This is a genomic window from Mesorhizobium sp. WSM3866, from assembly GCF_002294795.1.
Taxonomy (GTDB): Bacteria; Pseudomonadota; Alphaproteobacteria; order Rhizobiales; family Rhizobiaceae; genus Mesorhizobium.
Genome location: NZ_NSGC01000001.1, coordinates 283320 through 398187 on the forward strand (window position 1 = coordinate 283320; position 114868 = coordinate 398187).

103 protein-coding genes, 1 tRNA gene and 1 pseudogene (2 of these 105 only partly in view) are annotated in these 114868 nt (G+C 64.1%); 52 read left to right on the forward strand and 53 right to left on the reverse strand.

From position 1 onward, the window contains the following. The 12 genes from CK222_RS01395 to puuE all read right to left on the reverse strand — a co-directional run. Window positions 1-565 carry the 5' portion of an anti-sigma factor gene (locus CK222_RS01395; RefSeq protein WP_095799456.1) on the reverse strand. Its footprint begins 104 nt before the window's first position, so the window shows 565 of its 669 coding nt (coding positions 1-565); its start codon is at window positions 563-565; its stop codon lies beyond the left edge, outside the window. Next, window positions 562-1128, reverse strand: a complete 567-nt coding sequence (locus tag CK222_RS01400; protein ID WP_095799455.1) for a sigma-70 family RNA polymerase sigma factor — start codon at window positions 1126-1128, stop codon at window positions 562-564. The genes CK222_RS01395 and CK222_RS01400 overlap by 4 nt, the downstream gene beginning before the upstream one ends. Window positions 1129-1400: 272 nt before the next feature. Beyond that, window positions 1401-2240: an alkaline phosphatase family protein gene (locus tag CK222_RS01405; protein ID WP_095799457.1), complete on the reverse strand. Its 840-nt coding sequence runs from the start codon at window positions 2238-2240 to the stop codon at window positions 1401-1403. 88 nt (window positions 2241-2328) lie between these two features. Beyond that, complete coding sequence (locus tag CK222_RS01410) at window positions 2329-3984, reverse strand: ABC transporter ATP-binding protein (RefSeq protein WP_066995985.1); 1656 nt, start codon at window positions 3982-3984, stop codon at window positions 2329-2331. Then, window positions 3984-4811 (reverse strand): ABC transporter permease, encoded by an 828-nt coding sequence (locus tag CK222_RS01415; protein WP_066995982.1) that lies wholly within the window; start codon window positions 4809-4811, stop codon window positions 3984-3986. Before CK222_RS01415 ends, CK222_RS01410 begins: the two co-directional genes overlap by 1 nt. An 11-nt stretch (window positions 4812-4822) precedes the next feature. Then, entirely contained in the window at window positions 4823-5782 is a 960-nt protein-coding gene (locus tag CK222_RS01420; protein ID WP_067324105.1) for an ABC transporter permease, read from the reverse strand. A 17-nt stretch (window positions 5783-5799) separates the two neighbouring features. Then, complete coding sequence (locus tag CK222_RS01425) at window positions 5800-7386, reverse strand: ABC transporter substrate-binding protein (RefSeq protein ID WP_067324106.1); 1587 nt, start codon at window positions 7384-7386, stop codon at window positions 5800-5802. 149 nt (window positions 7387-7535) lie between these two features. Further along, on the reverse strand, window positions 7536-9521 hold the full coding sequence (locus CK222_RS01430; protein ID WP_095799149.1) for a CocE/NonD family hydrolase: 1986 nt from the start codon (window positions 9519-9521) through the stop codon (window positions 7536-7538). A gap of 83 nt (window positions 9522-9604) precedes the next feature. Next, window positions 9605-10198 (reverse strand): nucleoside deaminase, encoded by a 594-nt coding sequence (locus CK222_RS01435; protein WP_095799150.1) that lies wholly within the window; start codon window positions 10196-10198, stop codon window positions 9605-9607. 19 nt (window positions 10199-10217) lie between these two features. Further along, window positions 10218-10709, reverse strand: coding sequence for an ureidoglycolate lyase (locus tag CK222_RS01440; RefSeq protein ID WP_067324111.1), 492 nt, complete (start codon window positions 10707-10709; stop codon window positions 10218-10220). Further along, window positions 10706-11566 carry a bifunctional allantoicase/(S)-ureidoglycine aminohydrolase gene (locus CK222_RS01445; RefSeq protein ID WP_067324113.1) on the reverse strand — a complete coding sequence of 287 codons (861 nt, stop codon included), beginning with the start codon at window positions 11564-11566 and terminating at the stop codon, window positions 10706-10708. Before CK222_RS01445 ends, CK222_RS01440 begins: the two co-directional genes overlap by 4 nt. Before the next feature lie 10 nt (window positions 11567-11576). Then, on the reverse strand, window positions 11577-13001 hold the full coding sequence (puuE, locus tag CK222_RS01450) for an allantoinase PuuE (RefSeq protein ID WP_095799151.1): 1425 nt from the start codon (window positions 12999-13001) through the stop codon (window positions 11577-11579). Between the two features lie 176 nt (window positions 13002-13177). On the opposite strand from puuE, the gene uraH reads away from it, so the two are divergent. The 4 genes from uraH to xdhC are packed head-to-tail and all read left to right on the forward strand — an operon-like array spanning window position 13178 to window position 18452. Then, window positions 13178-13552 (forward strand): hydroxyisourate hydrolase, encoded by a 375-nt coding sequence (gene uraH / locus CK222_RS01455; RefSeq protein ID WP_095799152.1) that lies wholly within the window; start codon window positions 13178-13180, stop codon window positions 13550-13552. Between the two features lie 3 nt (window positions 13553-13555). Further along, on the forward strand, window positions 13556-15034 hold the full coding sequence (gene xdhA, locus CK222_RS01460; protein WP_095799153.1) for a xanthine dehydrogenase small subunit: 1479 nt from the start codon (window positions 13556-13558) through the stop codon (window positions 15032-15034). Beyond that, a complete protein-coding gene (xdhB, locus tag CK222_RS01465; RefSeq protein WP_095799154.1) occupies window positions 15034-17397 on the forward strand; it encodes a xanthine dehydrogenase molybdopterin binding subunit in 2364 nt (787 codons plus the stop codon). The genes xdhA and xdhB overlap by 1 nt, the downstream gene beginning before the upstream one ends. A gap of 53 nt (window positions 17398-17450) precedes the next feature. After that, window positions 17451-18452, forward strand: coding sequence for a xanthine dehydrogenase accessory protein XdhC (gene xdhC / locus CK222_RS01470; RefSeq protein WP_095799155.1), 1002 nt, complete (start codon window positions 17451-17453; stop codon window positions 18450-18452). Window positions 18453-18484: 32 nt separating this feature from the next. Here the strand turns inward: xdhC and dps are convergent, their stop codons facing one another. Continuing rightward, window positions 18485-18973 carry a DNA starvation/stationary phase protection protein Dps gene (dps, locus tag CK222_RS01475; protein ID WP_066995949.1) on the reverse strand — a complete coding sequence of 163 codons (489 nt, stop codon included), beginning with the start codon at window positions 18971-18973 and terminating at the stop codon, window positions 18485-18487. Between the two features lie 248 nt (window positions 18974-19221). Here dps and CK222_RS01480 point away from each other — a divergent pair, with 248 nt between their 5' ends. Then, window positions 19222-20058: a PhzF family phenazine biosynthesis protein gene (locus CK222_RS01480; protein WP_095799156.1), complete on the forward strand. Its 837-nt coding sequence runs from the start codon at window positions 19222-19224 to the stop codon at window positions 20056-20058. A gap of 36 nt (window positions 20059-20094) precedes the next feature. Here CK222_RS01480 and CK222_RS01485 read toward each other — a convergent pair whose 3' ends face one another. Then, window positions 20095-21015 (reverse strand): LysR family transcriptional regulator, encoded by a 921-nt coding sequence (locus CK222_RS01485; protein WP_066995946.1) that lies wholly within the window; start codon window positions 21013-21015, stop codon window positions 20095-20097. Window positions 21016-21166: 151 nt separating this feature from the next. Here CK222_RS01485 and CK222_RS01490 point away from each other — a divergent pair, with 151 nt between their 5' ends. From CK222_RS01490 to CK222_RS01505, 4 genes are all read left to right on the forward strand, one after another. Next, window positions 21167-22393: a urate hydroxylase PuuD gene (locus tag CK222_RS01490; RefSeq protein ID WP_066995941.1), complete on the forward strand. Its 1227-nt coding sequence runs from the start codon at window positions 21167-21169 to the stop codon at window positions 22391-22393. 2 nt (window positions 22394-22395) lie between these two features. Then, window positions 22396-23709: a guanine deaminase gene (gene guaD, locus CK222_RS01495; protein WP_095799157.1), complete on the forward strand. Its 1314-nt coding sequence runs from the start codon at window positions 22396-22398 to the stop codon at window positions 23707-23709. 75 nt (window positions 23710-23784) lie between these two features. Further along, window positions 23785-24288: a heme-degrading domain-containing protein gene (locus CK222_RS01500; protein ID WP_067324128.1), complete on the forward strand. Its 504-nt coding sequence runs from the start codon at window positions 23785-23787 to the stop codon at window positions 24286-24288. Then, window positions 24285-25544, forward strand: a complete 1260-nt coding sequence (locus tag CK222_RS01505) for a glycerate kinase (protein ID WP_095799158.1) — start codon at window positions 24285-24287, stop codon at window positions 25542-25544. The genes CK222_RS01500 and CK222_RS01505 overlap by 4 nt, the downstream gene beginning before the upstream one ends. A gap of 290 nt (window positions 25545-25834) precedes the next feature. Here the strand turns inward: CK222_RS01505 and CK222_RS01510 are convergent, their stop codons facing one another. The 6 genes from CK222_RS01510 to CK222_RS01535 form a co-directional block, all read right to left on the reverse strand. Beyond that, the gene (locus CK222_RS01510) at window positions 25835-27301 is read right to left on the reverse strand and encodes a UdgX family uracil-DNA binding protein (RefSeq protein ID WP_095799159.1); all 1467 of its coding nucleotides are present in this window, start codon (window positions 27299-27301) and stop codon (window positions 25835-25837) included. 2 nt (window positions 27302-27303) lie between these two features. Beyond that, on the reverse strand, window positions 27304-28539 hold the full coding sequence (locus CK222_RS01515; protein ID WP_095799160.1) for a putative DNA modification/repair radical SAM protein: 1236 nt from the start codon (window positions 28537-28539) through the stop codon (window positions 27304-27306). A gap of 89 nt (window positions 28540-28628) precedes the next feature. Further along, window positions 28629-30035: a glutamine synthetase family protein gene (locus tag CK222_RS01520; RefSeq protein ID WP_095799161.1), complete on the reverse strand. Its 1407-nt coding sequence runs from the start codon at window positions 30033-30035 to the stop codon at window positions 28629-28631. A gap of 11 nt (window positions 30036-30046) precedes the next feature. Continuing rightward, complete coding sequence (locus CK222_RS01525; RefSeq protein ID WP_095799162.1) at window positions 30047-31423, reverse strand: aspartate aminotransferase family protein; 1377 nt, start codon at window positions 31421-31423, stop codon at window positions 30047-30049. A gap of 190 nt (window positions 31424-31613) precedes the next feature. Next, window positions 31614-32588: a WD40 repeat domain-containing protein gene (locus tag CK222_RS01530; RefSeq protein WP_095799163.1), complete on the reverse strand. Its 975-nt coding sequence runs from the start codon at window positions 32586-32588 to the stop codon at window positions 31614-31616. Window positions 32589-32730: 142 nt separating this feature from the next. Beyond that, window positions 32731-33786: a GTP-binding protein gene (locus tag CK222_RS01535; RefSeq protein WP_095799164.1), complete on the reverse strand. Its 1056-nt coding sequence runs from the start codon at window positions 33784-33786 to the stop codon at window positions 32731-32733. A gap of 356 nt (window positions 33787-34142) precedes the next feature. Here CK222_RS01535 and CK222_RS01540 point away from each other — a divergent pair, with 356 nt between their 5' ends. Further along, a complete protein-coding gene (locus tag CK222_RS01540; RefSeq protein WP_095799458.1) occupies window positions 34143-34613 on the forward strand; it encodes a MarR family transcriptional regulator in 471 nt (156 codons plus the stop codon). 265 nt (window positions 34614-34878) lie between these two features. Here CK222_RS01540 and CK222_RS01545 read toward each other — a convergent pair whose 3' ends face one another. Then, window positions 34879-35730 carry an AraC family transcriptional regulator gene (locus tag CK222_RS01545; protein WP_095799165.1) on the reverse strand — a complete coding sequence of 284 codons (852 nt, stop codon included), beginning with the start codon at window positions 35728-35730 and terminating at the stop codon, window positions 34879-34881. Between the two features lie 33 nt (window positions 35731-35763). On the opposite strand from CK222_RS01545, the gene CK222_RS01550 reads away from it, so the two are divergent. The 5 genes from CK222_RS01550 (at window position 35764) to CK222_RS01570 (ending at window position 39983) form a co-directional block, all read left to right on the forward strand. Beyond that, on the forward strand, window positions 35764-36171 hold the full coding sequence (locus CK222_RS01550) for a DUF2000 family protein (protein WP_095799166.1): 408 nt from the start codon (window positions 35764-35766) through the stop codon (window positions 36169-36171). Between the two features lie 339 nt (window positions 36172-36510). Continuing rightward, a complete protein-coding gene (locus CK222_RS01555) occupies window positions 36511-37395 on the forward strand; it encodes a DMT family transporter (protein ID WP_164747264.1) in 885 nt (294 codons plus the stop codon). Between the two features lie 61 nt (window positions 37396-37456). Continuing rightward, complete coding sequence (locus CK222_RS01560; RefSeq protein ID WP_067324144.1) at window positions 37457-38479, forward strand: LacI family DNA-binding transcriptional regulator; 1023 nt, start codon at window positions 37457-37459, stop codon at window positions 38477-38479. Then, on the forward strand, window positions 38476-39459 hold the full coding sequence (locus tag CK222_RS01565; RefSeq protein ID WP_095799167.1) for a 2-hydroxyacid dehydrogenase: 984 nt from the start codon (window positions 38476-38478) through the stop codon (window positions 39457-39459). The genes CK222_RS01560 and CK222_RS01565 overlap by 4 nt, the downstream gene beginning before the upstream one ends. A 131-nt stretch (window positions 39460-39590) precedes the next feature. Then, entirely contained in the window at window positions 39591-39983 is a 393-nt protein-coding gene (locus CK222_RS01570) for a hypothetical protein (protein WP_176477547.1), read from the forward strand. 6 nt (window positions 39984-39989) lie between these two features. Here CK222_RS01570 and CK222_RS01575 read toward each other — a convergent pair whose 3' ends face one another. After that, window positions 39990-40763, reverse strand: a complete 774-nt coding sequence (locus CK222_RS01575) for a gamma-glutamyl-gamma-aminobutyrate hydrolase family protein (protein WP_095799168.1) — start codon at window positions 40761-40763, stop codon at window positions 39990-39992. 245 nt (window positions 40764-41008) lie between these two features. On the opposite strand from CK222_RS01575, the gene CK222_RS01580 reads away from it, so the two are divergent. Next, entirely contained in the window at window positions 41009-42118 is a 1110-nt protein-coding gene (locus CK222_RS01580) for a TRAP transporter substrate-binding protein (RefSeq protein ID WP_067003340.1), read from the forward strand. 83 nt (window positions 42119-42201) lie between these two features. Here the strand turns inward: CK222_RS01580 and CK222_RS01585 are convergent, their stop codons facing one another. The 4 genes from CK222_RS01585 to CK222_RS01600 all read right to left on the reverse strand — a co-directional run bounded on the left by CK222_RS01585 (window position 42202) and on the right by CK222_RS01600 (window position 46791). Continuing rightward, window positions 42202-43230 (reverse strand): zinc-dependent alcohol dehydrogenase family protein, encoded by a 1029-nt coding sequence (locus CK222_RS01585; protein WP_067324152.1) that lies wholly within the window; start codon window positions 43228-43230, stop codon window positions 42202-42204. 12 nt (window positions 43231-43242) lie between these two features. Beyond that, the gene (locus tag CK222_RS01590) at window positions 43243-45039 is read right to left on the reverse strand and encodes a TRAP transporter large permease subunit (protein ID WP_176477548.1); all 1797 of its coding nucleotides are present in this window, start codon (window positions 45037-45039) and stop codon (window positions 43243-43245) included. Beyond that, window positions 45036-45641 (reverse strand): TRAP transporter small permease subunit, encoded by a 606-nt coding sequence (locus tag CK222_RS01595; RefSeq protein WP_095799169.1) that lies wholly within the window; start codon window positions 45639-45641, stop codon window positions 45036-45038. The genes CK222_RS01590 and CK222_RS01595 overlap by 4 nt, the downstream gene beginning before the upstream one ends. A 244-nt stretch (window positions 45642-45885) precedes the next feature. After that, window positions 45886-46791 (reverse strand): branched-chain amino acid ABC transporter permease, encoded by a 906-nt coding sequence (locus tag CK222_RS01600; protein ID WP_095776991.1) that lies wholly within the window; start codon window positions 46789-46791, stop codon window positions 45886-45888. Window positions 46792-46885: 94 nt separating this feature from the next. Here CK222_RS01600 and CK222_RS01605 point away from each other — a divergent pair, with 94 nt between their 5' ends. From CK222_RS01605 to CK222_RS01650, 10 genes are all read left to right on the forward strand, one after another. Then, window positions 46886-47494, forward strand: coding sequence for a CGNR zinc finger domain-containing protein (locus CK222_RS01605; RefSeq protein ID WP_095799170.1), 609 nt, complete (start codon window positions 46886-46888; stop codon window positions 47492-47494). Further along, entirely contained in the window at window positions 47487-48014 is a 528-nt protein-coding gene (locus CK222_RS01610; RefSeq protein ID WP_095799171.1) for a hypothetical protein, read from the forward strand. The genes CK222_RS01605 and CK222_RS01610 overlap by 8 nt, the downstream gene beginning before the upstream one ends. Window positions 48015-48189: 175 nt before the next feature. After that, window positions 48190-51693 carry an indolepyruvate ferredoxin oxidoreductase family protein gene (locus CK222_RS01615; RefSeq protein ID WP_280951748.1) on the forward strand — a complete coding sequence of 1168 codons (3504 nt, stop codon included), beginning with the start codon at window positions 48190-48192 and terminating at the stop codon, window positions 51691-51693. Between the two features lie 255 nt (window positions 51694-51948). After that, on the forward strand, window positions 51949-54264 hold the full coding sequence (locus CK222_RS01620) for an EAL domain-containing protein (protein ID WP_095799173.1): 2316 nt from the start codon (window positions 51949-51951) through the stop codon (window positions 54262-54264). Window positions 54265-54487: 223 nt separating this feature from the next. After that, the gene (locus tag CK222_RS01625) at window positions 54488-55408 is read left to right on the forward strand and encodes a hypothetical protein (protein WP_245307499.1); all 921 of its coding nucleotides are present in this window, start codon (window positions 54488-54490) and stop codon (window positions 55406-55408) included. 144 nt (window positions 55409-55552) lie between these two features. Next, the gene (locus CK222_RS01630) at window positions 55553-55702 is read left to right on the forward strand and encodes a DUF3096 domain-containing protein (RefSeq protein ID WP_067003359.1); all 150 of its coding nucleotides are present in this window, start codon (window positions 55553-55555) and stop codon (window positions 55700-55702) included. 272 nt (window positions 55703-55974) lie between these two features. Next, a complete protein-coding gene (locus CK222_RS01635) occupies window positions 55975-56199 on the forward strand; it encodes an aa3-type cytochrome c oxidase subunit IV (protein ID WP_095799174.1) in 225 nt (74 codons plus the stop codon). Window positions 56200-56285: 86 nt separating this feature from the next. Further along, the gene (locus CK222_RS01640) at window positions 56286-57554 is read left to right on the forward strand and encodes a Re/Si-specific NAD(P)(+) transhydrogenase subunit alpha (RefSeq protein WP_095799175.1); all 1269 of its coding nucleotides are present in this window, start codon (window positions 56286-56288) and stop codon (window positions 57552-57554) included. Further along, complete coding sequence (locus tag CK222_RS01645; RefSeq protein WP_067003367.1) at window positions 57554-57976, forward strand: proton-translocating transhydrogenase family protein; 423 nt, start codon at window positions 57554-57556, stop codon at window positions 57974-57976. The genes CK222_RS01640 and CK222_RS01645 overlap by 1 nt, the downstream gene beginning before the upstream one ends. A gap of 1 nt (window position 57977) precedes the next feature. Further along, a complete protein-coding gene (locus CK222_RS01650; RefSeq protein ID WP_095799176.1) occupies window positions 57978-59375 on the forward strand; it encodes an NAD(P)(+) transhydrogenase (Re/Si-specific) subunit beta in 1398 nt (465 codons plus the stop codon). A gap of 76 nt (window positions 59376-59451) precedes the next feature. Here the strand turns inward: CK222_RS01650 and CK222_RS01655 are convergent, their stop codons facing one another. The 3 genes from CK222_RS01655 to CK222_RS01665 form a co-directional block, all read right to left on the reverse strand. Beyond that, entirely contained in the window at window positions 59452-60369 is a 918-nt protein-coding gene (locus tag CK222_RS01655; RefSeq protein ID WP_095776998.1) for a hypothetical protein, read from the reverse strand. Window positions 60370-60586: 217 nt separating this feature from the next. Then, window positions 60587-63058, reverse strand: a complete 2472-nt coding sequence (gene gyrB / locus CK222_RS01660; protein WP_095799177.1) for a DNA topoisomerase (ATP-hydrolyzing) subunit B — start codon at window positions 63056-63058, stop codon at window positions 60587-60589. A 247-nt stretch (window positions 63059-63305) separates the two neighbouring features. Beyond that, a complete protein-coding gene (locus CK222_RS01665) occupies window positions 63306-63887 on the reverse strand; it encodes an NADPH-dependent FMN reductase (RefSeq protein WP_095799178.1) in 582 nt (193 codons plus the stop codon). 180 nt (window positions 63888-64067) lie between these two features. On the opposite strand from CK222_RS01665, the gene CK222_RS01670 reads away from it, so the two are divergent. Then, window positions 64068-65438: a cytochrome P450 gene (locus CK222_RS01670; RefSeq protein WP_095799179.1), complete on the forward strand. Its 1371-nt coding sequence runs from the start codon at window positions 64068-64070 to the stop codon at window positions 65436-65438. 27 nt (window positions 65439-65465) lie between these two features. Here CK222_RS01670 and CK222_RS01675 read toward each other — a convergent pair whose 3' ends face one another. From CK222_RS01675 to CK222_RS01705, 7 genes are all read right to left on the reverse strand, one after another. Then, window positions 65466-66449, reverse strand: a complete 984-nt coding sequence (locus CK222_RS01675; RefSeq protein WP_095799180.1) for a complex I NDUFA9 subunit family protein — start codon at window positions 66447-66449, stop codon at window positions 65466-65468. Between the two features lie 158 nt (window positions 66450-66607). Continuing rightward, the gene (locus CK222_RS01680) at window positions 66608-67060 is read right to left on the reverse strand and encodes a DoxX family protein (RefSeq protein ID WP_067324182.1); all 453 of its coding nucleotides are present in this window, start codon (window positions 67058-67060) and stop codon (window positions 66608-66610) included. A gap of 380 nt (window positions 67061-67440) precedes the next feature. Continuing rightward, entirely contained in the window at window positions 67441-68442 is a 1002-nt protein-coding gene (locus CK222_RS01685) for an Ldh family oxidoreductase (protein ID WP_095799181.1), read from the reverse strand. A gap of 149 nt (window positions 68443-68591) precedes the next feature. Then, on the reverse strand, window positions 68592-69401 hold the full coding sequence (locus CK222_RS01690; RefSeq protein ID WP_095799182.1) for an ABC transporter permease: 810 nt from the start codon (window positions 69399-69401) through the stop codon (window positions 68592-68594). After that, on the reverse strand, window positions 69401-70066 hold the full coding sequence (locus tag CK222_RS01695; RefSeq protein ID WP_127247917.1) for an ABC transporter permease subunit: 666 nt from the start codon (window positions 70064-70066) through the stop codon (window positions 69401-69403). Before CK222_RS01695 ends, CK222_RS01690 begins: the two co-directional genes overlap by 1 nt. Window positions 70067-70265: 199 nt before the next feature. After that, complete coding sequence (locus tag CK222_RS01700) at window positions 70266-71060, reverse strand: transporter substrate-binding domain-containing protein (protein WP_067324186.1); 795 nt, start codon at window positions 71058-71060, stop codon at window positions 70266-70268. A gap of 55 nt (window positions 71061-71115) precedes the next feature. Beyond that, window positions 71116-71931 carry an ABC transporter ATP-binding protein gene (locus tag CK222_RS01705; RefSeq protein WP_095799183.1) on the reverse strand — a complete coding sequence of 272 codons (816 nt, stop codon included), beginning with the start codon at window positions 71929-71931 and terminating at the stop codon, window positions 71116-71118. A 211-nt stretch (window positions 71932-72142) separates the two neighbouring features. On the opposite strand from CK222_RS01705, the gene CK222_RS01710 reads away from it, so the two are divergent. The 4 genes from CK222_RS01710 (at window position 72143) to CK222_RS01725 (ending at window position 76325) form a co-directional block, all read left to right on the forward strand. Beyond that, window positions 72143-73015 (forward strand): dimethylarginine dimethylaminohydrolase family protein, encoded by an 873-nt coding sequence (locus CK222_RS01710; protein ID WP_095799462.1) that lies wholly within the window; start codon window positions 72143-72145, stop codon window positions 73013-73015. Continuing rightward, on the forward strand, window positions 72985-73656 hold the full coding sequence (locus CK222_RS01715) for a TetR family transcriptional regulator C-terminal domain-containing protein (RefSeq protein WP_095799184.1): 672 nt from the start codon (window positions 72985-72987) through the stop codon (window positions 73654-73656). The genes CK222_RS01710 and CK222_RS01715 overlap by 31 nt, the downstream gene beginning before the upstream one ends. Before the next feature lie 197 nt (window positions 73657-73853). Further along, window positions 73854-75434, forward strand: coding sequence for a 5-guanidino-2-oxopentanoate decarboxylase (locus CK222_RS01720; protein ID WP_095799185.1), 1581 nt, complete (start codon window positions 73854-73856; stop codon window positions 75432-75434). Between the two features lie 183 nt (window positions 75435-75617). Continuing rightward, complete coding sequence (locus tag CK222_RS01725) at window positions 75618-76325, forward strand: SDR family NAD(P)-dependent oxidoreductase (protein WP_067003394.1); 708 nt, start codon at window positions 75618-75620, stop codon at window positions 76323-76325. A 77-nt stretch (window positions 76326-76402) separates the two neighbouring features. Here the strand turns inward: CK222_RS01725 and rpsA are convergent, their stop codons facing one another. Together rpsA and CK222_RS01735 are read right to left on the reverse strand one after the other, a co-directional pair. Beyond that, entirely contained in the window at window positions 76403-78100 is a 1698-nt protein-coding gene (gene rpsA, locus CK222_RS01730) for a 30S ribosomal protein S1 (RefSeq protein WP_095799186.1), read from the reverse strand. 203 nt (window positions 78101-78303) lie between these two features. Further along, the gene (locus CK222_RS01735; protein ID WP_067003398.1) at window positions 78304-78504 is read right to left on the reverse strand and encodes a hypothetical protein; all 201 of its coding nucleotides are present in this window, start codon (window positions 78502-78504) and stop codon (window positions 78304-78306) included. Between CK222_RS01735 and CK222_RS01740 the strand changes: the two genes are divergently transcribed. Further along, on the forward strand, window positions 78503-79393 hold the full coding sequence (locus CK222_RS01740) for a bile acid:sodium symporter family protein (protein WP_095799187.1): 891 nt from the start codon (window positions 78503-78505) through the stop codon (window positions 79391-79393). The two genes, CK222_RS01735 and CK222_RS01740, sit on opposite strands and share 2 nt — an antisense overlap. Before the next feature lie 9 nt (window positions 79394-79402). Here CK222_RS01740 and cmk read toward each other — a convergent pair whose 3' ends face one another. Together cmk and aroA are read right to left on the reverse strand one after the other, a co-directional pair. Then, window positions 79403-80053 (reverse strand): (d)CMP kinase, encoded by a 651-nt coding sequence (cmk, locus tag CK222_RS01745; RefSeq protein ID WP_095799188.1) that lies wholly within the window; start codon window positions 80051-80053, stop codon window positions 79403-79405. A 254-nt stretch (window positions 80054-80307) separates the two neighbouring features. After that, window positions 80308-81666, reverse strand: a complete 1359-nt coding sequence (gene aroA / locus CK222_RS01755) for a 3-phosphoshikimate 1-carboxyvinyltransferase (protein ID WP_095799189.1) — start codon at window positions 81664-81666, stop codon at window positions 80308-80310. Between the two features lie 194 nt (window positions 81667-81860). Here aroA and CK222_RS01760 point away from each other — a divergent pair, with 194 nt between their 5' ends. The 14 genes and pseudogenes from CK222_RS01760 (at window position 81861) to CK222_RS01825 (ending at window position 93364) form a co-directional block, all read left to right on the forward strand. After that, window positions 81861-82256, forward strand: a complete 396-nt coding sequence (locus CK222_RS01760) for a TIGR02300 family protein (protein ID WP_067003406.1) — start codon at window positions 81861-81863, stop codon at window positions 82254-82256. 175 nt (window positions 82257-82431) lie between these two features. Continuing rightward, window positions 82432-82507 (forward strand) — tRNA-Ala (locus tag CK222_RS01765). A gap of 132 nt (window positions 82508-82639) precedes the next feature. After that, window positions 82640-82990, forward strand: a complete 351-nt coding sequence (locus tag CK222_RS01770; RefSeq protein WP_245299804.1) for a hypothetical protein — start codon at window positions 82640-82642, stop codon at window positions 82988-82990. 62 nt (window positions 82991-83052) lie between these two features. Then, entirely contained in the window at window positions 83053-83769 is a 717-nt protein-coding gene (locus CK222_RS01775) for a DUF2161 family putative PD-(D/E)XK-type phosphodiesterase (protein WP_095799190.1), read from the forward strand. A gap of 133 nt (window positions 83770-83902) precedes the next feature. Continuing rightward, entirely contained in the window at window positions 83903-84634 is a 732-nt protein-coding gene (locus CK222_RS01780) for a FadR/GntR family transcriptional regulator (protein ID WP_095799191.1), read from the forward strand. Next, on the forward strand, window positions 84631-85833 hold the full coding sequence (locus tag CK222_RS01785; protein WP_095799192.1) for a PLP-dependent transferase: 1203 nt from the start codon (window positions 84631-84633) through the stop codon (window positions 85831-85833). Before CK222_RS01780 ends, CK222_RS01785 begins: the two co-directional genes overlap by 4 nt. Before the next feature lie 25 nt (window positions 85834-85858). Next, a complete protein-coding gene (locus CK222_RS01790; RefSeq protein ID WP_067003717.1) occupies window positions 85859-87136 on the forward strand; it encodes a sugar ABC transporter substrate-binding protein in 1278 nt (425 codons plus the stop codon). Between the two features lie 276 nt (window positions 87137-87412). Further along, on the forward strand, window positions 87413-88336 hold the full coding sequence (locus tag CK222_RS01795) for a sugar ABC transporter permease (protein WP_095777012.1): 924 nt from the start codon (window positions 87413-87415) through the stop codon (window positions 88334-88336). Beyond that, on the forward strand, window positions 88336-89184 hold the full coding sequence (locus CK222_RS01800) for a carbohydrate ABC transporter permease (protein ID WP_067324203.1): 849 nt from the start codon (window positions 88336-88338) through the stop codon (window positions 89182-89184). Before CK222_RS01795 ends, CK222_RS01800 begins: the two co-directional genes overlap by 1 nt. A 3-nt stretch (window positions 89185-89187) precedes the next feature. Next, window positions 89188-90255 (forward strand): sn-glycerol-3-phosphate ABC transporter ATP-binding protein UgpC, encoded by a 1068-nt coding sequence (ugpC, locus tag CK222_RS01805; protein WP_095799193.1) that lies wholly within the window; start codon window positions 89188-89190, stop codon window positions 90253-90255. Window positions 90256-90386: 131 nt separating this feature from the next. Next, a pseudogene (locus tag CK222_RS01810) lies at window positions 90387-90559 on the forward strand (sugar phosphate isomerase/epimerase); the annotation flags it as partial. A gap of 86 nt (window positions 90560-90645) precedes the next feature. Beyond that, a complete protein-coding gene (locus CK222_RS01815; RefSeq protein WP_095799194.1) occupies window positions 90646-91131 on the forward strand; it encodes a hypothetical protein in 486 nt (161 codons plus the stop codon). 199 nt (window positions 91132-91330) lie between these two features. Further along, complete coding sequence (locus CK222_RS01820) at window positions 91331-92770, forward strand: aldehyde dehydrogenase family protein (protein ID WP_095799463.1); 1440 nt, start codon at window positions 91331-91333, stop codon at window positions 92768-92770. Window positions 92771-92782: 12 nt separating this feature from the next. Then, a complete protein-coding gene (locus CK222_RS01825) occupies window positions 92783-93364 on the forward strand; it encodes a DUF1349 domain-containing protein (RefSeq protein ID WP_095799195.1) in 582 nt (193 codons plus the stop codon). A 159-nt stretch (window positions 93365-93523) separates the two neighbouring features. On the opposite strand, the gene CK222_RS01830 is transcribed toward CK222_RS01825, so the two are convergent. The 4 genes from CK222_RS01830 to CK222_RS01845 all read right to left on the reverse strand — a co-directional run bounded on the left by CK222_RS01830 (window position 93524) and on the right by CK222_RS01845 (window position 98935). Continuing rightward, complete coding sequence (locus CK222_RS01830) at window positions 93524-95089, reverse strand: glycosyltransferase (protein WP_095799196.1); 1566 nt, start codon at window positions 95087-95089, stop codon at window positions 93524-93526. Continuing rightward, window positions 95086-97257 carry a glycosyltransferase gene (locus CK222_RS01835; protein ID WP_095799197.1) on the reverse strand — a complete coding sequence of 724 codons (2172 nt, stop codon included), beginning with the start codon at window positions 97255-97257 and terminating at the stop codon, window positions 95086-95088. Before CK222_RS01835 ends, CK222_RS01830 begins: the two co-directional genes overlap by 4 nt. Continuing rightward, complete coding sequence (locus tag CK222_RS01840) at window positions 97254-97904, reverse strand: bifunctional DNA primase/polymerase (RefSeq protein ID WP_095799198.1); 651 nt, start codon at window positions 97902-97904, stop codon at window positions 97254-97256. The genes CK222_RS01835 and CK222_RS01840 overlap by 4 nt, the downstream gene beginning before the upstream one ends. Before the next feature lie 101 nt (window positions 97905-98005). Further along, window positions 98006-98935, reverse strand: coding sequence for a TIR domain-containing protein (locus CK222_RS01845; protein ID WP_067324214.1), 930 nt, complete (start codon window positions 98933-98935; stop codon window positions 98006-98008). 483 nt (window positions 98936-99418) lie between these two features. Between CK222_RS01845 and CK222_RS01850 the strand changes: the two genes are divergently transcribed. Next, window positions 99419-100702 (forward strand): O-antigen ligase, encoded by a 1284-nt coding sequence (locus CK222_RS01850; RefSeq protein ID WP_095777019.1) that lies wholly within the window; start codon window positions 99419-99421, stop codon window positions 100700-100702. A 136-nt stretch (window positions 100703-100838) separates the two neighbouring features. Here CK222_RS01850 and CK222_RS01855 read toward each other — a convergent pair whose 3' ends face one another. From CK222_RS01855 to CK222_RS01865, 3 genes are all read right to left on the reverse strand, one after another. Beyond that, complete coding sequence (locus tag CK222_RS01855) at window positions 100839-101933, reverse strand: acyltransferase (RefSeq protein ID WP_095799199.1); 1095 nt, start codon at window positions 101931-101933, stop codon at window positions 100839-100841. A gap of 106 nt (window positions 101934-102039) precedes the next feature. Then, a complete protein-coding gene (locus CK222_RS01860) occupies window positions 102040-103314 on the reverse strand; it encodes a polysaccharide biosynthesis/export family protein (RefSeq protein ID WP_095799200.1) in 1275 nt (424 codons plus the stop codon). Between the two features lie 87 nt (window positions 103315-103401). Beyond that, on the reverse strand, window positions 103402-104079 hold the full coding sequence (locus tag CK222_RS01865; protein WP_095799201.1) for a sugar transferase: 678 nt from the start codon (window positions 104077-104079) through the stop codon (window positions 103402-103404). A gap of 606 nt (window positions 104080-104685) precedes the next feature. On the opposite strand from CK222_RS01865, the gene CK222_RS01870 reads away from it, so the two are divergent. Beyond that, complete coding sequence (locus tag CK222_RS01870) at window positions 104686-104952, forward strand: exopolysaccharide production repressor exox (RefSeq protein ID WP_095799202.1); 267 nt, start codon at window positions 104686-104688, stop codon at window positions 104950-104952. On the opposite strand, the gene CK222_RS01875 is transcribed toward CK222_RS01870, so the two are convergent. The 6 genes from CK222_RS01875 to CK222_RS01900 form a co-directional block, all read right to left on the reverse strand. Beyond that, window positions 104923-106821: an ABC transporter ATP-binding protein gene (locus tag CK222_RS01875; RefSeq protein WP_095799203.1), complete on the reverse strand. Its 1899-nt coding sequence runs from the start codon at window positions 106819-106821 to the stop codon at window positions 104923-104925. The two genes, CK222_RS01870 and CK222_RS01875, sit on opposite strands and share 30 nt — an antisense overlap. Before the next feature lie 8 nt (window positions 106822-106829). After that, window positions 106830-107810: a serine kinase gene (locus CK222_RS01880; protein WP_245432942.1), complete on the reverse strand. Its 981-nt coding sequence runs from the start codon at window positions 107808-107810 to the stop codon at window positions 106830-106832. Then, window positions 107807-109726 carry a lasso peptide isopeptide bond-forming cyclase gene (locus tag CK222_RS01885; protein ID WP_095799204.1) on the reverse strand — a complete coding sequence of 640 codons (1920 nt, stop codon included), beginning with the start codon at window positions 109724-109726 and terminating at the stop codon, window positions 107807-107809. Before CK222_RS01885 ends, CK222_RS01880 begins: the two co-directional genes overlap by 4 nt. 3 nt (window positions 109727-109729) lie before the next feature. Next, window positions 109730-110146: a lasso peptide biosynthesis B2 protein gene (locus CK222_RS01890; RefSeq protein ID WP_095799205.1), complete on the reverse strand. Its 417-nt coding sequence runs from the start codon at window positions 110144-110146 to the stop codon at window positions 109730-109732. Continuing rightward, window positions 110130-110429, reverse strand: coding sequence for a PqqD family protein (locus tag CK222_RS01895; protein WP_095799206.1), 300 nt, complete (start codon window positions 110427-110429; stop codon window positions 110130-110132). The genes CK222_RS01890 and CK222_RS01895 overlap by 17 nt, the downstream gene beginning before the upstream one ends. A 150-nt stretch (window positions 110430-110579) precedes the next feature. Further along, on the reverse strand, window positions 110580-110732 hold the full coding sequence (locus tag CK222_RS01900; protein ID WP_082953851.1) for a lasso peptide: 153 nt from the start codon (window positions 110730-110732) through the stop codon (window positions 110580-110582). Between the two features lie 500 nt (window positions 110733-111232). Here CK222_RS01900 and CK222_RS01905 point away from each other — a divergent pair, with 500 nt between their 5' ends. The 4 genes from CK222_RS01905 to CK222_RS01920 form a co-directional block, all read left to right on the forward strand. After that, the gene (locus CK222_RS01905) at window positions 111233-112390 is read left to right on the forward strand and encodes a nucleotidyltransferase family protein (RefSeq protein WP_095799207.1); all 1158 of its coding nucleotides are present in this window, start codon (window positions 111233-111235) and stop codon (window positions 112388-112390) included. Window positions 112391-112446: 56 nt separating this feature from the next. Next, entirely contained in the window at window positions 112447-113463 is a 1017-nt protein-coding gene (locus CK222_RS01910) for a glycosyltransferase family 2 protein (RefSeq protein ID WP_095799208.1), read from the forward strand. Between the two features lie 126 nt (window positions 113464-113589). Beyond that, complete coding sequence (locus tag CK222_RS01915; protein ID WP_095799465.1) at window positions 113590-113982, forward strand: hypothetical protein; 393 nt, start codon at window positions 113590-113592, stop codon at window positions 113980-113982. Window positions 113983-114113: 131 nt separating this feature from the next. Beyond that, on the forward strand, window positions 114114-114868 hold the 5' portion of the coding sequence (locus CK222_RS01920) for a glycoside hydrolase family 16 protein (RefSeq protein WP_095799209.1). Its footprint extends 118 nt past the window's final position; only the first 755 of its 873 coding nucleotides appear in the window; the start codon lies at window positions 114114-114116; its stop codon lies off the right edge, out of view.

Below are 114868 nucleotides of genomic sequence, written 5' to 3' on the forward strand. Positions count from 1 at the left end.
GGATTGTCACGTGAAACACATCGTCGGCGGTCGGCCCGCCGGCGATCTTCAGCCCGTTCTGCCCAAGGAAGGCGGCGATGTCCGACAGCCTGGCATCCGGCTTGAACTTGACCAGGGCGAAGGGCAGGTTTGCCAGATCATCCTGAGCGCCGGCGATTTCAAAGTCGTTGCCCTTGCCGCCCGGCCGCTCGAAAGACTGCGCTACGACCAGCGCAAGCAGCGCCGCGGCCGCCGCCCAGGCGACGCCCGAGGGGATTGCCGTGACCCGGCCGAAGACCTTCGCCAGCCATGACTGGCCGGCGGGCGCGCGCGCCGGACCGGCCTCGGCGTCGAGCGCCCTTGCAAAGCGGGAGAGCGCGTCGGCCGGCGGTCGGATCGCCTCGTTGGCGGCGGCGGTGCCGGAGAATTCGGCTTCCGCCTCGCCGAGCGCGGCCATCGCCGCAGGATCGGAGGCCAGCCATTCCTCGACGGCTTCGAGTTCTGCGCCTTCCAGCGAACCGTTGAGGTAGAACGGCAGCAGTGTTTCCATCTCGTCGCGGCGCGACATCTTTTCAGCGGCGCTCATGGCCACCCCCTGTCGTAACCGGCCGCCTTGAGGGCCTCGCCGAGTTTCTTGCGGGCGTAGAACATCCTGGTCTTGACGGTGGCAACCGGGATGTTGAGCACCTCGCCGATCTCGGTCACCGACTGGCCATGGTAATAGGCAAGATCGACCACCGTGCGGTGTTCCTCCGGCAAGGCATCGACGAAGCGGCGCAAGGCGGCGGCCTTGTCTTCCTTCATGGTGACCACTTCCGGCGTGTCGGCGCTGTCGGGAACCTGCGCCGCCTCATCGTCGTCGATCCAGTCTTCCTTCTTCTTGCGCAGCAAGGACAGTGCCTTGAAGCGGGCGATGCCGAGCAGCCAGGTCGAGACTTCGGAGCGGCCTTCGAAGCCCGGCGCTTGGCGCCACAGCTCGAGAAAGACCTCGTTGGTGATATCGTCGGCCATCATTTCCGATCCCGTCTGGCGCGCCACGAAACGGTAGATCCGCGCGTGGTGACGCATGAACAGGAGCCGCACGGCGGCCCGGTCGCCCTTCGCGACCCGGTCTACAAGCGCGCGATCGGTTTCGGTCGCCGCGTTCATGGCCGGTCGAGCCGCCTGGCTCCTCGTGGCTCTGTCGCTGGTCGGTCCAAAAAGGTTCATCCTCCGCCAGGGAATTTTCGGAAGCTAACCGAAGAAGATGAGCGTTGCCAGAGGTGGCGCCCCCTTCTCCCCTTGTGGGAGAAAGTAGATCGGCGCGGAGCGCCGAGACGGGTTGAGGGGTGTTCCAGCGGAGTGAGACGTTGGCGTTCACTGAAACACCCCTCATTCGTCGCCTTTGGCGACACCTTCTCCCACAAGGGGAGAAGGGGAAGCTAAATCAAAAACACCTTCCCCTTCATCGTCGCCGGCACCTCCACGCCGAGCCGGCTCAGCACCGTCGGCGCGAGCTGCAGCTGGTCGAGCAGCGCGTCGGCTTCTGGACCCTTCGCCGGCCCGAAATAGTAGAGCGCGAAATCCTGCATCTCGTCGTCATGCCCGCCGTGATGGCCGCGGTCCGTCTGGCCGTGATCGGCGGTGACGATGACTTCATAGCCGGCTTCGCGCCAGCCGGGCAGGAAGGCGGCGAGCATACCGTCCATCGCGTAGCAGGCATGATCCATCTCGTGGCAGTCGTGGCCGAAGCGATGGCCCATCGAGTCCAGCGTGCAGCTGTGCAGGACGCCGTAGTCGATGCCGTGGCGGCGGGTGAGCATGGTCAATGTCGCGAACAGGTCGACATCGCTCGGCGTCATCTGGTTCTTGAGATTGTAGCCGGTCATGGTGTGGAAGCGGCCATGCGTGATCGGCCCGCCAGGCTCGTCGAATTCCATGTCCTCGACGAGATCGAATGGATAGGAGCGGAAGAATTCCGACCAGTAGGAATGCGTCACCGCCCCGGTCCTGCCGCCGGCCTTGCTGACCTCCGAGAAGATATCGGGCTGCCTGACCCGGAACCGGTTCTCGTTGGAGAGGATGCCATGAACCTGCGGCGTGACCCCGGTATGGATCGAGGCGTAGCAGCAGGCCGATGTTGACGGCAGCACGGAGCGCATTCTCCACACTTGCGCCTCACCAGACTGTGCCCAGCCTTCGAGATTGCCCATGAGCCGGCGCCAGTTCCGGTAGGGCACGCCGTCAAGGATGATGAGCAGCAATTTGGATTTAAGCGCCACGGGCAATTCCATGCGGTCTGGCGGGAGAGATCGGCGGGCCTTGACCGGTCCGGCCAAGTCCGAGAAGTGCAGCGAAGAGCTAGCCAGCTTAGTTGCCGGCGCTTTCCATGCGCCGGCCGGCAATCGCCTTCTCCAGCCAGCCGATCTCCATTTCGGGGACGGAGGACAAGAGAAGGTCGGTATAGGCATCGAAGGGCGGCGCCAGCACCTTGCTCTTGGAGCCGTAGCGAACGACCTCGCCGCGATACATGACCGCGATCGAATCGGCGATCGACTTCACTGTCGCGAGATCGTGGGTGATGAAGAGATAGGCCACTTTCTCGATCTGCTGCAGGTTGAGCAGCAGCTTGAGGATGCCGTGGGCGACCAGCGGATCGAGCGCCGAGGTCACCTCGTCGCAGATGATCAGCTTCGGCTTGGCGGCGAGCGAACGGGCGATGCAGACGCGCTGCTTCTGGCCGCCGGAAAGCTCGGCCGGATAGCGGTCGATGAAGCCCTTGCCCATCTCGATCTGGTCGAGCAGCTCGGCGACGCGCTTGTCGCGCTCGCGGCCCCTTATGCCGAAATAGAACTCGAGCGGCCGGCCGATGATCGTTCCCACGGTCTGGCGCGGGTTCATCGCGACATCGGCCATCTGGTAGATCATCTGCAGCTGGCGCAGATCCTCCTTCGGCCTATCGGAGAGCCTGTTGCCAAGCGTGCGGCCGTCGAAGAAGACGCTGCCCTGCTCGGGCGGCAGGAGGCCGGTGATGGCGCGCGCCAGCGTCGATTTGCCGGAACCGCTCTCGCCGACGACGGCTAGCGTCTGGCCCGGGTAAATGTCGACCGAGACGTTCTTCAGCACCTTGACGAGACCGCCGCCATAGGCGGCCGTCACGTTCTTCACCGACAGCATCGGTGTGGTGCCGGGCTGCTGTTCGTTGTGCTCGATCTCATGCACCGAGACCAGCGCGTTGGTGTATTCCTGGCGCGGCTCCTTGATGATCTGGCGGGTACCGCCCCATTCGACCAGCCGGCCATGGCGCAGCACCATGATCTCGTCCGCTACCTGCGCCACCACGGCGAGGTCGTGGGTGATGTATAAAGCCGCCACATGGGTATCGCGGATTGCGTCCTTGATCGCTGCCAGCACATCGATCTGCGTCGTCACGTCGAGCGCCGTGGTCGGCTCGTCGAAGACGATCAGGTCGGGCTCGGAGCAAAGCGCCATCGCCGTCATGACGCGCTGCAACTGGCCGCCGGAGACCTGGTGCGGGAAGCGCTCACCGATCGTTTCCGGATTGGGCAGGCTGAGCTTCTTGAACAGCGCGACGGCTCGCTTCTCGGCCTCGGCCCGGGTTGCCGTGCCGTGCAGAAGCGTCGCCTCCACCACCTGGTCCATCAGCCGGTGCGCCGGATTGAAGGCCGCCGCCGCCGACTGGGCAACATAGCACACTTCGCGGCCGCGCAGCTTGCGCAAGCCCTCCTTGCCGCCCTTCAGTATATCGCGGCCGTTGAGGATCACCTCGCCGCCGGTAATGCGCACGCCGCCTCGGCCATAGCCCATGGAGGACAGGCCGATCGTCGACTTGCCGGCGCCGGATTCGCCGATCAAGCCGAGCACCTTGCCCTTCTCCAGCGTCAGCGAGACATCATGGACAAGGGTGATGGTCTTCGGCGCCTCGCCGGGCGGGTAGACGGTCGCCTCGATGCGCAGATTGCGGATGTCGAGGAGTCGGCCGGAATTTGCTTTGCTGTCAGCCATCACCCGCGCCCTCCCTTCAGGCTGGTCGTGCGGTTGAGCACCCAGTCGGCGACAAGATTGACCGAGATCGCCAGAGCCGCGATCGCCGCCGCCGGGATGAGCGCCGCCGGGATGCCGAAGACGATGCCGTCCTTGTTCTCCTTCACCATGCCGCCCCAGTCGGCGTCCGGCGGCTGCACTCCGAGGCCGAGGAAGGAGAGCGTCGACAGGAAAAGCACCGCATAGATGAAGCGCAGGCCGAGTTCCGAGACCAGCGGCGACAGCGCGTTCGGCAGAATCTCGCGGAAAATGATCCAGCCGCTGCCTTCGCCGCGCAGTTTCGCGGCCTCGACATAGTCCATGACGTTGATGTCGACCGCCACCGCGCGCGACAAGCGGTAGACGCGGGTCGAATCGAGGATGCCCATCACCAGGATCAGCGTCACCAGGTTGGACGGCAGCACCGACAGGACGACCAGGCCCATGATCAGCGTCGGGATCGACATCAGCAGGTCGACGAGGCGCGACAGCATCGTGTCGAACCAGCCGCCGAACACCGCCGCCGAAAAGCCCAGAATGGCGCCGAGCGAAAAGGACAGCGCGGTGGCCAGCACGGCGATGAACAGCGTGATGCGGGCGCCATAGATCATGCGGGACAGGAGATCGCGGCCGAGATTGTCGGTGCCCAACAGGTGCACCGATGACATCGGTTCCCAAGGGACGTCGCTGACGATCTCGGCATTGCCGTGCGGGGCGATCCATGGCGCCAAGACCGCCGCCAGCACGAACAGCGTCGTCAGCACAATGCCGATCAGCGCCGCGACAGGAGTGCGTCTGATATCGAGCATACCGGCGCCCCCTACTTCGGATGCCTGAGCCGCGGATTGGCGACGATCGCCGCAATGTCCGCGATGATGTTGAGGGCGATATAGACGGCCGCAAAGATCAGGCCGACCGCCTGGACGACGGGAACGTCGCGCTTGGTGACATGGTCGACGAGATATTGCCCCATGCCCGGATAGACGAAGATCACCTCGACCACGACGACGCCGACCACGAGATAGGCGAGGTTCAGCATGACGACATTGATGATCGGCGCGATCGCGTTCGGGAAGGCATGCTTGCGGATGACCGCGAAAGCCGAAAGCCCCTTGAGTTCCGCCGTCTCGACATAGGCCGATTGCATGACGTTGAGGATGGCCGCTCGCGTCATGCGCATCATGTGGGCCAGCACCACCAGCGTCAGCGCCGCCGCCGGCAGCGCGATCGCCTGCAACCGCTCGCCTAACGACATTCCGTCATAGACGGTCGAGATGGCTGGGAACCATTGATGCTCGACCGCGAAGTAGAAGACCAGGAGGTAGCCGATGAAGAATTCGGGGAACGAGGTCGAGGCGAGCGCCACGCCGGAGATCATCTTGTCGACCCAGCCATTGCGGTAGCGCACCGCGATCAGGCCAAGCGTGATCGCCAGCGGAATGGCCACGATTGCCGCCCAGAAGGCCAGGAACAAGGTGTTCCACAGCCGTTCCTTGATCGATGTCGCGATGTCCTGGCCGCTCGACATGGCAGTGCCGAGATCGCCGGTGAGCACGCCGCCCAGCCAGTGGAAGTAGCGGATATAGGCAGGCTGATTGAGCCCGAGCTGTTCGCGCAGATTGGCGAGCGACTCCGGCGTCGCCGATTGTCCGAGGATGGCTTGGGCGACGTCGCCGGGCAGGATCTGCGTGCCGGCGAAGATCAGGACCGAAACGGCCAGCAGAAGGAGGATGCCCAGCGCAACGCGCTGGGCCACCAGTTTCACGACGGGTGAGGACATCTCCGCAAGGCCGGACCTTAGGCTTCCATCCAGCACTTCGCCAAGGCGTAGCCGTTCATCAGCTCCTGATGCGGATCGTCCACCCAGCCACCGACCTTGGGACCAGTTGCGTCGATGAACTGGTTGAACATCGGCAGGATCAAGCCGCCCTCGTCACGCACCATCACAGCCATGTCATGGTACATCTGCTTGCGCTTGGCCTCGTCGAGCTCGGCGCGCGCCGCCAGCACCATCTTGTCGAAGTCCGGCCGCTTGAACCGCGTGTCGTTCCAGTCGGCGCTCGACAGGTAGGCGGTCGAGTACATTTGGTCCTGCGTCGAGCGGCCGCCCCAATAGGAAGCGCAGAAGGGCTGCTTGTTCCAGACTTCGTTCCAGTAGCCGTCGCCGGGTTCGCGCTTGATTTCCAGCTTGATGCCGGCCTTGGCCGCGCTCTGCTGATAGAGCTGCGCGGCATCGACCGCGCCGGGGAAGGCGACGTCCGACGTCCTGAGCAGCACGGCGCCGTCGTGACCCGACTTCTTGTAGTGGAACTTGGCCTTGTCGGGATCGTATTTGCGCTGCTCGATCTCTGTGAACAGCGGGTAGGAGGCGTTGATCGGGAAGTCGTTGCCGAGCGAGCCGTAGCCGCGCAGCACCTTGTTCAGCATCTCTTCGCGGTTGATCGCCAGCTTCAGCGCCATTCTGAGATCGTTGTTGTCGAACGGCGCCGTGTTGCAATGCATGATGAACACGTAGTGGCCGGGACCGGAGTGGTTGCGGATGGTGACGCCCCGCACGCGCTTGATCAGGTCGACGATCTTCGGCTCGACGCGGTTGATCATGTTGACCTGACCGCCCTGCAGGGCCGCCGTGCGCGCCGTCGCGTCGTTGATGACGACGACTTCGACCTGGTCGGCATGGCCCATCTTGTCGCCCTGCCAGTAGTTGGCGAAGCGTTCGCCGACATGGCGCACGCCGGGCTCGTTGACCTTGACCTTGTAAGGGCCGGCGCTGATGCCGGCATCGGGTTTGTCCTTGCCGCCATTCGGCTGCACGATCAGGTGATAGTCGCTGAGCAGATAGGGGAGGTCGGCGTTGGCTTCCTTCAGGGTCAGCACCACTTCCTTGCCGTTGACCTTGATGGTCTCGATGCCCTTCATGTAGCCGAGCGCGCCGGACTTCGACTTCTCGTCCGAATGGCGCTCGAGCGTGGCGGCCACGTCCTGGGCCGTCACCGTCTTGCCGTTGTGGAATTCGATGCCGTCGCGGATCTTCAGCGTCCAGACCTTGGCGTCGTCGGAAGAGCCGATTTCCTCGGCGATGCGGTTCTCGAGCTTGCCGTCGGGCGACAGCTCGACGATCATCTCGCCCCAGCACTTGCCGAAGGCGAAGGGCACCTGGGTCATCATCAGCGCCGGGTCGAGGCTGTTGGTGGATTCACCGCCGACCAGGCCGGCCTTCAACGTGCCGCCCTTGACGGGGCCGGCAGCCCGGGCAGCGCTCGAAAGCAGCGAATTGGCGAAGGGCGCGGTGACGCCGAGCGCGGCGGCGCGGCCAAGGAAGTCGCGGCGGCTGAGCTTTCCGGCAGCGACGCGCCGGCTGAGATAGTCGAGTTCGTTTGTCATTACGGGTTCCTCACTCTGATGGTACGACCATGTGGTCGGTTCTTGTTCTTGTGAGGGATAATGAGCGCAACGGAAAGCTGTAAGCAAGACCGAATGCGACATGCCGTGGCGTAAATGGCGCGTCGCATTTGGACCAATCTTGGAAGCGCTCACACGAGAGCGCGGGGAATCGTCTGTTTGAAATCGCGTTCAAACACCAGCTTTTCGCCCTCATAGGCCTCGATTCTGGCGCTGAGGATGAAGTCTTGCGCGTCCGAGCGCATCTCGGCGAAGGTCTCGGTCCGCACCGACCATTCATTTCGCGACAATGTCTGCGTCCAATGCGTGCTGCCCGTCGCCGACAGGGGATCGTCGGGTTGGATCGCCCATGTCTCCCGGACCATGCTGCCGTGGACCAGCCCGTGCTCCAGGTCGCGCACCTCGCCGAAATCGTCCGTTACGGCAAGCGTGACGACGCCGGTCTTTTCGTTGCGGTGGATATGCCGCTCGGAATTGGTCGGCCTGATCGTCTCGGTCGCCCAGGGCGTAGCCCCTTCCGGTTCGAGGAACGACACCTCGTCGGCCGTCGCCGGCGGGCGCAGCGGCAGCTTGAGCGTCGCGGCCGACAGTTCGAGCGTCGCCGGCTCCGGCGAAGGCCAGATCATCGGCCAGTAGGCGGTCGAGACGGCGACCCGCAGCCGGTGGCCGGCCGGCACCCGATAGGCGCACTGGTCGAGCACGACGCGTGCCGAGACCGTCTCGCCTGGCACCAGCGCTTCCGGGAACTCGTGCGAGTTGCGGTGGGTGAGGTTGAGCACGCCATAGGAGATCAGCTCCGAGGCGCCGTCCGGATGCACGTCGCAGAGACGCACCGCGAGGTTGGCCTGGCGGCGGTCCGAGGCAACCCGTACTTTGACTTCAGGCGCGCCGACGATGTCGATCGCCTCCTCGAGTTCGACCTGGTCGAAGCATACCGAAAGCGCGTCGTCGGAGCGCTGGTCGCCCGGCAGTTCCGGACCGAAGGTGAAGGGAAAATACTCGCCGCCGGCAAGCCCGCAACTTTGCGGCGAGGCGACGATTGCCGGCCCGACGCCCTCGGGAATGAGCCCGGTTGCCTTGATCTTGATGTTGGGCGAGGGCCATTGCTGTTCCGCAATCCAGCGGCCTGGCCGTTCGGGATGCCAGCGGGCCGGACGCACGCTGTCCATTACATAGGCGCGGTAGGCCGGGTCGGCCTCGACGCCGGTCGCCGAGCCCTTCAGCCAGCGGTCCCACCAGCGCAGCGCCTCCTGCAGGAAGCCGATGGCCGGATTGGGTGCCGCGTAATGCGGATATTTGTGGATCCAGGGGCCGACGATGCCCTTCACCGGCGCCTGGATGTTGGTGACGAGATTGGAGATCGTGTTGCGGTAGCCGTCATGCCAACCGCCGATCGACAGCACTGCCGCCTTAACGGCCGAAAAGTCCTCGCAGATCGAGCCGCGTTTCCAGTAAGCATCGCGATGCTGGTGGCTGAGCCATAGCGGCGCGAGAAAAGCCTGGTTCTCCAGCCGGCTCAGCCACAGATCGCGCCAGCGGTTGCCGCCGGCGATTTCCGGATCCGGCGGCCGCGACGAATAGGAGAGCATCGTCGAGGCCCAGCCGAAATTCTCAAGCAGCAGGCAGCCGCCCTTGTAGTGGATGTCGTCGGCATAGCGGTCGACGGTCGAGCACAGGCTGATCACCGCCTTCAGCGCAGGCGGCTGCTTTGCCGCGACCTGCAGGCAATTGAAGCCGCCCCAGGATATGCCCATCATGCCGACATTGCCGTTGCACCAGGGCTGCGCGGCCGCCCAGGCGATGACGTCGCAGGCGTCCTGCAATTCCTGCTCGGAATATTCGTCGTCCATCAGCCCTTCGGAATCACCGTTGCCGCGCATGTCGACGCGGATCGAGGCATAGCCGTATCCGGCGAAATAGGGATGCGTCAGCTGATCGCGGAAGATGGTGCCGTCGCGCTTGCGGTAGGGCAAATGCTCGAGGACCGCCGGCACCGGGTTGTCCCCGGCATCCTCAGGCATCCATATGCGCGCCGACAGCCGGCAGCCATCCGGCATGACGATGCCCATGTCGGGAAATTCGACGACCTTGCGAGGGAATTCTGTGACGGTTTTCATGCAAGGCACATGATGGAACCGTCGGGGAGGCGTCGTGGGCCAGCCGGCGAAATCGGCTGGTCAATAAGCGTCAGTTCAAAGCGTCAGTTCAGCGGAATGTCGTTATCGGCCTTGCTCGCCTGGTATGTGCCGGAGAGCGCGTCATAAAGGGCGGAGATTTGGCCGATGCGCGCCTCCAGCCGCCTGCGTTCCGACCCGGGCAAAGCGCGCACCAGCCGGCGTATGGAAAAGCTCTTCCAGTAGGCGTTCTCGGCGTTGTAGCCGCCGGGATCGAGTGTGAAGACCTCTTTGAGAATCTTCAGGTCATGCGGGATGGCGAAGCTGTCGCGCGAGTCCTCGTGGCTAAAGAGGTAGTAGAAATTGTCGAAGCCGGTCCAGGTGATCGCCGACAGGCACAGCGAGCAGGGCTCGTGCGTGGCCAGGAACAGTGCATCCCTGGTGTCGACGCGCTCGGCTTTTGGCATTTCGTAAAATCGCTTCAGGCAGTGCATTTCGCCATGCCAGAGCGGATTTTCGATCTCGTTGTTGGTTTCGGCAATCACCAGCGAGCGGTCGTCTTTCCGCAGGATGGCGGCGCCGAAGAGTTTGTTGCCATGGGCAACGCCTTCAGCGGTCTTCGGCACGATATCGTGCTCGATAACGTCGAGCAGGCGGTCGATCAGCGAAATGTCTGTCATCGGGGAAAACTGGCAGCTTTCAGGGAAGATGGATCTCGTAAGGGTGCGAGAAATGGCACTCTTCGAGGTTGGCGCCGTCGCCGCCGCGGTCGACGATGAGGAAGTCCTGTTCCTCGCCGATCGGCGTCAGCACGCCGTGCCAGAGGTTGCGCCGGTAGTTGATGCCCTGCCCGGGCGCGGTGATGAAGGCGTGCGGCTCGCCTGGGCCGTCCTGAGTGTCATGGCAGACGACAACCAGGAACGGCCGCGGCGACAGCGGAATGAAGGCCTGGCTGCCGAGCGGATGGCGCTCGACCATGGTCAGTTTCAGCGGCATCTCGTAGGGGGTGCCGCGCACCATCGAGATCAGCACCTTGGCATTCGGTCCGGTGGCCTCGGCAGTGGCGAGATCGTGGTAGCGCATCGCCTTGCCGCCATTGATCGGGTAGCGGTTCTCGCCGCCCATATCGATCACGTCGCCAAACGGCGCGAAGTTTTCGCGTGTCAGCGGCTGGGCCACGATTTGGGTCACCGCGCGCGAGCCCCAAGGGCGCCGCCAAGCTTGGCGTGCCGGTTGACGTCCTTGTATAGCAGGTAGCGGAAATTCCCGGGACCGCCGGCGTAGCAGGCCTGCGGGCAAAAGGCGCGCAGCCACATGAAGTCGCCGGCCTCGACCTCGACCCAGTCCTGATTGAGGCGATAGACTGCCTTGCCTTCGAGCACATAGAGCCCATGCTCCATGACATGGGTCTCGGCGAAGGGGATGACCGCGCCGGGTTTGAGCGTGACGATGGTGACATGCATATCGTGGCGCATGTCGGCCGGGTCGACGAAGCGCGTCGTCGCCCAGTGGCCTCCCGTGCCGGGCATCGGGCTCGGCTCGACCTCCTTGTCGCTGCTGAAGAAGGCTTCCGGAACGTCGAGGCCGTCGACCGCCTCATAGGCCTTGCGGACCCAGTGGAAGCGGACCGCACCGCTGCTCTCATTGCGCACCGTCCAGCCGCTGCCCGGCGGCAGGAAGGCGAAGCCGCCTGGGCGAAGCACATGGTTCTTGCCGGCAAGCGAGACCGTAAGCTCGCCCTCGACCACGAACAGCACGCCCTCGGCTTCGGGGTCGAGCTCAGGCCGGTCGCTGCCGCCGCCGGGCAGGACCTCCACGATGTACTGCGAAAAGGTCTCGGCGAAGCCCGAAAGCGGTCTTGCGATGATCCAGGCCCTTGTCTTGTCCCAGAACGGCAGCGGGCTGGTGACGATGTCCTGCATCACGCCCTTGGGGATCACCGCATAGGCTTCGGTGAAGACGGCGCGGCCGGTCAACAGCTCGTGCTGACCGGGATGGCCGCCATGCGGCGCGTAATAGGTTCGCTCGGCCATGTTCATCCTGTCCATGTGTTGAAGCCTATTTTGGAAGCATGTCTTTCAGCCGAAGCAGCGCGATGCGCTCGACTTGTTTGCACGCGGTGTCGAATTCATTGCTGCGGCTGTTGCCGATGCGAGCCTCGAACTCCGCCAGGATCTGGTCCTTCGTCTTGCCCTTGACCGCGATGATGAAGGGAAAGCCGAAGGTCGTGACATAGGCGGCGTTGAGCTTCGAAAACAGCTCGCGCTCCTTGTCGGTCAGCGCGTCGAGCCCGGCGGAGGCCTGTTCTTTGGCTGATTCCGGCGTCAGCCGCTTGGCCGCCGCCAGCTTGCCGGCAAGGTCGGGATGGGCGTTGAGCACAGAAAGCCGCTCGGCCTCGGTCGCCGCGCGGAAGACGCGGCAGAGCGCGTTGTGCAGGCCGCCGGCGCTGTCATGGGCCGGGCCGAGCTCCAGTTCGTAGGCCCGCTCGGCGATCCACGGCGAATGCTCGAACACCCCGCCGAAAGCATGCACGAATTCCTCGAATTCCATCCGAGACGGGCGCAGCGCCGGCGCCTGGTAGGGGTGCGTCTCGCGCCAGTGTTTTGCGATATCGATGCGCCGGGTCAGCCACACCCTGTCATGCGACTTCACATAGTCGACGAAGCGCTTCAGCGCCGCCACGCGGCCCGGACGGCCAACCAGCCGGCAATGCAGGCCGATGTTCATCATGCGCGGCCGCCCCGCCTTGCCCTCCGCATAGAGCGTGTCGAAACTGTCCTTCAGATAGGCGAAGAACTGGTCGCCCGAATTGAAGCCCTGCGGCGTGGCGAAGCGCATGTCGTTGGCGTCGAGCGTATAGGGGATGATGAGCTGCGGCTTCTCCAAACCATCCCGGTCGAACCAGTAGGGCAATTCGTCGTCATAGGTGTCGGAGACGTAATCGAAGCCGCCTTCCTCGGCGACGAGTCGCACCGTGTTGACCGAAGTGCGGCCGGTGTACCAGCCGGTCGGCCGCGCGCCAGTCACTTCGTAATGCAGACGGATCGTCTCTTCGAGGTCGCGTCGCTCGTCCTCCGCGCTATGGTCGCGGTAGTCGATCCATTTCAGCCCGTGCGAGGCGATCTCCCAGCCGGCCTCCTGCATCGCAGCGACCTGATCGGGGGAGCGTGCCAGCGCCGTGGCGACGCCGTAGCAGGTCACCGGCACCTCAGCTTGCGTGAACAGCCGGTATAGCCGCCAGAAGCCGGCGCGGGCGCCGTATTCATAGATCGATTCCATGTTCCAATGGCGCTGGCCGAGCCAGGGGGCGGCGCCGACAATCTCGGATAGGAAGGCTTCGGAAGCCTTGTCGCCGTGCAGCACGCAGTTCTCGCCGCCTTCCTCGTAATTGACGACGAACTGCACCGCGACATAGGCGTCGCCGGGCCATTTCGGGTCCGGCGGATTGGCTCCGTAACCGCGCATGTCCCGTTCGTAACGCATGATCGCTCCTGCCCGAATGTTGAGATGAAGATATCGAAAGGAGTGCTCGTGCATTCCCCCGAAAATTTTTGAAAGTGCTTTTTGCCGCACTCCGCTCGACCGGGGCTTATGCATCGCCTTTAATTGGCGCACAATTGACCTGAAAACGTTCGACTACTTGGGATGGGAGGCGGCCAGTGGCAGAAACTTCGAAAGCCGATGGCGGGCGTCTGACGACCCATGTCCTCGATACCGCGACCGGCAGGCCGGCAAAGGGCCTTTCGATCGGGCTTTTCCGCCTCGAAGGCCAGGCCCGCACGCATTTGAAGACCGTCACCACCAACGACGACGGCCGCTGCGACGCGCCGCTGCTTGCCGGCGCCGACTTCCGCACCGGCGAGTACGAACTGGTCTTCGCTGCCGGCGATTATCTGCGCGGGCAGGGCGCCAGCCTGCCGCAGCCGGCTTTCCTCGACACCGTGCCGATCCGCTTCGGCATGGCGGAGGAGCGGCATTATCATGTGCCGCTCTTGATCTCGCCCTACGGCTACTCGACCTATCGCGGGAGCTGAGACATGGCCGACAAGACCCGCAACCAGATACGTTTCATCCTGAACGGCGCCGATGTCGCGCTGAACGACATCGCCCCCGACGCGACCCTGCTCGACTGGCTGCGGTTGAACCGCTCGCTGCGCGGCACCAAGGAAGGCTGCGCCGAGGGCGATTGCGGCGCCTGCACGGTGCTGGTCGGCAAACTGTCGGTCGAGGGCCTGGTCTATGAAAGCGTCAATGCCTGCATCCGCTTCATGGGCTCGCTCGACGGCACCCATGTCGTCACCGTCGAGCACCTGCGCGGCAATGGCGAACAGCTTCACCCCGTGCAGCAGGCGATGGTCGATTTCCATGGCTCGCAATGCGGTTTCTGCACGCCCGGCTTCGTCATGTCGCTCTATGCGCTGTGGATGAAGACGCCCAACCCGGCCGACGCGGCGATCGAAAAGGCGCTGCAGGGCAATCTCTGCCGCTGTACCGGCTACGAGGCGATCATGCGCGCCGCGCGCGCCATATCAAGCTACGGCAAGGCGGCGAAGGACCCGCTGGCAGTGGAGCGCAAGGATATCACTGCACGGCTGGGAGCGCTGCGCGACGGCGCCAGGGTCGAGGTCGGTTCGGGTAAGGAGCGGCTGATCGTGCCGGCTGGCGTCGACGATTTCGCCATGGCGCTCGAGAAGGAGCCTGGCGCCACCATCGTTGCCGGCTCAACCGATGTCGGGCTGTGGGTCACCAAGCATATGCGCGACATCTCGCCGGCTATCTTCATCGGTGGCCTCGACGGCTTGCGCACGATCTCGGAGACCGATGGCGTGATTACGATCGGCGCCGGCGTGACTTACAGCGAAGCCTTCGCCACGCTTTCCAGGCGTATCCCGGCCTTGGGACCGCTGGTCGACCGCATCGGCGGCGAGCAGGTGCGCAACATGGGCACCATCGGCGGCAACATCGCCAACGGCTCTCCGATCGGCGACACGCCGCCGCCGCTGATCGCGCTCGGCGCGCAGCTCACGCTCCGCAAGGGCAATGCCCGACGTACGATCCCGCTCGAAACCTTCTTCATTGCCTATGGCAAGCAGGATCGGCAGCCCGGCGAATTCGTCGAGGCCGTCCATGTGTCCGTTCCGGCAGAGGGCACGAAATTTGCCGTCTACAAGGTCACCAAGCGCCGCGACGAGGACATTACCGCTACCCTCGGCGCCTTCTATCTGACCGAGGCCAAGGACGGCACCGTGGCGGATATCCGTATCGCCTATGGCGGCATGGCGCCGACGCCGAAGCGGGCGACCGCGGTTGAAACCGCCCTTATCGGCAAAGTCTGGAGCGAAACAAGTGTCGAGTCCGCGATGGCCGAATACGCCAGCGACTTCACGCCAATTACCGATATGCGTGCAACGGCCGAGTATCGGGCGCTGGCGGCGAGAAATCTTTTGCTGCGCTTTTATGTCGAAACCACCGGCACCAGGGCGCCGTTTCAAGTGACCCGCAACGAGGCGGCCTGATGAACAAGCACGCCACTCCCAACCTCAAGGCCGAAAAAATCGTCGGCGGCGTCGCCACCGAGCAGCGGCACGATTCCGCGCACAAGCATGTCAGCGGCGCCGCCGTCTATATCGACGACATGCCTGAGCCTGCCGGCACGCTGCATGTCGGCCTTGGCCTCGCCAAGGTCGCGCACGGCATGCTGAAGAGCATCGAGCTGTCGGCGGTGCGCGCAGCGCCGGGCGTCGTCGATGTGCTGACCTGTGCCGACGTGCCCGGCGAGAACGACGTCTCGCCGAGCAACATGCATGACGATCCGGTGCTCGCCGAGCACAAGGTGCTATTCTACGGCCAGCCGATCTTCGCCGTGGTAGCTGAGACACGCGAGGCGGCGCGCCGCGCGGCACGCCTGGCTAGGATCGAATATGACGAGCTTCCGGCTGTGATCGACATCTGGGACCTCGACCCGGTCAAGGACAAGCAGGTCACCACGTCGCTGATCCTGAAGCGCGGCGATGCGGCCGCGGCGATTGCGGCGGCACCCCGCCGCATCAAGAACCGCATGTGGCTTGGCGGCCAGGACCATTTCTACCTCGAGGGCCAGGTCTCGCTGGCGATCCCCGGTGAGGACGACGAGGTGATCGTCTATTGCTCGACGCAGGGGCCGAGCGAGACGCAGCATCTGGTTGCGCATGCGCTCGGCGTGCCGAGCCATGCGGTGACGGTGGAAGTGCGCCGCATGGGCGGCGGCTTCGGCGGCAAGGAGACGCAGGCCAACCAATGCGCGGCCATAGCCGCCATCGCGGCCAAGAAGCTGGGGCGCGCGGTGAAGATCAGGCTCGACCGCGACGAGGACATGACCGCCACAGGCAAGCGGCATGATTTTGCCATCGACTACGAGGTCGGCTTCGACGACGTGGGCAACATCCTCGGCGTCGATTTCACCTATGCCCTGCGCTGCGGCTTCTCCGCCGACCTGTCCGGTCCGGTCGGCGACCGGGCGCTCTTCCATTGCGACAACGCTTACTTCTATCCGGCGGTGCACGCGAAATCGGCGCCGCTTTTCACCAACACGGTCTCGAACACCGCTTTCCGCGGCTTTGGTGGCCCGCAAGGCATGGTCGGCGCGGAGCGCGTCATCGACGAAGTGGCCTTCGCGGTCGGCAAGGATCCGCTCGAAATCCGCAAGCTCAATTTTTATGACCCGATGGATGCGATCGGCGAACGCTGCCTCACGCCCTATCACCAGAAGGTCGAGGACAACATCATCCACCGCATCGTCGCGGAGCTGGAGGAAAGCGCCAACTATGCGCGGCGACGGCGCGAGATCAGCGCCTTCAACAACAACAGCCGCTTTATCAAGCGCGGCCTGGCGCTGACGCCGGTCAAGTTCGGCATTTCCTTCACAAAGACCGAGGCCAACCAGGCCGGCGCCCTGGTGCATGTCTATGCCGACGGCTCGGTGCATATGAACCATGGCGGCACCGAAATGGGCCAGGGCTTGCATCTCAAGGTGGCGCAGGTCGTTGCTGAGGAATTCCAGATCGATCTCGACCGGGTCAAGATCACCGCCACCACCACAGCCAAGGTGCCGAACACCTCGCCGACGGCGGCATCTTCCGGCGCCGACCTCAACGGCATGGCGGCGCAGGATGCCGCTCGGCAGATCCGCAAGCGGCTGACCGATTTCGCGGCCGAAAAATACCAGGTGCCGCTCGACCAGGTCGTGTTCCTGCCCAACCGGGTGCGCATCGGCAACCAGGAAATCGCCTTCAACGATCTGGTCAAGCAAGCCTACATGAACCGCGTCCAGCTCTCGGCGGCTGGCTTCTACAAGACGCCGAAGATCCATTGGGACCGCAGCAAGGGCCGCGGCCATGCCTTCTACTACTACGCCTATGGCGCGGCCTGCTCGGAAGTCTCGGTCGATACGCTGACGGGCGAATATGTCGTCGAGCGCACCGACATCCTGCACGATGCCGGCCGCTCGCTGAACCGCGCGATCGACCTCGGCCAGGTCGAGGGCGGCTTCATCCAGGGCATGGGCTGGCTGACGACGGAAGAGCTTTGGTGGGACAACGGCGGCCGGCTGCGCACGCATGCGCCGTCGACCTACAAGATCCCGCTCGCTTCCGACCGGCCAAAAATCTTCAACGTCAAGCTGACCGACTGGTCGTCGGCCTACGAGCCGACCATCCATCGCTCCAAGGCGGTCGGCGAGCCGCCGCTGCCGCACGGCATGTCGGTGCTGCATGCGCTCTCCGACGCGGTGGCGAGTGTCGCCGATCACAGGATCTGCCCGCGCCTCGATGCCCCGGCGACGCCGGAACGGGTGCTGATGGCGATCGAAAGGCTGAAGCGGGAAGCCGCAAAGCCGGCCTGAACCGGCCAAAACGTGCAATTCGGGGCACAAAACGCTATATTTCCTGGGTGGAAATGCAGACGAACTCGAAAGTGCAAAGCCTGAAGGCGTTTCTCGGCCAGGCCGGCCGGGCCGCGCTCGTCGAGGTCGCGGCCACCAAGGGCTCGACCCCGCGTGAGACCGGCGCCTTCATGCTCGTCTCGTCATCAGCGATTTTCGGCACCATCGGCGGCGGCCAGCTTGAATTCATGGCGATCGACAAGGCGCGGCAGATGCTTTTCTCCTCCCTTGAGGGCGAGATGGCCGCGAAGCGGCCAGAGGGGGTGCTCTCAGAAGGCAAGCGAGTGCCGAGCACTGCCCCGGTGACCCAACCTGGCGGCTCCGCCGCCACCCTGCCCTGGAGGGGGAGGGAAGCCCGCATCGAGGTCGACGAAACCTGCGCGACCCTGGATGTTCCACTGGGTCCTGAAATCGGCCAATGCTGCGGCGGCCGAGTCGAGGTTCTGATCCGCTTGGTTGACGCTAAGATCGAACAGGAACTGGTAGCCAAGGCCGAGGCCGAGGAGGCGCATCTGCCGCATGTCTATGTCTTTGGCGGCGGCCATGTCGGCCAGGCGCTGGCCGCGTCGTTGGGGCTGCTGCCCATTCGTGTGGAGGTCATCGAGACGCGGGCCGATGCGCTGGAAGGCATGCCGGAAACGGTTGAGACGCGGCTGACGCCGATGCCCGAAGCGGTGGTGCGCGAAGCCCGGGCGGGATCGGCCTTCGTCATCCTCACCCATGACCATGCGCTCGATTTCCTGATCGTCGCCGAGGCGCTCAAGCGCGACGACGCCGCCTATGTCGGCATGATCGGCTCGAAGACCAAGAAGGCGACGTTCAAGAACTGGTTCCTGAAGTCCGACGAGGGCAGCGAGGCCCAGTTCAACCGTCTCGTCTCGCCGATCGGCTGCAATACCGTGAAGGACAAGCGCCCGCCGGTGATCGCCGCGCTCGCCGCCGCCGAAATCATGACGGCGCTGGTGTCGCATGCGGCCCAGGCTTCGGCCGCGCCTGAAAAGGCGATGGCCGGCTGATTCACCCGGCCATCGGAGGAACGCTGAGCCCTCTATTCCTTTTCCTGCGTATGCGCTTCGAGGAACCACAGCAATTTGTCGAGCGAACGCGAGTAGGCGGTAAAGATGTCGGCGGTGTCGGCATCGCCGGCGTCGTCCGCCTCGTCGATCGCCTCACGCGCCAGCCTGGCAGCCGTGGCATAACGGTCGATCAGCGCCGCCAGATGATCCTTGGTCTTGTGGATGTCGGTTGGATAGGGCTGGAGCTTCGTTGCCCTCGACACGTCCTGCGAGGTGCCGTGCGCGGTGCCGCCGAGCTGCACGGCGCGTTCTGCGATGATGTCGACATGGCCGTCGATCTCCTCGCGGAATTCGTCGAGCATCTCATGGATAGCGATGAACTGCGGTCCCTTGACGTTCCAGTGCGCCTGCTTGGTGACCAGCGCCAGGTCGATGGCATCGGCAAGCCTGGCATTGAGAAGATCGATCGATTCCTTCTTGGCGTCGGATTTGAGGTCGTTCTTGGTGACAATGGCGTCCATGGTCGGCTCCTGTGGCGCTGGGTCGCTGCGAAAGCTGGGGACTGGTCTCGAAGGGCGGCCGTGCAGCCGCCAATCGCCAGAACGGGGACGGAGCGGGTTTCGTTCCGCATCGGATCGAGGGGCGCACAGCTGGCGAAGGTATGACTGATGCTCACAGCTGCTCGTCGCTTTCTTCGTTTCCCAAACCGGATTGAACCGTGTTTTCTGCACGCCTGACGAACACGAATGACGAACACGGGACGAGCGACATGGATGTTTTGCGCATAGCGGCGTTTTCGGACGGCAACAGCGGCGGCAACCCGGCCGGCGTGGTGATTGGCGAGGTTCTGCCCGACGCCGCAGACATGCAGCGCGTCGCTGCAGAGGTCGGCTTTTCCGAGACCGCCTTTGCCGCACGTGAAGGGGAAGGCTGGCGTGTCCGCTACTTTTCGCCGGAATCGGAAGTGCCGTTCTGCGGCCACGCCACCATCGCGCTGGGCGCGGCGTTGGTCAGAAGGTTCGGCGACGGAATTTTCAAGCTGCTCCTGAATCAGGCCGCCATCACCGTCGAAGGGTTTCGCGACGGCGCCAATTTTGCCGCCGCCCTGCAGTCGCCGCCGACGCGCAGCCGGGCGGCCCCGTCGGAGCTGGCCGGCGAGACCCTGGCCATGTTCGGTTATCAGCCGGGCGATCTCGATCCCGCCATTCCGCCCGCGCTGATCCATGGCGGCGCCGACCATCTGGTGCTGGCCCTGAAGTCGCGCAGGGCGCTCGCCGCCATGGCCTATGACCTGAAACAGGGCCAGGCCCTGATGCGGCGCGAGGGACTGGTGACGATCCTGCTCGCCTATGCCGAAACGCCGCGTCTCTTCCACACGCGCAATCCCTTCGCTTCCGGCGGCGTCTATGAGGATCCGGCGACCGGCGCTGCCGCCGCCGCCTTTGCCGGCTATCTGCGCGACATTGGCTGGCCGCATGGCGGCGCGATCGACATCGTTCAGGGCGAGGATATGGGCATGCGCTCGCGGCTGCATGCCGAAATTCCGCCCACGCCCGGCACCTCGATCCGGGTATCCGGCACGGCCCGCCTGATGGACGAAGACTGAGTGTGGTCACCCACGCGAAGGCGCGTGCCCGCCAGCCTACTTGCCGGCAAGAATGTCCTTGATCAGCCGCTGGCAGCGATCGGCCATGAAGTCGAGCAGCAGGCGGACCTTCGGATCCTGCAGCTTCTTGTGCGGATAGACGGCGGCGAACTGGACCGGCGTCGGCGGCGTCTTTGCCAGGATCACTCTCAGCCGCTGGTCGCGGATGAACGGCTCGACCTCGAAACGCGGCTTGTTGATGATGCCGCGACCCGACAGCGCCCAGCCTGTCAGCACATCGCCATCGTCCGTATCGTAGGGTCCATGCACCTCGAATTTCTGCGGACCGTTCGGCGTCTGCAGCGTCCAGACATATTCGCGCGTGCCGGAATAGCGCAGCATCAGGCAATCATGCTTCTTGCCGATCAGCTCCTGCGGCTCGACCGGCTCGCCGCGCGCCTCGAGGTATTTCGGCGCCGCCACCAGCACGCGCTCGCATTCCATGATGCCGCGCATCCGAAGGCTGGAATCCTCGATGATGCCAAGCCGGAAGGCGACGTCGATGCCTTCCTTCATGATGTCGACATTGTGGTCGGAGAGTCTCAGCCGCACCTCGATATCGGGATATTTATCGTGGAAATCCGGAATGCCCGAGGCGATCAGCCGCCGGCCGAGGCCGAGCGGCGCCGTCACCTTGATCGTGCCGCGCGGCTGGCCGGAAAGTGCTGCGACCGCGGCCTCCGCCTCGGTGATCGCGTCCAGCACCTGCTTGGCGCCGGTGTAGAACACCGTGCCGTGCTCGGTCGGCATCAGCTGCCTTGTGGTGCGGTTGAACAGCCGCACACCGAGATGCTTCTCCAACTCCTTGATGCGGTTGGAGGCGACCGCCGGCGAGATGCGCATGTCGCGCCCGGCCGCCGACAGATTGCCGAGCTCGACGACGCGGACGAAGACGGCGATGTTGTCGAGATAGGCCATGCGACGGTCGTGGCTCTCAAATGGCTGCGTGGGACGAGCCTAGTATTTTCCATTTTTTTTTGAAAGTCATCGCGCGCCCCGCCTCTTTTCGTTTGCGCTCCAGACCGTAAAGTCGCCTGATCGGCAGGGACGATTTCCCAGGGGCGACTCGATGATGGATTTTGCGATTTTCTGGGACTGGCTGAGCTTCGCCGTCCGCTGGCTGCATGTCATCACCGGCATCGCCTGGATCGGCTCGTCCTTCTATTTCGTCGCCCTCGATCTCGGGCTGCGCCAGCGTCCCGGCCTGCCCGCCGGCGCCTTCGGCGAGGAGTGGCAGGTGCATGGCGGCGGCTTCTACCACATCCAGAAATATCTGGTGGCGCCGGCGGAGATGCCGGAGCACCTGACCTGGTTCAAATGGGAATCCTACGCCACCTGGCTGTCGGGCTTCGCCATGCTTTGCGTGGTCTACTATGCCGGCGCCGACCTCTTCCTGATCGACCCCAACGTGCTCAACATCTCGGTGCCCGTCGGCATCCTCTTGTCGCTGGCAACGATCGGCGTCGGCTGGATCGTCTACGACCTGCTCTGCCGCTCGCCGCTCGGCAAAAGCGATACCGGCCTGATGCTGGTGCTCTACTGCGTGCTGGTCTTCATTGCCTGGGGGCTGACCCACCTCTTCACCGGCCGTGCCGCTTTCCTGCATCTCGGCGCCATCACCGCCACGATCATGTCGGCCAATGTCTTCATGGTCATCATCCCCAACCAGAAGATCGTCGTCGCCGACCTGATCGCCGGCCGCAAGCCGGACCCGAAATACGGCAAGATTGCCAAGCAGCGCTCGCTGCACAACAACTACCTGACCTTGCCGGTGCTGTTTCTGATGCTGTCGAACCACTACCCGCTGGCCTTCGGCACGCAGTTCAACTGGGTCATCGCCTCGCTGGTCTTCATCATCGGCGTGCTGATCCGGCACTATTTCAACACCGTGCACGCGAGGAAGGGCAACCCGACCTGGACCTGGCTGGGTGCCGCCGTGCTGTTCATGATCGTCATCTGGCTGTCGACCGTGCCCAAGGTGCTGACAGCGGAGCCCAAGACCTCCGCCGCATCCGCCGCTGCCCAGGTCTACATCGCCTCGGCGCATTTTCCGGCCGTGCGCGACACCGTGCTCGGCCGTTGCTCGATGTGCCATACCGAAGAGCCGGCCTATGAAGGAATCTACCATGCGCCGAAGGGCGTGTTGCTCGACACCGACGCGCGCATCGCCGAGCATGCCCGGGAGATCTACCTCCAGGCCGGCCGCGCGCATGCCATGCCGCCCGCCAACGTCACTCAGATAACCGACCAGGAACGGGCCCTTTTGGTGGCCTGGTTCGAAGGCGCCGGAAAGTAAGCATGACCTCGAAACTCCTGCGCGGCCGCACGCTCTCCTTCCTGCGCTGGCCCGAAGCAATCGACGACCATTCCGCCTGGCGGTACGAGGAGGATGGCGGGCTGCTGATCGACGACGACAAGATCATTGCCGCCGGTCCGTATGCCGAGATCGCCAAGCGCGCCGGCGCCGGCGTCGAGACGATCGATCATCGCCCGCATCTCATCCTGCCGGGCTTCATCGATGCGCATGTGCATGTTCCGCAGATGCAGATCATCGCGTCCTACGGCGCCGAGCTGCTCGACTGGCTGAACAAATACACCTTTCCGGAGGAGTCGAAATTCGCGAACGCGCAGCATGGCCGCCGCATCGCCAGGCTCTTCCTCGACGAGATGCTGCGCCAGGGCACGACGACGGTCGTCGCCTATTGCTCGGTGCACAAATCTTCGGCCGAAGCCTTCTTCGCCGAATCGCACGACCGCAATATGCTCAACATCGCCGGCAAGGTGATGATGGACCGCAATGCGCCGGAGGGCGTGCTCGACACGCCGCAGACCGGCTATGACGACAGCAAGGCGCTGATTGCTGAATGGCACGGCAAGGGACGCCAGCTCTATGCCATCACCCCGCGCTTCGCCATCACCTCCTCGCCCGAGCAGATGGAGATGGCCGGCGCGCTCTGCCGTGAGCATCCCGATCTCCACATGCAGACGCATCTGTCGGAAAACCACGCCGAGATCGCCTTCACCCAGGAGCTTTACCCCTGGTCGCGCGACTACACCGACGTCTATGAGCATTACGGCCTGCTGGGCAAAAAGAGCCTTTTCGGCCACTGCATTCATCTTTCCGAGCGCGAAGCCGATGCGCTGTCGCAATCGGGTTCGGTTGCGGTGTTCTGCCCGACCTCCAACCTCTTCCTTGGCTCCGGCCTGTTCGACTACCAGCGCTACCGCCGCCGCGAAAAGCCGCTCAGCATCGCTGCCGCCAGCGATGTCGGCGGCGGCACCAACTATTCGATGCTGCGGACCATGGACGAGGGCTACAAAGTCATCGCGCTGAATGGCGAGAAGCTGAACCCCTTCCAGTCCTTCTGGCAGCTGACGCGCGGCAATGCCGAGGCGCTGTCTGTCGCCGAAAAAGTCGGCACGCTGGAAGAAGGCACGGATGCCGACATCGTCGTGCTCGATGCCAACGCCACGCCGGCGATGCGGCTGAGGATGGAGACGGTGGAGACCCTGGCGGAGGAGCTCTTCCTGCTGCAGACGCTGGGCGACGACCGCGCCGTGAGCGAGGTCTATGTGGCGGGCCGGCCGGCCAAGAGCGCGATTGTCGCATAGATTAAACGTGCTCGTCGCTTGACCTCGCGTCAGCCATCGGCCAAAGCGTGCGTCGACATTGACAGGGGAAACGCCATGGCTGCCGCCGACGACATCGCTCTGATCAAGAAACAGGAAGCCACGCTGGTCTTTCCGGCCTTCGACGAGGCCGTGGCCTTCCAGATAGGCGCGGCGATCAGGGAGCGGGCGCTCAACGAAAACTTGCCGATCATCGTCGATATCAGGACCTTCGACCGTCCGCTATTCTACGCCGCTATGCCGGGCTCCAACGCCTCCAACCCCGACTGGGCACGGCGCAAGATCAATGTCGTCAAGCGCTATCTCAGAAGCACCTATCGCATGGTGCTGGAGCAGCAGCGACCCGACCGCACCTTCAAGGTCGGCGAAGCGCTCGACATTGCCGACTATGTGCTGGCCGGCGGCGGCTTTCCCGTCGCGGTGAAGGGCGCAGGCGTGATCGGCGTCATCGCCGTCTCCGGTCTGCCCGAACGAGAAGACCACGGTGTCGTTGTGGATGCGCTCTGCGCCCATCTCGGAGTCGATGCGAGCAAGCTCAAGTTGCCGCCGGAAGAGCAATGACCGATCCAAAAACTTTCCTTACGTCGATCTTCAACGCCGCCGTCGCCGCCGCCGATCCGGAAAAGACGATCCGCAATCATTTGCCGGCAAAACCGAAGGGCCGCACCATCGTTATCGGCGCCGGCAAGGGCTCGGCGCAGATGGCGGCGGCCTTCGAGAAGGTCTGGGATGGTCCGATCGATGGGCTGGTCGTGACCCGCTACGGCTATGGCGCCAGATGCGAGCGCATCGAGATCATCGAGGCGGCGCACCCGGTGCCGGACGCCGCCGGCCTCGAAGCCTCGCGTCGGCTGCTGGAGAAGGTGCGGGGACTGACCGCGGACGATCTGGTCGTGGCGCTGATTTCGGGCGGCGGCTCGGCGCTGCTGCCGTCGCCCGCTCCCGGCCTGACTCTTGCCGACGAGATCGCCGTCAACGAGGCGCTGCTCGCTTCCGGCGCGCCGATCGCGGCGATGAACACCATCCGCAAGCACGTCTCGACCATAAAGGGCGGCCGGCTGGCCGGCGCCGCTCATCCGGCCCGGGTCGTATCGCTGGTCATCTCCGACATTCCCGGCGACAACCCGGCGCTGGTGGCCTCGGGGCCGACCGTCCCCGACACCGGCAGCCGCGCGGATGCGCTGGCGTCCATCGCCGCCTACGGCATGTGCCTGCCGGATGCGGTCATGGCGCATATTCAGTCTCCCGCAGCCGATGCGCCACGCTCCGACGATCCGCGCTTTGCCGGCAATCAAGTGCATCTCATCGCCTCGGCCGGCGTCTCGCTGGAAGCCGCGGCCGCCGCAGCGAAGCGGCAAGGCATCGAGGCCGTCATCCTGTCGGATTCGATCGAGGGCGAGGCGCGCGAGGTCGGCGGCGTGCATGCCGCAATTGCCCGCGAGGTGGCGACCCGTAACCGGCCTTTCGAGAAGCCGATGCTGATCCTCTCCGGCGGCGAGACGACGGTAACGCTGCGGGCGAAGGGCAAGGGCGGCCGCAATTCCGAATTCCTGCTTGCCTTCGCCATCGGTATCGATGGGGTCAGCGGCATCCATGCTTTAGCCGCTGACACCGACGGCATCGACGGCTCCGAGGACAATGCCGGCGCCTTCGCCGACGGCACGACCGTGGCGCGCATGCGTGCCGCAGGCGTCGATGCTAAGGCTATGCTTGCCGGCAACAATGCCTGGACCGCCTTCGACGCGGTCGGCGATCTGTTCGTGCCTGGTCCGACCGGGACCAACGTCAATGATCTAAGGGCGATACTCGTCCGGTAGCGCAATAAACGCCGAAGTCGTCATTCCAGGGCGAAGCAGGAGCGAAGCTCCGTCGCGGAGACCCTGGAATCCATTCCGTGACCTCGGGCATGGAATGCAGCGGAGCAGAATTGTGCATCGTTGCGACGCCTGCAGGTAACGGAATGATCCTCAGGTCTGCGCGCGTCGCTCCGCTCCTTGCTTCGCCCGTGGATGACGAGGCGACGGGCATCTCGCCCAATTCTCCCAAGTCGCACGGCTCGTACAACAGCATCCGTCCGCGCAAGGTCCCGTTCAGGCGCGCAGATCGGTCAAGCAGCCATCAGCTGCTTCACCTTCCTCATATCGGTGAGAAACCGCTCCCTCTCGGCCTCCTTGTCCTCATGCTCGCGGATGCGCAGGATGAAGGACGGATGGATGGTGACAAAGACGCGCAAGCCGTCCTCGCGCTGGATGACGTCGCCGCGCATCCTGGTGATCGGCACCGCCTTGCCGAGCAGCGACTGCGCTGCTGTCGCGCCGAGCGCCACCGCAAGATTTGGCTTGATGATGTCGAGTTCCTTGTCGAGCCACCAGCGGCAGGCACGAATTTCGCCGGCATTGGGCTTTGAATGGATCCGCCTCTTGCCGCGCGGCTCGAACTTGAAATGCTTCACCGCATTGGTCACATAGACCTTGCGGCGGTCGATCCCGGCCTGGTCCAAAATGCTGTCGAACACCTTGCCCGCGGGCCCGACGAACGGCTTGCCGGCAAGGTCCTCTTGGTCGCCGGGCTGCTCTCCGACAAACACCACGTCGGCATTCTCCGGTCCCTCGCCGAACACGGTTTGCGTGGCATCGCGCCAGAGCGGGCAACGCCGGCAACCGCTCGCCTCTTCGCGCAATGCCGGAATATCCGTACTTTCGGGCTCCACCACATCCGCCGGCTCCGGCGAAGGCCAGTGTTTTGCCTTCACTTTGGCGTGGCGCGGCGCTGGGGAGGTTGGCATCCGGGCGATCATGGCTGTCGCGGCTCTGTCCGCTCCTGCTATCAGGTCTGGAATGAGCGAGGCCTCGGGAAGGTTCCGCCAATATTTCTTCGGCATCTCCTTCTGCATCGCCTTCACCTTGAGGCGGGCCGGGTTGAAGATATTCTCGAAATAGGTCCGCCACAGCGTCTCGGCGTCGTCTTCCGCCGGCGCGTCGCGCTTGCTGGCGCCTGGGCCGATCGCCAGCCGCTCGCCGTCCCAGTCGGCCGAGGCGTGCGGCGTGAGAATGGTCCAGCGCATGCCGGCGAAGCGGCGCACAAAGAAATCGGCATTGCGCTCGGCGATGAAATGGTCGGGCTCGAACCAGGCGACATAACGTTCCTCCGCGCCGTCGCCGATCTTCCGGAAGCGCACGAAGGCGCGCATTTTGTGGATGTCGCGCCGAACCGCCTTGTCCATGGACTCGAGCTTACGGGTATCCGGGTCGGAAGCGATCGACAGCAGCTTCGGTTCGACGCGCAACCGCCAGAGCAACCGATAGAGGAAGTTGAAACGCTCGGGGTCCGAATGACAGATGACCGTCTCTGCACGTTCGATGAACTCGCGCGGGACGACAAGGCGCGCATCCTGTCGGCAAGCCGGCAAATCGTTGCCGCGATCATCATCGTCGTGGCCAACCTGCCAAGCCACCTCTTCCGGCGGAATATCATTCGTGGCCAGCCGGCGCGCCGCATCGCGCCAACCGGCGAAATCGGTCTCGCTCTCGAGACGGGCGAGATGAGATGCGAGGCTGAGCTGGGTCCGTGCCATGGTCAAAACAGCGAAAGCTGCTCGCAAGATCGGGTGATGATCTGGCGCAAGCCCGACTTGTCGGTGAGCGCGCCTGGTGACCAGCCTTCCGCAGTGATGAAGGGGCGTACCTTGGCGACCGAATGGCAGAGCCGTCCGACATCTTCGAGACGCAGCCGGCGATGGCGGCGCGTCTGCAGAATCCTGTCGACCACCTTGGTGCCCAACCCCGGCACACGCAGCAGCGCCTCCCGATCGGCGCGATTGACGTCGACCGGGAACCGGCCGCGGTTGCGCAGCGCCCAGGCAAGTTTGGGATCGATGGCAAGGTCGAGCATGCCGTCATTGCTGCCGGCCAGGATTTCAGGCTGCGAGAAGCCGTAGAAGCGCATCAGCCAGTCCGCCTGGTAAAGCCGGTGCTCGCGCATCAAGGGCGGCTTCTGCAACGGCAGCGCCGCAGACGAATCCGGGATCGGACTGAAGGCGGAATAATAGACGCGGCGCAGATGATAGCTGCCATAAAGCCGGGCGCTGGCGCGCAGGATGCCGTCGTCGGACGTTTTGTCGGCGCCGACAATCATCTGCGTCGACTGGCCGCCCGGCGCAAAGCGCTCGCGTTTGCGGCTCTGCAACGTTGGTTCGGCCTTCTCTTCGATCTTGCAGCGCAGCTTGGCCATGGAAAGCCGGATCGTTTCCGGCTTCTTTTCCGGGGCCAGCTTCTTCACCCCTTCGTCGGTCGGCAGCTCGACATTGATCGACAGGCGATCGGCATAACGGCCTGCTTTTTCGATCAGTTCGGCTGACGCTTCGGGAATGGTCTTGAGGTGAATATAGCCGCCGAATTTCTCCTCGATCCTGAGCCGTCGCGCCACCTCGACCATCTCGCCCATCGTCTTGTCCGGCGAGCGGATGACGCCGGAAGACAGGAACAGACCCTCGATGTAGTTGCGGCGATAAAAATCCATGGTGAGCCGCACCACCTCGTCGACGCTGAAGCGGGCTCGCCGCACATTGGAGGAGGAGCGGTTGATGCAATAGCTGCAGTCGTAAATGCAGAAATTGGTGAGCAGGATCTTCAGCAGCGAAATGCAGCGCCCGTCCGGCGCGTAGGAATGGCAGATGCCCGAGCCCTCGGTCGAACCGATGCCGCCCGATTTCAGCGAATCGCGTTTCGCCGAACCGGACGATGCGCAGGAGGCGTCGTATTTAGCGGCGTCGGACAGGATCGCCAGTTTCTCGCGGACGGAAAGCACAGCCATGCGTTCATGATATGTTCCAGAAAGTCGCCTGGCTATAACTTTTGAGTGTCGCGGCGAAACGTGATCACTCCGTCTGCGAGGCCAAGTCCTCAGACCTCGTGGAGGTAGAGGTGGTAGTCGAGTTCGCTGACGGTGCGTGCGACGCGCAGATATTCCGCCTGCTTGATCGCCACGAAGGTCCGGTGCAGGTCGGGACCGAGCGCCGATTTCAGGAATTCGGAGCCACGTGCCGCCTCGATCGCGGCGCGCCAATCGGTCGGCATGGTGGAGGCTTCCGTTGTCTGCTCGTAACCGTTGCCGGTCGTTTCCGGTCCGGGGTCAAGGGCCTCGTCGAGGCCCTTGACGATGCCCGCCAGCACCGTCGCCGCCACAAGATAAGGGTTGGCGTCGACGCCGGACGGCCGGTGCTCGATACGCCGGTTCATCGCATCGCCCGCCGGCACGCGCAACGCCACGGAGCGGTTGTTGACGCCCCAGGTCGGCGCCACCGGCGCATAGGATTGCGCCACGAAACGCCGCCATGAATTGGCATGCGGCGCAAACACCAGCATGGATTCCGCCATGGTGTGGATCAGGCCGCCAAGCGCGTTGAGCAGGCTTGGCGACCATTTCTCGCCGGCAGCTTCGGTGAAGACGTTGCGGCCGGCATCGTCCTGCAGCGAGACGTGGAAATGCATGCCCGAACCGGCATAGGCCTCGATCGGCTTGGCCATGAAGCAGGCGGTGACGCCGTGCCGGCGCGCCTGCGCCCTCACCAGCCGCTTCAGCATGACCAGGTCGTCGGCCGCCCGCATCACGTCCTTGCGGTAGTTGAGCGTCAGCTCGTACTGTCCGGGCGCATATTCGGAAATCACCGTCTCGGCCGGAATGCCTTGCGCCCTGGCGGCGGCGTAGATGTCGGAAAACAGCGGCTCCATGCCGTGCAGGTGGTCGACTGAATAGACTTCCGTTTTGCCAGAGCGGCGGCCGTCGAGCAACGCGCGCGCCGCCTGCACCTTGCCGTCGGCGTCGCGCTCATTGGCGAGCAGAAAAAATTCCAGCTCGAAGGCGCCGGCCGGATGCAGCCCGCGCGCCGCCAGGATCTCGACTTGCCTTGCCAGCACCAGCCGCGGATCGGAGGTCATCGGCTGGCCGTCGAGATGATACATCGCCATCAGCACCTGCCCGCGCGGCGGCTTGGTGCCGTGCAGCGGCACCAGCGTGCCTGGAACCGGCCATGCCCTGAGGTCGCCGTCGCCGGTGTCCCAGATCAGCCCGGTCTCGTGGACATCCTCACCAGTGATGTCGAGGCCGAGGATCGAGATCGGCATATGCCTTCCGCCCTCGAAAATGCTCATCAGCTCGTGCCGGCGCACGATCTTGCCGCGGCCGATGCCGTTGGCGTCGGTGAGCACGATGTCGAAGGCCTCGATGTCGGGATGGGCGGCGAGAAACGCTTTCGCCTCGGCCGGCGTCGAGCCCGAAGGGGAGGTCACAACTGTGCTCGGATTGTCCATAGCCGCTTGTCTCATGCCGTAAGCCTGGCGGCAACCGCGGCGAAAGCCGCGATCAGGCGGCTTACCTGCGCCGCGGTCGTCGCCGGCGAGATCAGCATCATATTGTGGAACGGCGCGATCAGCACGCCGCGATTGACCAGCGCGACATGGACGGCGGCTTCGAGTTCCGGCGCATGTGCCTTCTCCGCCTCGCCGCCGTTCTTGAGCGGCCCGGGCGCGCAGATGAACTCGACGCGGGCGCCGACGCGCGCGACATGCCAAGGCAGCTTGTGTCGCTCGATGACGGCGGAGAGCCCCGCGTCGAGGCGGCGCGCCAGCCGGTCCATATGCGCATAGGCCTCCTCCGTCATTACCTCTTCCAGCGTCGCCCGCATCGCCGCGAATTGCAGCGGGTTGGCCGACAGCGTGGTGCCCATGCCGGAATAGCCGGGCTCCTTGCTGCGATTGTAGGTGCCGTAGCGCGTCGCGACCTCCTCGCTCATGCCCCAGATGCTGGCCGGCACGCCTCCGGCCACCGGCTTGCCGAGCACGAACAGGTCCGGCTCCAGCCCGTGCGTTCGCGTGTAACCGCCGGGCCCGGTTGAAATGGTGTGCGTCTCGTCGATCAAAAGCAGCGTGCCGGCGGCGCGGGTGAGGCGCCGCAGCGCGTCCTGGAAGCCGGGTTCCGGCAGCACCATGCAGGAATTGGTCAGCACCGGTTCGGTGATCACGCAGGCGATATCGCGGTCGCCAAGTGCCGCTTCCAATGCTGCAATATCGTTGAATTCGATAACCTTGGTTGCCCGTGTGAGATCGCGGAACTCGCCTGCCAGCCCAGGCCGGTTGACCGGCTTGCCGTCGATCATTCGCACCATCGTCTCGTCGACCGAGCCGTGATAGCAGCCGTTGAACACCAGGATCTTTTCACGCCCCGTCACCGCGCGGGCGACCCGCAAGGCGAAGCGGTTGGCATCGGTGGCGGTGGTGGCGATCTGCCAACAGGGCAGGCCGAAGCGCTGCTGCAAGAGCGGACCGATCGCCAGCGCATCCTCGCTGGGCAGCATATAGGTCAAGCCGCGTGCTGCCTGCCGGCGGATGGCGCGGGCGACCGCCGGCGGCGAATGGCCGAGCATCGAGCCGGTGTCGCCCAGGCAGAAATCGTCGAGCTTGTTGCCGTCGACATCGGTAATCGTGGCACCCTTGGCGCTGTCGACCAGGATCGCAAATGGCGTCGGCCAGTCGGTCATCCAATGCATCGGCACGCCGCCGAGGAAGCCGGCCATGCCGTTGCCAACCTTGGCCTCGGACTTCGGCCGCGCCTTGCGGAAGGCGGCCGCCTCGGCCTCGCGCAGCTCGGCTATGCGGGCGGCGGCGATGCCGCCGATGGAAGTCCGGTCGATTGAATGCATGAAGCCCCTCTTTCTCGCGCGGCACTCTGCCAACCGGTCGGCAAAACCGCAATTGGCCGCGCAGGGGGCGGGCGTTGGCTCAGGCAGTAGGGATTAAGGGATGAAGAGATTAAGGGAGTAGGGCATTGGGAAGACAGCCGAGGAAGGCTTTCCTTTCCCTATTCCATTGCCGCCCTATTCCCCTAATCCCTTACGCCGTGATGTCGATCACGCCGCAATCGCCGGCCGCGCTGCCGAAGACGATGCGGCGCTCTCCCTTGTCCCACATCATCGAGGTGATGGCGCCCTTGCCGGGACGACGCAGCAGCACTTCCTTGGCGTCGGCGAAGCGGGCCGCGATCACCATGCCGTCCTCATAGCCGATCGCGGTGACCTCCTGGCTGGGATGGCAGGCAACGCACGTCACCATGGTGTTGCCGCGCGTGCCGAGCTCCAGCGGCGCCTTGCCCATCGGCCCGTCCTTGCTGGCGAAAGGCCACACGATCGCCGCCGGCGCGCCGGAGCTCGCCAGCCATTTGCCCTTCACGCTCCAGGACAGGCTTTTGACCTTGCCCGGATAGCCGCTCATGCGCATGTGCTTGCCGTCGGCCAGCTTCCAGCCATGCAGCGCGTTTTCCTGCATGGTGGTAATCAGGAAAGCGCCGTCCGGCGAAAAGCTGATCCCGGTATGGGCGCCGGCCCATTCGAGCTCGACCGGCTTGCCCTCCGCCGCAGGAAAATGCAGCGTCGCGCCGTTGTAGCGGGCAACGCCGAAGCGCATGCCCTTGGGCGAGAAGGCGAGCCCTTCCACCGAGCGCGGATGGGCGAATTCCTTGATCTTGCCGTCGGCGAAACGGACGAACGCCGTCTTGCCCGAGGCATAGGCGACCGCACCCTGAGGGCCCGCCGCAACGCTGGTGATCCATTTTCTGCCGGCGCTGGCAAGTTCGCTCGCCTCGCCGCCGGCCTTGACCGCAAACACCTTGCCGTCCTCGCCGCCGGTGATCAGGCGGTCGTTCGCCGCATCGTGGAAGGCGGCGAGCAGCCCGTCATTCGCCTGTACGGTCTTGTGCCCATTGTCGAGCCGATGGATCGCGCCGTCGGCCAAAGCGAAATGCGGCACGTCGCCGAGGAAGACGGCGGCGACGCAATGGCCTTCGAGATCAAGCGGGGCGACTGTCGGCATGGGGATGATCCATTCGATTTCCGCCCATCCCTTAAGGGGTTGAGCTACGGGTCTCAACCCGCTTCGGGTCGCAAACGAGGAATGGCGCCAGCGTTGCGGCTCTCCCCTTCTCCCACAAGGGGAGAAGGTCAGGGCGGCCTAATCAAGCCGCCTGGCAAGCTTCAAAACTCTTCCTGAGGCGCTCGGCGTCGAGATCGCGGCCGATGAAGACCAGCCGGCTTTCATGCTTCTCGCCGTCCTTCCAGGCGCGCTGGTGGTCGCCTTCGAGGATCATGTGCACGCCTTGCAGCACATAGCGGTCCTCGTCGCCCTTCAGCGCGATGATGCCCTTAAGCCTGAGGATGTTCGGCCCTTCCATCTGGGTCACCTTCTCGATCCATGGGAAGAACTTCTTCGGATCCATCTCGCCGCCGCGCAGCGAGACCGACTTCACCGTGACATCGTGGATGTCGGAAGGATGGTCGTGATGATGGTGATCGTGCCCGTCGTGGTGATGGTGGTGGTCGTGATCGCAATCCGGGCCGCATTCATGGTCGTGATCGTGCGCCTCGAGGAAATGCGGATCGTTCTCCAGCGCGCGTGACAGGTCGAAGGCGCCGCGGTCGAGCACTTCGCCGAGCGCCACACCGGCGCGCTGGGTGCGATGGATCCTGGCCGCCGGGTTGATGGCGCGGATCGTCGCCTCGACCTTTTCGAGCTCTTCGGGAGTGACGAGATCGGTCTTGTTCAGCACCACCACATCGGCGAAGGCGATCTGGTCCTCGGCCTCCTTCGAGTCCTTCAGGCGCAGCGGCAGGTGCTTGGCGTCAACCAGCGCCACCACCGCGTCGAGCTTGGTTTTGGAGCGCACATCGTCGTCCATGAAGAAGGTCTGCGCCACCGGCACCGGGTCGGCCAGGCCAGTGGTCTCGACCACGATGGCATCGAAACGGCCGGGCCGCCGCATCAGGCCCTCGACGACGCGGATCAGGTCGCCGCGCACCGTGCAGCACACGCAGCCATTGTTCATCTCATAGATTTCCTCGTCGGATTCGACGATCAGATCGTTGTCGATGCCGATCTCGCCGAACTCGTTGACGATGACCGCGTAACGCTTGCCGTGGTTCTCCGACAGGATGCGGTTGAGCAGCGTCGTCTTGCCCGCGCCGAGATAGCCGGTGAGAACGGTTACGGGGATCTGCGTCTGTGCATCGCTCATGGCCTGCCTCGAAAAATCTGTGCCTCGAAGGATTTGTCGGCCTCATATAGGATGCGAGCCGCGCTTTTGCACGTGCCAAACCGATGGGCCAGCCGGTCCCGACCGGGGCAGCCGCAGTGGGTTAAAGTAACAGGGCAGCCGCACGGCATCAGAGCCTCCGGGATGTTCCGCTGTGAATGCCGGCGGGCCAAAAGTCGTTTGTCATCTAACTGAAATAAACATCTGGCATCACCTGCGCGGGCACCGCAATGCTTGCCGGCAAAGTGTTTGCAGGCCGGACTCGTTAAATCGTCATTTGCCAGCCGCCGGACAGCCTCTATGCTGCCCGCGCCGGTTCGGCCGAAGAGGGAATGACCATGGCCAAGGCGGACAGAACGGCGACTATGAGCCGGCTGCATTCGGCAGCGCGGCTGGCGCGCACGGCGCTTGCTGCGCGGCTTCTGGCACATGGCTTCTACGCCGGCCAGGACCAGATCATGCTGGCGCTCGACCGCGAAGACGGCCAGACACCCGGCAATCTCGCCGACAAGCTCGGCGTACGTCCGCCGACGATCACAAAAACCATCAACAGGCTGCAGGCGCAGGGTTTTCTCGAAAAGCGCGCCTCCAACGCCGATGCCCGCCAGGCCCATATCTTCCTTACCGGCTCCGGCCGCGAAACCATCCGCGCCATCGAGAAATCGGTCAAGAAGACCGAGAAGCAGGCGCTGAGGGGTCTCGACAAGAAAGACCAGAAGGCGCTGTTCAAGCTGCTCGCCCGCATCGAGGCCAACCTGTCGAGCGAGGACCTGATCCTCATCGACGACGACGCCGAGCTGGATGATTAACGAGCGACGCGCAGCGTCGTCTCGAGGACGCGTGAGCGCGATGCGCAGCATCGTCGCTTAGCCGCTGGGCGTTGGTGACCCACGAGCGGCGCGCAGCGTCGTCTCGAGCGACGCGCGAGCGCGATGCGCAGCATCGTCGCTTAGCCGCTGGGCGTTGGTGACCACGAGCGACGCGTAAGCGTCGTCTCGAGCGACCCAAGCGCGATGCACAGCATCGTCGCCTCAGGCACCACCAAGCATCGGCTTGGCGGAAAGGGCGACGACGCTAAGCGTCGCGCACCAGCGTCGCCCAGCGTCCCGGCGTCAGCCCGAACGCCTTCTTGAAATGCCGGTTGAAATGGCTCTGGTCGCTGAAGCCGGCCGCAACAGCGGCTTCGGCAAGCGGCTCTCCCGCTTCGATCATGCGCCGCGCCCGCTGCAGCCGACGCATCAACAGGAAGCGATGCGGGCTTGTCGAATAGGTCGCGCGGAAATGGCGCGACAGCGCATAACGGTCGAGACCGGTAACGGCCTCCAGCTCGTCGGAACGCACCGGCCGTTCAGCGTTTTCTTCGAGATAGTCGCGGGCCAGCGCGGCAGCCCGCCACGCGATCTTTCCCGCTGATTTTGCCGGCTGTCCGGCATGGCGTTTCAATTGCTGCGCCAGCTGCGCGATGAAATCCGCCAAGAACAGGTCGTCGAGCTCCTCGGTGAGCGGTGTTAGCGCCGACAGCAGCGTGCCGCGCAACTGAGGGTCGCTCACCACAGCATCCTTAACGAAAGGGAGCGGCGAACCGTGAAGGCAGTCGAGCAGCAGCGACGGCTCGAGATAGAGAATCCTGTATCGTAGGCCGTGCTCGGTGCCGGCGCCGCCGTCATGCAGTTCGTCGGGATGCAGCACGATTGCCTGGCCCGGCAGACTGTGCCGAAGCGCGCCGCGATAGTGGAAGCGCTGCACGCCGTCGAGTGTCACGCCGATGGCGTAGGTGTCGTGGCGGTGCAATTCGAAGGCATTGCCGTGGAAACGCGCCTCGATGCGCTCGAGGCCCGTGGCGCCGGGCGCCGAAACGATCCGGTCGTCCTCAGCGCACGAACGTTCAAGACCTCCCAGCGCCTCATTGCCTAGATCGTGCGCCATGGTCCCTCATCCACATCCGGGAGAAACATTTTGGTGTTCGATACGAAATTTGCAATCGTCCTCAAGGAAGATCTCGCCGTCTGGCAGAAGCTCAACGTTACCGCTTTCCTGACCAGCGGCATCGTCGCGCAATCTCCTCAAATCATCGGCGAGCCCTATCGCGACCGCGCCGGCAATCTCTTCAATCCGCTCTCGGTCCAGCCCGTGATCGTGCTGTCGGCGGACGAGCCGACGCTTGCCGCGATCCACCGCCGGGCCCTGGAGCGCGGCGTGACGACATCGGCCTATGTCGAGGGGATGTTCTCCACCGGCCATGACCTGGCCAACCGCGCCGTCTTCGCCGAATTCGCGCCGGACGACGCCAAGATCGTCGGCATCGCGCTGCGCGCCGAAAAGAAGCTGGTCGACAAGATTACCAAGGGCGCCCGCATGCATGCTTGACCCTCGGGGAGGATGCTCTTGGTGGCTGATTGACCATTCGTCCGGACGACGTCGCGCACGTTCGAGATTGGCCGCGACCTCCCTGCTTCGTCAGCCTGGGGTCTGCGCGCGTCGCGTCGCTCCTTGCTCCGCCCGGGATGACGAACCAGGAACGTTCTGCTGATCGCCAAGGCACTGCGCTCTAAGCCTGTCGACACGTCTTGTTGGGCCAGTCGCTTTTGGCTTGCCGGCCGGCGGCGATTGCCGCAAAAGGGTGGCGTCTACCTCTCCTCCGGCCCGATTTTGAGCGTTCCCAAAAATCACGACGACAGCGCGACGCCGCCCGCGGCGATGCTGTTGATGCTCTGCGTCTATGTCTGCTTCACCTTTCTCGACACCTCAAGCAAATATCTGGTGCTCGCCGGCGTCTCGGCGCTGATCGTCGCCTGGGCCCGCTTCATCGTGCATGTCCTGCTTGTCGGGGTTTTCCTTCGCGGCTGGCGCGAGCCGTCGCGCTTCCGCGCCAATAACCTGCCGGCGCACATTCTGCGCGGATGTCTGCTTTTCGGCTCGACCATGTTCAACATCCTGGCGCTCAGGACGCTGCAGCTCGCCGAGACCACCTCGATCTATTTCTTCGGCCCGATGGTGATCACCGCATTGGCCGGCCCGCTGCTCGGCGAGTGGGCGGGCTGGCGGCGCTGGCTGGCGATCCTCACCGGCTTCGTCGGCGTCCTCATCATCACCCGGCCCGGCGTCGGCGTGTTCGGCATGGGCCATCTCTTCGCGCTGGGCTCGATGCTGTCGAATTCTTTTTACGTCATCATGACCCGGCGCATGTCGTCGACGGAGACATCCGAGAGCCTGATCCTGTTCTCGGCGCTGGCGCCGGCGGTGCTGCTCCTGCCCATGCTGCCCTTGTCATTGTCCCTGCCGCAGGACGGCTGGCACTGGGTGATCCTTTTGATGCTCGGCGTCTTCGGCGCCGGCGGCCATTGGCTCCTGGTCCAGGCCTATCGCCTGGCGACGACGACGGCGCTCGCGCCTTACCCCTATTCGCAGATGGTTTGGATGATCATCTCCGGCTGGCTGATCTTCCACCAGTTTCCCGACCGCTGGACCCTGCTCGGGGCGGCCATCATCGTCGTCAGCGGCCTGTACATCATCCACCGCGAGCATAGGCTTCGCCTGCGCAATTCCGCTTCCTTGGACACGGAAGCCGAGAGCTTGGCAAAAAAACTTTGATTTGCTCTCAATCGATGGCATAAGCCCCATTTAAACAGTTTAAAGGCCTCGGGGACCAAGGCTGGCACAGAAGATCAAGCTTTCGACGATCGCGGATGCGCTTGGCGTATCCACGGCAACGGTGTCGCTGGCGCTGCGCGACAGCCCGCTGGTCGCCGGCTCGACGCGCGAGCGCATCAAGGAGCACGCGCGCGCCATCGGCTATATCTACAACCGACGGGCCGCGTCGCTCCGCACCTCGCGCTCCGGCATTGTCGGCGTCGTCGTGCACGACATCATGAACCCGTTCTTCGCCGAGATTCTGCGCTCGATAGAAAGCGAGCTCGACCGCAGCCGCCAGACCTTCATCCTGTCCAACCATTATGACCAGCTGGAAAAGCAGCGCACCTTCATCGACACGCTGCTGCAGCTCGGCGCCGACGGCGTCATCATGTCGCCGGCCATAGGCACGCCGGCCGAGGACATCATCATGGCCGAGGAAAACGGCCTCCCGGCGGTGCTGATCGCGCGCACCGTCACCGGCGCCGACGTGCCGGTCTTCCGCGGCGACGATGCCTATGGCACGGCACTCGCGACCAACCATCTCATCTCGCTCGGCCACAAACGCATCGCCATGATCGGCGGCACGGACCAGACCTCGACCGGCCGCGACCGCTACCAGGGCTACGTCAACGCCATGGAAGCGGCCGGGCTGGAGGTGAAGCCGTCCTGGCGCATTCCTGGACCGCGCACCAAGCAGGCCGGTTTCGAGGCTGCAGGACAGTTCTTGGCGCTGAAGGACAAGCCGACCGCCGCCTGCTGCTGGAATGATCTGGTTGCGATCGGACTGATGAACGGCATCGCGCGCGCCGGTCTGGTGCCGGGCGTCGATATCTCCGTCACTGGTTACGACGACCTGGAGGAGGCTGCGATAGCAACGCCGGCCTTGACCACGGTCTGGAATGGCCAGCGCGAGGTCGGCCGCCGCGCCGCCAGCGCGCTGCTCGACAAGCTGAACGGGCAGGCCGTGCGGCCGTCGCAGGAATTGATCAAGCCGGAGCTGCACGTACGCCAGTCCACCGGCAAGCCGGTGGAGCGTCAATGACACAGACAGAAGCGAAGTCGCCGGTCGCCATCCTGGTGCCGGGCCGTTTCAACGACCATGCCATCGGCCGGATCGACAAGGCGTTCAAGCGCGTGCGGATCGAGCGCGCCGATCCGTCGCTCGTCACCGGCGAGATGCGCGAGAGCGTGCGCGGCATCGCCTCCTTCGGCGGCATCAGCGCGGCCATGATCGACGCGCTGCCCAATCTCGAGATCATCGCCAATTTCGGCGTCGGCTACGACTCTGTCGACGCTCGTCACGCGGCCGCCCGCGGCGTCATGGTCACCAACACGCCCGACGTGCTGACCGAGGAGGTTGCCGACACCACCATCGGGCTGTTGATCAACACGGTGCGCGAAATGTACGCTGCGGAGAAATGGCTGCGCGACGGCGACTGGGTGAAGAAGGGTGACTATCGCCTGAGCCGGCTCACCTTGCGCGGCCGCCGCGTCGGCATCTTCGGCATGGGCCGCATCGGCCTCGCCGTCGCCCGTCGCCTCGAGGCTTTCGGCCTGCCGATCGCCTATCACAACCGCCGCCAGGTCGATGGCCTGTCCTACGAGTACCATGCGACGCTTAAGGGTCTGGCCGAAGCGGTCGACACGCTGATTTGTATCGCGCCGGGCGGGGCCGCGACGGAGAAAGCCATCAACGCGGCGGTCCTGGCGGCGCTCGGTCCCGACGGCGTCTTCGTCAATATCGGCCGCGGCAGCACGGTTGATGAGGCGGCTCTGGCTGCAGCACTCTCCAATGGCACCATCGCTGCTGCCGGGCTCGATGTCTTTGCCGACGAACCGAATGTGCCCAAAGCGCTGCTCGATGCGCCCAACACCTCCCTTCTGCCGCATGTCGGATCTGCGTCCGACCACACCCGCCGGGCCATGGCGGATCTGTGCGTCGACAATCTCATCTCCTGGTTCGGCGAGCACCGGCCGCTGACCCCGGTGCCGGAGACGATCAACGTCAAGCCACGCGCCTGAGCGGAAGGCCGGCCACATTTATTAACGCCTGCTTAACCATCATTCTGCATACTTCGTTATGCATGTTGTCCAAATCGGCGCGTGGTTTGGAGACCGGCATGGCACGGCAAGCCAGGATGTGGAGAGGCGGAGTGAAGCTGTTAGCCGGGTTGATTGCGTCAGTCGCCTTATACGGGGGCGTTCAGTCCCTGCACGACGGCAACGGCCAAAGCGCGGTCGAGCAAGCCGGCCTCTCCAACAGCTATTGGCTGACAGCCAATGGCGACGAAGCGGCCTGCGCAATCAAGCGCGGCGCCGAGGTCTCGGACGGCCTGTCGCTGCTGACAATTGCTCCGAACTGCAGCAAGCTGATGCCTGGCATCGAGCGTGTGAAATTCTGGCGCGAGCAGGCCGACGGCTCGGTCGCGTTCAGCGAGAACGGCATCGATCCGATCGTCACCTTCGGTGTTGCTGATGGCGACGGCTACGAATCCTATGCGCCGGCCGCCCCGCTTTTGGCGCTGAACGCGACGACCAGCGACTGAGTTCGGCTATTCCGCCGCCGCGCGTGCACCGGCCTTCGCCGCCGCATGCAGGCGCACGGCATCGCCGAAGGCGCGGAAGATCTTTGCCGAGTTGCTGTCCGACTTCACCCAATATTCGGGGTGCCACTGGACGCCGACGGCGAAGGCGCGGGCCTCCTTGACCGAGACGGCCTCGATCGTGCCGTCGGTCGCCAAAGCCTCGACCTGCAGTTTCGATCCGAGCCGGTCGATCGCTTGGCGATGCAGCGAGTTGACCTTGATGTCGCCGGCGCCGAACACGCCGGCGAGGCAGGTTCCAGGCTTGATCGAAATCGTCTGGTGGATGCCGAAGCGCTCGTCCTGATTGTCGCTCACCGGCGCGCGGTGATCGAGCGAGCCTTCGCGCTCCTGGATCTCGGTGCCGAGCGTCCCGCCCAGCGCCACGTTGAGCTCCTGGATGCCGCGGCAGATGGCGAGCAGCGGCACGCCGCGCTCGATCGCCTTGCGGATCAGCGGCAGCGTGGTGGAGTCGCGCGCCGGGTCGTAGGGGCCGTTGGCCTCGCTGGGATCGCCGTCATAGAGCGAGGGATGCACATTGGATTTCGAACCCGTCACCATGACGCCGTCGACCGAGGACAGCAGCTCGTCGAAATCGAGCCGGTCGCCGAAGGACGGCACCAGGAGCGGGAACACGCCGGCGCCGGCGATCGCCGCCTCGATATATTGCTGGGGCGCGGCATGCCATGTGTAGTTGTCGAACTGGCGGACATCGGTTGAGACGGCAACGAGCGGCTGCTGCATTTTGGATACGGGTTCCATCGAGGGCTAACGAATTATTCTGCCTACAAAATAGGCGATCAGTCGGCACTTTGCCATGGCAAGTTTCGGTTCTCCGAATGGGCCAGGACGGTCGGCGTTAGACTATAGTTGCACGTTGCCCGCGGTGCTGGACTCGACATCTTGCCCGTGTATTGTTTCGCGCAGCCGATCAGGGCACCGCGGATGTCCGAATATCGGTCTGTTGGTTCTAAACGGGAGGAAAATGCATGGATCGTCGTTCGTTCATCCGTAAGGCCGGTGCATCCGGTGTTGGTGTCGCGGCAGCGGCCGCCGCGCTTGCCACGCCGGCGATAGCCCAGTCCAATCCGAAAGTGACCTGGCGGCTGGCATCGTCCTTCCCGAAATCGCTCGACACGATCTATGGCGGTGCGGAAGTGTTCTCAAAAATGCTGTCGGAAGCGACCGACGGCAATTTCCAGGTTCAGGTCTTCGCCTCGGGCGAGCTCGTTCCCGGCCTGCAGGCGGCCGACGCCACCGCCGCAGGCACCGTCGAGGCATGCCACACGGTGGCATATTACTATTGGGGCAAGGACCCAACCTGGGCGCTGGGTGCCGCAGTGCCGTTCTCGCTTAACGCGCGCGGCATGAACGCTTGGCACTATCATGGCGGCGGCATTGACCTCTTCAACGAATTCCTTGCAACGCAAGGCCTATTCGGCCTGCCGGGCGGCAACACCGGCGTGCAGATGGGCGGCTGGTTCCGCAAGCAGATCAACACGGTCGCCGATCTTTCCGGCCTCAAGATGCGCATCGGCGGCTTTGCCGGCAAAGTGGTGCAGAAGCTCGGCGTCGTGCCGCAGCAGATCGCCGGCGGCGACATCTACCCGGCGCTGGAAAAGGGCACGATCGACGCCGCCGAATGGGTCGGCCCTTATGACGACGAGAAGCTCGGCTTCTACAAGGTCGCGCCCTACTACTACTATCCCGGCTGGTGGGAAGGCGGCCCGACCGTGCATCTGATGTTCAACAAGGCCAAATACGAGGAATTGTCGCCCGCCTACAAGTCGCTGGTGCACACGGCCGCGCAAGCCGCCGACGCCAACATGCTGCAGAAATACGACTACCTCAATCCGGCGGCGGTGAAGCGGCTGGTCGCCAGCGGCGCCAAGCTGGCCCCCTTCAGCCAGGAAATCATGGCTGCCTGCTTCGAAAAGGCCAACGAAGTCTATGCCGAAATGGAGGCCAACAACGCGCCGTTCAAGAAGATCTGGGAATCCATCAAAGGCTTCCGCAAGGAGCACTATCTCTGGGCCCAGGTCGCCGAATACAACTACGATACCTTCATGATGGTGCAGCAGCGTAACGGCAAGCTGTAGCCGGGGATTAGCCCTCTCCCCTATGGTGACGGGGAGAGGGCGCTGTCACCGCCGGTTTCGCCAATCGCCAACGTTGCAGGACTTCAGGTCCGGCCCGGCACGACCAGCACCTTGACCTCGCCGGGGGCGGCTGGGTTCGAGATCACCTGCGGCGCCTCTTCGAGTGGCACCTGCCTGGAAATCAGCTTGTCGATCTCGATCGCGCCGGACGCGATGAGGTCCGCGGCGCGTCGATGCGTGAAGGGATTGATGAAGGACCCGAGGACCTTCAACTCCCGGAACAGCACGTCGAAAGGCTCGAAAGCCACCTTCTGCCCCTGCGGCATCACGCCGACGATCACCACCGTGCCTCCGGCCTTGGCAATTCGCATCGACTGCTCAACCGTGTCGCGAACCCCGGCGCATTCCAGCACCACGTCGACGCCGCCCGGCACAAGCCCGGCTTTTCCGGCGATGGCCTCGATGGGATCGACGGCGCTGGGATCGACCGTAGCGGTCGCGCCGAGTTCTTCGGCCAGCGCGCGGCGCGAGGCCTGCCTGGTCGATAGGATGATGGTCGCGGCACCGGCAAGCTTCGCCAATTGCACGGTGAGCAGGCCGATGACGCCGCCGCCGAGCACCACCACCGAGTCGCCGGGCCTGATTCCGGCGAGGTCGATGCCGTGCAGGCAGCAGGCCAGCGGCTCGCAGAAGGCGCCATGCGTGGGCTGGAGGTTGCCGGGCAGGAGGAAGGCCTGGCCTTGCGGCATCACGACATAATCGGCGAAACCGCCGTCCCGGTGGATGCCGATGGCCCTGAGATTGCTGCACAAATTGACGCGGCCGGCCCGGCACTGGCTGCAGCGCCCGCAGGCGATGTTGGGGTCGCCCGTGACCCGATCGCCGACGGCGATGCCGGACACCGCGTCGCCGACCGCCTCGACGATGCCGCAGAATTCGTGGCCAAGCGTGACCGGCGGCGTGCACGGGAATTCGCCATGGAACAGGTGGCGGTCCGTGCCGCAGACGCCGCAGGCTTCGATCCGCACCAGAACATCCTCCGGCCCCGGCGCAGGTTTGTCGACCGCACGAAGGGCGATGCCGCCGATTGCTTCCAGCCGTACGGCTCTCATGACTTGGTCACCTCAGTTGAAACTCGGCGGCTTGGAAAGATCGGGTGCCGGCGTCGCCGGGTTGGCGGGGGCCGTATCGCCGAAATTCGGCGGCTGTGACAAGTCCGGGGTGCCAGGCGCGGCGGGCGCCGAGCCGCCACTGGCGGGCGCCGCGCCATTGTCGCCCGGCGGCGTGCCGAGCGGCGCAAGTCCCGGCATGTCCGGCAGCTTGAGGTCGATCGTGCTCGGCTCGACCGCGGTGCCCTTGTAGCGCATTACCATTTGCGGGAAGGCGATGGTAAGCCCGATCATGATCACCTGGATACAGACGAACGGCACCGCGCCCCAGTAGATCTGGCCGGTGGTGACCGGCGCGATCTGCTTGCTGGTGATGCGGTCGAGATAGGGCACGCGCGCCGCGACCGAACGCAGGTAGAACAGCGCGAAGCCGAACGGCGGATGCATGAAGCTGGTCTGCATGTTCACGCCAAGCAGCACGCCGAACCAGATCAGGTCGATGCCGAGCTTGTCGGCGGCGGGCGCCAGCAACGGCACGATGATGAAGGCGAGCTCGAAGAAGTCGAGGAAGAAGGCGAGCACGAAAACCAGCACGTTGACGCCGATCAGGAAGCCGGTCTCGCCGCCCGGCAGCGAGGTCAAGAGATGCTCGACCCAGATATGGCCGTTGACGCCGTAGAAGGTGAGCGAGAAGACGCGCGCGCCGATCAGGATGAACAGCACGAAGGCGGAGAGCCGCGTCGTCGAGGCCAGCGCCTGCTTGATGACATCCATCGTCAGTCGCCCCTTGAAGCCCGCCATGATCAGCGCGCCGACGGCGCCCATGGCGCCGCCCTCGGTCGGGGTGGCGATGCCGAGGAAGATGGTGCCCAGCACCAGGAAGATCAGCGCCAGCGGCGGGATCAGCACGATCACCACCTGCTGTGCCAGCTTGGACATCATGTTGATGTGGAGGCGCTGGTCGGCGATCGCCACGATGTAGATGACGATCACGCCGACGGTGGCGCCGAGGATGTCCGCATTGTCGCCATGCGTCGGCGCGAGGTAACGATAGGCCGCATAGGAAATCGCGCCGGTCACCAGCAGCGCCACGATCAGCGAAATCACGCCGTGGCCGAGCGTGCGGGCCTCAAGCGGCAATGCCGGCATCGAGTTCGGCCGGACGATCGACATGATCAGGATGTAGAGCATGTAGATGCCGGTCAGAACGAGGCCGGGGATCAGCGCGCCCGCATACATGTCGCCCACCGAGCGTCCAAGCTGGTCGGCCAGCACGATCAGCACCAGCGAGGGGGGGATGATCTGGGCCAGTGTGCCGGAAGCCGCGATCACGCCCGAGGCGAGGCGCCGGTCGTAGCCGTAGCGCAGCATGATCGGCAGCGAGATCAGCCCCATGGCGATGACGGAGGCCGCCACCACGCCGGTCGTTGCGGCAAGCAGTGCGCCGACGAAGATCACCGCATAGGCAAGCCCGCCGCGGATCGGGCCGAACAGCTGCCCGACCGTGTCGAGCAGGTCCTCGGCCATGCCGGATCGCTCCAGCACGATTCCCATGAAAGTGAAGAATGGAATGGCCAGCAGCGTGTCGTTCGACATCACCCTTGTGCCGTAGAAATTATCCGGCAGCGCATGCAGCAGAGGCCAGGCGAGGTTGATCGAGCCGCCGGAATAGGGCGACAAGAGCACGCCGATGAAGAAGAACAACAGGCCGTTCGCAGCGAGCGAGAAGGCGACGGGGTAGCCGATCAAAAGGAAGATGATCAGCGAGGCGAACATGATCGGCGCCATGTTCTGCGCGATGAACTCGATCATGAGCGCACCTCGCCGGACAGCGCCTTGGCTTCTTCGGCAAGCGCTTCGGCCTCAAGCTTGGCCTGGTCGTGGGCCGAGACATAGGGAGTGGGATCCTCCATGTCGCCGCGCATGATGGCGATCTTCTTGATGATCTCCGAGACACCCTGGATGGCCAGCAGGAAGAAGCCGACGAGCAGGATGGCCTTGGCCGGCCAGACGATCAGCCCGCCGGCATTGGTCGACATCTCGCCGCTGCGGAAGGACAGCGACACGTAAGGCACGAAGTAGATCACCATCAGCACCACGAACGGCATCAGGAAGAGGAGATGGCCGAGGAGGTCGATCCAGTGCTGCACGCGGCGGGGGAACATGCCGTAGACGATGTCGATGCGGATATGGTCGTTCTGTTTCAGCGTATAGGCGGCGGCCAGCATGAAGGCGGCGCCGAACAGATACCACTGCAGTTCGAGCCAGGCGTTGGAGGAGATGTCGAACACCTTGCGGATGACTGCGTTGCCGGCGCTCACCAGGATCGCAAGCAGGATCAGCCACGAGATCCAGCGGCCGATGAACTCGTTGATGCGGTCGATCGTCGTGGATAGAGCGAGCAGCCCTGCCATGCATTTCCTCCCTCGCGCACCGGCCCCGAGAATCGCGATCGATTTCGGAAAAGCACGATGCCTAAATCAAAGTGCTGGCGCCGCGCCCGAGTCCCCCTCCGGTGTCGCGCCGCTTGGCCCAACGGTATGCAGTGCGTGGCCCGGATGGTCAACATGGCAAAGCACGTGCCGGCGATCCACGCGGCGAGCAACGGTAAAAACCGGTCACCTCACGGCGCGTCATGCAACCAAAGTCTGATGGGTTTCAGGCGACCTTGGCCTGGTCGCGGCCGGCGCCGATCAGCACCAGCATGGCGACGAGGAAGAGGTATATCCAGCCGTCGCGCCATTCGAGCGGGAAATAACCGGCCCACAGCGATTCGGCCATGCCGAAGGCCGCGGCACCGAGAGCAGCCTTGAGCGGCGACATGTAGCCGCCGACCGCCGTCACGAACAGGATCTTGAGGCCGTAGACGAGGCCCGTGCCGAAGCTGATGTTGCCGTAATAGATGCCGGCGAGCATGCCGGCAAAAGCCGCGCAGAAGCCGCCATAGAGCACCGCGCGGCGGAACACCGCGGTCACATCGATGCCACACATCGCGGCCGCCTTCGGGTCGTCGGACACGGCCCGCCAGGCCCGTCCGAAGCGCGAATGCGAAAACAGCCAGGCGGCCACTGCCACCATCGCCATCACCGCCGCGCAATCCAAGAGCTGGATAACGGTCAGCGTCACCTTGAAGCCGGCACCCTGCGCGAAGACGACGGGCTGGGCGAGCATCGGCGGCAGCCAGAGATCATGCGTGTCGGCGGCGATGCGGCTTGCTTCCGACAGGAATAGCAAGATGCCGAGCGTCGTCACCACGATCGCATTAGGCGACCGGTCCGCCAGCCTCTCGAACACGCTGCGCGACAGCACCTGGCTGATCAGCACCGAATAGAGCAGGGCAGCAACGATACCTAGCGCGACCGAGGCAAACAGCGTCAGCCACAGCGCCTGATAGCCGAAGGCGGCGGTCAGGATCATGGTGTGGCCGCAAAAGGCAAACAGCGCGCCATAGGCAAGGTTGGTGCGGTGCAGGATGCCGTTGGTCAGCACGTAGCCGAAGGCGAGCAGCGCATAGAGCGCGCCCGAATGCAGCCCGTTCAGCACCTGCTGATAGAAATAGAGCATAGAGCATCCCTAGGGCCGCGCGAAATGGCCCTGTTTGGAGCGTTGCACCCGGAATCTAACTTGTCAAATACGTTTTATCGGTTAGGTTTCCGGCATGACGGTTTCCTGGACCCCGCACCGCTTCACCGGCGGCATCCTCGCGCTCGACACGGCGAACACGGTCGTCCTGCGCAACGATCCCGGAAGGACCTTCGACCGTTTCGCTGATCCGGCCGAGATCGCCCGCTTCGCCGAGGCGGCGAGCGGCTTTCGCGCCGCCGAGCTTGGCGGCCGGCGGCTGGAGGCCCCTCAGCCGGGCGACATCGCCGCGGTCGTGCTGTCGATCCGCGAAGCGACGGACCGCCTGTTCCGCGATGCCATAGCGAAACGCGCGATCGCCGCCGGCCATCTGCCCGATTTCCTGACCGCCTGCGCCAAAGGCCTCTCCGGCAGCAGCATCGAAATCGGCGCGCCGGGCAGGCCCTTTGGCGATCCGGCGACGCCGATCGCTTTCGAGGCGGCTTTGGCCGTCTCGGCGCTTTCGCTGCTGCGCGACGACACCGTTGCCAGGCTCAGGATCTGTCCGAACTGCAGCTGGCTCTTCATCGACCGCAGCCGCAACTCAAGCCGCCTCTGGTGCGACATGGCCGTCTGCGGCAACCGCCAGAAAGCGAACCGCTACTATCGCCGCCGCACGGCGGCCAGGGAGGCCACCAATGCTTAGAAAATTCCGTTCGATCGCTCTCGGCGCGGCCCTGATCGCCGCGACGGCGCTCGGCGCCTGCCGCGACACCGGCAAGGAGCAGCTCTTCGCCATTTCCGGCAAGCTGTTCGAGTTCAACTACCGGCTTGGCATCGCCACCTATGTCATCACGCTGAGACCGCTGCGGCCGATGGGCGAGGGACAGATTGCGGTGGTGAATTTCCAGAATCCGGCCGGCGGCGACCCGCTCATCGTCAACCAGAAAATCTGGCCGAAGCTTCCGCATATCACCTTGACCAGCCCGCCGCTCACCTGCGTGGTCAAGGGCAAGCCCTATTCCGTCACGATCCGCATCGAGGATTCGAGCGGCACGTTGCTTCAAAGCCTCGAGACGACGATGACTTCCTCGGCGGACCAGACCATGCTGCCGGACCGGCCGCTGGTGATCGGGCCGAAATACGAGCTCAACCCGGACCTTGCCGGCCATCCCGACGGCAAGCTGCCGGATGCGCCCAAGCCGGATTGCTCGAAGGCGGCTTGAGGCCCGTTGACCGGTCGAAATTTTCGTGCGCTGCAAAGCGTTTAGCGTGCGATTGAATGCGGCGGCCGTTTCCAGCGGGACCGTTTGTTGCGTGCGCTCTGGCCGCTGCGATTTCGTTTGACCTGTCCCGCAAGGGAAGAAAGACTGCGGCCTCTCACTCCGACGTTGGCCGCCGATCCGCGGCGCGCCTCCGCAGAGGACATGCCTGATGACGCTGCATGACGTCGCGCTCGACGACAAGTTCGACCTTGCCAAGGAGCGCGTTTTCCTGTCCGGGGCGCAAGCCGTCGTGCGCATGCTTTTGATGCAGCGCGAGCGCGACCGCCGCGCCGGCCTCAACACCGCTGGCTTCGTCTCCGGCTATCGCGGCTCGCCGCTGGGCGGCCTCGACATGCAGCTGTGGAAGGCGAAGCGGCAGCTTGCGCAGGCCGACATCGTCTTTCAGCCGGGCCTCAACGAAGAGCTCGCCGCCACCGCCTGCTGGGGCTCGCAGCAGACCGAGCTGCTCGGCGAAGGCACCCATGACGGCGTCTTTGCCGTCTGGTACGGCAAGGGGCCGGGCGTCGACCGCTCCGGCGACGTTTTCCGCCACGCCAATCTCGCCGGCTCGTCGAGAAATGGCGGCGTTCTCGCCCTGATGGGCGACGACCATATGGCCGAATCCTCGACGAACGCACATGCCACCGAATTCCTTTTCGTCGACACCATGGTGCCGATCCTCAACCCCGCCGGCGTCCAGGAGATCATCGACTACGGTCTCTTTGGCTTCGCCATGTCGCGTTTCGCCGGCACCTGGGCGGCGATCAAATGCGTCAAGGACAACATCGAATCGACCGCTTCGGTCGACGCCTCGATCGAGCGGCTGAACATCGTCATTCCTGATTTCGACATGCCGCCGGGCGGCCTGAATATCCGCCACGAGATCGACATGCTCGGCCAGGAGGAGCGCCTGCATGAGCACAAGCGCGCCGCCGCCTCCGCCTTCATCCACGCCAACGGGCTCAATCGGACCGTCTATTCGGGCGGCCGCAACCCGAAGCTCGGCATCATCACCATAGGCAAGAGCTATCTCGACGTCCGCCAGGCGCTGGAGGATATCGGCATCGACGAAAATGCGGCCAATCGCATCGGTATCCGCCTGTTCAAGGTCGGCTGCCCCTGGCCGCTCGATTATCAGCATGTCGCCGACTTCGCCCGCGGCCTCGAGACCATCGTCGTCGTCGAGGAGAAGCGCTCGTTGATCGAGGTGCAGTTGCGCGAGAACCTCTACGGCTCCGCTATTCAGCCTGCCATCGTCGGCAAGAAGGACGAGCGCGGGGACTGGCTGTTTCCGGCAAAGGGCGCGCTCGACCCGAACGAGATCGCGATCGCGCTCGGCGAGCGTATCCTGCGCACCATCGGCCCCTCGGAGGAGATCGCGGCGCGGGTGGCGAAGCTGCGCCAGTTCCAGGCGATGCTCGCCGATACCGTCGACATCGGTTCGCGCACGCCGTTTTTCTGCTCGGGCTGCCCGCACAATTCCTCGACCAAGGTGCCGGAGGGCTCGCTTGCCGCCGCCGGCATCGGCTGCCACTTCATGGCGCTGTGGATGGACCGGAACACGGTCGGCTTCACCGCCATGGGCGGCGAGGGCGCGCAATGGGTCGGCCAGGCGCCGTTCTCCAAGCGCGGCCATATCTTCCAGAATCTCGGCGACGGCACCTACAACCACTCCGGCGCGCTGGCGATCCGCTTTGCGCTCTCCTCAGGCGCCAACATCACCTACAAGATCCTCTACAATGACGCAGTCGCCATGACCGGCGGCCAGCCGCACGAAGGTGGCCTCACCGTCGATATGATCGCCAAACAGGTGCGCGCCGAGGGCGTCGAGCGCATCGCCGTCGTTACCGACGAGCCGGCTAAATATGCCGGCAAGGCCGATTTCCCGCCCGGCGCCACGATCCATCACCGCGACGACCTCGACCTCGTCCAGCGCGAGCTGCGCGAGGTCAAGGGCGTGTCGGTGCTTCTCTATGACCAGACCTGCGCCGCGGAAAAGCGCCGGCGCCGCAAGCGCGGCACCTTCCCCGATCCCGACAAGCGCGTCTTCATCAACGAGCTGGTCTGCGAAGGCTGCGGCGATTGCGGTGTGCAGTCGAACTGCGTCTCGATCCAACCGGTCGAGACCGAATTCGGCCGCAAGCGCCGGATCGACCAGTCGAGCTGCAACAAGGATTTTTCCTGCCTCAACGGCTTCTGCCCCTCTTTCGTGACGGTGCATGGCGGCAAGATCAGGAAGGCCGAGGGGATTGCCGGCAAGAGCGATCCGCTCGAAGGCGTGTCGTCACCCGCCGAATTTCCACTCGGATCTCAGGGCTGGGCGGCGATCATCGACGGTGTCGGCGGCACCGGCGTCGTCACCATCGGCGCGGTGCTGGGCATGGCTGCCCATATCGAGGGCAAGGGCTGCGGCATGATCGACATGGCGGGCCTTGCCCAGAAGGGCGGCTCGGTCTTCACCCATGTCCGCATCGCCCCGACGCCCGAGGGCATCCACGCCATCCGCGTTTCCGCTGGCAAGGCCGATCTTGTGCTTGGCTGCGACCTCGTCGTCTCCGGCGCCAAAAAGGTGCTCGCCGCGGTGCGCGAGGGCCATACCATGTTCCTCGCCAACACCGCCGAGATCATGCCCGGCGAATTCACCCGTTCCGCCGATTTTTCGCTGCCGGTCGAGCGGCTGAAGAAGGCGATCCGTGCCGCCGCCGGCGACGACAAGGCCCACTTCTTCGATGCCACCCGCACGGCGACCGCGCTGTTCGGCAATTCGCTCGGCGCCAACATGTTCATGCTCGGCTTCGCCTTCCAGCATGGCGGGCTGCCGCTCTCGGCCGAAGCCGTTGAAAAAGCGATAGAATTGAACGGCGAAGCGGTGGTGATGAACATCGCCGCCTTCCGCTGGGGCCGTCGCGCCGCGCACCAGCCGGATTTCGTGCGCGGCTTGGTCGGTCGTACCGGCAAGCCGGCGTCGGCACCGGAAACGCTCGACGACATTGTCGCCCGGCGGGTGGCTTTCCTCACCGCCTACCAGAACGCCGCCTATGGCAAGCGCTATGCCAACAGGATCGCGGCGCTGCGCGCAGCCGAGGCGACAGCGGTTCCCGGCTCAACGGCCGTCACCGAGGCGGCCGCGAAAAACCTCTTCAAGCTGATGGCGATCAAGGACGAGTATGAGGTGGCCCGGCTTTACACCGACGGCAGCTTCGCCGCCGATCTCGCAAGGCAGTTCCAAAGCTACGAAAAGCTGGAATTTCACCTCGCGCCGCCGATCCTCGGGCGGCGCGGCAATGACGGCAAGCCGAGGAAGTCGAGTTTCGGCCCGTGGATGATGAAGGCATTTCGCCTGCTTGCTGTCATGAGAGGCCTGCGCGGCACCGCGTTCGACCTGTTCGGCCATACCGCCGAACGGCGCGCCGAGCGGCAACTGCTTGCGCAATACGAGGCCGATCTCGATCTGATCGCCGCAGCACTTGCGCCGGGCAAGGTCGAGGCCGCCGCCGCTCTGGCCTCCGTTCCGGCGCTCATCCGCGGCTATGGCCATGTCCAGCAGGCCAGCGCCGCCAAGGCGTCCGAAGAGCGCTCCAGGCTGCTGCAGCGGCTGACCGAGGCCGCTCCGGTGCCCGTTCTCAGCGCTGCCGAGTGATTGCGCCAGACCAATCCCGAAGTTTTCGTCGGTCGGCCTAAAGTGCCTCGCGTGGAAATGGATCCAGGAGAGGCGCTTTAGGCCTTTGTTCGATGCAGGTCGTTCTCCCAAAACCGCTGCGCACTTGTGGGTGACATGCGTTAGGTCCTTTGCGGCCCTTGGCCGGCAGACCGAAGCCGCTGCTCAAGGCGGTTCTGTTCTAAGCCTTTCTTAAGGCGGTTGTGTCATGACAAGGCTAAGCGTTGGGCCGACCCTATGGGCAAAACAAAGACCGAAAGCATCCCAGCGGATGTTTATATCCAATTTGTGCGGTCGTTGTTCGACAACGCGCACATGTTGTTGATCGGTGGCGCGTGCTACTGGATCCTCGGATTCATGATCTATCTGCGCACCCACAATCCCCTGTTCCTGGCGTTTTCTTTTGCCCTGCTTTCCGTCAGCCTTATCCGTTACTTCGGCATTCGCGGCTTCCTGAGGACAGGCGGCGCAATTGCCGATGTCGAACACGCGCAGCGGTTGGAGCGCAGCTACATCCTGAAGGGCTGCCTTCAGGGTCTCGGATTGGGCGCGCTGTGTTTCGTGTCGATCTACATATATCCCGAACCGTTCGCCGAGCTCGCGGCAATGTCGCTCACGCTGGCGACCCTGGTCACCGTTGTCGCCCGCAACTATGGGTCGCCGCGCATGGTGCGGATCTTTTCCGTGACCTTCATCGGTCCGGCGGCTCTCGCGCTCCTGCTGCGCATGGACGCGCCCTCCGTCGTCCTCGGCCTGATGATCATCCCGATGACGTTCATCACCATCACCGGCGCCGATCATGTCCGCAACGTGCTGTTCTCGGCGGTCATCGGCCACAAGCAGGCGAGAAACCTGACGCGCAGGTTCGACCGCGCGCTCAACACGATGTCGCACGGCCTGGTCATGCTCGGCCCCGACGGGCGCGTCGCCGTCGCCAATGCCGAGGCCGCCCATCTGATGTCGCTGAAATCGGCCGACGCGCTGCTCGGGCGCTCGATCCACGGCCTTCTGATGCGCGGCGTCGCCGGCGGCATGCTGGCACCGAAGGATTGCCGCTACATCGAGGCGCAGCTGACGCGCGCCTTGCGCGAGGGCCGGGACCGCAAGGTGCTCGTGTCGCTCGCCAATGGCCAGCACTACGAGTTCTCCGCGCGCGAAGGCAGCCAGGAACTCGGCGTCATCACCTTCGAGGACGTCACGGCCCGGGTCGAGGCGGAGGAAAAGATCCGCTTCATGGCGCGCTACGACAACCTCACCGGCCTGCCGAACCGTGCCTACTTCCACGAGCTGGTCGGCGAAGCCATGGCGTCCGGCGACCGCGACCGGCTCTGCGGCTTGGCGGTGCTCGACCTCGATGATTTCAAGAGCGTCAACGACACGCTCGGCCACCCGGTCGGCGACGGTCTGATCTACGCCGTAGCCGAGCGCCTGGCAGCGGTCGCCGGGCCGGGCATCAATGTCAGCCGCTTCGGCGGCGACGAATTCATGATCTATTTCGACCGCATCGAGGATGAGAGCCATCTCAGCAGCCTGCTCGACGAGATCTTCGCCGGCCTGCAGGGCGAAGTCGACGTCGCCGGTCACGGCCTGCGCATCCAGACCAGTGGCGGCGCGGTGTTGTCCGTGGTCAAGGACACCGACGTCGACGGCATGATCGTCAAGGCGGACCTCGCGCTCTACAAAGCCAAGGAGCTCGGCAAGAACAGCTGGCGGCTGTTCGAGGCATCGATGGACGCCGCCTTCCGCAATCGCCAGCTGATGAAGGCCGAACTGCGCAGCGCCGTGCAAGCCAAGGAGTTGCGCGTCGTCTACCAGCCGATCGTGTCGATGAGCACCATGCGCATCGCCAGCTGCGAGGCGCTCTGCCGCTGGGATCATCCCGATCTCGGCCCGATTTCGCCGGGCGTCTTCATTCCGCTGGCCGAGGAGATGGGCATCATCTCCGAGATCAGCTCTTTCGTGCTGCAGGCGGCCTGCGCCGAATGCGCCAAATGGCCGGCCCAGACCAGCGTTTCGATCAACCTGTCGGCCAAGGACTTCCGCAACCGCGACGTCGTGCAGAAGGTGCGTGATGCGCTGGCGGCGTCGGGCCTTGCGCCGCACCGGCTCGAGATCGAGGTGACGGAGACTGCCCTGCTCGACGACAAATCACTGACCCGCGAGCTGATCGAAGAGCTGAAAGCGCTGGGCGTCCGCATCGCGCTCGACGACTTCGGCACCGGCTATTCCAGCCTCAGCTACCTGCACAAGCTGCCGCTCGACAAGATCAAGATTGATCGCTCCTTCCTGATCGACGTGACCCAGAGCCCCCAGTCGCTCGATCTTCTGAAGGGTATCGTCGGCTTGACCCGGACGCTGGGCCTGGTCGTCACGATCGAAGGGGTGGAGACTTTCGAGCAGCTGAAGATATTGGTGCGTTCGGTCAAGCCAGACCTCGTGCAAGGCTTCCTGTTCGGCGCCGCGCTCAGCGCGTCCGGCATCGAGACGATGTCGAACGTCACCTGGCCATTCGCCGCGGACCTGCGCCTCGCCCCCAGACGGTCGGCCAGATAGGGAATTTCATCATTCAGGATTAAGAATGCGCGTTGCGTTGGCTACGCAGCAATTTTCGTCCAATCGGAAGGTTTTGACCCGATTGTTCAGGATCAAAAGCTCACATTTGTTTTATCTAAGCAATTCAATACGGCAAACTATTTTGGCTTGATGCCCTATATTACCGGTAGCTGCGGCAGCCAAGTCCTTTCAGCTCTGGCATCTGTGAACTCCTTGACATCGGATGCGTGCCAAGGTCCGAGTGTGCGGTCGACTTTTCCGCGCAACCCTTTCCGGCGCATTGTTAAGGTTAACGGAAGGTAAACCAGCAGTATCGAATTTTCGGCTTGTGTCTCATTTTGACTCGAATAGCCTGTTTACAGGCGGATACGAGGACTTGAGGATGGATACTGCAAGAAACGATGCGCAGGCTGACGCCGGCGCAAATGCTGGCTCGGCGCTGAATCGTTCGATCATGCAATTGCTGGAGCATGTCGATTACCGTTTGATCACGGGGGGCGAGGATCTGGAGGCGATCTACCGCCTTCGCTATCAGTCCTACCTGCGCTCAGGCATGTGCGGCCCGATCGCCAGCGGGATGTTCGAGGATCGCTGGGACAACCTGCCGAATTCCTACCGGTTCGGCGTCTATTTCGATGGCCACTTGGTCAGCACGCTGCGGCTCCATTACATTTCCCGCGAGCACCCCTATTCGCCCTCTGTCGACGCCTATCCGGAAATCTTGGCAGAGCGGCTTGCCCGCGGAGAAACCTTCATAGACGGAACCCGGTTCGCAACCGACGCGGATAGCGCGCCCGCGCCCGGAGTCCTGCCTTTCCTGACGCTGAGGCTCGGCATGGTGGCTTCCAGCTATTTTGGCCAGACGGCCGTGCTGACGCCGGTCAAGGTCGAACATTCCGCTTACTACGCCCGCATCTTCCATGCCGTGCAGCGGACAGAAGGCAAGGTGTTTCCGGGTGTCCTTGCGCCGATCGCCTTGTTCGAGATCCCCTGCGGTGAAAACTTGCGCCAGACGCTCGACCGCTTCCCGTTCTTCAAGTCGACGCCGGTGGAGCAGCGGATGATGTTCGCCAATCCGGCCATCAACCGGCTCACCCCTCTGTCGATCGTACCGACGGCCAAATACTATCGCGATGCCGCCTGAACGGGCGTCCTTCCGCGCATCGTGAACCTTCCCCGCGGCTCCCGCGTTACGAGTACCGGCGTCACTGATCAGCGACGGCGCCGCATTCTTGCCCCAGGCTTGTCGCCGGCTCAAATCGGGTTTTTCACGGGAAGGAGTACGATCATGACCATCCACTCGCTTGCGCTCACGCCCCTGATCTCGCTGATCGCCGGCATATTGATCCTGGTGATGCCGCGCCTGCTCAACTACATCGTCGCGCTCTATCTGATCGTGGTCGGCCTGCTCGGCCTGTTTCCGCACCTCGCCGCCTAATGCATCTCGCCTGAAACCGTGCAGCGGTTCTGGGCAACGGCACCCATCAAGAAGAGCTTTGAAGCGTCTCGCCTGAATCCGATTCAGCGCGACGCGCTTTAAAGGCCTACGACGCCCCTCGCCACGGCGAGGGCCTCCCATCGCAATTTTAGCTTCCGCCCATTTCAACTTTCGTTTGAGACTGTTGTCGCCGGCCGTGCGGCAATAGCGCCATTGCTCTTGCTCCGGCTTTTCGCTATGTGCCTCGAAGGCATTTTCGAAGGGGTATTCCTATGGCTGATCACACGCCGACCGGTCCTGTCGAACTGGGCGCGCAGATGGACTATGCCGAGCATGATCGTACTTACAACGCATTCCTCGCGCTGGCCAAATACGGCTCGCTCGTCTGCGCCGCCATTCTGCTGGCCATGGCCTTCGGCTTCTTCGCGGGCGGCTTCTTCTCGGCGACCATCCTGTTCATCGTGATCATGGCCGTCGGCTATTTCATTCTGCGGTAGACTCTCCAAGCCATTGCGTTTGACGTTCCGCCGGAGGTCCCGGCCGACGCCTTGCGCAGCAAGGTTCCAGCCGAAAGGATCATGCGGTGGGGCAGACGGTATTCATCCCTCGTGAGCTTGACGCGAACGAGCCGAGAGTCGCGGCCTCGCCCGAGACGGTGAAAAGGATGGCGGGCCTGGGCTTCGAGGTGATCGTCGAGAAGGGCGCCGGCCTGCGCTCGCGCATTACCGATCAGGAATTTGCCACCGCCGGCGGCACGATTGGAACTGCCGGGGACGCCAAGAACGCCGATGTGGTGCTGAAGGTGCGCCGGCCGACCGATGCCGAGCTCAAGGGCTACAAATCGGGCGCGGCCGTCATCGCCATCATGGATCCTTACGGCAACGATGCGGCGCTTGCCGCGATGGCCAGTGCCGGCATCACCGCCTTCTCGATGGAGTTCATGCCGCGCATCACCCGCGCGCAGGTGATGGACGTGCTTTCCTCGCAGGCCAATCTTGCCGGCTACCAGGCGGTGGTCGATGCGGCGGCCGAATATGACCGCGCGCTGCCGATGATGATGACGGCGGCGGGCACGGTACCGGCAGCAAAAACCTTCATCATGGGCGTCGGCGTCGCCGGTCTGCAGGCGATCGCCACAGCGCGCCGTCTCGGCGCCGTCGTCACCGCCACCGACGTGCGTCCGGCGGTGAAGGAGCAGGTGCAGTCGCTCGGCGCAAAGTTCCTGGCGGTCGAGGACGAGGAGTTCAAGGCGGCGGAGACCGCCGGCGGCTACGCCAAGGAAATGTCGAAGGAATATCAGGCCAAGCAGGCGGCCCTGACCGCAGAGCACATCGCCAAGCAGGATATCGTCATCACCACGGCGCTGATCCCTGGACGTCCGGCGCCGAAGCTGGTCTCGGCCGCCATGGTCGCCTCGATGAAGCCGGGCTCGGTGATCGTCGACCTTGCGGTCGAACGCGGCGGCAATGTCGAAGGCGCTCAACCCGGCAGGGTCGTGACGACGGAAAACGGCGTCAAGATCGTCGGCCATCTCAATGTGCCCGGTCGTGTCGCGGCATCCGCCTCGCTGCTCTATGCCAAGAACCTCTACGCCTTCCTCGAGACAATGGTCGACAAGGTGACGAAGACCCTTGCCATCAAGCGCGATGACGAGCTGGTCAAGGCGACGATGCTGACCGATGCCGGCCAAATCGTGCACCCCAGTTTCGCCAAGGCCGCCGGGCAGCCGCGCACCGAGCCGGCTGCGATCCCGGCCACGGTCCTGGTCGCGGAGGCCGCCGACAAGAAACCGGCGCCCAGGAGGAGGGCCGCAGCCAAGTCACCCTCGCCTAAGCCAGAAGGGACCGCGTGATGGAACAGCTGCAGAAAGCCCTCGACCAGCTCGATCAGGCGACCGCTGCCGTACGCCTCGCGGTGCAGGATCTCGCCAATGCGCCCGCCGGCGCCGAGGCTGCCGGCAACGCCGCGCACGCGCTCTCGGGCGGCGCCATCGATCCCTTTGTCTTCCGCTTCGCCATCTTCGTGCTGGCGATCTTCGTCGGCTATTATGTCGTCTGGTCGGTGACACCGGCGCTGCACACGCCGCTGATGGCCGTCACCAACGCCATCTCCTCGGTCATCGTCGTCGGCGCGCTGCTCGCCGTCGGCATCGCGGCCTCCGGCCTTGCGGCGGGCTTCGGCTTCATCGCCCTGGTGCTGGTGTCGGTCAACATCTTCGGCGGCTTCCTCGTCACCCAGCGCATGCTCGCCATGTACAAGAAGAAGGAAAAGTGACGTGACCGTCAATCTCGCTTCCTTCCTCTATCTGGTCTCCGGCATCCTGTTCATCCTGGCGCTGCGCGGCCTGTCGCATCCGACCACCAGCCGCCAGGGCAATCTCTACGGCATGATCGGCATGGGCATTGCCATCGCCACCACGCTGGCGCTGGCGCTGCCCTCGGCTGGCCGCTTCGGCCTGATCGTGCTCGGGCTTGCCATCGGCGGCGGCGTCGGCGCCTATGTGGCGCGCCGCATCGCCATGACCTCGATGCCGCAGCTGGTCGCCGCCTTCCACTCGCTCGTCGGTTTCGCCGCCGTCATGGTGGCGGCGGCCGCCATCTACGCGCCGGAAAGCTTCGGCATCGGCACGGCCGGCGACATCCATGCCCAGGCGCTCATCGAGATGAGCCTCGGCGTCGCGATCGGTGCCATCACCTTCACCGGCTCGGTCATCGCCTTCCTCAAGCTCGACGGCCGCATGTCCGGCAAGCCGATCATGTTCGGCGGCCGCCACCTGATCAACATCGCGCTCGGCGTAGCCCTCGTGGTGCTGATCGTGCTGCTCGTCACCACCGAATCCAAGCTAATCTTCTGGCTGATCGTCGCCGCTTCGCTGGTGCTCGGCGTGCTTCTGATCATCCCGATCGGCGGCGCCGACATGCCGGTCGTGGTGTCGATGCTGAATTCCTATTCCGGTTGGGCGGCAGCGGCGCTCGGCTTCACGCTCGGCAATCTGGCGCTGATCATCACCGGTGCGCTGGTCGGTTCTTCCGGTGCGATCCTGTCCTACATCATGTGCAAGGGCATGAACCGCTCCTTCATCTCCGTCATTCTCGGCGGCTTCGGCGGCGAGACGGCTGCGGCTGCCGACGACGGCATCGAGCGCACCGTCAAGCAGGGCTCGGCCGACGACGCCGCCTATCTGATGATGAACGCGCAGAAGGTCATCATCGTGCCGGGCTATGGCATGGCGGTGGCCCAGGCCCAGCACGCGCTGCGCGAGATGGCCGACAAGCTCAAGGCCAATGGCGTCGAGGTAAAATACGCCATCCATCCGGTTGCCGGCCGCATGCCTGGCCACATGAACGTGCTGCTCGCCGAGGCCAATGTGCCCTATGACGAGGTGTTCGAGTTGGAGGATATCAACTCCGAATTCGCCCAGGCCGATGTCGCCTATGTCATCGGCGCCAACGACGTCACCAACCCGTCCGCGCGAGATGACAAGAGCAGCCCGATCTACGGCATGCCGATCCTCGACGTCGACAAGGCCCGCACCTGCCTGTTCGTCAAGCGCTCGCTGGGTTCGGGCTATGCCGGCATCGACAACACGCTGTTCTATAAGGACGGCACCATGATGCTGCTCGGCGACGCCAAGAAGATGACCGAGGAAATCGTCAAGGCCTTCGATCACTGATCCGGCTTGCCATCTCAAAGACCGAAAAGCCCGGCCGTGAGCCGGGCTTTGTCTTTCAATCACCGGATGGTTCAGTCTAGCCTTTGGACAGGAAAAGCGCCTCGTCTTCGTCGCGCTGCTTGCCGCCGAGAGCTGCGGCAGCGCTGGCGATGAATGCGCCGATGACCAACGCCAAGGCGCCGATCAGGGCAAATGAGGCCGTTGCCTTCCTGGCCGTGTCTGCCGCCTGCTTGGCCTTGGTCTTAGCCTCCTCCACCTTTGCAAGCACCGCATCGACACGGGCCTTTGCGTCGGCTTCCGGAAGGCCTGTGCGGGCAGTCACAAGCTGCGCCAGGTAGGTCTTGTCGTCGGCCGACACCTCACCGGAGGCGGCACTTGCGACCAGGATGCGAGACGCTTGCGCCGTGGTCGCCGCGTCGTTTTGCGGATTGGCGGCTGCAAGCTTGCTCGCATCCGCCGGACGGAACAGCGTGTCGACGAAATACGATGTCGCATTGTCGACCGAGGCGCCGTTGGCGTTTGCCGACGCGCCTGCCGAGGCACCCATCGCGGCGCCCGACGCGACAGTGGATGCCGCCTGCACGCCCGTCCCAACTGCAGCCGACAGGACCGAGCCGAGAACACCGGCGACAAGCAACGTGGCCAGCGCCCAGGCAAGGAAGCCGTGGGTGGTGTCGCGGAAATAGACCTCGTCAGTGTGGACGCCAACCCATTTGGTCCGCAACCGCCCGGCAAGATAACCGCCTAGGCCCGCCGACAGCCATTGCACGACGATTAACCAGGCGCCCGTGGTAGCCGCGAAGGTGGTGACCGAAGGATTCGACGCGGACCAGGGCGAAACCATCGTCAGCCCGAGTCCGGAGCCGAGCAAGGTAAGGATGAGAGTCAAAGCCGAGGCTGCGAAAGCGCCAGCGATAATCGGCCCCCAACTGACGGCGGTGGCGGAGGATTCTAGCGTACCGGGAGCATCGGTTGCCGATAGGGTGGGCTGCATCGAAGCCTCCTAGCGGGCAAAAAGCATGATGAGAATGATGATCGGAATCGGAACCCCGAGCAACCAGAGCAAGATACCGCGGCCCATCGAAACCTCCTGAAACAAGTTGTGATCGATCTGTCACAATGTTTCAGGCGACCTTCTGTTCCGGTCGGATCACCCCATCCGCCACGGACGGCGGACCGACGGCAGGCTGAGAGGCCCGATGGCACGGTCCTCAAATATCCAGATTGGCCACCGACAGCGCATTGTCCTGGATGAACTCGCGCCGCGGCTCCACCTCGTCGCCCATCAGCCGTGAGAACAGGCTGTCGGCGTCGGTCGCGTCGGCCACCTTGACCTGAAGCAGCGAGCGCACATTCGGATCCAGCGTGGTTTCCCAGAGCTGTTCGGCGTTCATCTCGCCAAGGCCCTTGTAGCGCTGCATGGTCAGTCCCTTGCGGCCAGCCGCGAACACCGCGTTGAGCAGCGCCAGCGGCCCGGAAAGGAGCTCGAAAGTCTCCTTGCGGCGCAGCGCCGGCTGCTCGCCATAGACTTCCGCCAGGCGCGCTGCATAGCGGTCCAGCTGGCGCGCATCGGCCGAATTGATCAGCCCGGCATCGAGCTGGACCGCGTCCTTGACGCCGCGCACGGTGCGTTCGAAGACATAGCCGCCCGACCCGTCATTGGAGGTCGACAGCCGTCCGCTCCAGCCGCGCTCGGTCTCCTCGGCGATCATGTCGAGCCGCCTGGCGACGTGTTCGGCCATGGCGGTGGCGCGGCCGAGATCGGCGAGCACGTCGGCGTTGAGCGCGCCGGCGATCGCCGCCTGCTCGACGACACTGCGGTTGTAGCGCGTGTGCAGCCCGTTGATCAGGTGCCGCACCGCCAAGGCGTCGTCGACCGCGCCGCGCAGGTCCTGTCCGGTCCGCACCTCGCCGGAGGCGAGCGTCAGTGAAGCCTCTTCCAGCCCGGACTCGATCAGATATTCCTCATAGGCGCTTTCGTCCTTGAGATATTGCGAGCTCTTGCCCCGCGTCACTTTGTAGAGCGGCGGCTGGGCGATGTAGAGATGGCCGCGCTCGATCAGCTCCGGCATCTGCCGGAAGAAGAAGGTGAGCAGCAGCGTGCGGATGTGGGCGCCGTCGACGTCGGCGTCCGTCATCAGGATGATCTTGTGGTAGCGCAGCTTGTCGGCGTTGAACTCGTCCTTGCCGATCGAGGTGCCGAGCGCCGTGATCAGCGTGCCGATCATGTCGGAGCTGAGCATACGGTCGAAGCGCGCCCGCTCGACATTCAGGATCTTGCCCCGCAGCGGCAGGATCGCCTGGTTCTGGCGCGAGCGCCCGCCCTTGGCCGAGCCGCCGGCCGAGTCGCCCTCAACGATGAAGATTTCCGATTTCGCGGGATCGCGCTCTTGGCAGTCGGCAAGCTTGCCGGGCAGCGAGGTGACGCCGAGCGTGCTCTTGCGGGTTATGTCGCGCGCCTTGCGCGCGGCTTCGCGCGCGGCGGCCGCCTGGATCACCTTCTCCACCACCACCTTGCCTTCGCTTGGATGCTCTTCCAGCCAGGTGCCCAGCGCCTCGTTGACCAGGCTTTCCACCACCGGCCGGACTTCGGAGGAGACCAGCTTGTCCTTGGTCTGCGAGGAGAATTTCGGATCCGGAACCTTGACCGACAGAACGGCCGTCAGGCCTTCGCGGCAGTCGTCGCCGGTGAGCGAAACCTTTTCCTTCTTGGTCTGGCCGGAGGACTCGCCATAGCCGGTGATCTGCCTGGTCAGCGCGGCGCGGAATCCGGCCAGATGCGTGCCGCCGTCGCGCTGCGGGATGTTGTTGGTGAAGGCCAGCACGTTCTCGTGGTAACTGTCGTTCCACCACATCGCCACCTCGACGGTGATGCCGTCGCGCTCGGCGCGAATGGCGATCGGCTTCTCGATCAGCGGCTTCTTCACCCGGTCGAGATACTTGACGAATTCCTCTAGGCCGCCGTCATAATGCAATTCGTGGCGCACGAGGTCGGCATGGCGCGCGTCGGTCAGCACGATGCGCACGCCGGAATTGAGGAAGGCGAGCTCGCGCAGCCGGTGCTCGAGCGTGTTGTAGTCGAATTCGACCATGGTGAAGGTTTCGGCTGACGGGAAGAAGGTGATCTCGCTGCCGCTGCGGCCTTCATAGGTCCCCGGTCGCTTGTCCTGCTCGTAGGTGCCGGTCACCTTCAGCGGAGCGTCGGCATTGCCATGCGTGAAGCTCATCTCGAAGATTTCGCCGTTGCGACGGATCTTGAGCTTGAGCCATGCCGAAAGAGCGTTGACCACCGAGACGCCGACGCCGTGCAGGCCGCCCGAAACCTTGTAGGAGTTCTGGTCGAATTTGCCGCCGGCATGCAGCTGGGTCATGATCACTTCGGCCGCCGAGACGCCCTCGCTGGGATGGATATCGGTCGGAATCCCGCGGCCATTGTCGATGACGGTCACCGAGCCGTCGGGGTTGAGCGTCACCGAGACGAGGTCGGCATGCCCGGCCAGCGCCTCGTCGATGGCGTTGTCCACCACCTCATAGACCATGTGATGCAGGCCCGAGCCGTCGTCGGTGTCGCCGATATACATGCCCGGCCGCTTGCGGACAGCGTCCAACCCCTTCAAAACTTTGATGGAATCGGCGCCATACTCGGCTTCCGCGCCAATGGCGCTTTCGGTCTGATCGCTCATAAATACCTGTCTGATTGATGTCGCTGATCCGGCGCGGAAAAATGGTCCCGAATCGCGCCGTTTTGATGTCCTAGATATAGGCGCAAATGGCCGTTTTTCCAAGGTTTGCAGGCGTTTTGCCGGCTTGGCGAGCGGCCGTTGGCAGGCCGGGCGCGATACTCCGGGAAGCGCGGGGCGGGCAGCGGGCTATGCCGGCGCGAAAGCCTCGCCCGCGTGCGGCGTTGCAGCAGTCATATCGGGACGTCTGCTATTCCGCCCGGAGGCCGGCGCGCAGCGCCTTCAGCGCCTCGCTCCAGCGGAACAACTCGTCCAGCATGGTCTTGGCGCCGCCCAGCACCTGCTCGCCCGGATGATACGCGCCCTCCTTGTCGAGCAAGGTCCTGTAGGAAGGCAGCGCCACGCCTTCCGGGATCGGCATGACGCCGACCGAGGTCAGCAGCGGCTTCAGCGCCTGTGCCGCGCGCAGGCCGCCGGACACCCCGCCATAGCTGAAGATGGCGGCGGGCTTGTAGCGCCACTCCTTGAGCAGATAGTCGACGGCGTTAACAATCGCCGGAGCGGCGAAGTAGTTGTATTCCGGCGCCACGAAGACGAAGGCGTCGGCGGCGTCGATCGCCTTCGACCAGGCCTTGGTGTGGTCGTTCTCGTATTTGCGCAGGCGTGGATGATGCGGCTCGTCGAGCAGCGGCAGCTTGAAGGCGGCAATGTCGGCGAGCACCGGCTCGAACTTGCCGTGCTCGCGCGCGAACCCCTCCAGCCACTCGGCGAAGATCGGTCCGGCGCGTCCCGGTCGCGTGCTGCCGATGATGATGCTCAACTGGTGCTTCACGGGTGGCTCCTCGATTGACGGTATCCGTTGGCGACTAAAGGAACCGGTCACGGTCAACAAGCAGCCATCGAAGGGCGCCGTTCACATTCAGGCGAGGCGGTCTCTCCATGGGCTTTCCGTCCGGTCACATGGACGCCCGCTTTGCCGCGCATTACATTTGCCGTCGTAGCGGAGCATCCGATGGACACAAAGCCCGCCCCCTTCGTGCCGCCTGCGCCGAAGCCGCGCACCCAGCCGCCCTCGACGCTGGAGATGATGCGCATCGTCTACCGCAACCCGCTCGAGCTGTGGGGCGAGCATACCTACAACGAGCCCTGGATCTCGGTGACCGGTATCGGCGGGCCGCTGGTCATCGCCAACGATCCCGGCCTCATCCGCCACGTGCTGGTCGACAACGCCAGGAACTACAAGATGGCGACGGTGCGCCAGCTGATCCTGCGCCCGATCCTGCGCGACGGCTTGCTCACCGCCGAGGGCGAGGTGTGGAAGCGCTCGCGCAAGGCGATGGCGCCGGTGTTCACGCCGCGCCACATCTTCGGTTTCGCCGAGCCGATGCTGAAGCGCACGCTGGAATTCGCCACCCGCTACGAGGCCGGCGGTACGACCGACGTCGCCCGCGACATGACGATGCTCACCTATGATATGCTGGCCGAGACGCTGTTTTCTGGCGAGATCGCCGGCGAGCCCGGCAGCTTCGCCAAGGAGATCGACCGCCTGTTCGAGACCATGGGCCGGGTCGATCCGCTCGACCTGTTGCGCGCCCCGGAATGGCTGCCGCGGCTGACCCGCATCCGCGGCCGCAAGACCATGGCCTATTTCCGCAACATCGTTGCCAACACGGTGAAAATGCGCGAGGAGCGGCTGAAGCGCGATCCCGACGGCGTGCCGCAGGATTTCCTGACGCTACTCCTGAAAGCCGAGGGGCCGGACGGCCTGACCCGCGCCGAGGTCGAGGACAACATCATCACCTTCATCGGCGCCGGGCACGAGACCACGGCGCGCGCGCTCGGCTGGACGATCTACTGTCTCGCCGAAGCGCCCTGGGAGCGCGACAAGGTCGAGCAGGAGATCGATGCGATGCTAGCGCGCGAGCCCGATCCGACAAGATGGCTGGACGCCATGCCGCTCACCCGCGCCGCCTTCGAGGAAGCGCTGAGGCTTTATCCGCCAGCGCCCTCGATCAATCGCGAGCCGATCGAGCCGGAGACCTGGAACGGCCTCTATATCCCGAGATACGCCGCCGTGCTGGTGATGCCCTGGGTGGTGCATCGCCATCGCAAGCTATGGGACAGGCCGGACGCCTTCATGCCGGAGCGCTTCCATCCGGAGAACCGCGAACGGATCGACCGCTTCCAGTATCTGCCTTTCGGCGCCGGGCCGCGCGTCTGCATCGGCGCCAGCTTCGCCATGCAGGAGGCGATCATTGCTTTGGCCATCCTGTTGTCGCGCTTCCGTTTCGACGTAACGTCACAAACCCGGCCATGGCCGGTGCAGAAGCTGACCACGCAGCCGCAGGGCGGCCTGCCGATGCAGATTTCCCGCCGCGCCTGATTGGAACGGGTCCCGATCGGGAACAGTCTACCGGTCGGCGATCGGCCGGCGCTGCTGGAACTGGCCGGCGGCGCGGAAGCGCCAGAGATAGCTCGGCAGGATCGCGGCGATCGCCTGCGGCTGGATGCCGAGGCCATTGATCGTTCTGTTCGCCTGGGCGGCGGCTTCGGAGACGACGTTGTGCTCGCGCAGCTGCAGCACCTGGTCCTTGGTCAGCAGCGGATTGGGCAACAGCTGCAGGATCGAGGCTTGGATATTGGCCATCCACCACGGCACCGGCACCAGGAGGCGTCTGCGGTCGATAACGGCGAGCAGCTCCTGCATGCATTCCTTGAAGGTCAACACCTGCGGGCCGCCGAGCTCATAGGTCTGGCCACGCTCGACCTTGCCGTCGACCGAGCGTGCCACCGCCTCGGCAACGTCGCCGACATAGATCGGCTGGAATTTCGTCTCCCCGCCGCCGATCAGCGGCAGCACGGGCGAGAAGCGCGCCATGTTGGCGAAGCGGTTGAAGAAGGCGTCCTCGGGTCCGAAATTGATCGAGGGCCGCAAGACGACGGCGTCGGGCACCGTCTCGAACACTGCTTTCTCGCCGAGAGCCTTGGTGCGGGCATATCCCGACGGCGAGTTGAGGTCGGCGCCGAGCGCCGATATATGGGTGAGGCCGGCGCCGACCGATCGCGCGGCCTCGGCGACGGCGCGCGCGCCGAACTCGTGCACGGAGCCGAATTTCTGCCGGCCGCTCTCATGCAGTATGGCGACGAGGTTGACGACGTGGTCGGCGCCCTGAACGGCGCGGTCGACCGACCAGCGCACGCGCACATTGGCCTGCACCGGCTGGATCTGGCCGACATTGCCGAGCGGCTGCACATGGCCGGCAAGGTCGGGCCGCCGGCAGGCGACCCGGATGCGATAGCCGCGCTTGGCGAGCGCGCGAACGACATGACGGCCGACGAATCCCGAGCCGCCGAACACGACGACGAGCTTGGGGGTCTGCAGGATTTCGGTCATGGCTGGCTCCGCGCGCAAAAGCTTGGCTGAGCCGCTTCTTAATCCGTTTCGCGTCAAAGGCAAAGAGCGACCGGAGGTCGCCGCCGCCTTGTTTTTTAGTAATTCCAGGAAAGTGTGGAGCGGTTTTCCGTGCCGAATTGCGTCAGGGTAAAAGCCGCTCAGAACGCCCGGCCGATGCGCGCGTCGACCGAATGCCGGTTGCCGCCTCGGATGACGAAGAAGGCGAGGATTGCCGCCCAGAGCAGCGACTTTTCCGCGCCCGAAAAGCCCTGGCCCATGGTGACCCAGTGGAACCATACCGTGACCAGAAGCACGATCAGGCCGGCGAAAGCGGCCGGGCGGGTGACGAGGCCGATGGCAATCAAAATGCCGCCGAAGAATTCGGTGCAGGCGAGCAGCGGGGACCAGAAGACGCCAGGATAGAAGCCCAGACCTTCGACCATTTCCGTGGCGCCAAACGGATTGACGATCTTCTGCGAGCCATGAATGGCGAGGAACGCCCCGGCAACGGCGCGCAGGAGCGTTTCGGCCGCATTGTTCAGCGTCGCATAGAGTCCGCCTAGGGCCGGAACGATAAGCCTTGGTCTGGACGTGTCGGTGCTGGCGAACATGCGGTCTCCTTTTTGCTGATTTGACGGACGCAAAGGCGTCCACTCCGTCAAATAGAATAAACCTGACGAACTTTCGCATGTTTTATTGCCGCAGTGAGAAACAGAAAACCCCGCCGAGGCGGGGTTTTCCGGGCAGTGAGCGCACCGAAACAGGGTCCAACGAGGCGGCCTGACCTGAGACGGTATCAAGGCGGCGTGAAGCAAGCACGCCCGCCCCGGCCCTGGACGCCTGGCGCGACGGCCGCCAATCGCAAGCCGCGACCCAAGCCACCCTTTTGCGGCTTGCGATGTGGGGTGCCGCTGATGGGTCGCTGCCGGGCTAAGAAAGGTTCAAAGCGGCGCGAAACAAATGCGCGCCTTGTTGCCGGGCGATGCCTCGATCAGGCCGAGTAGCGTTCGGCGAATTCGGAAATGCGCTGCACGACCGCCTTCGGGATATCGACACCGCGCGCCGTCGCCTTTTCAGCGGCCTCTGCCCGGGCACGGCCGGGGATGTGCACGCCGTAGCGCCGCCGCAGCCGGTCGAGCTGGTCCTTCATGCGCTGCTCAAAATCCGGATCGACCAATTTGGGCTCGATAGCGAGCACGAAGAGCCCGGTTCCGGGGCTGTCCGGCCCGCCGGAGAACCAGGGTGCGTCGAGCGACCAGTTGGCGCCGGAAATCCCCGCCGCCAGCACCTCGACCATAAGCGCGATGTTAGCGCCGCGCTGGCCGCCGAAGGCGAGCATCGCGCCCTTCATCGCCGCCGCCGGATCGGTGGTCGGGTTGCCGCTGGCATCGAGTGCCCAGCCCTCGGGGATCTTCCTGCCGTCTTCCGCCGCCTTGCGGATGTTGACGAAGGCGGTGGCGCTCGACGATTGGTCGATCACCAACGGCGGCCCGTCCGCGGCAGGCGCGGCAAAGGACATCGGGTTGGTGCAGTAGACCGGCTTGACCGAGCCCGAGCCTGCAAGCACCGCCGGCCCGTTGGTGGCGGCGAACGAGACCAGCCCCTGCGCTGCCAGCCGTCCGGTGAAATAGCCGAGCGCGCCGCAGGTATAGGCGTTCCTCTGGGAGAAGATGGCGACGCCGAAAAGCCTCGCTGCCTTGACGAGGTCATCGATAGTGCGGTCGAAGCCGGTATGGGCAAGTCCGCCGCGCGCATCGGAGAGGTAGGCGGCCAGCGCCGGCCGGGTGACGACCGGATCGGCATTGCCGTCGATGCGGCCGTCCTCGATCGCCTCCAGATAGTCGATGAAATGCGACAGGCCGACCGCCGACAGGCCTTCTGCTTCCGCCGCGATGATCGAGGCAACCAGCGACTGCGTCGCTTCTTCATTGGCGCCGGCGCCGAGCGCCGCCATGCGGCAGAGCCCTGTTGCCTGGTCGAGAGTGAGTTGCATCGGAGCCGTCCTGAGGGAGTAAGGGAATAAGGGAGTAGGGGGAAATTGTGGAGCAAATAGCGAATGGGGATGGAAATGTGAATGCGGATCGTGGCTGAACACTCCCCTATTCCCCTATTCCCCTATTCCCCTATTCCCCTACTCCCCTACTAACCGATCTTGACCGGAATCCGGGCCTCGATGCGGCTGAAGATGAGAACCAGGATGCCGGTGATGGTCATGTAGATCAGCGCCAGCAGCAGCAAGGGCTCGTAGGTGAGATAAGTGTCCTGCCGCACCTTGGACGAGACGGCGAAGATATCGATGACGCTGATCGTCGCCACCAGCGGCGTCGACTTGAGCTGCAGCACGGTTTCGCCGGTCAGTGTCGGCAGCGCACGGAAGAAGGCCTGCGGCAGCCAGATGCGGCGGAAGATCTTGAAGCGGCTCATGCCGAAGGCGCGCGCGGCTTCCAGCTGCCCTTTCGGCACGCCGGCGAAGGCGCCGCGCATCACCTCGCCTTCATAGCCGGCAAATGACAAGGTCAACGCCAACACGCCGTAGGGCCAGGCTTGCCTGAGATAGGGCCACATCCAGGACTCGCGAATCCATGGATATTGCGGAAAAAGCGATCCAAGCCCGTAGTAGAGCAGCCAGAGCTGCAGCAGCAGCGGCGTGCCGCGAATGATGGTGCAGAAGATCTTGGCCGGTGCGGCGAGCCAGAACGGCCCACCGGCCTGCGCCAGCCCAAGCGGTACGGCCAGTATAAAGCCCAGCGCGCAGGTCACGACGAGGATCCACAGCGACCGCCAGATGCCGAGCAGCCCCATCTGCCAATATTGCGGCAGCCAGTCCCAGCGCATGAAGAAGGCCGCGCAGAGGACCAATCCCAGCGCGATTAGGATCAGCACGATGCGGTGCGGCTTCAGCCAGAGCGAGGCACGCGCCGCCATGTTGATCGTGGTCGCTTCGGCCGACATCAGCGCGCCTCCTTGACGGAAGGCATGCCGCGCCGCGACCAGGCCTCGACGCGGCCGATGATCACGTTGGAAAACAGCGTCAGCGCCAGATAAAGCGCGCCGGCAGCAAGATAGAAGACCAGATAGGCCTTGGTGACGCCGGCCGCCTGACGCGTCGCCAGCGTCAGTTCGAAGAAGCCAACGACGGCAAGCAACGCGGTGTCCTTGGTGGCGATCAGCCAGAGATTGGCAAGGCCGGGAATGGCGAAAGGCAGCATTGCCGGCAATGTTATGCGCCTCAACATCAGGCCGGGCGGCATGCCATAGGCGCGGGCGGCCTCGATCTGGCCTTGTGGGATGGAAAGGATGGCGCCGCGGATGACTTCCGTCGAATAGGCGCCCTGCACGACCCCAAGGACAAAAATGCCGGCGGCCAGCCCGCTGATGTCGACGCGCTGGTAACCCATAGCGGTCAGCAGCTGATTGATGAGATCGGTGCCGGCGTAATAGAGCAGCAGGATCAGCACCAGTTCCGGCACGGCGCGCACCACCGTGGTGTAGACGGCGAGCAGATCGCGCGTCACCGGTCCGCCGTAAAGCTTGCCCCAGGCGCCGCCGGTGCCGATCAAAAGGCCAAGGCAGGTGGCGCCGATGGCGATCTCGATCGAATGCAGCAATCCGACCAGCAGGGTGCCGCCCCAGCCGGGCGGCACGGGCGACAGGAGTTCGATGATGCCGGCCGCCGAGGCCGGAAGAAAGGCATTGATCAGCTTCGCCCCCGAATTGCTGGCAGCCGCCGACCGCAGCGTTCAGCGGCGGGCTTGCGTGGCAGGGTTTGGGCCAAGGGGCATGGCGCTGGCCATGCCCCAATATCAAATGGAGGCGTCAGTTCGACTGCGTGGCGCCGCCATAGATGTCGAAGTCGAAGTATTTCTTGGAGATTTCATCGTACTTACCATTGGCGCGGATGGCCTTGATGCCAGCGTTGATCTTTTCCTTGAGCGCGGTGTCTTCCTTGCGCACGCCGGCGCCCACGCCCGGTCCCAGCACCTCGTCGTCCGGCGCGACCATGCCCTTCAGATCGCAGCAGGCCTTGCCCTGGTCCGTCTTGAGGAATTCGCCGAGCGCGATGGAGTCGGCCTGCACCGCATCGAGACGGCCGGCGGCGAGATCGTTGTTGGCCTCGTCCTGCGTCTGGTATTCCTTGATCTCCTGCGCGCCGGTGAAGTGCTTCTTGGCGTAGACGGCATGTACGGTCGACACCTGAACGCCGATCACCTTGCCTTTAAGATCGTCCGGCGTGGCGCCGAACTTCTGATCCTTCGGTCCGATGATTGCTGTCGGCGTGTTGTAATACTTATCCGAGAAGTCGATCGTCTTCTTGCGCTCGTCGGTGATCGACATCGAGGAGACGATGAGGTCGATCTTCTTGGTGGTGAGCGCCGGAATGATGCCGTCCCAGGCAACGGGCGTGATGACGCAGTCGAGCTTCTCCTCGGCGCAGACGGCGTCGATGAAATCGATCTCCCAGCCGACCCACTTGCCCGTCGCGTCCGGCGAGGTGAACGGCGGATAGGGCTCGGCGGCGACGCCGATCTTGACCTGATCGGCCTTGGCCACGCCCATCGCGGCGACGCCGAACAGCAGCGCCGCGGCGAAGGTCTTGAGAACAGTCTTCATTTCAGGACTCCCAGTTTGTTGTCGTTCCCGGTTTTCGCTCCGCTTGACGCCGGCCCTAGCCGACATTGCGGAGGAATTGCTTGAGCCTTTCGGATTTCGGGGCGCCGAACAGCTGTTCCGGCGAGCCTTCTTCCTCGACCAGCCCGTTGTAGAGGTAGACGACATGGGTCGCGACCTCGCGGGCGAATTTCATTTCATGCGTCACCAGCACCATGGTGCGCCCCTCGCGCGCCAGGTCGCCGATCACCTTCAGAACCTCGCCGACCAGCTCCGGATCGAGCGCGGAGGTCGGTTCGTCGAACAGCATGACGCGCGGATTGATCGCCAGTGCCCTGGCGATTGCGGCGCGCTGCTGCTGGCCGCCCGACAGGAATGCCGGGTAGACGTCGCGCTTCTCCGCCAGTCCGACCCGGGCGAGCAGCTTCTCGGCCTGGGCGATCGCCTCGTCGCGCTTGACGCCGAGCACGTGCACCGGAACCTCGATGACGTTCTCGATCAGCGTCATGTGGCTCCACAGGTTGAAGTTTTGGAACACCATGCCGAGTCTCGAGCGGATGCGCTCGATCTGCTTGCGGTCGGCAGGAACCGTATGGCCGTGGCTGTCGGCCTTCAGCTTGATCTCCTCGCCATTGACACGGATGATGCCGCTGGTCGGGTTTTCCAGGCAGTTGATGCAGCGCAGCAGCGTCGACTTGCCGGAGCCCGAGCCGCCGATGATGGCGATCACCTCGCCGTCGCGCGCCGACAGCGAAACGCCCTTCAGCACATGCAACTGGCCGAACTTCTTGTGCAGGTTCTCGACATGGATGGCTTCGGCGGCGCCGCTCTGCGCTTGGCCGGCTGGGACTGCGGCGGCTTCCACCGCGCTCACCGGGTAACCTCTATATGGGCGACGGCAGTTCGTCGAACGTCCATCCGGCTCATCAACATACGCTGTACTGTCCCGCTCCTCACTTCAGCATGGACCCGGCAGCGCGAGCCCGTCAATCCCGTTCATTACGGCACTTGCGACCTTGTTGCGCAAGTGTATAAATAGCCGTTCATGAAATTTTTTCGGTTTTTTTCATCTTAAAAGGGCATTGATGAGCGCTTTCGGATCACAATCCATGGCGGCGCCGCTGCGGCGCGTGCTCATGCGGTCGGCGGCGAACGCGATGCGCGACGCCGACAGAACTCAATGGCACTATGGCCCCGGGTTCAACCCGGCGAAGGCAGCGTCGCAGCACGCGGCCCTTGCTGAACTGGTAGCGGCTTCCGGCGCCGAAATCGAATGGATCGAGGACAAGGCCGACGGCCTTTCGGATTCGGTGTTCACGCACGACCCATCGCTGATGACCGACCGCGGTGCGCTGATCCTGTCCATGGGCAAGCCATTGCGCGCCAGGGAGCCCTCCCTTCATGAGGAAACCTACAGAGGGCTGGGCATTCCGATCCTTGGCCGCGTCGAGGCTCCTGGCCAGGTCGAAGGCGGTGATTGCGTATGGGTGGATGCCCGCACGCTGGCGATCGGGCGCGGGGTCCGCTCCAATCAGGAAGGCATCCAGCAGGTTTCGAACCTGCTGACGCCGCTGGGAATTTCCGTCTACGGTTTTGATCTGCCGCTGTGGCAGGGGGAAGAGGCGTGCCTGCATCTGATGTCGGTGATCAGCCCGCTGGCCGACGATCTCGCGCTGGTCTATTCGCCGCTGTTGCCGGCTCCGTTCTATCAGATGCTGAAGGCGCGCGGCATCAGGCTGGTCGAAGGCGACGCCGGAGAATTCGCCGCTTCCAACGGCCTCAGCCTGAACGTGCTGCCGACCAGCCCGCACAAGGTCATTGCCGTTGCGGGCTTTCCCAAGACCAAAGCCGCGATGGAGGCCGCCGGCTGCACGGTTGAGATTTTCGAGGCGGATGCGCTCTGTATCGCCTGCGAAGGCGGGCCGACATGCCTGACGCGGCCGATCCTGCGCCGATGACTGCGCGCCGCAAGTTCCGTCGCGAGGGCGAGGAGCGGCGGCGGCAGGATCTGATCGAAGCGACTCTGGACTGCGTGGCGGAATATGGCCTGCAGGGCGCCACTTTGCGCACCATCGCATTGCGTGCCGGCGTCACCGCCGGCCTGATCCGGCACTATTTCCCCGGCAAGGAAGAATTGCTGCAGGGGGCCTATACGGCGCTGGTCGGCCGCATGACCGAGCAGGCGAAAGCGGCATTGGTCATGGAAGAGGCGTCGCCTCGTCAATGCCTTGCAGCTTTCGTCACCGCCAATCTCAGCGCGCCGATCATCGACCAACGGGTGTTTTCGCTCTGGGCGACCTTCATCGGCCGTGCCGGTGCGGATCCGACGCTCGCCCGTGCTCACCGCGAAGGCTATCTTGGCTTTCGTAACGAGGTGGAAGCGGTCGTCGCCGAGGTGCTCGCCGCCGAACAGCGCGAACCGGACGCAAGTCAGCTGCGCCGTCATGCCATCGCCATCAACGCGATCATCGACGGGCTTTGGATCGAAGGCTGCCTGGCCGGTGAGATGTTCTCGCCAGGCGAGTTGGCGGCGATTGGCATCAAGGCTGTCGAGGCCGAACTCGGCCTCGCACCGCTGAAGCATGATCCCGAAAAGTAGGACCCGGTTTTCGGAGAAAGATCATGCTCAACAAAGGTTAGATCGGGATGGCAATTCAACGAAACGCCATCACGGTCCAGAGCAATTCCAGGAAAAGGTGAAAAGCGGTTTCCCGTCCGGGATTGCGTAACAAACAAAGAGATAGAGCAAATCACTGTTTCCGTTAAACGGTGATCCGCTCCAAAGGGAGAAAACCAGTGACCACGCTCGGCGAAGCGCTCATCACCTTGCTCGAGGCGCATGGGGTCGACACCGTATTCGGCATTCCGGGCGTGCATACGGTCGAGCTTTATCGCGGCCTGGCGCGTTCGAAGATCCGCCACATCACGCCGCGCCACGAGCAGGGCGCCGGCTTCATGGCCGACGGCTACGCCCGCGCCGGCGGCCGGCCGGGCGTGGCTTTCGTCATCACCGGACCCGGCCTCACCAACACCATCACCGCGATGGGCCAGGCGCGCGCCGATTCGGTGCCGATGCTGGTGATCTCCGGTGTCAATGCCACCGATACGCTCGGCAAGGGTTTGGGCTTCCTGCACGAACTGCCGGACCAGCGCGGCATGATGGAGAAGGTGGCGCTGTCTTCCGAGCGTGTCACCGAGGCCGAGGAACTGCCGGGTGCGCTCGCCCGCGCCTTCGCCGTCTTCTCCTCGTCGCGGCCGGGTCCGGTTCACATCGAGATCCCGACAAACGTCATGGTGAAGCCCGCCGAGGGGCTCGCGCCGGTGCTCGGCAACGCCGCGCCGCCCGCTCCGGACGCGGCGGCTGTTGCCGAGGCTGCGAGGTTGATCAAGGCGGCTCGCCGTCCGCTGATTGTTGCCGGTGGCGGTGCCAAGAAAGCGGACGCGGCGCTGACACGCTTCGCCGAAGCGCTCGGCGCGCCGGTGGTCGAGACCGCCAACGCGCGCGGCCTGCTGCATCGGCACCCGCTCTTGGTGCCGGCAAGCCCCAGCCTCAAGGCGGTGCGCGCGCTGATGGCGGATGCCGATCTGGTGATCGCCGCCGGCACCGAATTCGGCCCCACCGACTATGACGGCTACGGCGATGGCGGCTTCGTGCTGCCGCCGAGCCTCATCCGCATCGATATCGGCGCCGACCAGCTCGCGCGCCGTCCGGTGACGGTTGGCATCCACGCCGATTGTGCCGAGGCGCTTTCTGCCCTGCTGGCTGCACTCGGCGCCGCTCATGTCGCCGCGAAAGACGGCGAAGCCCGCGCTGCCGCAGGGCGAGAGGCCGCGCTGGCGGAGCTGCGGCCAGACTATCTGGCGCAACTGCGCGCGGTGGAGACGATCCGCGGCGCGCTGCCCGGCGCCATCATCGTCGGCGACTCGACGCAGCCGATCTACGCCGCCAATCTCTATTACGACCACGACCGTGCGGCTGGCTGGTTCAATGCCGCGACCGGTTTCGGCGCGCTGGGCTACGGTCCGCCGGCGGCGATCGGTGCCGCCCTTGCCGTGCCCGAAGCGCCGGTCGTGTGCCTCACCGGCGACGGCGGCTTCCAGTTCACCTTGCCGGAGCTCGGCGCGGCGCTCGACGCCGAGGCGCCGGTGATCTTCGTCGTCTGGAACAATCGCGGTTATCGCGAGATCGAGACCTCGATGCTTGATGTCGGCGTCGAGCCGGTCGGCGTGTCGCCGGCGCCGCCGGATTTCTGCAAGCTCGCCGAGGCCTACGGCATCGAAGCCGAGCGGCTGACAGGGGTCGGTGACCTGGCCGGTGCGCTGAAGCGCGCGCGAACTGCCGGCAAGCCGCGGGTTATAGAAATCACCGTCGATTGAGGCTCCTGGCGATCGTCCCATCCGGCCGAGACGCGGCCCGCGTCACGTCACGCGGCTGCGTGTCGACGCATGCAAAGACGGGACGCCTGCCATGTCGATATTTCAATTGAGTGACGACGCGAAAGGCGCGACGTTCGAGGCTGGGGCGGCATACCATAAGAATACGACAGGAGCAGTCGAAATATGACGGAAACGCTTAACGGCAGGCATGTCGTGGTGACGGGCGGCACCGGGGCGCTCGGCGGCGCGGTTGTCGGCAGGTTGCTGGAGCAGGGCGCGATTTGCCACGTGCCCAATGCGCATGCCGCGGCTCCGCCGCATTTTCCCTACGCGGCTCACGCCAGCGTCCATCTGGCACACAATGTCGACCTGTCGGACTCCGCCAAGGTCGAGGCCTTCTACCATCAGGTTCCGGAGCTTTGGGCTTCGATCCATCTTGCCGGCGGTTTCACCATGGCGCCGGTCGAAAAGATCGAGACGGCATCCTTTGCCGAGATGATGGACACCAATGCGCGGACCACCTTCCTTTGCAGCCGCGCCGCGGTGCGCTCGATGCTGACGTCGGGCACCGCGGGGCGCATCGTCAACGTCAGCGCGCGCGCCGGGCTTGATCCCAGGCGCGGCGCCGGAATGGTCGCCTACGCCGCGAGCAAGGCGGCGGTCGCCGCGATGACGCAGGCGATGGCCGAGGAGCTGAAGCACAAGGGCATCCTGGTCAATGCGGTCGCGCCCTCGACGCTCGACACGCCCGCCACCCGCGCCGACATGCCCGACGCCGATTTCACCAAATGGGTCAGCCTCGAGGCCGCCGCCGAGGCGATCGCCTATCTCGCCTCGCCCGCCAATCAGGCGATGAGCGGCACGCTGGTGCCGCTCTACGGGCGAGCCTGAGCTCACAGATCAAAGTGCAATGAAAAACCCCGCCGGATCGCTCCGGCGGGGTTTTTGCTTTCGGTAGAGGAAGGAGCTTAGTTGCCCTGCTTCTTCAGCGCCGCGCCCAGGATGTCTCCCAGCGAGGCGCCGGAGTCGGTCGAGCCGTACTGGGCGACCGCTTCCTTCTCCTCGGCGATTTCCAGCGCCTTGATCGAAACCTGCAGCTTGCGGGTCTTCTTGTCGAAGGCGATGACGCGGGCGTCGACCTTCTGGCCGACGGTGAAGCGCTCGGGGCGCTGCTCGTCGCGGTCACGGGAAAGGTCCGAACGCTTGATGAAGGTATCGAGGCCGCTGTCGACCAGCCGTACTTCCAGACCGCCATCCTTCACCGCGGTGACCTCGCAGGTAACGACGGCGTTCTTGCGCAGCTCGCCGCTGCTCGCCGCCTCGCCGACCGTGTCGCGGGCCAACTGCTTGATGCCGAGCGAGATGCGCTCCTTCTCGATGTCGACGTCGAGCACCTGCGCCTTGACCATGTCGCCGCGATTGTACTCTTCGATCACCTGCTCGCCCGGACGGGTCCAGTCGAGGTCGGAGAGGTGCACCATGCCGTCCACGTCGGCTTCCAGGCCGATGAACAGGCCGAACTCGGTCTTGTTCTTGACCTCGCCCTCGACCTGGCTGCCGACCGGATGGTTGCGCGCGAAGGCTTCCCACGGGTTCTCCAGCGTTTGCTTGAGACCGAGCGAGATGCGGCGCTTGGCCGGATCGACCTCGAGCACCACCACGTCGACTTCCTGCGTCGTCGACAGGATCTTGCCGGGATGCACGTTCTTCTTCGTCCACGACATTTCCGAAACGTGGATGAGGCCCTCGATGCCCGGCTCCAGCTCGACGAACGCGCCGTAGTCGGTGATGTTGGTGACGGTGCCCTTGATCTTCTTGCCGATCGGGAACTTGGTGCCGATATCCGACCACGGATCGCTCTCGAGCTGCTTCATGCCGAGCGAGATGCGGTGGGTTTCCTGGTTGATGCGGATGATCTGCACCTTGACCGTCTGGCCGATGTTGAGGATCTCGGTCGGATGGTTGACGCGGCGCCATGCCATGTCGGTGACATGCAGCAGGCCGTCGATGCCGCCGAGGTCGACGAAAGCACCGTAGTCGGTGATGTTCTTGACCACGCCCTCGACAACCTGGCCCTCCTCGAGGTTCTGCACGATTTCCGAACGCTGTTCGGCGCGGCTCTCCTCGAGCACGGTGCGGCGCGACACCACGATGTTGCCGCGGCGGCGATCCATCTTGAGGATCTCGAAGGGCTGCGGGTTGTGCATCAGCGGCGAGACGTCGCGGATCGGACGGATGTCGACCTGGCTGCGCGGCAGGAACGCCACGGCGCCGTCGAGATCGACGGTGAAGCCGCCCTTGACCTGGTTGAAGATGACGCCTTCGACGCGCTCACCCTTGGTGAACTTCTCTTCGAGGCGCACCCAGCTCTCCTCGCGGCGGGCCTTCTCGCGCGACAGCATGGCCTCGCCAAGCGCGTTCTCGATGCGCTCGACATAGACCTCGACGGTGTCGCCGACCTTGAGGGAGGAATCCTTGCCCTTGGCGCCGAATTCCTTCAGCGGCACGCGGCCTTCGACCTTGAGGCCGACATCGATGATGGCCATGTCCTTTTCGATCGCGGTGATCGTGCCCCGGACAACCTGGCCCTCGCCGGAATGGCCGGCGGTGAATGATTCTTCGAGCATGCTCGCGAAATCATCGCGAGTGGGATTTGCAGCTGACATTGTTTCTCCTGGAATGCTTCGCACAACAAGCGAAGCGGGCGCCGTGGGTTAGCGTTGTGTGAGCCTGCCGGCGTTCCGGGCTGAAGAGCCCTCGGCCGCTTAAGCGGCAAGTCCGGCGCATAGAGAATGCTGGCAGGCTGGTTCGTGCCCGATATGGGTATTTTCATCGCCTCCGGCAACGGAAAACACGAGGAAAACCCGCATCAGGCCTTGTTTCTCTTGGCCAGCAGTCTTTGATGGTTAGCCATGGCCGCCAGAAACGCGGTCTCTATAGACACTTCGCCGGTGTCAGGCAAGTGCGCGTCGCGGCGGTGCGCGTGCTCCGCCCGAATGTTTTTGCGATTACGCGTTCGCGGCTGCAGTTCTTTTTTGCCGACATGGATTGTCACGGGGAGCATCACCATGCAGTCAAGCGCCACTTTCAACATCTTCCTGCCGGTTGCCCTCGTCATCATCATGCTGGGGCTTGGCCTGTCCCTCAAGCTCCAGGATTTCTTGCAGGTGGTGCTGCGACCGAAGGCCCTCCTGGTGGCTCTTATCGTGCAGATACTGGTTCTTCCCGTCCTTTGCTTCGGCATCGTGTCGGTTTCGGCCTTGCCGCCTGCCATGGCGGTCGGCATGATGCTGCTCGCGGCCAGTCCCGGCGCCCCGTCCGCGGTTCTCTTCACCCATCTTGCCAAGGGCGATACGGCGCTCAGCCTGACGCTGACGGCGATCAGCTCAATGGTGGCGCTGGTGTCGGTGCCATTGATCACCAATTTTTCGCTGCTGCATTTCTATGGCGCCGGGCACGTCATCCCGCTGCCGATCGAGAAATTCCTGCAGTTCTTTGCCGTTGTGCTTGTCCCGGTCTCGATCGGAGTTGCCGTCCGGCACCGCTACACGGCCTTGGCCGAGCGCCTGGAAGGGCCCGTCAAGCTACTGGCGACGCTTTTTCTTGCGGCGGTCGTTATTTTTGCCGTCGTCGATCAGCGGCAGGTCATCGTGACCTGGGGACCTGTTGTCGGCTTTGCCGCCTTTGCGTTCAACGTGGTGAGCATGGCGCTCGGCTACGCCGTTCCGTCGCTGCTGCGCCTGGAGAGGCGGCAGGCGGTCGCCATCACCATGGCAACGGCCATCCACAACGCCGCGTTCGTCATAGCCCTGGCGCTTAGCGAATATCTGCTCAACAATGCCGAAATGGCGATCCCGCCAGCGCTTTACGCCTTGATTGCCTATGTCACCGCGGCGGTTTTCGTAGCCGTCGTGAGCAGGTCAGGCAGACATGCGATCGAAGGCACGATCCGGTCGTGATAGCCAAGCTCAGGCGAGGTCTTTCGCGGCCATGGCTCGGTCAACCATTGCCATGGCCGCCAGAAACGCGGCCTCGATTGCCATGTCGCTGGTGTCGAGCAAGTGCGCGTCCGCCGCCGGCTTGAGCGGGGAGTCGGCACGGCCCATATCGCGCTCGTCGCGGCGCTCGATGTCGGCGAGGATCGTGGCAAAATCGGCGCTGCCGCCCATGCTTTCGATCTCGGCCAGCCGGCGCCTTGCCCGCACTTCCGCGCTCGCTGTGACATAGAGCTTGATATCGGCGTCGGGACACACGACCGTGCCGATGTCGCGTCCGTCGAGCACCGCGCCTGGCGGCGCCTTGGCGAACTCGCGTTGCTTGTCGACCAGGATGCGCCGGACCGACGGAATGACGGCGACCTTTGAGGCGGCCTCGCCTACCGCATGCGCCGAAAGCACCGTACGGTCGAGGTTCGAAAGATCGACTTGGCGTGCCGCGGTTTCCGCCGCCGAGACATTGTCGAGCGGCAGACCGAGCTCGAGCAGCTTATGGGCGACGGCGCGATAGGTGAGGCCGGTATCGAGCAGGTTCAGCCGGTAATGATCGGCGAGCCGGCGAGCGAGTGTGCCCTTGCCGGCCCCCGCGGGGCCGTCGATTGCGATGGCGAAGGGGGTACTCATTGGCTCGCCTCGAACGATAGGCGCAATGAACAAGATGAGCGCCGCGATCCTTCGCGCCCCCCTCTGTCCTGCCGGACATCTCCCCCGCTTGGGGGGAGATCAGCCGTCATCGCGGCTTGCGCCAATTGTCTATGTTGCAGGATTGAGCGGAGCGCCGGAGCCGCCAATCTCCCCCCTTGCGGGGGAGATGTCCGGCAGGACAAAGCGGGGTGCTGTTCCGCTTGCATCTCGGTTCGGCTCCAACCCATCGCCCGTCACTCGATCTCGGCGCCGAGCCCCTTCATCAGCCCCATGAATTCCGGAAAGCTCGTCGCGATCATGTTGGCGTCGTCGATGGTCACCGGCTTTTCCGTCGCCAGCCCCATCACCAGGAAACTCATGGCGATGCGGTGGTCGAGATGCGTCTTCACCGCCGTGTCCGGCCCGTTGGGATGAGCGCCCAGGCCCTTGCCGCCGGGCTTGCCGCGCACGGCGAGCGAGGCTTCGCCCTCGCTGCAGTCGACGCCGTTGAGCTTCAGCCCGTTGGCCACCGCCGACAACCGGTCGGATTCCTTGACGCGCAACTCCTCCAGACCCTGCATCAGCGTCTCGCCTTCGGCGAAAACAGCGGCAACCGCCAGCACCGGATATTCGTCGATCATCGACGGCGCCCGCTCCGGCGGCACCACGACACCTTTGAGGTCGGAGGAGCGCACGCGCAGGTCGGCCACGTCCTCGCCGCCGGCAATGCGGGGGTTGAGGATGTCGATGCGGCCGCCCATCTCCTGCAATGTCAGGAACAACCCGGTGCGGGTCGGGTTCATCAGCACGTTCTCGATCACGATATCGGAACCCGGCACGATGAGCGCCGCCACCAGCGGGAAGCCGGCGGAGGAGGGGTCGCCGGGCACGGCGATGGTCTGCCCCGTGAGCTTGCCCTGGCCTTCGATGAAGATGTGGCGCACGCCGCGCTCGTCGGTCTCGACGGTCAGGTTGGCGCCGAAGCCTTTCAGCATCTTTTCGGTGTGATCGCGCGTCATCACCGGCTCGATCACGGTGGTGATGCCCGGCGTGTTGAGCCCGGCAAGCAACACCGCCGACTTCACCTGGGCGGACGCCATCGGCACGCGATAGGTTATCGGCGCGGCATGTTTCGGGCCGCGCAGCGTGATCGGCATGCGGTCGCCGGGCGCCGCCTTCAGCACCTGCACGCCCATCTGCCGCAGCGGCTCCAGCACCCGGCCCATCGGCCGGCCGGAGAGCGAGGCGTCGCCGATGAAGGTCGTCTCCATGTCGTAGGTGCCGACCAGGCCCATGGTGAGCCGCGAGCCGGTGCCGGCATTGCCGAAATCGAGCGGGCCTTCCGGCTCGAGCAGCGCGCCGTTGCCGGTGCCGCGGATCACCCATTCGGCCCCCTTCTTTTCGATATGCGCGCCCATCGCCTTCATGGCGGCGCCCGTGCGCATCACATCCTCGCCCTCCAGCAGGCCGGTGATGCGCGTCTCGCCGGAAGCCAGGCCGCCGAACATGAAGGAGCGGTGCGAGATCGACTTGTCGCCCGGCACCCGCGCCGTGCCGGCAAGGGCAGGGGATTTGCGGGCCGTAGCCGGCTTCGGGGCGGCAGCGTGAGACATTGTCTTTTCCAAATGCGGGCGCCGGCGGGCCGGCTCAATTCGTCGTGTTGCGGCGGTCTCGTATCACGGCACGCCGCAATGGTCATCCCCTCACGCGGGCCTTCGAATGCAAGGTTTTGCGATGCCGGCTTTTGGCTTTGACAGCGCGGAAAACTGCGGTTAAGGGGACCATTCTTTTTTTGACGAGGCTTGCTGTGGCAAAACCTGAACTTGGCACAAAACGTGTCGACCCCGAAACGGGGCGGAAATTCTACGATCTGAACAAGGACCCGATCGTCTCGCCCTACACCGGCAAGAGCTATCCGCGCTCCTATTTCGAGGAAGGCAAGATTTCCGCGATCGAGGACGATGAGGACGTCGCCGACAAGGAAGTCGACTCCGAGGAGGAAGAAGGCGCCGAAATCGTCTCGCTCGAAGATGCGGACGAGGAGACCAAGGGCGGCGGCGACGATCTGCCCGATCTCGGCGACGACGAGGATGATGTCGATCTCGGTGACGATGACGATGACACCTTCCTTGCCGACGAGGAGGAAGAGGACGACGACGTTTCCGATATGATCGGCGTCGGCGACGACGAGGACGAGGTCTGATTTCGGCCCGGCGCGATTGTTTGCCGGCCATTTTGACCTGTGACGAAAAAGCGGCTTTTCAAGGCTTGATCTTGACCGAAGGCGGCGCTAGAAGCCGCCAGCACTAAACGACGGCGCGGTGCCCAACCGCGCCGGATCTCTTCGCCGGAAACGGCGCCGGCTGACTGCCGGGAGTGGGGCCATAGCTCAGTTGGGAGAGCGCTTGAATGGCATTCAAGAGGTCGTCGGTTCGATTCCGATTGGCTCCACCAAACAGTCTTTCTGTGATGCTCGGTTTCGCGGCATTGGCGCTTGCCGCTTGTGAATCGGTATCCGAGGCCCCGCCTCCTCCTCCTCAACCTGCCCCGGCTGCTGTCGCGGCTCCCGCTGTCCCGGACACTGCGGTGCTCGACCAAACCGTGGCGATCACGCCTCCGGGCAAGAGTGTCCCCGCCCGATATGCGGCGTTTTCAGGCATTTGGGCGGGACGGCTGGATGGCACCTTTGAAGGCAAGCTGGCCGTGCTGACCGTTTCACCGGCCGGGCAGGTGACGGTCAGCTACGCGTGGGGCGATATGGCCGACAACAAGCCGGGGATCGCCGACGGCGCCGGCAGGATCGCCGGGAACACATTAAAGCTTGGACGCCTGCCGAACGGCGCAGACATCACGTTTACGATGCAGCCTGACGGAACGCTTGCCGGCACGTACACGCTTGCCGGCCAGACCTATAGGGGCCAGTTCGCCAAGCAATAGCGGCGGGCGGTCGCGTCGCCTTCTGCCGTGTCGGCCGGGCTCGAATCGGCTATGCCTCTCCCATGCAGGAAACGTCCCTCTATGCACCGGTGAAGCGGTTCCTCGAGAGCCTCGACTTCACCGTCAAAGGCGAGGTCGGCGGCTGCGACATCGTCGGGTTACGCGAAGGCGAGCCGCCCGTGGTCGTCATCTGCGAGCTGAAGCTGCAGTTCAATCTCGAGCTCGTTCTGCAAGGCGTCGATCGGGCGGCGGCCTGCGACGAGGTCTGGCTCGCCGCGCGGATGTCGGCGCGCGGCAAGGGCCGCGAGCACGATCGACGTTTTCGCGCGCTCTGCCGCCGGCTCGGCTTCGGCCTGCTCGCGGTTGACGGGAAAGGCAAGGTCGAGTTGCTGCTCAGCCCGGCCGCCGTGCCGCCGCGGCGCGACCCGAGGCGGCGCTCGCGGCTGGTCGAGGAGCATCACCGCCGCAAGGGCGATCCCTCCATCGGCGGTAGCACGCGGCAAAAGCCGATCATGACCGCATACCGCCAGGAAGCAATTGCCTGCGCCGCCGCCATGGCCGACGGCCCGAAGCGGCCGCGCGATTTGAAACTCGTCGCGCCCCGCGCGGCCAGCATCCTGCTGCACAACTATTATGGCTGGTTCGCCAGGGCCGAGCGCGGCATCTACGCTCTGACCGAACTCGGGCAGGCTGCCTTGCTGTCGCAAGGGGTCCTCGAAGGACCGCTGCAGGTCGCTCCGTTTCAAGTCGAGCAGCTTGGAGCGAAGCTCGGCGCGTGACCGGCTGACGCCGCTCGCGCATTGTCGGCTGCCGATCGAAATCGTCGAATCGCACCATGCGTGGTTGACTCACCTCTTCGTTCATGCAGAAATTGGTTGGACCATTGAACCACTTTCGGATTGATTCACCAGCGTGACCGACCCTCTCCCGCCGATCCAGACGACGGCCCGCGATGATGCGGTCCTGAAGGCGTTGGCCGGCTTCGTGCGGCAGGAGGCGCTGGGTCCCGGTGAAAAACTGCCGACCGAGCGCATCTTGGCCGAGCGCCTTAAGGTCAGCCGCAACACGGTTCGCGAGGCACTCACCCGCTGGGAGGGGCTGGGCCTCGTCGAGCGGCGCCAAGGCAGCGGCACTTACCTCAAGGCGGCGGTCTCGCCCGACATGCTGCACATGCCGCTGACCCTTGCCGGCGGCAACGACTTCGGCGGCCTGATGCGCACCCTGGAGATCCGCCGCGCGCTGGAGGCCGAGGCCGCCGCTCTTTGCGCCGTCCGCGCCGGCAAGGCTGAGGTCGCCGAGATCGAGCGCAAGCTCGACATCATGGAAGAAGCCTTCCACAGCCGCGCCGGCATGTCGTCGGAGGAAGACTGGGAGTTCCACCAGTCGGTCTACCGCGCCTCCGGCAATCCGCTGTTCGAGCAGATCATCAGCGCCATGCACGAGCTGTTCCACCGCTTCTGGGAGCATCCGCTCGGCGTGCGCGATTTCGGCCATGCCAGCTTTCCCTATCACCGCACCATCTTCGACCGCATCGCCGCGCACGACCCGGAGGGAGCCCGGGCCGAAGCGCTGAAGCTCATCGCTACTGTCGAAAACGACTTGAAGCGCGGCGCCGCCAACCTCAAGCTTTTGGACCGCAAATGAACGAGCATCCCACAGGGTTCGACCCGGCTTCTTTGGCCAGCGACTATCTCGGCGAGGCGGCGACTCTTCTCGCGCATGACGATCCGTTCCCCGGCGGCGCTGTGGTGCCGCCGATCTACCAGACATCGCTCTTCACCTTCGACAATTACGCCGACATGGCCGACACCTTTGCCGGCAGGCGAAGGCAGCCGATCTATTCGCGCGGCGACAACCCCACGGTGATGGAGTTCGAGGCGCGCGTCGCGGCCTTGGAAGGCGCGGAAGCCGCGCGGGGCTTCTCCAGCGGCATGGCGGCGATCAGCGCCTCCGTGCTCGCCTTCGTCGGCGCCGGCGAGCGGATCGTTGCCGTACGCAACTGCTATGGCGACGCTTACCGCCTGTTCGAGCGCCTGTTCCCGCGCTTGCAAATCAAGGTCGACTATGTCGACGGCTCGGACCCCGATGCGGTGGCGGCGGCGCTTCCGGGCGCCAAGCTGCTCTACCTCGAAAGCCCCACCTCGATGATGTTCGAGCTGCAGGACATTGAGCACCTGACCCGGCTGGCGAAGAGTGAGGGCATCGTCACCACCATCGACAATTCCTGGGCGACGCCCGTCTTCCAGAAGCCGATTTCGCATGGTGTCGATCTGGTGCTGCACTCGGCCTCGAAATATCTCGGCGGCCACAGCGACACCGTCGCTGGCGTGGTGGCGGGCTCGGCCGCGCATATCAAGCACATCAACGAGCAGACCTATTCGTCGCTTGGCGGCAAGCTGTCGCCTTTCGAGGGCTGGCTTCTGCTGCGCGGCCTGCGCACGCTGCCGCTGCGGTTGCCGCATCATATGAAGAGCGGTCTCACGCTCGCCGAGCGGCTGAAGGCGCATGGCAAGGTCGAGCGGGTCAACCATCCCGCCTACTCCAATCATCCCGGCAAGAAGACGCTTGCCGGCTATGCCGGGCTGTTCTCTTTCGAGGTCGCGGAAGATGTCGACATTCCGGCTTTCGTCGATGCGCTGAAGCTGTTCCGCATCGGCGTCAGCTGGGGCGGCCATGAAAGCCTGGTCGTGCCCGCCAAGGCCTCGCTCGAGCAGACGCCGGGTCTCAATTCGATGGCGCGCTTCGGCGTCAGCCCCCGAACCATCCGCTTCAATGTCGGATTGGAGAATGTCGAGGATCTTTGGGCCGACATCGCCCAGGCCTTCGACAAGGCAAAAAAATAAGGTGTTCAAAATGGGAGTTCCGAACATGAAAAGACTGACAATCCTGCTTGCCGCCGCTGCCGGCCTCGCGATTTCCGCCGGGGCCGCGCTGGCCGACACCACCATCAAGATGGTCGAGGTCATCACCAGCCCGCCGCGCACCGAATTCCTGAAGAAGCAGATCGCCGAATTCGAGCAGGCCAATCCCGGCATCAAGGTCGAGCTCGTCTCGCTGCCCTGGGGCCAGGCGTTCGAGAAGTTTCTCACCATGGTTCAGGCCGGCGACACGCCCGACGTGGTCGAGATGCCGGAGCGCTGGATGGGCCTCTATGCCAACAACGGGCAGCTCGAGGATCTCGGCCCCTACATGGCCAAATGGGACGACGCCAAGACGCTCGGCGACCGCGCCAAGCAGTTCGGCTCGACAGTCAACAACACGCAGTTCATGATCCCTTACGGCTACTATGTGAACGCGCTGTTCTGGAACAAAAAGCTGTTCAAGGAAGCGGGTCTTGACCGTCCGCCGGAAAACCTCGACGAGTTCGTCGAGTTCTCCAAGAAGATCTCCGCCATCCCCGGCAAATACGGCTATTGCCTGCGCGGCGGTCCCGGCGCCTTCAACGGCATGCACATGTTCATGAACATCGCCGCCGGCAAGGGCGGCTACTTCACCGAGGACGGCACCTCGACCATCAATGACGAGGGCTCGGTCAAGGGGCTGCAGATGCTGGCCGACATGTACAAGAACGGCCTGGCGCCGAAGGATTCCGTGAGCTGGGGCTTCAACGAGACGGTGACCGGCTTCTATTCCGGCACCTGCGCCATGCTCAACCAGGATCCGGACGCGCTGCTCGGCATCGCCGACAAGATGAGCGCCGACGACTTTGCGGTCGCGCCGCTGCCGGTCGGCCCGAGCGGTAAATCCTATCCGACGCTGGGCTATGCCGGCTGGGCAATGTTCGCCAACTCGCAGCACAAGGACGAAGCCTGGAAGCTGATGGCGACGCTGCTGTCGCCCAAGGACAATCTGGAATGGGCCAAGGAAGTCGGCGTCGTCCCGATCCACAACGGCGCCGATCAGGACGCCCACTTCAAGACCGAGCAGTTCAAAGGCTGGTTCACCGAGCTCAACGACAGCTCGAAGTATGAAATGGTGACGCCGCCGACGCATCTGGAAAACCTCGGCAACTTCGTCGACCAAGTGGCGATCAAGAACTTCCAGGAAGTGCTGCTTGGCCAGAAGCCGGCCAAGCAGGTGGCCGACGAGTGGGCGGCGTTCCTGACCAAGGAGCAGCAGGCCTGGCTGGCCAAGAACAAGAAGTGACCTTTCTTCCTTCTCCCCACTTGCGGGGAGAAGGTGTCACCCGATGAATGTCGCCCAAAAGTGCGAAGCGGTTTTGGGAGAACGACATTCACGGACAAGTGACGGATGAGGGGCAGCGCCGAATCCTGAAAGTCGGCTCCGCTCCTCATCTGCCTGCCCTCCTCCGCAGCAGCTGCGCTGCAGCTACGGAGGGTGAACCGGCGTCTTCTCTCCGTAGAATGGGGAGAAGGACGCTGTCGCCACGCTAGCCTCACCATCACCCGTAGAGCCAAATCGATGACCTACGCAGTGTCCGAAATCCGATCGACGGGCCGGCCGCGCAAGAAGCGGCTGAGCAAGGCCGCGATCGAGCCCTGGCTCTATCTTTCGCCGGCTATCGTCCTGCTGGTCGTCGTGCTCCTGGTGCCGCTGATCATCGGCATCAGCTATTCCTTCCGCAAATTCTCCGCCTTCAAATCGGAATATGTCGGGCTCGGCCAGTACCAAGCGATGCTCTCCGACGCGGTGCTCGGCCAGGCGCTGGTCAACACGCTTTGGTGGACGGCCGCCAGCCTGTTCTTCCAGTTCTTCCTCGGGCTTGGTCTGGCGCTGCTGCTCGACAAGCCCTTTTATGGCCGCAAGGTCGTGCAGGCCGTGGTGTTCCTGCCCTGGGCGGTGCCGTCCTTTCTTTCCGGCCTTACCTGGGCCTGGCTGTTCAACCCGATCATCGGCCCGCTGCCGCACTGGCTTTTCGCGCTCGGCCTGAAGGCCGAGCCGACCAACGTGCTTTCCGATCCGGCCACAGCTATGTGGGGGCCGATCGTCGCCAACATCTGGTTCGGCATTCCCTTCTTCGCCATCACTCTGCTTGCGGCGTTGAAGTCGATCCCGTCGGAACTGCATGAGGCGGCAGCCATCGACGGCGCCTCGCCCTGGCAGCGCTTCACCAAGGTGACGCTGCCGTTCCTGGCGCCGACCATCGTCATCACCGTCATGCTGCGCACCATCTGGATCGCGACCTTCGCCGACCTGATCTTCGTCATGACCGAGGGCGGACCGGCAGGCTCGACCAGCACGGTGCCGGTCTACATCTATGTCAGCGCCTTCAAGTCGCTGGACAAAGGCTATGCGTCCGCAGTCGCGGTTCTGCTGCTGGTGCTGCTCATTGCCTATGCGGTTGGCCTGATCGCCATCCGCCGCACGCTTGTGAGGCATGTCTGATGATCGCCGGCCGCTCCACCTCCTCGCGCATCGCCGGCGGCATCGGCCTCTACGCCGCGATCGCCGCCTATGTCGTCTTCGCGCTGTTCCCGATCTTCTGGACGCTGAAGATCTCTGTGACGCCGGAGCGGCTGCTCTATTCCGAAGGCATAACGTTCTGGCCATCGGAAATGACGCTCAAGAACTTCGACACCGTGCTGGAGGCTTCCGACTTCCCGCGCTATTTCCTGAACAGCGTCATCGTCTCGGTGTCGACGGCGGCACTGGTCACCGTCATCGCCACGCTAGCCGGCTATGCGATGTCTCGCTTTACCTTCCGCGGCAAGGCGACATTAGCGATCCTGCTTCTGCTGACCCAGACTTTCCCGCTGGTGATGGTCATCCCGCCGATCTACCGCATCATGGGCGATCTCGGCCTGACCAACAGCCTGACCGGGCTGATCATCATCTACACCGCCTTCAACACCGCCTTCGCCACCTTCCTGATGCAGTCCTTCTTCGACAGCATTCCAAAGGACTTGGAAGAGGCGGCGATGATCGACGGCTGCACGCGCGCCCAGGCCATGCGCCGGGTGATCGTGCCGCTCACCTTGCCCGGCATGGGGGCGACGCTCGGCTTCGTCTTCACCGCCGCCTGGAGCGAATTGCTGTTCGCGCTGATGCTGATCTCCAGCGATGAGCAGAAGACCTTTGCCGTCGGCTTGCTCACCTTCATCGGCAAGTTCGCTGTCGACTGGGGGCAGATGATGGCGGCCTCCATCCTGGCGCTGATCCCGGTCTGCATCTTCTTCGCCTTCCTGCAACGCTATCTCGTCACCGGCCTTACCGCCGGCGCTGTCAAAGGATAATCGATGGCTTCCGTCACCCTGCAACATGTCGAGAAGGACTATGGAGCGCTGCGCATCCTGCACGGCGTCGATCTCGAGATCGCCGACGGCGAGTTCGTCGTGCTGGTCGGCCCGTCCGGCTGTGGCAAGTCAACGCTGCTGCGCATGATCGCCGGCCTGGAGGAGGTCACCGGCGGCGAGATCCGCATTGGCGAGCGGCTGGTCAACGATGTGGCGCCGAAGGACCGCGACATCGCCATGGTGTTTCAGTCCTATGCGCTCTACCCGCATATGGACGTCTCCTCGAACATGGGCTTCAGCCTGATGCTGAAGAAGACCGAGAAGACGACGATCGACGGCAGGGTGGGCGCCGCCGCCAAGCGCCTCGGTCTGGAGACGTTTCTCGGCCGCCTGCCGCGCCAGCTTTCCGGCGGTCAGCGCCAGCGCGTCGCCATGGGCCGCGCCATCGTGCGCGATCCCAAAGTCTTCCTGTTCGACGAGCCGCTGTCGAACCTCGACGCCAAGCTGCGCGTCCACATGCGCGCCGAGATCAAGGCGCTGCACCAGCAGCTGAAGACGACCTCGGTCTATGTCACGCACGACCAGGTCGAGGCGATGACCATGGCCGACCGCATCGTCGTCATGCATGACGGCTATGTGCAGCAGGTCGGTCATCCGCTGGAGCTCTACGATCGTCCCGCCAACACTTTCGTCGCCGGGTTCATCGGCTCGCCCGGCATGAATTTTTTGCCGGCAAAGGTCGCCAAGGGCGGCAAGGTCGATGCCGTGCTGGCCGACGGCCAGAAGCTGAGGCTGCCGGACGGATTGCCGCTGAAGGATGGCGATGCGCTGACCGTCGGGCTGCGGCCGGAACACATCCGGCTGGCCGACGACGGCCCGCTGAAAGGTCAGGTCGAGGTCGTCGAGCCGCTCGGCCTGTCGACGCAATTCTATGTCAGGCTGGCCAACCAGCAGATCTGCGTCTTCGTCATGGGCCGCAGCAATGTCAAACCGGGCGACGAGGTCCGCCTCGCCGCCGACCCAGCGGCGCTGCATCTGTTCGATCCGGCAAGCGGCGCTCGCATCGGTTAGGTCAGCGCCGGCGGAAGGCGTCCAATGTGTAATCGGGCCGGTCAGGTCGCCTAGATCGGCCAATATCCCGGACAAGACCAGCGTCGTCGCCACGCCTGCACCGGCCCCGCCTGCGCTGTCGTGCTCGACGCGAATCCTTCTCCTCCGAGATCGTCGGCGAGAACCTCTTGAGGAAGACGGCGATCTGGCGCAATTGTGGACCGACAACATGGAATTGGCCCGCCATGCGCGCCGCTTCATCGACGTCGGCCTGGAGACCGCCCGGCGCAAGGCCGAACTCCACTCGGCCTCGCAAGAGCCCTGACGCTTCGATACTGCCGCGAGGTGAATTGCGGTTTTCGGCAGCCGCGCTCTGCTAGACTCCCGTGATTCGTCTCGACAGGGAACGGCATGAGCAAGGCTCTCGGCGCATTCGCATTGGTCACGGTTCTGAGCGCCTTGCTGATGGCGCTGTCGCTGGCGGTCGCCAAGCACGGCTACCCTCAAGGCGCCTTCGGCGTTAAGCGCCTCGACGGCATTGCCGACGCGGGTTCGTTCCTGGCCATCGCCGCCATTTATTTCTTCAGCGCGCTGTTGATGATGATCCTGCCCATCCGCGCCGCCGGGGTTGTGCTTACGCATGCCGCCGACGCGATCTTCTGGGCAACGATCGTGCTGTTCGCCGCCATTGTTGGTTCGCTTCTCGCCCGATGGGCGCTCGGCCAGCGTGAGGTGCCTTGGACCCTTCTCAACTGGCGATTCCTGTTCGTCCCGGCGATCGTCGGCGCGCATCTCGCCATGAATGAGCTTCGCCGCAACATCCTGCTCAGAAGCCTGTTCTTCGTCATCTTCGCCGCGGTCACGCTCGCCTGCCTGTTCTGGTCATTCTCCGTCTGAAGGAGGCCGTCAGGCCTTTGTCGTGACATGGGGCGCGGACGAAGCCGGTGGACTTCCACCGCCGCGCGCCTACCTTTATCGAAAGCTTCTCGGGTAGACGTTTCCGCAGACCATGGCTATATCATTTGTCTGACAAATGACCGGCGCTTTGCCACGCCAGCCAATCTCGAAGAAACAAGCCAATCTCGAAGGAATGAAGATGACCGTGCTCCGCAAGAACCTGATCAACGGCGAGTGGCTGGGCGAGGCCGGCTCGCGCAACATCAACCCATCGAACACCAACGATGTGGTCGGCGAATACGCCTCGGCCGGGCCGGAGGAGGCCAAGCAGGCCATCGCGGCCGCCAAGGCGGCCTTCCCGGGCTGGTCGCGCTCCGGCCCCCTGGCACGCCATGCCGTGCTGAAGAAGACTTCCGACGAGATCATGGCACGCAAGGACGAGATCGGCCGGTCTCTCGCCCGTGAAGAAGGCAAAACCCTGGCCGAAGGCGTCGGCGAAACGATCCGCGCCGCGCAGATCTTCGACTTCTTCGCCGGCGAGACGCTGCGACTGTCGGGCGAGATGGTGCCGAGCGTCAGGCCCGGCGTCGGCGTCGAGATGACCCGCGAAGGCGTGGGCGTCGTCGGCATCATCACGCCGTGGAACTTCCCGATCGCCATTCCCGCCTGGAAGATTGCGCCGGCGCTGGCCTACGGCAACACCATCGTCTTCAAGCCGGCGGAACTGGTTCCCGAAAGCGCCTGGACCATCGTCGACATCCTGCATCGTGCCGGGCTGCCCAAGGGCGTGCTCAACCTCGTCATGGGCAAGGGCTCTGTCGTCGGCCAGGCAATGCTCGACAGCCCGGACGTCAACGCCATCTCCTTCACCGGCTCGGTCGGCACAGGCAAGCGTGTCGCCGCGGCGAGTGTGGAGCATATGCGCAAGTTCCAGCTCGAGATGGGCGGCAAGAACCCGCTCGTCGTGCTCGACGATGCGGACCTTGCGGTGGCCGTCGATTGCGCCGTCAACGGCGCCTATTTCTCGACCGGCCAGCGTTGCACCGCGTCCTCGCGCCTCATCGTCACCGCAGGCATCCACGACCGCTTCGTCGACGCCATGAAGGAGCGCCTGGACAAGCTGGTCATCGGCGACGCGCTGGACGCCAAGACCCAGATCGGCCCGGTCGTCGACCAGACCCAACTCAAACAGGATGAGAACTATATCGCTATCGGCCGCCAGGAAGGCGCTGAACTCGCCTTCGGCGGCGAGCGGCTGGAGCGCGAGACTCCCGGCTTCTATCTCAGGCCGGCGCTGTTTACCGGCGCCACCAACGCCATGCGCATCTCGCGCGAAGAAATCTTCGGCCCGGTCGCCAATGTCATTCGCGTCACGGATTATGACGAGGCGCTGACTGTGGCCAACGACACGCCGTTCGGCCTGACCTCCGGCATCTGCACGACAAGCCTGAAGCACGCGACGCATTTCAAGCGCAACTCCGAAGCCGGCATGGTAATGGTCAACCTGCCGACGGCGGGCGTCGACTTCCATGTGCCGTTCGGCGGCCGCAAGGGCTCGAGCTACGGCCCGCGCGAGCAGGGCCGCTACGCCATGGAGTTCTACACCACCGTCAAGACGGCCTATACGTTCGCCGGCTGACGGGCAGGCTTCATGACGTCCGACTTCGCCGGAATGGCCTGGCTCAACCCGCCGCCGCACCATGTGTTCGGCGAGGGGACGCTTCATGTCCGCACCGGCAAGGAGACCGATTTTTGGCGCGAGACCTTCTACGGCTTCCGCCGCGACAATGGCCATTTCCTCTATCGTCCCGTCGCGGGCGACTTCAGCGCCGAGGTCACCGTCAAGGGCGAATACAAGGCGCTCTACGATCAGGGCGGGCTGATGCTGCGGCTCAGCGAAACGCACTGGATCAAGGCCGGCATCGAATACACGGACGGTCTCGCCTATTTTTCCGTTGTCGTCACCAACGACACCTCCGACTGGTCGCTGGTCAGCATTCCGACAGACCCCGACGGGGTGAGGATTCGTCTGACCCGCCACGCCGAAGCCATTCGCGTTCAGTACCTCGAAGCCGCGGACGGCCGCTGGAAACCGGTGCGGCTGGCCCATTTCCCGGTCTCGCGGAGCGTCGACGTCGGCATGATGTGCTGCTCGCCGCAGCGCGAAGGCTTCGAGGTGATGTTCTCGGGCTTCAGCGTTGGCCCGCCAATCGCGAGAGAGTTGCACGATTGATGGTGGCGGGGGCGCTGCCCGCGCGCACTTGGTCGATGCCCGCAGCGCGGCAGGGTGACCGCCACCTCGGCCGTTCGGCGGTCGAGCATCCGGCGGAACCTCACTGCGACGCTGCCCTCCGCGGCCGGCCGTTTCTGGAGGGAAACTGGGAACGGGGCCTCACCAGGGGACGTGCTGTATCTCCAGCCGCGGCAGTCCGATCGGCCTGATACCGAGATCGTTCGCCAGGGCGCCGAAACCCTCGGTCTCGATCAGGTCGCGATAGGGGATCTCCGGAAAGCGAAGGCCGCCGCGATGCAAGGCGGCATCGACCAAGAGCATGGTGCCGCCGACACCATCCAGGCCGATGCTGTCGAGGTGGCGGACGTCGCTCATATGCAGCCTTGCATGGGTGTGCCGCGGAGGCTGATAGAGACCGTCGTGAACATGGCGGAAGTAGTTATGATCTCTGTTGTGCCGCACAGTGACGAAACTGTTGAGGTCGAAGCTGTCGCCGCCTGGGACTTTCACGCAGTGCGGCGCGACGATGCGGTGCCCCCTTGCAATCAGCCGGGTCACGACGTCCGCTGGAAAACGCCAGACATCGATGTCGATCCACAGCGCCCAGTCGTCCTCGTCTCTCAGCCCATGATCGATCAGATGGTTACGCACCTTGGCGATGCCGCTGCGCCTGAAGCGTTGCAGCTGCCGGTTCGCTCGCTTGTCGCGGTCAAGCTCGGTGCCGAGTTTTTTCCGCAGCAGCACGACATCGCGATAGTCCTTGCCCAGGGCTGCAGTGGCGCCTTGCAACCGCTCCCAGCTGCCATCTGAACTGTCGCCTTCGCAAAAGACGAGCTTCATCTTGTCTCTTGGGAAGTCGAGCTGCCGCAACGCGGCGAGGAATGGCTCTATGTGTTGGGCCGCATCGCGCAGCGGCACCAGCACGGCGAGGTTGGATCCCAATGGCGGCGGCGCCGCGATGGCCGCTTGGCTGACGCTTTGCCGGGCGGCTTGCTCATCGGAAACAGTCCCGCGCGTCAGGCGGTGTCGGGCCTGGTAGATCAACTTGCGCAGCCTATGCCGCAACCGGGTGGGCCTCTCCGGCGTCCACCATGTGCCCGCCCAGTGGTGGATCGACAACGTCATGCCGCCGCTGCCCGCCCGCTTTCCCGACGGATCGAGAGGCGAGTACAATTCGGCCGGATGGATCGCAAACGCCGTCTGGTCAGGATAGCCGAGTTGCGCGGAGGTAAGCACGCACGGCCCGGTGGCGTCGATCGCCTGTTTTGCGCGGACGAGCCCGGGCAGGAACGACAGCAAATGAAGCCAGAACGGGTGCCCCGGCGGGCTGGCCATGGTCCCGTTGAACAGAAGGTAAGGCAATCCGCGAAAGTCCGCCTGCACGCGTGCGTGGGCGTCCGGCTCCGTGCAGAACACGATCCGATCCTCGCCCAGGAGCGGATCGAACGGCGCCACGCATTCGCAATCGATATCGGCATAGACCCCGCCGAAATGGTGGAGAAGCAGATAGCGGCCCGCGTCGGCGCGCAGAATGCCATATTCGTAGCTGCAAAAGGTCGGCAGGAAGCCGGGATAGTGTGCGGCCACGAACTCGAGCAAAGTCCGATCGTTCCAGAACATCATCGTCCAGTCCGGATGATGCCGCTTCCAGCTCTCGACATAGCCTTGGAAACGGGCCGGGACGATGTCGGTCTTCCACGTCTGGTGCAGGATTTTCGGGATCATCCGCGGCTCACGGCTTGAACTTGGTGACAGTCGGCGTCGACGCGGGTGGCATCCAGGCCCAGGCCCTGACCGACGGCATCGCGGATCGCCTGCGGCCCGAACCGCGACCACGCGGCCTCGTGGGCCCGGGCGCGAACGCTGGCCATGCGCGCATGGTCGGAACAAAGTCTGACCGCTATGTCGGCCAATCCCTCGTCGGTGTCCGACAGAAGCACCTCGTCGCCCTCGATCAGGTTGAGACCCTCGGCTGCCAGCGGCGTTGCAATGACCGGGACCCCCCAGGCCATTGCTTCGAGGATCTTGATGCGCGTGCCGCCGCCCATGGCAAGCGGGACGATGCCGAGATGGGCAACGGACAACAGAGGTCTGATATCGTCCGGATCTTCGACCAGACTGACCCCATCCAGTCTTGCCAGGGCGCGAACGCGCGACTCGGGCGAACGCCCGGCAAGAACGAGCTTCGCGGTCGGCAGCGTCTGGCGAATGCGGGGCAAGATGGTGTGCCCCAGCCGCTCGGCGGCGTCGACGTTCGGCTGATAGCTCAGATGGCCAACATAAAGGATGAGCGGAAACGCGTCCGAGACGGCTCGCTGCAGCGGCAGTAGCCGCGGCAGCTCGTCCGCTCGCGGGATGCCGTTTGGCACGATGTGGACGGGGACTTGCGGCCGGACAAACGCCTCCAGCCGCTGACGATCCCGTTGCGAGCACACCCAGATACGGTCGACGATGGCTGCCGCCTTTCTCTCGAGCGCCCTGAGGTCTGAGGAAAACGGCCGCCAACGCTTCTTGCGCGGCAACTGACCGGCGAGATCCGATTCAACATTGTGCATGTCCAGAACGAGTTGCCGGACAATCGGCCGCAACGGAGCGAGAAATCTGAACAGACCAACGCCTTCGACCACAATAGTATCCGGGCGAAAATCCGCCACGAGCGCCTTGAGCCGCGCCAGCGCCGGAAGCGGTATCCGGCTCTCGCCCTTGGCCCTCCAGCGGGCGAGCGAAGGCGCTCGCGGTTCGGACTTGTTGATGAGCTCAGTCACGCGAATGTCCGGCCCGGGAGGTTGGACGTCGCTGCTTCGCGGCAGGAGCGAGGCCAGGCAGACCGGGCCGAACGCGGCTGCCGCCATGGCGTTGCCGAAATTCCTGAGATCGGCGCCGGACCTCGGCGGAAACGGCGGGTCGTGGCATATGATCAGCGTGCGGCGCGACGTCGCTGAATTGGGCATTGGCGACATCCTAGCCTCAGTCTCGGTCAGTCGCCCGATTCGGATCCTGGCCAGATATCGCATCGCCTTCCAACTGCGGCCCAGCTCCTTATGCGCTCGGACCGCGCGCATCATGCCGCCAGCATCGGCGAACTTGCGGTGCCTGATCAGCTGTCGGGCGATCCGCTGAGCTATCCAGGCCTTGCGCCACTGCACCGCCTCCCGTTCGACGCCGGCGGCAGCCAGCCCGTTCAGTTCCAGCGCTATGGCAAGGAAGGTCCTGCGCGGTGCCGTGATGAAGCGGCGCGCCATACGTTCCTCGTCATGGTGGTAGAGCAGCACCGGGGTCTCGACGGTAACCACGTCGGCACGGGCCAGCACGGCGGTCCAGTAGCAGGTGTCCTCATCGAGGCCGATCGTTTCCGGAAAGCGGAGGTTTGCGGTCGCCCAGTCGGCGACCAACGCGCTTCCCATCGCGATTGGCCACACTTCGTTGCGAAGGTAGCGTCGCACATTCTCTCGCCGGTCCGCGCCGTAGCCTTGCGGTGCCTTGAGCTTGTCCGGCCGGCTTTTTGTCCGCCGTATGCTGGCCCCGACGGCAAGGCCGGCGCAAGGCCGGCCTGCCAGCGCCGCGCTCAGCCGCGACAGGCTGCCGGGCATCACCTCGTCGTCGGCATCGAGAAAGAATATGGATGTGCCGCTTGCCCGCTCGAGTCCGACATTGCGCGCGGCGCCCGCTCTGCGCAGTTGAACGCCCACCACGTCCAGCGGCAAGCCGTGACGGTGCGCGCTTTGCCTCGCCATCGCAGCCGTCTGGTCGTCCGATCCGTCGTCGACCAAGAGAATCTCGCGGATGACCGCTCTGTCGGAGGCCAGACTGCCGACTGCCGCTTCGATGGTTGCAGCCGCATTTCTTGCCGGGATAACGACGGTAATGTCAGCCGCCACAGGTGAGCCGCTCATTGCTGTTCGAAGAAGCCACGCTTGAGCAGGCGGTCATAGCAATGCTTAAGCACCGACACCGGGCGCAGCGAAAGACTGTCAAGATTGCCCACCACCTGAGGTTCGATGTCGAATGGCGACTGGCCTTCGATCCAGCTGTAGGAGGAGCCGTCCTTCAGCACCGACGGGCAGCCCACGACATAACCGCCCAGCGCCTTCGCGTGACCCACCCGGCGCAAGCCGAAATGGAGGCTGGAAGAGATCACCGGTTCCCGCGTTCTTAGATAGACATGAAATCCGCTCGGCGATTTTGCTATTGGCGTGCCGTTCGCAATCGCCTTGTGACCGGACCGCCAGGCACGGTAGCCGGCGTCGTCATCGAAATCGAGGATCATCAGGTTCCCAAATCCGCCCAATATGCCGACATTGCCGGCAAAGTCGCCAAACCAACGCGCGATGTCGCTGCGGCCCAGCGGCTTCTGCGCCAGTTGGAAGGTGATGGAGGTGAACGCCAGTTCCTTCAGGTCCTTGCGCAACGTCCGCAGGTGCAACGGATCATACTCCATGGCCGCGAGGTCGAGATGCTTGCCGCCGGCACGAAGCGGCAGGCAGATATAGCCGCGCTCGAACAGCCTTATGGTATAGTCGGTCAGTGCCCCAGCCTGCATCCGCCAAATGTTCCGGGATCGAGACGTTCCCGACAATCTGTTGAGCCGAACGGTCCGTTCGTCAAGCGCCGGCGCCTTCGCCGCGACTGCCAGCACTGTCGTCAGACATTCTTGATCGACTTCCAGTGACTTAGCCGTTCTGCGATCAACTCCACGCGCCGCTGATTGTCGTTCCCGTCCAGGATGGTTAAGTCCTGCGGATCGGCACGCAGATAGACGCCGGACGTTCGCGCATTCACCTCCGGATTCGTGTCCGAACGTGTCGTGAAATATCCGGACGCGCGCTCGGCGGATTCCAGCCGGATTTCGCCTGTCCCGTGCAGCTGCGGCGCGTTGGCGTCCAACGGCCGTTCCCCGTTCCAGTAGTAGAAGATGCCCGAAGACTCTCCTTTCTCCTTCGACGCCTCGCTCCAGTATCTGGCCGACAGGCTGCCATTCTCTTGCCATGAGCGGCCGTTCAGCTCCAGTGCGCCGTTGCGGTCCCGCGAGATCCTCAGCAGACTGACCGCGGAAGGCTCCCTTGCTGTGCGCTCTGACAGGGAGAACTGCCACCAAAACCCCTCTATGCGGGCGACTCGCCCCTCATTTTCGATGGCATTTCGCAGTTTTTGATTGATCGCTCTGGTCTCCGCGGCGGTCGCTGCCTCGCCGTAGCGTACCGACGTCAGGCCGAGCAGATCGCTGGGAAGCTTGGCACCATTCGCATGCAGGATGAAGGTCCGGCGCATGCCGAGAACCCCGCCGAACAGGCCGGCCTCGAAAACCACATTGTCTCGCGGAGAAGCCTGGGCGGGAACAGTGGTGGTCGATTCCGGCTGGCTCGCGCTCGTCCAGTCGTCCTGGGCGAACACGAAAGCGGCGAAGTCGACCTCGCGCGTCAGCTCGAGGAGACGCCCCAGTGTTGTCGTCCCGGGATTGAAGGATGTCGTCCAAGGTTCGACATTGGCAATATCTTCAAGGCCACGCTGCAGCGCCTGCAACAGCTTCTTCTGTTTTCCTGACGAGCCCAGGAAGATTCGCGGTTTGGCCATTCGTCTCTCTCCGGCGCAATAGACTCCTCACAGCGTAGGCGGTTGTCCTATCTCATTGCAACGACCGCATTACCATGGCACGCCTCCAGCTACACCTCCGCGCGGTGCTGGAAGAACTGCAGGAAGAGCTCGCGCTCGGTGGTGATGCTCGGGGACCTGTTCTCGCATGAGCCATAATCGAAATCGATTTTCGGGAAGGATCATCCGCCAACGAGCAACAGGCCGCCCCATTCCGGCCTTTTCGCTGTGCAATATGCCTGTGATAACGCCTCTTTGCCCGTGGCAACATTTCCGGTTGAGCCACCGGCGATAGGGCGATAGATTATGCTGCAGTGCACAATGAACCCGGTAGGGCCGAACGTGGGCTCGTGCCGGCTATCAGACACTGAACCGCGCTAACTGTTGTTTACGCAATTCCCGACGAAAGACAGTCACACACTTTTCCTGGAATTGCTCCAAGGCTGAACGGACGAAAAATCCGGCATGAAGATTCCAAAATCCATTCTGCTCGATCCGGAGGCAAACAAGGCCTATGGCGCCTTTGCCGTCGCGGTTTCCGTTCTTGCCTTTGCCTATTCCAGCAATTTCGGTCAGGTCCTGATCCTCGCCTATTACGCGGTCTGGCTGCCGCTGTTCTTCGTCGACTACCGGCGTTTCACCTGGAAGCTCTCAAACGCTTGGCTGCCGATACTCTTCGCGACCTATGTCTGCCTGTCGGTCTTCTGGTCGCAGGCCGCCGGCATCAGCGCGCGTGCGGCGGTGCAATATTCCTCGCATATCGTCTGTGCCTATATCGCGGCCCGCACCATCAGCGTGCGGACGCTGGTCCTGGGATCGCTGATCGGGATATTCGTCGTCCTGCTCTACTCGCTGAAAGTCAACGCTTACGCGCTGGACATAATGGACGGCACTTTCAATTTCGTCGGCGCCTTCGCCTCCAAGAACCAGGTCGGGTTCTTCTCGTCGTTCGGCATCTTTTTGTCTTTCGTCTTCCTGATGTTTTACCGGCGCAACTGGCTGAGCTTCTTCTGGACCGCGCCGATCATCCTGATGTCGGCATACATGCTGGCAATCTCCCACTCGGCGACATCCGTCGCCTCGCTGCCGGCGGTGCTCGGCATCGTCATCTTGCTCACCATGAGCAGGGTCCTGTCGCGGCGCTACCGCCGCGTGCTGTTCGTGGTCGGCGGCGGCGCGTTGGTAGCCGGCGTGGTGGCCGCGCTGAACCTCGGCCTGCTGGACGTCGTGCTCGGCATCTTCGGCAAGGATTCGACGCTGACCGGCCGCACCTATCTCTGGCAGCAGGGTTGGGAGGCGGCGCAGCTGCACCCGCTGCTCGGCTACGGCTATGCCGCCTACTGGGTGCAAGGGTTCGCCGATCCGGAACGGTTGTGGGCCGAGTTCTACATCACGACCCGCACCGGCTTCCATTTCCACAACACCTATATCGAGACCCTGGTCGAGATCGGCTTCGTCGGCGTCACCATGCTGGCGCTGATCATCCTGCGCGCCTTCTACGGCCATATCTCGAAGGTGGTGTTCGGGGTCTGGAGCGCCGATTCGGTGGTGCTCGCCGGCGCCGTCGGGCTGATGCTGATCCGCTCCTTCTTCGAGGTCGAGATCCTCGGCCCTTACTTCATGGCCTCCTTCATCGTCTATTATGGCCTGTTCAAGCTGAACCCGCTGCCGGTTGCCCGGCGACGGCGGGTTGCCATTCCTGTCCAGGATGAAAAGCCGGCCAACGGCCACATGCCGGCGCCGGTCTGATCGCGGTTTTCGCCTCGGTCGCGTCGAGGAGTTAAAGCATGTCCCACGAAAGCGAGAACCGATTTCGGGTCAAAGACATGCGTAAGACCAAAAACCTAAAAGAGCGCGGAGCAAATCTGAAAGATTGCGACGCGCTTTAGGCCACGGCTCGCGAGCGCTGCATTTGCCGCTGCAGGAAGCGGCGCACCGGCTCGTCATAGATGCGGGTGGCAATGTCGGCGATGACGATAACCGCAGCGGCCATGACGATGCCGAACCAGGGATGATGCGCGAACGGGTCGACCGACGCCGCCTTGCCGGCCCCGGCGATGATCATCAGCAGCGGCGTGTGGATGATGTAGATCGGGTAGGAGACCCGCCCCAGCCAGCCATAGAAGCTAGCCAGTCGCGGCGCGGTCGGCGCCACCGCGCCGGTCACCACCATGAGCGGGAAAACGACGGCGATAGAGGCGAGGTCGTAAGCGACACGCCCGGCAGCACCCGCAGGCGCGATGGCGAAGACGATCAGCGTAAGCAGGATCGCGGCCTCGACCCACCAGCCGCGCCGCAGAAAGCCGAGGCCATCCTGGTAGCGCGCCATCGACCGGCAGAGCAGCACGCCGAGGAAGAAGGAGAACCAGACGCGCGGCAGCCCGCTGATGATGGTCTTGCCGGTCATGCCGAAATCGAGCGTGCCGGCAAGTGCCGAGGCGACGATCAGCAGCACCAGGCTGACAGCCACCAGCACCGTCAGCACACGTTTCGACAGCAGGAAGAAGACGGCGGCATAGGCGATGTTGACGATCAGCTCGAAGAACAGCGACCACGAAGCGGGATTGAGCGGAAAGATCGTATGGTAGGCATCGCCGACCAGCGGAATGAAGAGCATGCCTGTTGTGAGCTGCGTGCCGATCTCCGACAACGGCATGTATTCCGTCGCAATCAGCCTGTTCTTGATCAGCAGATAGAAGCAGCCGAGCAACGTGCCGACGAGGTAGAGCGGGTAGAGGCGTATCAGGCGGATGGCCAGGAAGGTGCCGAAGCCCATGCCGTTCTCGATCTTGCGGTCGTAAGCGTGGGCGATGACGAAGCCGCTGAGCAGGAAGAACAGGTCTACCGCAAGATAGCTCGACGGCAGCACTTTGCCGTCGGCCAGAAAGGGCGAGAAGTGATAGAGCATCACGCTGATCGCCGCCACGCCGCGGATGGCGTCGAGGTTCAGGTAGACGTGACGCGGAGCGGCAGGCTGCATTCTATGCCTTCAAGCGGTCCAAACAGATTGCTCGCCCGCACCTTGGCGCGAACGAGCCTGACTTGTTCCTCCCGCGGACCGCGCTGAGCGAGGCCCGGGCGCCCGGCTACTGGCTGGCCATGGGTGGGCCGCCGGCACTCGGCGCCAGCTTCACCTTGATGACGTCGCCCGGCAGCACCGGCGTGTCTTCCTTGGCGTCGATCTCGCTGGTCTTGCCGTCGGCAACACGCACCAGCGAATACAGCAGGGCCGGTTCCTGGCCGCCTGTTATGGCAGCCGCCATTGCGGGATCCGAGGCCGCGGCGATCAGGCCCTTCTGCATGGCAGTCCTCAGCGTCGCCTCGTTCAGGTCGGCCTCGGCCTGCTGCCGGCTCGCGGCCAGGTTGGAATTGAGCGTGTTGCGGGCATCGATGGCGTCCTGATCAGCTTTGCTGATCGATTGCTTGGCGGTGAGGATGGCCGTCTCATAATCCAAGATCTTGCCCTGCAGGTCCGCCACCGACTGTTTCGAATCGAGCAGTCGCGCATTGGCGACAAGGCCCTTCTGGGCCAGCGGACCGATGCTGGTGAGCTGCTGCTGCGCCAGATCCACTTGCTGCTGCTGGTTGGCGATTTTCTTCTGCAGCGATTCGATCTCGCCTTCGAGCACGCCTTTCAGGTCATCAAGCGCGTCCAGCTTCAGCTTCAGCGCCTTCTGGTCGGCCGTGAGGATCTGCATTTCGTCGGCAACGATGGCCTGCGTTCTCGGGTCGTCCGCAGCCTCCTTCGGAATCTCGAAGCTCGTCTTGCCGGCAAGGTCTGCGTCGATGCGGGCACGCTTTATGATCAACCGCAGCCGCTGGTCGTCATAGATATCGAAACTGCCCTTGGCGGTGACCAGGTCCTTGCCGAGCTGAGGGCCGTAATCGGCGTTGCGCCGGATGCCGCCGGCGATGCTCACCGCCTTCAGTACCGTAAGGTCCGGCACGTAGGGGAACTGGCCAGGGTTCTGCACTTCGCCCGAAATGTAGAATGGCCGGAACTGCGCCATCTCGACCGAGGCTTCAGGCTTGTCGGGCAGTGCCAGCTTGCGCTGCAGCGCGAGACCGATCGCGGCAGCGATCTCCGAGGTCGTCTTGCCGGCCGCCTGCATCTCGCCGACGAACGGTACCGAGAGCGTGCCGGCGGGGCCGACCGAATAGTCGCCGTTGATGGATGACCAGTCGCGGAACGTGCCGTCGACCGTCTGCCACTCGGCAATGCGGATGTTGAGCTTGTCCTGCGGGCCGAGACGATAGTCTCCAGCCACCGCCAAAGTGGGAATCGCAAGAGACAGGGCAAGCGCCACGGCCGCAAACCGGCTGGGCGCCTTGGAAGGGAGTCCGAGGGGGTGGTTTTTCAATGAACGTTCCGATCCGCGTTAGCCCCATCCGCCCGATGAGATTACTGCCGGACGCCTGTCCCGAGATTGGCGGGACAGGCCTGGCGGTCAATAGCTGCCGCGCGCCATCCACACGGCAGGCACGGTTTTGACGATGATGCGAATGTCCTCGACCATCGACCAGTTCTCGACATAGTGGCGATCGAAGGCGACGCGCGTGTCGTAGGACACGTCGTTGCGCCCGCTCACCTGCCACAGCCCGGTGAGGCCCGGGCGCGACTTCAGATAATAGACTGCGGCGCTGCCGTAGATCTCGAGCTCGTCGCGTACGACAGGGCGGGGCCCGACCAGGCTCATGTCGCCCTGCAGGATGTTGATGATTTGCGGCAGCTCGTCGAGGCTGAGCTTCCGCAGCACCGCGCCGACACGCGTCACGCGCGGATCGTCCTTCAGCTTGCGCGTCGCCGCCCATTCGGCGGCGGCATCCGGATTGGCGGCTAGGTGCGCGGCGAGCACCTTCTCGCCATCCTGCACCATGGTGCGGAATTTGAGGCAGGCAAAAATCCTTCCGCCGCGACCGATCCGCTTGTGGCCGTAGAAAATCGGGCCGCGGTCGGAAAGCTTGACCAGCAGGGCGACCATCAGGAAAAGCGGGCTGAGCAGGACCAGACCCGCCAGGGAACCGACGATATCGAAACTGCGTTTGAGCAGACCGCCGATGGGGGGTGGAAAATCAATGCCGGCCTGCGTAAAACCCGCATTAGCCGGCTTGGCGACGTCCCTCATGCAAAAGCTCCATACGTTGAACGGATGGTTTACGGCACGATACCAAAAAAATGCTGCAGCGCAACACACAATTTCCCATTCGCGTGAAATGTTCGCGTCATGAATTGACCAAATAATAAACCTGCCGTGCCCAAATTTTGGCCTTTGTGGCATGTTTATGACAACGTGAGAGGTTTTTTGGGAAATGTAGTACAGCTTTCGGGCTGATTTTGGGCGATGCATTCTTTGCTGCAGACGAACGGCGGTTGCAGGTCGTAGGAATCACTCGCTCAGGTAAGTTCTTCGCATTAAATACTGGTTAATGTTTCGGGTTCTACTGTCGAGGATTTCGCTATAGTGAATAGGTGGCGATGCAGGGGTGTGCGCCGCAGCATGGCAGAGTCGATGCCGCGAAACCCTTGGCCTCATGTGCATTTGGCCTTGCCGCAAAGGTCTCGCCTTAATAGAGTGGCAAACTGTTGCTGTCATAGTCTGGATGGGTCGGAAAGGCCGGAAGCAACCGGCCTGATTGGGCAGCCAGAAATAGCTCTCTGGCGGAACGGGGAGTTACGCGGGTGGGTAGACCACAGCTTTTGCTTGCGCGTGCCGGTTGACGGGCCGACGAGCATGTCTTTGCCAAAGTTCATCGTCGGGATGATATTCACGCTCGCTGTTGTAGTCGGCTGGTCCCGGCTCGACGGCGAATCGCTTGGCACCATCATCATGCGCGCCGTGATTTGCGCTGTCGTCATTCAGGTGGGGTACTTCGTTCTGGTGTTCGCCATGATCGCAAGGAGCGGGCCGATACCCGCCGACAAGGCGCGGCAGGCCGACCGCGGCATCAAGGTGCCCGATGGCGAAAAGCTAACCGCCCGGCGCGGCAGCCTCCGCTGATCTTTCAGCCGGCGCCGGGGGCGGCGTATTGTCGGCCAATGTTGCGGTTTCCCGTTCGGCCCGTTCGCCGGAGAGCATCCTGGCCAGCCGGCTGCCCGACTTTGCTTTCAGCCGCTGATATTGCCCGACCTCGACGATGCGGCCGCCCTCGATGGCCACGACCCAGTCGGCAAAGGCGATCATCGACGGCCGATGCGCGATGGTGAGGATAGTCATCTTGCCGCGCAGTTCCTCGATCGATTGAGCGATCAGCGACTGATTCTGCCAGTCGAGCGCGCTCGTCGCCTCGTCGAGGATGAGCAGCGAGGGTTCGCGCAGCAGCGCCCGTGCCAGCGCGATGCGCTGACGTTCGCCGCCGGAAAGCCTGACGCCGCGATCGCCCACCACCGTTTCGAGCCTCCCGTCGAGCCGCTCGACGAAGTCGGCCGCATGAGCCTTGCGCAGCGCAGCCCAAAGCTCCTCGTCGCCGGCCTGCGGCGCCGCCAGGCGCAGATTGGCGCCAATGGTGTCGTGCAACAGAAACACGTCCTGCGGCACATAGGCCACCTGGCCGCGCCAGGCCCTGCGGTTTTGCGCGGTGATCTCGACACCGTCCGCCAGGATCTTGCCCTGGCTCGGCTCGAGCAGCCCAAGCAGCATGTCGGCGATCGTGCTCTTGCCCGAACCGGACGGGCCGATCAGCGCCGTCACCTCGCCGGCGGGAAGGCCGAAGCTAATGCCGCTCACCACCGGCCTTCCATCGCCGTCGCCATAGGCGAACGAGACGTCGCGGATATCGAGGCCCCTGTCGAGCGACAGCCTTGCGTTCGGCGCGGCATCGCCGGGCTCCATCTCGCGCTCGGCATCGAAGCGCGCCTGCAGGGCCTGCATGGCGGTGTAGGCCGGCAGGTTGATCAGCATCTGCTGCGCCTGCACCTGCATGTCCATGAAGCGGGGCGCGACCCGCATGAAGACCAGGAGCAGCACGACGATTTCCGCAAGGGAGAGATGGAAGCGGACCAGCGCGATGTAGATGAACAGGCTGAGCCCGATCACGCTCGCGACCTGGAACAGCGCGGTGCCGATGGTGCTGTTGCGGACATAGGCGACATTGTCCGCCTTCATCTTGTCCAGCGTCGCGCGGAGCTGCGCGAAGTAGCTCGTCTCGACATTCAGGCTCTTGGCCACCTTGATGCCGCCGAGGAACTCCGACACCGTGCGGTATTGGTCCTGGCGGCTGCCGGTCAGCACGCGACCGTAGGCGGTGGCGCGCGCGCGAAAGGGCTGCAGCGCGATGAACAAGAGCACGCCGATCAGGATCGCGAAGCACGTCATCACCGGCGAGATGAACACCGACACCACGAGATAGCCGGCAAACAGCAGCGCCGTCTGGGCAAGCATCAGCAGCGAGAAGGCTGCGGCCTGAACGCGGTCGATGTCGCCGGTCAGCGCGTGGTCGAGATCGGAGCTGCGCATGCGGGTGAAGACACCCCAGCGCGCCTTGCCGATGCTCTCGAACAGGTTCATGCGCACCCGGTTGACGAAGTCGTAGAGCAGCCGCGCCATGTAGAGCGACTTGAAGCGGTTGAACATAGCCTGCAGCGCCACCAGAGCGACGAGCAGGCAGAGCACCGTCGCCAGCGAGAGCTTCCCGCCCGGCACCAGCCAGCGCAAGGCGCCCGGTACGCGCACGGCGAAATCCTGGTCGGCACTGCCGATCAGATGCAAGAGCGGGATCAAAAGCAGGATCGAAAGGCCCTCGGTCAGACTCCCGAGGACCAGGAAGGCAAGCGCCGTCAGCGTGCGCTGTCCGCCGATATGCGCCATGACACCACCGAAGCCGGCCACGTCCCGCAAAAGTGTCAGGCGAAGTTTCGAGGACCAGCCCATGCCGCTGCTCACCTTGCCCGGGCCAGATCGCGCTCGATCAGGGCGACGGCATCATCGATCCGCTCCAGGCCTGCCGGCACTTCGAGCCGGCTGACGCCGATCCGGCCGGCAAGCTGCGCGCAGTGCTGGAGATGGGTGGACGCGAAATCGCCGACCAGCGCCTGCCGGCCGAACCGCGTGACATAGGAGAACTTGATGATCGCCGGCAGCGCGGCGGCGCCCTTTAGCGGCGTGATCGCCGCCTGCCCGTCGCGCTCCAGCACATAGATCCGGGCCGCCGGCACGGCTTCGCCGGAGAACCCTTCCTGCAAGCGATGCTGCGCCTTCTCGATCTGCGGATGCACCTGCGGCCGCACCTCCGCTCGGCCGATCCTGATGGCGTTCGCGGCATCCGCTGCAAGCTTGAGCTGCGGAAAGCCGGGCAGGATCATCGGCCGTGAGGGGGCGGACAGGTCCAGCGCCACGACATCGTCGGTAAGCAGAAGGTGACCGGCGCGGATCATCGCGCCCGCCGTGGTCGACTTGCCGGCACCCTTGTCGCCCATGAAGATCACGCTTTGCCCGCCAACGGCGATCGCGCTGGCGTGCAGGACGAGCAGACCGCGCTGATGCAGCGTGAGCGCCAGCACCGGACCGAGAAGCGGAAAGGCAAGCAGCGGATCATCGACGCCCGGCGCCGGATCGACATCGATCCGGGAGGCATCGCTGATCAGGAAAGTGCCAACGGCTTGCCAGGACAGGTATTGGCGTGTCGGCTCGAAGCGAAAGGCCGCGGCGTTCGCCAATGCAGCCTCCGGAAAATCGATCGGCCCAACAGCGATCTCGATGTCCGGGGTTGCCGGCGCGGTCGGTTCCAGTTCCGGCAAAGCCACCTCCGACCCGATCGTCAGGCCGTACGCCTTGTAAAACCGACGAACACGCCCGTTTCGAGGGGCCGCTTCGATGGTGGAGCCGGGCCTCGCGGCAAGAGAAGCGGCTGGAGAGTTCATGCAGGGCTTCCATGCTGTTGGACCTGCCGCAGCCATAGCGACAGTGAGGCCGAACGCCAGATATGCTGGACGTCGGGCAGCGTCGCCTGCTCGGGCCGCTGCAGCATGCGCGCATAGACCGCGTTCACCTCGGGCAGATTGACATAGGGGGCGATCAAGTCGTTGTCCGACACCAGCAGCCGGTCCAGGAGATCGCGATGGTTGACGATCATGCCTTTGACCAGGCTGGCGGTGAAATCGATCTTGTCGCGCCGCCACTGCACCGCCGGCGGCAGCACGCCTTCCATAGCCCGGCGCAGCACATGGCGGCCGAAGCCGTTGCGCAGCTTTTCCTCGCCCGGCAGTGCCAGGCAGAATTCGACCAGCGGCTTGTCCCAGAACGGATAGCGCGGCTCGATGCCGAAATTGGCGGCGGCCTTGTCGAGAACCTCGAAAGCATGGGGCACCAGCCCGGTGGACAAAAGCCAGCGATGGGTGAGCGCTTCGCTGGTGCTGACATTGGCGGGCATAAAGGCCGCGCGATGGAAACGTTCGGCGAGATCGGTACGCCTGGCAAGCCCCGGATTGACCAGTCCTGCCCAGGCCACGCGCGGTGCATGGGAGGGTCTGCGCCGCAGTTTTCCGAGAAGGCGCCTGGCCTTCGCCCTCATCCTGGCAATCCGCCAGGCCGGCCCGTAGGCGGCGAGGAACTTGAAGTACAGAGGCAGCATCCCGTCGCCATAGGTGTTGGCGGCACTGTGCAGCTCGCGCCACAGCTCCAGCCACCTGCCGCGATGGGCGAGCTCATGCAGATACCCATGACCTTGCGACACGACCTCGTCACCGCCGTGGCCGTCGAGAAGCACTGTGACGCCCTTGGCGCTCGCGGTGCGATAGACGCTGCGGGTCAAAGACAGACCGGGCGCCAGGAAGGTCCCTTCCTGTTCCTCCAGAATGCGATCAAACTCGGCGAAGGGCGCATAGTCGCCGACCGCGATCAGCGTGCCGTCGAGCCCATATTGCTCCAGCACTGCATCGATGAAGGGCCGCTCGTCCATCGAAGACCCCCTCTCGAACACCAGCGAGAAAGTTTTAAGCTTCGGCTTCTGCGTCGCCGCAGCTTGAAGTCCGGCCATGCAGGCGATCGAGGACGAATCGAGCCCACCGCTCAGCATGGCACCGACGGACGGAGTGCCCCGCATCCGGTTTTCAACCGATCGCGCGAAAAGATGCAGGAACTCGTCCGCCGCATCCGAACGCTGCGGCCTTTGTGACGGCTCAATCTCCCAGTAGCGGCTCAGCACGACCTGATTGTTGGTCACCGTCATGCTGTGCCGAGCGGGCAAGCGAAATATCTCCGCATAGAGCGTAGATTGCGGATCGTCCGGCAGGCCGGCGAGAAAGCCGGAAATCTGATGCTCGCTGAGAGCCCTGCCGACACCATCCAGCGCCAGAAGTGGGCCGATCTCCGAGGCGAAGGCAAAGCGCCTGTCGGCGCAGTGGTAGTAGAAAGGTTTGACGCCGAAATGGTCGCGCGCGCAAAACAGCGCCCGGCGCTCGGCGTCCCAGACCGCGAAGGCGAAATCGCCTTGCAGGTAGGTCGGACAGGCCTCGCCCCATTTGAGATAGGCCTGCATCAGCAGCATGGCGTCGGCGGCCGATCGGTCGCGCACACCGAGCCGCGCCAGAAGCTCCTCGCGGTTGTCCAGCCGGCAATCGGCCGTAATGGCGAGCTTGCCGCCGGCCATTGTCAGCGGCCCAGGGCCCTGCTCGCCGGTCGTGTTGAGCCAGGCATGGCCTAGTGCTGCGTGTCTGTCCGTCCACCATGAGCTGCCGTCGCGCGCCCGGTGGCGCATGCGCGCCAGCATCTGCTGGATGTCGGCCGCCGCCGCTGGGCTGCCATCCTGTCTGAGCAGAATTCCGGCGACGCCGCTCATCGCCTAGTGTCCGTGATCGACAAGATGGGCAAAGCCGTTGATGGAGCCGCCAAGCACGATGTGGTCGCCGCTGATCAGCCAGGCATGCGCCTTGAGATCGGCGCCGGGGTCGCGCGCGATGCCGATGCTGATCGTGGAGGCCTTGCCCTGGCGGGCAAGCAGATACTGTCCGGCGAGCGCCTGGGTAAGGCAGCTGGCGCCCGGCACGTATCGCGCAGCAGCGGCAACGCCCCATGCGACGCGCCGCAGATCGGCGATGGCAGCGTCATTCCTCGCTTCCAGTTGAGTCACCAGAGCGCGCATGCGATTATAGGACGAAAGCGTAAGCCCCAGCCGCACGAGGCTGACCACTGCCAGGCAGCGCGCCAGAAACAGCGCCTCCGGCCCGCTAAGCGAGAGGACCCTAGGCCAGTTCCTCATGGTGGAACCTCGCAAGCCCGGCTTCGATCAGTCCCTTGAGCAAGCCCTCGACATCGGCCTTGCAGCGTTCTGTATCGACATCATAGCGGGTGAGCACCGCGCTTGTTATGTCGGGGATCGGTCGTGGCTCCTGGATCAGCTCCCAAATGTAGGCGCCGACGCCGTTCAGGCTGTAGTAGATGTTGGATTTGAGATGGAGCAGCGCCAGTCCGTTGCCGAATTCACAAGCCACGGCATCGCCGCTCGCGACCACGCGGTCATGGTTCGATGGGTTCCAGTGCATCCTAAAACCTCATTGTTGAACGCTTGCGTGGCCTCGACCGGGATCGGTTGCCTGCGATCCTCAGGGAGCCCAGGACAGGGCCCCCGGTTCACCGTTTGAAGAAAGAGAACGCCCGGAGCCCCAACTGCGACAACTCCGGGCGCTGCAAGCTCAGGAGAAGGTGAGCTCACCGACCGGTGTGTGCGCGGGAAATGCCGCGTCAAGCGCCGTGGTCCCGGAGGCACCCTGCGTGATCGTTTCGATCGAACCGTGAACCGTCAGGCTTGGGGTCTCGTACTCTTGCTTTTCAACATTCTGTTCCATTCTATTCTCCAATTAAGACTGGAAGCGGCGTCGGAATGCCGCCAGCATATTGCTATGCTGCATCGCAATTGCTGCACGGCAACATTTATGAGTCAAGCCTGATTTACCAGGCAGTAATCAATTCTTGGTTGCGCATGCCTGCGTCGGTGATGACACCGTCGGCTTTTGCATCTCGGGCGAACACCACTCGAACGTTCAACATCGCCTTTTTGCCGTCTAAGTAAGCATATGATTTGATTGAGGTAAGTTCGTGAGCTTACGTGGCTATGTGGGAATTGCCAAGAAAACACTTCAGATAATAGCAGATTGCCGGCTCACTTCGCCGCCGCGGGATTTGTCTTCAAAAGTGATCGGGATGAGCGAATATGAACGCTCAGGTTGCAGGCGCGAGGCGGCTTGGGAAGGCGCTGGATGGCGCTCCCGATTTTTTGGCGATGCTTTTCTTCGCAGTTGCGGTATAAACGCCGCGCGGGCGGTTTTGCGGAGAGACGACAACGGGCATGGCCGTGCAGGACGCTTCTTACGACAGGCTGCGCGCGGCCGGCAGTGCCGACGAAGTCGCCTATGTGCACGCCTGTCTGCGGCTGTTCTTCAATCCAACAGCGCGAGCAGTCGACCATGGCGGTATGCCGGCTCCGGCAATCTGCGTGGCCGACGTTACCGACATTGCGAGGTTGAACAAGGTCGCGGTCTTTTTGCTCAAGGCTCTCTCGCATGGGGCCACCGGCGCGACGCCTCCCGAATTGCTCGCATGGCTCGATGGTTATCGCCGGCGTACCATGTCGATGAATGCCGCCTCCATCGGCGATTCGATCGCCATCCATCAGGTGTTGCAGGACAGGCAGATCGACTTCGTCTTCCTGAAGGGACCGCTCCAGCAGCAATTGCTCTACGGCGACCATTTCATGAAGCCGTCCGGCGACGTCGATATTCTGGTTTGCCCGTCCGGCTTCGCTGCCGCCCGCGAAGCCCTTCGCTCGGCCGGCTACGAGGTCGCCGGCAAGTCCCGGTCGGTCTGGTGGGTGCGTTTCCTCGGCGAGCAGCACATGGTCCGCGACGATGGCGTGCGGGCCGCAACGGTCGATCTCCATTATCGGCTGCAGCAGCCGGGCTCGCCGAGCCCACGCAACATCGACGGCTTCCTGCGCCGCAAGCGCGAGGTCAAGGTTGCGGGCGCCTCCATGCCCCTGATATCGGCGTCCGACACGTTGCTCTTGTCCTGCATCAGCGTCGCCAAAGCCTTCTTCAACCGCGAGCCCTGCGCCGGCTATGTCTGCGACGTCAGAGCCGCGGCCGGCCGGCTGAACGAAGCCGAGCAGCAGAAACTGCTCGACCATGCCGCTGAGCAGGGCCTCGCCGACACGCTGCTGCTTGCTTTGCGCGCGGCCGATGTTCTGCTTGGCGGTACCGGCACGCTGCTTTCCGACCGCGCCACCCGGATGCTGGCGCGCATCGACAATGCCGACCTCTTCCATATGGTGATCGCGCCCTGGCTGTCCTCGTTGCGCTGGCCGCAGCGGCGGACGGTGCTGTGGGAGCTCTGCGGTCGCGAGCCGGTGCGCTATCTGGCGGAGGCCGGCTGGGCGGCTTCCGCCGATCTCAGCCGGCGGATCTTCGAGCGGCCGGCCGCGGCCGCGCCGGTGCGGGGCAACGCATGAAGATTCGGTTTTGCATTCATAGGTGGGCGGTCACTCATGCTATCGAAAGGTGAATCATGGCCGTGACGACCCCAAGGGTCTGCGTCATCATTGCCGCCCGCAACGCGGCGCGGACCATACCGGTCGCCATCGCTTCGGCTCTGCGCGAGCCGGAGGTGGCGGAAGTCGTCGTGGCCGACGACGCCTCCACCGACGACACACAGAACGTGGCGCGCGCCGCCGATGATGGCAGCGGCCGGCTCAAGGTGATGCGTCTCGACGTCAACCATGGTCCGTCATTTGCGCGCAACGCCGCGATCAAGGCTTCCGTTTCGCCTTTCATCAGCATCCTCGACGCCGACGATTTCTTCCTCGAAGGCCGTTTCCGCCGGCTGTTTGCCAGCCCCGACTGGGATTTCGCGGCGGACAACATCATGCTGATCAGGGACGATGCCGCGACCGACCCCACCAAGGTCGCGGCTCCCTCCTTCGCGCCAGAACCGCAATTTCTCGACTTCGAGCGCTTCATCGAAGGCAACATTTCCCGTCGCCGCGTGCTGCGCGGCGAACTGGGCTTCCTCAAGCCGGTGATCAGCCGGGCGTTCCTCGAACGTCACGGGCTGAGCTACGACGAAAACCTGCGGCTCGGTGAGGACTACGAGCTCTATGCGCGCGCGGTCGCCCGCGGCGCGCGTTTCAAGATCATCAAGTCCTGCGGCTATGGTGCGATCGTTCGCGCCGATTCGCTGAGCGGCCGCCACAGGACGCAGGATCTGAAGCGGCTTGCCGATGCCGACCTGGCCTTGCTGGCGCTGGGCAACCTGCCGGAGGGCTCGAAGGCCGCGTTGCGGCGCCACGAGCGCCATGTGCGCGACAAATACCGGCTGCGCAATTTCCTTGACGTGAAGGCGGAGCGCGGCCTGGCATCGGCTGCCGCCTATGCCTTGGCCAGCCAGTCCAATCTGATCCCGATCGTTCGCGGCGTGGCGGCCGACAAGCTGGACGCCCTGCTCCGCCGCGCCGGCATTGCTGCGAGGCAGCAGGTGCCGCCGATGCGCTTCCTGATGCCGGCAACGAGTGCCGCAACAGAATGATCCGACAAAAGCGTCAGCGCTGGCGCCGTTCCCAAAAAAATCCGCTTTCCGAAACTACGAGGTTGCCTACTTGCCCCGAGAATGGCAAGCTATGTTGCGGTGCAGCAATTTCGAAAGGCCGATCGAATGGCTTCGATTTTTGGCTTCAGATCCAGGGATCCGGCGCGTGACCGGCAGACCGATCTCCAGCGGCTCGACCGTCTGGCGAAGCTGTTCGACCAGATCTCCGCCGAGATCGAAGCGGAAAAGACCGGGCTGGAGAACCGCTATCGGTCGACGGCGACCAACGCCGCTTTCCTGGTCGAGGCAATGGAGAACGGCTCCGCGTCGACAGACAAGTCGTCGGATGTCAACACGATGACCGGCGCGATCCTGAATTACGAGCGGCGCATCGCCGAACTCACGCGTCAGAAAGGTCTGATGAAGGAACTGCGTCATTCGCTCGACGCGATTGTCGAAGATGGTGTCGGGCAACCCGGTTCGCAGGCCGCACAGGCAAGGTCTGCGGGCAGAGGCTGACAGCGCTTCCAGGCGCGGTCATAGCTGCAAAACATTAGAGGAGTAAGAGGGGGGAGGATCAGAAGCGGCTCTCTGGAGGCGGGCCAGGAATGACTTTGGGTTGGGGCGGACAGCACAAAGGTAAGTTTGTCATGAACGCATATCCGAACGACACCTCCACCGCGGCTGCTTGCAGCATGCCGCGCGCGAATTCGAATAGGTCGAAGACGCTTAAGCTCTGGCTCGCCGGCGCGCTGGTTGCGGCCGCGGCCGCCATTGTGGCACCACCCCATTCGGTGCATGCCGAGGAGATGCAGAGCGCGCCGTCCTTCGTCGACAATTTTTCGAATTTCGACCGTTCGCGCTGGTTCGTCTCCGACGGCTGGAGCAACGGCAATCATCAGAACTGCACATGGTCGAAGGACCTTGTCCGGCTTTCGGACGGCGTGCTGTCGCTGAGCTTCGAAAAGCGCAAGCTGAAGGATCGCGAGTTCGCCTGCGCCGAGGTCCAGACCAAGCAGCGCTATGGCTACGGCGTCTATGAGGCGCGGATGAAGACCGATACCGGATCCGGCCTCAATGCCGCCTTTTTCACCTATATCGGACCGCAGGACAAAAAGCCCTGGGACGAGATCGACTTCGAGGTCCTCACCAAGGACCCGACCAAAGTCCAGGTGAACAGCTACATCCAAGGCAAGCCGAAGAACGGCAAGCTGGTCGACGTCGAAGGCGGCGCCGATAAGGGCTTCAACGACTATGGGTTCGTCTGGGAGAAGGACCGGCTGCGCTGGTATGTCAACGGCAAGCTGGTCAACGAGGTGACCAACCCGGACGAATTGCCGACCAATCCGCAAAAAATATTCTTCAGCTTGTGGGGCAGCGACAAGCTGACCAACTGGATGGGCGC

Bases quoted from the DNA above. Each gene is read 5' to 3' on its own strand.
- CK222_RS01865 (WP_095799201.1), bottom strand. From the start codon at position 104,079: ATGAGGGACGTCGCCAAGCCGGCTAATGCGGGTTTTACGCAGGCCGGC.
- CK222_RS01520 (WP_095799161.1), bottom strand. From the start codon at position 30,035: ATGGACAATCCGAGCACAGTTGTGACCTCCCCTTCGGGCTCGACGCCG.
- CK222_RS01710 (WP_095799462.1), top strand. From the start codon at position 72,143: ATGAGCGCTTTCGGATCACAATCCATGGCGGCGCCGCTGCGGCGCGTG.
- CK222_RS01580 (WP_067003340.1), top strand. From the start codon at position 41,009: ATGGATCGTCGTTCGTTCATCCGTAAGGCCGGTGCATCCGGTGTTGGT.
- CK222_RS01880 (WP_245432942.1), bottom strand. From the start codon at position 107,810: ATGAACTCTCCAGCCGCTTCTCTTGCCGCGAGGCCCGGCTCCACCATC.
- CK222_RS01590 (WP_176477548.1), bottom strand. From the start codon at position 45,039: ATGATCGAGTTCATCGCGCAGAACATGGCGCCGATCATGTTCGCCTCG.
- CK222_RS01875 (WP_095799203.1), bottom strand. From the start codon at position 106,821: ATGGGCTGGTCCTCGAAACTTCGCCTGACACTTTTGCGGGACGTGGCC.
- CK222_RS01530 (WP_095799163.1), bottom strand. From the start codon at position 32,588: ATGCCGACAGTCGCCCCGCTTGATCTCGAAGGCCATTGCGTCGCCGCC.
- gyrB (WP_095799177.1), bottom strand. From the start codon at position 63,058: ATGAGCGATCAGACCGAAAGCGCCATTGGCGCGGAAGCCGAGTATGGC.
- CK222_RS01565 (WP_095799167.1), top strand. From the start codon at position 38,476: ATGACACAGACAGAAGCGAAGTCGCCGGTCGCCATCCTGGTGCCGGGC.
- CK222_RS01690 (WP_095799182.1), bottom strand. From the start codon at position 69,401: ATGTCGGCCGAAGCGACCACGATCAACATGGCGGCGCGTGCCTCGCTC.
- CK222_RS01775 (WP_095799190.1), top strand. From the start codon at position 83,053: ATGCAGGAAACGTCCCTCTATGCACCGGTGAAGCGGTTCCTCGAGAGC.
- CK222_RS01480 (WP_095799156.1), top strand. From the start codon at position 19,222: ATGGATGTTTTGCGCATAGCGGCGTTTTCGGACGGCAACAGCGGCGGC.
- CK222_RS01505 (WP_095799158.1), top strand. From the start codon at position 24,285: ATGACCGATCCAAAAACTTTCCTTACGTCGATCTTCAACGCCGCCGTC.
- CK222_RS01830 (WP_095799196.1), bottom strand. From the start codon at position 95,089: ATGATCCCGAAAATCCTGCACCAGACGTGGAAGACCGACATCGTCCCG.
- CK222_RS01545 (WP_095799165.1), bottom strand. From the start codon at position 35,730: ATGGCGCACGATCTAGGCAATGAGGCGCTGGGAGGTCTTGAACGTTCG.
- ugpC (WP_095799193.1), top strand. From the start codon at position 89,188: ATGGCTTCCGTCACCCTGCAACATGTCGAGAAGGACTATGGAGCGCTG.
- CK222_RS01900 (WP_082953851.1), bottom strand. From the start codon at position 110,732: ATGGAACAGAATGTTGAAAAGCAAGAGTACGAGACCCCAAGCCTGACG.
- CK222_RS01820 (WP_095799463.1), top strand. From the start codon at position 91,331: ATGACCGTGCTCCGCAAGAACCTGATCAACGGCGAGTGGCTGGGCGAG.
- CK222_RS01895 (WP_095799206.1), bottom strand. From the start codon at position 110,429: ATGCACTGGAACCCATCGAACCATGACCGCGTGGTCGCGAGCGGCGAT.
- CK222_RS01905 (WP_095799207.1), top strand. From the start codon at position 111,233: ATGGCCGTGCAGGACGCTTCTTACGACAGGCTGCGCGCGGCCGGCAGT.
- CK222_RS01715 (WP_095799184.1), top strand. From the start codon at position 72,985: ATGCCTGACGCGGCCGATCCTGCGCCGATGACTGCGCGCCGCAAGTTC.
- CK222_RS01435 (WP_095799150.1), bottom strand. From the start codon at position 10,198: ATGACAGACATTTCGCTGATCGACCGCCTGCTCGACGTTATCGAGCAC.
- CK222_RS01555 (WP_164747264.1), top strand. From the start codon at position 36,511: ATGCTCTGCGTCTATGTCTGCTTCACCTTTCTCGACACCTCAAGCAAA.
- CK222_RS01625 (WP_245307499.1), top strand. From the start codon at position 54,488: ATGCGTGCCAAGGTCCGAGTGTGCGGTCGACTTTTCCGCGCAACCCTT.
- CK222_RS01425 (WP_067324106.1), bottom strand. From the start codon at position 7,386: ATGACAAACGAACTCGACTATCTCAGCCGGCGCGTCGCTGCCGGAAAG.
- CK222_RS01825 (WP_095799195.1), top strand. From the start codon at position 92,783: ATGACGTCCGACTTCGCCGGAATGGCCTGGCTCAACCCGCCGCCGCAC.
- xdhA (WP_095799153.1), top strand. From the start codon at position 13,556: ATGGCCGACAAGACCCGCAACCAGATACGTTTCATCCTGAACGGCGCC.
- CK222_RS01525 (WP_095799162.1), bottom strand. From the start codon at position 31,423: ATGCATTCAATCGACCGGACTTCCATCGGCGGCATCGCCGCCGCCCGC.
- CK222_RS01785 (WP_095799192.1), top strand. From the start codon at position 84,631: ATGAACGAGCATCCCACAGGGTTCGACCCGGCTTCTTTGGCCAGCGAC.
- CK222_RS01915 (WP_095799465.1), top strand. From the start codon at position 113,590: ATGGCTTCGATTTTTGGCTTCAGATCCAGGGATCCGGCGCGTGACCGG.
- CK222_RS01845 (WP_067324214.1), bottom strand. From the start codon at position 98,935: ATGGCCAAACCGCGAATCTTCCTGGGCTCGTCAGGAAAACAGAAGAAG.
- CK222_RS01795 (WP_095777012.1), top strand. From the start codon at position 87,413: ATGACCTACGCAGTGTCCGAAATCCGATCGACGGGCCGGCCGCGCAAG.
- CK222_RS01870 (WP_095799202.1), top strand. From the start codon at position 104,686: ATGTCTTTGCCAAAGTTCATCGTCGGGATGATATTCACGCTCGCTGTT.
- CK222_RS01420 (WP_067324105.1), bottom strand. From the start codon at position 5,782: ATGTCCTCACCCGTCGTGAAACTGGTGGCCCAGCGCGTTGCGCTGGGC.
- xdhB (WP_095799154.1), top strand. From the start codon at position 15,034: ATGAACAAGCACGCCACTCCCAACCTCAAGGCCGAAAAAATCGTCGGC.
- CK222_RS01790 (WP_067003717.1), top strand. From the start codon at position 85,859: ATGAAAAGACTGACAATCCTGCTTGCCGCCGCTGCCGGCCTCGCGATT.
- CK222_RS01890 (WP_095799205.1), bottom strand. From the start codon at position 110,146: ATGAGGAACTGGCCTAGGGTCCTCTCGCTTAGCGGGCCGGAGGCGCTG.
- puuE (WP_095799151.1), bottom strand. From the start codon at position 13,001: ATGCGTTACGAACGGGACATGCGCGGTTACGGAGCCAATCCGCCGGAC.
- CK222_RS01605 (WP_095799170.1), top strand. From the start codon at position 46,886: ATGACGGTTTCCTGGACCCCGCACCGCTTCACCGGCGGCATCCTCGCG.
- CK222_RS01575 (WP_095799168.1), bottom strand. From the start codon at position 40,763: ATGCAGCAGCCGCTCGTTGCCGTCTCAACCGATGTCCGCCAGTTCGAC.
- CK222_RS01740 (WP_095799187.1), top strand. From the start codon at position 78,503: ATGCAGTCAAGCGCCACTTTCAACATCTTCCTGCCGGTTGCCCTCGTC.
- CK222_RS01630 (WP_067003359.1), top strand. From the start codon at position 55,553: ATGACCATCCACTCGCTTGCGCTCACGCCCCTGATCTCGCTGATCGCC.
- CK222_RS01655 (WP_095776998.1), bottom strand. From the start codon at position 60,369: ATGCAGCCCACCCTATCGGCAACCGATGCTCCCGGTACGCTAGAATCC.
- CK222_RS01585 (WP_067324152.1), bottom strand. From the start codon at position 43,230: ATGAGAGCCGTACGGCTGGAAGCAATCGGCGGCATCGCCCTTCGTGCG.
- dps (WP_066995949.1), bottom strand. From the start codon at position 18,973: ATGGACGCCATTGTCACCAAGAACGACCTCAAATCCGACGCCAAGAAG.
- CK222_RS01400 (WP_095799455.1), bottom strand. From the start codon at position 1,128: ATGAACGCGGCGACCGAAACCGATCGCGCGCTTGTAGACCGGGTCGCG.
- CK222_RS01850 (WP_095777019.1), top strand. From the start codon at position 99,419: ATGAAGATTCCAAAATCCATTCTGCTCGATCCGGAGGCAAACAAGGCC.
- CK222_RS01645 (WP_067003367.1), top strand. From the start codon at position 57,554: ATGGAACAGCTGCAGAAAGCCCTCGACCAGCTCGATCAGGCGACCGCT.
- CK222_RS01445 (WP_067324113.1), bottom strand. From the start codon at position 11,566: ATGGACAGGATGAACATGGCCGAGCGAACCTATTACGCGCCGCATGGC.
- CK222_RS01910 (WP_095799208.1), top strand. From the start codon at position 112,447: ATGGCCGTGACGACCCCAAGGGTCTGCGTCATCATTGCCGCCCGCAAC.
- CK222_RS01815 (WP_095799194.1), top strand. From the start codon at position 90,646: ATGAGCAAGGCTCTCGGCGCATTCGCATTGGTCACGGTTCTGAGCGCC.
- CK222_RS01540 (WP_095799458.1), top strand. From the start codon at position 34,143: ATGGCCAAGGCGGACAGAACGGCGACTATGAGCCGGCTGCATTCGGCA.
- CK222_RS01430 (WP_095799149.1), bottom strand. From the start codon at position 9,521: ATGAAAACCGTCACAGAATTCCCTCGCAAGGTCGTCGAATTTCCCGAC.
- CK222_RS01515 (WP_095799160.1), bottom strand. From the start codon at position 28,539: ATGGCTGTGCTTTCCGTCCGCGAGAAACTGGCGATCCTGTCCGACGCC.
- CK222_RS01610 (WP_095799171.1), top strand. From the start codon at position 47,487: ATGCTTAGAAAATTCCGTTCGATCGCTCTCGGCGCGGCCCTGATCGCC.
- CK222_RS01595 (WP_095799169.1), bottom strand. From the start codon at position 45,641: ATGGCAGGGCTGCTCGCTCTATCCACGACGATCGACCGCATCAACGAG.
- CK222_RS01885 (WP_095799204.1), bottom strand. From the start codon at position 109,726: ATGAGCGGCGTCGCCGGAATTCTGCTCAGACAGGATGGCAGCCCAGCG.
- CK222_RS01670 (WP_095799179.1), top strand. From the start codon at position 64,068: ATGGACACAAAGCCCGCCCCCTTCGTGCCGCCTGCGCCGAAGCCGCGC.
- CK222_RS01635 (WP_095799174.1), top strand. From the start codon at position 55,975: ATGGCTGATCACACGCCGACCGGTCCTGTCGAACTGGGCGCGCAGATG.
- CK222_RS01685 (WP_095799181.1), bottom strand. From the start codon at position 68,442: ATGCAACTCACTCTCGACCAGGCAACAGGGCTCTGCCGCATGGCGGCG.
- CK222_RS01835 (WP_095799197.1), bottom strand. From the start codon at position 97,257: ATGAGCGGCTCACCTGTGGCGGCTGACATTACCGTCGTTATCCCGGCA.
- CK222_RS01500 (WP_067324128.1), top strand. From the start codon at position 23,785: ATGGCTGCCGCCGACGACATCGCTCTGATCAAGAAACAGGAAGCCACG.
- CK222_RS01800 (WP_067324203.1), top strand. From the start codon at position 88,336: ATGATCGCCGGCCGCTCCACCTCCTCGCGCATCGCCGGCGGCATCGGC.
- CK222_RS01620 (WP_095799173.1), top strand. From the start codon at position 51,949: ATGGGCAAAACAAAGACCGAAAGCATCCCAGCGGATGTTTATATCCAA.
- xdhC (WP_095799155.1), top strand. From the start codon at position 17,451: ATGCAGACGAACTCGAAAGTGCAAAGCCTGAAGGCGTTTCTCGGCCAG.
- CK222_RS01725 (WP_067003394.1), top strand. From the start codon at position 75,618: ATGACGGAAACGCTTAACGGCAGGCATGTCGTGGTGACGGGCGGCACC.
- CK222_RS01485 (WP_066995946.1), bottom strand. From the start codon at position 21,015: ATGGCCTATCTCGACAACATCGCCGTCTTCGTCCGCGTCGTCGAGCTC.
- CK222_RS01675 (WP_095799180.1), bottom strand. From the start codon at position 66,449: ATGACCGAAATCCTGCAGACCCCCAAGCTCGTCGTCGTGTTCGGCGGC.
- CK222_RS01510 (WP_095799159.1), bottom strand. From the start codon at position 27,301: ATGGCACGGACCCAGCTCAGCCTCGCATCTCATCTCGCCCGTCTCGAG.
- CK222_RS01840 (WP_095799198.1), bottom strand. From the start codon at position 97,904: ATGCAGGCTGGGGCACTGACCGACTATACCATAAGGCTGTTCGAGCGC.
- CK222_RS01490 (WP_066995941.1), top strand. From the start codon at position 21,167: ATGATGGATTTTGCGATTTTCTGGGACTGGCTGAGCTTCGCCGTCCGC.
- guaD (WP_095799157.1), top strand. From the start codon at position 22,396: ATGACCTCGAAACTCCTGCGCGGCCGCACGCTCTCCTTCCTGCGCTGG.
- aroA (WP_095799189.1), bottom strand. From the start codon at position 81,666: ATGTCTCACGCTGCCGCCCCGAAGCCGGCTACGGCCCGCAAATCCCCT.
- CK222_RS01535 (WP_095799164.1), bottom strand. From the start codon at position 33,786: ATGAGCGATGCACAGACGCAGATCCCCGTAACCGTTCTCACCGGCTAT.
- CK222_RS01735 (WP_067003398.1), bottom strand. From the start codon at position 78,504: ATGGTGATGCTCCCCGTGACAATCCATGTCGGCAAAAAAGAACTGCAG.
- cmk (WP_095799188.1), bottom strand. From the start codon at position 80,053: ATGAGTACCCCCTTCGCCATCGCAATCGACGGCCCCGCGGGGGCCGGC.
- CK222_RS01410 (WP_066995985.1), bottom strand. From the start codon at position 3,984: ATGGCTGACAGCAAAGCAAATTCCGGCCGACTCCTCGACATCCGCAAT.
- CK222_RS01855 (WP_095799199.1), bottom strand. From the start codon at position 101,933: ATGCAGCCTGCCGCTCCGCGTCACGTCTACCTGAACCTCGACGCCATC.
- CK222_RS01680 (WP_067324182.1), bottom strand. From the start codon at position 67,060: ATGTTCGCCAGCACCGACACGTCCAGACCAAGGCTTATCGTTCCGGCC.
- CK222_RS01415 (WP_066995982.1), bottom strand. From the start codon at position 4,811: ATGCTCGATATCAGACGCACTCCTGTCGCGGCGCTGATCGGCATTGTG.
- CK222_RS01600 (WP_095776991.1), bottom strand. From the start codon at position 46,791: ATGCTCTATTTCTATCAGCAGGTGCTGAACGGGCTGCATTCGGGCGCG.
- rpsA (WP_095799186.1), bottom strand. From the start codon at position 78,100: ATGTCAGCTGCAAATCCCACTCGCGATGATTTCGCGAGCATGCTCGAA.
- CK222_RS01700 (WP_067324186.1), bottom strand. From the start codon at position 71,060: ATGAAGACTGTTCTCAAGACCTTCGCCGCGGCGCTGCTGTTCGGCGTC.